This is a genomic window from Kineothrix alysoides (assembly GCF_000732725.1).
In the GTDB taxonomy this organism is placed as follows: domain Bacteria; phylum Bacillota; class Clostridia; order Lachnospirales; family Lachnospiraceae; genus Kineothrix; species Kineothrix alysoides.
Genome location: NZ_JPNB01000001.1, coordinates 1,095,761 through 1,211,103 on the forward strand (window position 1 = coordinate 1,095,761; position 115,343 = coordinate 1,211,103).

Genomic DNA, 115,343 nt, shown 5'->3' on the forward strand with positions numbered 1-115,343 from the left:
TCTCGTTGGTCTCGAACTCATCGTAAACGACTTTTATTCCGGTCTCTTCTTCGAACATATCCAGTACGTCGGGGTCCATATATTCGCCCCAGTTGTATACGATAACCTCACCGTTTGCACCGGAAGAACCGGTGCCGCAGCCTGCGAGAGATAAGAGCACTGCCGTAGACATACATAATATAGATAAATGTTTTTTCATTGCGGTAATATCCTCCTTAGATGTTAATTTATTGTTACTGCGAAGCCGTAGGCTGAAGAGTAACGATTTAAGCTTTTTCTTTCGGCGCTTTATTGACAAGGAATAGAAGCAGCAATACGGTTACAAAAATAATAGTAGATAACGCGTACATTTCCGGTTTAATTCCTTTTTTTACTTCGGTATAAATTTTGGTGGACAGCGTGTCGACGCCGGCACCCTTGGTGAAGTGCGTAATGATGAAATCGTCCAGGGACATGGTAAAAGCCATTAAAAATCCGGACAGCACCCCGGGCAGTATATCAGGAAAGACCACCTTGAAAAAAGCCCGTACGGGAGATGCGCCCAAATCCAGGGCAGCCTCATAGGTGCTGGGACTTATCTGCTTCATTCTCGGCATGACGCACAGAATCACGTAAGGAATATTGAAGGTGATGTGGGCCAGCAGAATTGTTCCAAGTCCGAATTTAAGTCCTAAGCTGATAAAGAGCAGCATAAGGGAAATACCCGTAACGATATCCGCGTTCAGCATGGGAATATTGGTAACGCCCATGATGATAGTACGGTTTCTCTTGCTCATGTCGTTTATGGCGATGCAGGCGATGGTTCCGATGATAACGGCAATGAAGGAGGATACGAAGGCAATCAGAAGAGTATTCCAAAGAGCCTGCATGATTTCTCTGTTTTCGAAAAGCGAAAAATACCATTTTGTCGTAAAACCTCCCCATTTCGCCCTCGTGCGGCTGGCATTAAAGGACAGCACCATAAGAGTGGCGATAGGAGCGTAGAGAAAAATAAAAATCAAAGCGATATATATTTTTTTGGCAGTTGTTCTAATCATAGTGCGGAGCCCTCCCCATCTTTATCGAAGATAGCGGAAGCGACCATGTTGACGATGATAAAGATCATGAGTACGATGGAAAGTCCGCTTCCCAGATGCCAGTTTCCTGCCTGAGTGAAGGATTCTTCGATTACGTTGCCGATAAGAAGAATCTTGCTTCCGCCTAAAAGGTTGCTGATAACGAAGGTAGTAAGCGCCGGGATGAACACCATGGTGATGCCGCTGATAACGCCGGGAACCGACAGGGGGAACGTAATCTTGAAAAAGGTCTGTAATTTGTTGGCACCTAAATCCTTGGCTGCATTGATAACGTTCGGATCGATTTTAACTAACGCATTATAAAGGGGCAGCACCATAAAGGGCAAAAAGTTATATACCATGCCAAGCACAATGGCATAGGGCGTATTTATAATATTTAAGGACGGCAGATGAAGAATTGCCAGCACGTTGTTAATGACGCCGGTTTTTTCTAAGAGAGTCTGCCATGCGAGAGTCCGAAGTAAAAAGTTCATCCACATAGGGAGAATAAAAATAAGAACAATGAAGTTGTGCTGGTTCACGTTCATATTTGCAAGAATCATCGCCAGAGGATAAGCGATGAAAAAGCATATAACAGTGCTTATAAGGGACAATCCCAGGGAGAGCCAAAGCGCCTTTGCATGCTCCGCGGACATAATCGCCGTCACATTTTTTAAAGTGAAGGTGCCGGTCTTATCGGTCAGTCCGTAGTAAAATACCATACACAAGGGAATGATGATAAAAATAACAGCCCATGCGATGTAAGGAGAGGACAAAAGCCTTTGGGATGATTTGCTATTCTTCAACGCCTACTGCCTCCTCGTCTTCCGATGCCGGTTTGTTCATGATCTGGATGTTGAACGGATCTACCTTAATGCCCACCGGTGTCCCCACAGGAAACATGCCGGTAGAATGAACAAGCCATTCGAAACCGTTCGCCGTGACTTCCATTTCGTAATGCACACCTTTAAATATCAAATGAGTGACAGTTCCCTGAATCGTTCCATCCTCCGGCTGTTTGGTAAGCTCCACATCCTCCGGACGGATAACCACATCCACCGGCTTGTTATGGCCAAAGCCCGTATCCACGCAGGCAAATTTTGCTCCGAGAATTGACACCAGCTTATCCTCTAACATCATCGATGCAATGATATTGCTGTCTCCGATAAAGTCGGCAACAAAAGCATTTTCCGGCTCATTATAAATCGTTTCAGGTGTTCCGATCTGCTGGATATAGCCCTGGTTCATAACGACGATGGTATCGGACATGGTAAGGGCTTCCTCCTGATCGTGGGTAACGTAAATAAAAGTAATCCCCAATTCATTTTTCAAACGGATCAGCTCATACTGCATATCCTGACGAAGCTTTAAGTCCAACGCGCCCAGAGGCTCGTCCAAAAGAAGCACCTTGGGCTCGTTTACGATAGCGCGGGCAATGGCGATACGCTGCTGCTGACCGCCGCTTAAGGAATCAGGCATGCGCTTTTCATAGCCATCCAGATTTACGAGTTTTAGAGCATATTTAATTTTATCGTCAATATAGTTTTTGCTTTTATTTTTAATTTTAAGCCCGAAAGCAATATTTTCTGCAATATTCATATGGGTAAAAAGAGCATATTTTTGAAATACGGTATTGAGCTGGCGCTTATTGGGAGGCATGTTCGTAATATCCTGTCCGCCGAAAACTACCCTGCCCTTGTCCGGGGTAACAAAGCCGCCGAGTATGCGCAGGGTAGTGGTCTTCCCGCATCCGCTTGGACCGAGCAGAGTAAGGAATTCATTTTCATGTATGTTTAGATGCAGCTCATCCAATACCATTTCCCCATCAAAGGATTTCGATATATCGATTAGATTAATTAATTCTTTGTTCATAGAAGAGATCCTCCGGTACGTAAATGTTAAAAACTGGGCGGAGAGCTGATCCATAGGATAACTGCTCCGGTTTTCTTATTTGCTGTAATATAATGTGTCGTATTCGGTGTGAAGTAAAAAGTTTCCCCTTTTTTAGCGCGAATTGTTTTCTTTCCCAAGGTGATGGCAATGCTTCCGGACAAAACGTAGCCGAACTCCTCTCCTTCGTGAGGATTATCCGGATAAGTGGAACCGCCCGGAGCCAAGGTCAGGCGAATCGGTTCCATAATATTCTTCTGGGCATTGGGAATGATCCATTCAATTTTATTACCAAGCTCTTCATCTATTTTTTCGAAATAATCCGTATCATGAAAAACAATTTGTTCCTCCTGCGGATGTTCCGAGAAAAACTCCTGTAAATCAGTTCCAAGACATTGCAAAATATCCATTAGGGTAGAGATAGAAGGAGAAGTTAGATCGCGCTCGAGCTGCGAAATAAACCCCTTCGACAACTCACACCGCGCCCCCAGTTCTTCCTGCGTCAGCCCTTTCTGTATTCGTAGTTCCTTTAATTTATTTCCTATTTCCATAATTTACCGCTTTTTTTCGTGGTGTGCCAGACCTTTTTGTGAAGAAAAGGTAAACACAAAGTTTACTGATACTAAACAAACACTGATAACAATTATACTAGGAGTTAAAGCATTGTCAATAGGAAAAATTAAGAATTTACATTTAGGATTTCAAAACAAATTTTGTGTGCGCAAGGTAGAAAATCGCTTATAATATAGTTAACAAAAAATAGGGGGTGTGGTATAATGTCCGAAAAGGGCAGAGTCGGATAATCGGTTGCGCTATTATCGTGCTCGCACGAATAACAGCGCAACCGATTATCCGACGAGCGAAGCGAACTCAAAAACGAAGTTTTTGAGTCTCTGCCTTCCTACCGGTATCCAAGCCCCAATCACCTTCCGAAGATTATACCCTCCGGAAGGCCAAGGCTCTCACAAGGCCAAGGCTCCCGCAAGGCGGTGCCCCTCAACAGCAAACACAAGGAGAACAATCCCATGGAAAACGAAAAATACGTAGCATACGTTTCCACCTACACTACAGAGATAGGAGACAAGCATGGAATAAAAATTTATGATGTAGATATGAAGCAGGGAAGGATGATGGAAAAGGATCAGGTAGAAATCACCAACTCTTCCTATATTACGATTTCCCACAATCAGAAATATCTTTATTCTATTACCGACTTCGGAGTAGAAGCCTATAAGATATTAGAAAATGGAGAACTTTCTCTGATCAACTTCGAATCCATCAATGGCATGAGAGGCTGTTATCTGTCAACCGACTACTGTGACGAATACCTTTTTGTGGCAGGTTATCATGACGGCAAGATTACGGTACTCAGGCTGAAGGAAAACGGAGGTATCGGAAGCATAACCGACGAAGTGTTCCACAAAGGCTTGGGAAGCATCGCTGAGAGAAATTTCCGCCCCCATGTCAACTGTGTGAAGATGACAAGAGATAATAAGTATTTGTGTGCGGCGGATCTTGGAATGGATCATGTCAAGGTATATACGCTGGACAGGGAAAAAGGAACTCTGAAACTGGCGGATGTCATAAGGAGCGATCAGGAATCGGCACCCAGGCATTTAAAGTTTTCCAAGGACGGAAGATATCTTTATATCGTACACGAACTGAAAAACTGTGTGGATGTCTACAGTTATGAAGTGAAAAACGGCAACCCGTATTTTGAAAGGATTCAGGAGATTTCCACTTTAAACGATTACCATGCAAGCAACGCTGCGGCCAGCACACTTAACTTCTCTGCGGACTTCAAATATCTGGTCAGCTCCAATGCAGGAGACAACAGTGTGATCATTTATAAAATAAACGAAGAAACCGGTCTGCTTACAAAGGTTTTCTGTCTTCCGGTAAGCGGAGATTATCCGAAAGACGCGGCTCTTTTCCCGGATAATAAGCATTTGGTCTCTCTCAATCACGAATCTGCCAGCATGACATTTTTTAAGGTGGATTTAAAAAAAGGATTGATCATCATGAATGGACCGGAGGTAAGGGTCGAACAGCCCAACTGTATCATATTCCATAAGCTGCGCAATTTTATGTAAATTTTATTTTCCTTCGCTGCAGAAAGAAACAAAAATCTCTATCAGGTCGGGAAACCTCTTCAAAATCAGGAAAATAGAGGGTTTATTTTGAAAAAACAGTGTACAAATAAAATAAATGTGTTATCATATATTGTAGAAATTTATGTTAATTTGTAGACTTGTATAAACGTTATGTAAATCCTCAAATTCGTGCGGTGGAGATGTGGGCATCTTATGGAGAATGAATTTAGAGAAAAAGTACGCCAAATTTTTCTTAAAGTGGTCAAAAAAAATAAATATTTAAAAGAGCCGATGCTATTTTGTATGACAATAGTGTTGATGGTTTATTATGCCTTACGGCATCTTGAAGATAACGGAAAGAGATATGCGGGAGTGGGATTTGTTATCATATTTTTCCTGCTCAACAGCAGCTTCGCCTTTCCGATTGCTATAGGTGCGAGCAGTTTCGTGTCTTCGGGGGCATCCGAGGTGAAGACGGAGATGGAGGAAGCGGCCGTTGCCGCAAAGGAAAGCGGTGCAGTTTTAGCCAAGGAGCCGGTGGCAGAGGCTGAAATGGTGATTTTGGATGACGAGGACGTGATGGATGATTATGAGGACGCGGAGCATCACGGCCTGGAGGACGAAGATCAGTATACTTTAGATGAGATTTTGGAAGAAAATAAGGATTATCGGGCAGAAACCAGCTTAGCAACAGACGGGCAGTCTGGAGAAGAAGTCACTTTTTCTGCAGATGACTGGCGTCTCGTGCTTATCAACAAGCAGCATCCCATACCGGAGGGCTATCATTTTGAACTGGTGACAATAAAGGGCTGCATGCAGTGTGACGGAAGGATCAAAGAGGATCTTCTTGCTATGCTCCAGGGAGCGAAGGACGATGGAGTCAATCTCGTTATTCGTTCTCCATATCGGGATATGAGCAGGCAGGAATATCTTTTCAACCGCAAAATCAAGGGCTATATGAAAAATGGTATGTCTTATATGGAAGCTTATAAGACCGTATCCCAGACGGTAACCGTGCCGGGAGCCAGCGAGCATCAGATCGGTTTGGCAATAGATATTACCAGCGACAACTATGCGGCGCTGGACGCAGGCTTTGGAGATACGCAGGCCGGAGAATGGCTGGCGAAGTACGGCTGTGAGTATGGCTTCATACTTCGTTATCCGTTGGGAAAAGAATATATTACCGGTATCGAATACGAACCTTGGCATTTCCGTTATGTAGGCAAAGAAGCGGCGGAAATCATTATGGAAAAAGGGATTACTCTTGAAGAATTCATGGAAAGCTATTTATGAATATTATGAAGAAAGCGAAAAATTGTTATGTATAAATTGATCAAGCAGGAGGGCAGAGCCAAAAGGGGCGAGCTGCACACTGTGCACGGTGTTATTCAGACTCCGGTATTTATGAATGTCGGAACCGCTGCCGCGATAAAAGGGGCGGTGGCTTCGGAGGACTTAGAAGGAATAAAAACGCAGGTAGAGCTGTCCAACACATACCATTTGCACGTCAGGCCCGGGGATGAAGTGATAAAGAAGATGGGCGGACTGCACAAGTTCATGGCATGGGATAAGCCCATTTTGACTGATTCCGGCGGCTTTCAGGTATTTTCGCTGGCTTCCTTAAGGAAAATCAAAGAGGAGGGCGTTTATTTTCAGTCCCACATCGATGGACGGAAGATTTTTATGGGCCCGGAGGAAAGCATGAGAATCCAGTCCAATCTGGCTTCCACCATAGCGATGGCCTTCGACGAATGTCCCTCCAGCAAGGCGGAACGCGAATATGTACAGGCTTCGGTGGAGCGGACGACCAGATGGCTGGAGCGCTGCCGGGCGGAGATGAATCGGCTGAATGAGGCAGAGGATACTATTAATAAGAAACAAATGCTGTTTGGAATCAATCAGGGAGCCATTTTTTCGGATATCCGCATAGAGCATGCCAAAATTCTTTCTCAGATGGAGCTGGATGGATATGCGGTGGGAGGTCTTGCCGTGGGCGAGAGTCATGAAGAAATGTATTATATATTGGAAGAAACGGTGCCGTACCTTCCGGCCGATAAGCCTACTTATTTAATGGGAGTAGGGACGCCCGCCAATATTCTTGAAGGCGTAGAGCGTGGCGTGGATTTTTTTGACTGTGTGTATCCAAGCAGAAATGGACGGCACGGACATTTATATACGAATCAGGGTAAGATTAACTTGTTCAATGCGAAATATGAGCTGGATGAGCGCCCCATCGAAGAGGGCTGCGGCTGCCCGGCCTGCCGCAGATATTCCAGAGGCTATATCAGACACTTGTTAAAGGCGAAGGAGATGCTGGGAATGCGCCTTTGCGTTCTCCATAACCTCTATTTCTATAATACGATGATGGAAGAAATCAGAGATGCGCTCGGCGAAGGTAATTTCGCAGCATATAAGAAAAAGAAACTGGAAGGAATGGCTACGTGAGAACGTGATTCAAGAGATGATTTCTGCTTCGCGAAGCGAATTGAAATGCAGAAATCATGTGTTACGGTGAACGAAGTGAACAGTAACACATGGTAGCCGGAGAGTTATAAAAAATGTATAAAACTACTTGTTTTATATATTGAATTTGTGTATGATACTTTGTAGTAAACGATGAAAGAAGAAATATTAGGAGGAATTACGAATGGGTATTTTGTTAACAGAGGCGGCAGGCGGTACGGGAGCCGGTATGATCATGGTTGTTTATATCGTCCTTATTGTTGGTTTCATTTATTTCTTCATGCTTCGTCCCCAGAAGAAAGAGCAGAAGAAAATGTCCGCAATGCTGTCTTCTCTTGAGATAGGCGACAGCGTACTGACTAACAGCGGTTTTTATGGTATAGTGATTGACATTACGGAAGACACGGTTATCGTAGAGTTCGGTAATAACAAAAACTGCCGTATACCGATGCAGAAATCCGCGATTTCTGCGGTGGAGAAACCGGAGGCATAAAAGCTGTTTGCTTTTAAATGAAGGATGGAGACGTTTTAATAAAGAACGAAGAGATAAAGTAATCTCTTCGTTTTTTTCTAAAATATCGCTACAGCTTGTTACGTTACTGTTCGCTCCGTTCTCAGCAGCGCATGATTTCTGCAATGCAAAATTTTTGCATGTAAATTCGCTCTGCGAAGAAGAAATCATCTTTCTCTATATTTTATAACAGGGTTGAATTTTGCTATATTTTAATATATTATGAGATGAGTAGGCTTTTGTACTGTACTACGGCAAAGAATGAAATTAAGGGAGTGAAATTGATATGGAATTGAAGATTACATGTATTCCCGGCGACGGCATTGGGCCGGAAATCGTAGGAGAAGCAAGAAAAGTACTCGATAAGGTGGCAAAGTGTTACGGACATCGAATACAATATACGAATATATTGATGGGAGGAGCTTCTATCGATGTGCATGGCATTCCTCTTACGGAGGAAGCGGTGGAGACGGCGAAGGCTGCCGACGCGGTGCTCATGGGCTCCATAGGCGGCGATACGACGACTTCGCCCTGGTATAAGCTGCCGCCGAACCAGCGGCCGGAAGCAGGACTTTTAGCCATTCGAAAGGCGCTGAACCTTTTTGCCAATTTAAGGCCGGCTATTTTATATGAGGAGCTTGCAAAAGCATGTCCCCTTCGGGAAGAAATCAGCGCACATGGCTTTGATATGCTGATCATGAGAGAACTTACCGGGGGTCTTTACTTCGGAGAAAGAAAGACAATAGAAGAAAACGGAATCCGAAAAGCGACGGATACTCTCGTCTATGATGAGAACGAGATACGGCGCATTGCCATTAAGGGCTTTGATATCGCGAAAAAAAGACGTAAAAAGGTAACCAGCGTGGATAAGGCTAACGTGCTGGATTCCTCCAGACTTTGGAGAAGTGTGGTGGAGGAGGTCGCGAAAGATTATCCGGAGGTGACCTTGGAACATATGCTGGTGGACAACTGTGCGATGCAGCTTGTAAAGGATCCTGCACAGTTCGACGTAATACTTACGGAGAATATGTTCGGTGATATTCTTTCAGACGAGGCAAGCATGGTAACAGGCTCTATCGGAATGCTGGCGTCGGCTTCCCTGAACGACACGAAGTTCGGACTTTATGAGCCCAGCCACGGTTCCGCACCGGATATTGCGGGAAAGAACATCGCAAATCCCATTGCTACCGTTTTATCAGCAGCGATGATGCTTCGATTTACCTTTGACTTGGATAAAGAAGCAGATGCCGTAGAGGCGGCGGTGAAGCAGGTGCTGAAGGAAGGATACCGGACATCGGATATTATGTCGGAGGGCTGTAAAAAGGTGTCCTGTACACAGATGGGCGACTTGCTGGCAGAGAGAATTAGTTAAAGACAGACAGATGATATACAAATACTAGAAATAATAAAAATAACAGCAGCTAGAGCAAAGAAAGCAGAAATTTAAGATAGGAGAGACGACTATGAGAAGTGATTCCGTTAAAGCAGGTACCCAGCAGGCACCGCACAGAAGTTTGTTCAATGCGCTCGGCTATACCGAGGAAGAAAGAAGACGACCGATGATCGGTATTGTAAGCTCTTATAATGAAATCGTTCCGGGACATATGAATCTGGATAAGATTGTTGATGCCGTTAAGTTGGGAGTTGCAATGGCAGGAGGAATGCCTGTGGTATTCCCGGCAATTGCAGTTTGCGACGGTATCGCTATGGGGCACATCGGCATGAAATATTCTCTCGTTACGAGAGACCTGATCGCGGACAGCACGGAGGCAGTAGCCATGGCTCACGGTTTTGACGGGCTGGTTATGGTACCCAACTGCGATAAGAATGTTCCCGGCCTTTTAATGGCGGCGGCAAGAATCAATATTCCTACTGTATTCGTTTCCGGCGGACCGATGCTGGCAGGACGGGTAAGGGGGGAAAAGAAGAGCCTTTCCGCCATGTTTGAAGCAGTAGGAAGCGTTGCGGCAGGGACGATGTCCATGGAAGAACTTAGCGAATTCGAAGAGAAAGTTTGCCCTACCTGCGGCTCCTGCTCCGGTATGTATACGGCGAATTCCATGAACTGTCTGACCGAAGTGCTGGGTATGGGACTGAAAGGCAACGGCACGATACCTGCCGTTTATTCCGAGAGAATCCGTTTGGCGAAGCATGCCGGCATGAAGATAATGGAGCTGCTGGAGAAGGATATCAAACCCCGCGACATCATGACGGAAAAAGCTTTTATAAACGCGCTTCGCATGGATATGGCACTTGGTTGTTCCACCAACTCTATGCTGCACCTTCCGGCAATCGCTCATGAAGCAGGCGTAGAACTGAATCTTGATATTGCGAATGAGCTTTCGGAGGAAACGCCGAACCTTTGCCACCTTGCTCCGGCAGGCCCGACTTACATGGAGGACTTGAACGAGGCAGGCGGAGTTTACGCGGTAATGAATGAATTGAATAAGAAGAATCTTTTATATACGGATTTAATTACAGCTACCGGCAAGACCGTAGGAGAAAATATCGCAGGCTGCATCAATACTGATCCTGAGGTTATCCGTCCTATCGATAAGCCATACAGCAAGACCGGCGGCATTGCCGTACTCAAAGGAAATCTGGCGCCGGATTCCTGCGTGGTAAAGCGCTCTGCCGTAGTGGAAGAAATGATGGTGCATGAAGGTCCCGCCAGAGTATTTGACTGCGAAGAGGACGCTATTGATGCGATCAAGGGCGGCGAAATCGTTGCAGGTGATGTGGTAGTTATCCGCTACGAAGGCCCCAAGGGAGGGCCGGGTATGCGCGAGATGTTAAATCCTACCTCCGCAATCGCAGGTATGGGCCTGGGCTCCAGCGTTGCGCTTATTACGGACGGACGTTTTTCGGGAGCATCCAGAGGTGCTTCCATCGGCCACGTATCTCCGGAGGCAGCAGTAGGAGGACCTATTGCGCTAGTGGAAGAGGGCGATATCATCAGCATCAATATACCGGCCAATACGATAGATATGAAAGTTTCTGACGAGGAGCTTGCGAGGAGAAAAGACCTTTGGCAGCCGAGAGAGCCTAAGATAACCACGGGCTATCTGGCGCGTTACAGAGAAATGGTGACCAGCGGCAACAGAGGTGCAATTTTGGAGATTCCCAGAAAATAGAATCCGGTCATATGGAGGAGAGACGAATGCAGCTTACAGGTGCGGAAATCGTAGTAGAATGTTTGAAAGAACAAGGGGTAGATACCGTTTTCGGTTATCCGGGCGGAACTATTTTGAATGTATATGATGCGTTATATAAGCATAGCAATGAAATCAGGCATATTTTAACCTCTCACGAGCAGGGAGCGGCACATGCGGCGGACGGCTATGCGAGAGCCACCGGAAAAACAGGGGTATGTCTGGCGACCAGCGGCCCGGGTGCTACCAATTTGGTAACAGGAATCGCGACGGCACAGATGGATTCCGTGCCTATGGTAGCCATTACATGTAACGTAACCCTTCCCTGTCTTGGAAAGGATTCCTTCCAGGAGGTGGATATCGCAGGCGTGACGATGCCGATCACGAAGCACGGCTATATTGTGAAGGATATAACGATATTGGCGGATACGCTGCGCAAGGCGTTCCGTATTGCGAAGAGCGGCAGGCCGGGACCGGTACTGGTAGACATTACGAAGGATGTGACAGCGACGCTTGGGGAATATGAGCCGGTAGTGCCGGAACCTGAACAACTTCCGAAAAGCTATACTCAGGAAGACATCGGGGAGGTACTGAAGTTCATAAAGGAAGCGAAAAAGCCATATATATATGTAGGCGGCGGAACTATTATTTCGGATGCTTTTCCTGAGGTAATGGAATTTGCCAAGAAGCTGGATGCGCCGGTTTGCGATACCCTTATGGGCAAGGGGGCTTTTAACGGACATGACCCTCTTTACACAGGGATGATAGGGATGCACGGAACGAAGACCTCTAATCTGGGCGTCAGCAAATGCGATTTGCTGGTAGCTTTGGGCGCGAGATTCTCCGACAGGGTGGTAGGCAATCCGAAGAAATTCGCAAGTAACGCGAAAATCGTGCAGATCGATATCGATGCGGCAGAGATCAATAAGAACATTAAGACGGATGCTTCTATCGTAGGTGATTTAAAAGAGGTGCTTTCTATTATTAACAAACAGATGCCTCAGATGGAACATGCGGAGTGGGTTGCGCATATAAAAGATTTAAAGGAAAAATATCCGCTGAATTATAATAAGGATGGTTTGTCCTGTCCTTTTATCATGGAGGAACTGGACCGTATTACAAAGGGAGATGCGATTATCAGTACGGATGTAGGACAGCATCAGATGTGGGCATCGCAGTATTATAAGTATTCCAAGCCGCGTACTTTCATAAGTTCCGGAGGCCTGGGGACGATGGGTTACGGTCTCGGTGCATGTATTGGTGCGAAGGTGGGAATGCCGGATAAGATTTGTGTGAACATTGCAGGAGACGGATGTTTTCGTATGAACATGAACGAGCTGGCTACGGCCAGCCGATATGACATTCCGATTATCCAGGTCGTGATCAATAATCATGTTCTGGGCATGGTTCGCCAGTGGCAGACTTTGTTTTACGAGGGACGCTATTCCCAAACTGTTCTGAATGATAAGGTGGACTTCTGTATGGTAGCGAAAGGACTGGGCTGCGAAGCGATTCGCGTAACCAGCAAGGAGGAAGTTGGGCCGGCAATCGAAAAGGCAATCGAACTTAAGAAGCCGGTGCTTATCGAATGTATCATCCAAGAGGATGATAAAGTATTCCCCATGGTTCCTGCAGGTTCTGCTATTGACGAAGTATTTGATGAAAAGGATTTGGCAAAATCGAAATGATGAAATCTGGTGCGAATAAGAAGGCGGCAAGGGGAATTGCGGCCGCTCTGTCAGCCGTCATCTTCCTAGTTCTGGCGGCTTATATGGGGCTGGCAGAATATTATGAGGGAGGCTTCAGTTATGGTACGTGGATCAACGGCATCTACTGTACCGGCAAAACGGTGGAAGAAGTAAACGGGGAGCTGTTAAAAAGCTGTTCCTATAAGGGCTTGCAGGTTTTTGACAAGGATGGGTATTCCTATGAGATTTCTGCGGAGGATATCGGCTTCGCCTTTGATTTCGAGGAGGCACTGCGGATTTATTTGAATAAGCAAAACCCGTATCTTTGGATCGATAACCTTCTGGTATCAAAGGAGCGCACGTTGATTCCCGTTATTTCTTATGAACCGGAGAAGCTGGAAATGGCGCTTCTTCGCATCAGCCTTTTCGCGGATACAACGGCGAAGGAGGACAGGGAGGTTTATATCATCAAGACCTTTCAGGGTTACGAGCTGGTAGATGAGCGAACCAGAGTACTGAATAAGCAAAAGGCTAAAGAAGCTATAGAAGCAGCTCTTAACAGCTTTGCGCAGGAAGTGTATCTGGAAGGGGACGGCTGTTATGAGGACTTACCTCTTACGCAGCAGATGAGTGAGACCCTTTCCCTATGGGAGAAGATAAAGGCGTTTCAGTCCTGCTCCATCATATATAAGTTTGGTGATGAGCAGGTGCCGATAAATGCGTCTGTAGTTTGCGACTGGATTGCGGCCGGAGAGGACGGAAGTTTTCTTCTGGACGAGGCGGGTAATCTGGAAACGGATGATACCAAGATAGAAGAATTTGTGGAAAGTCTTGCTGACCAATACGATACGGTAGGAGGAACCCGGCACTTCAAAGCGACCAGGGGTGAGACCGTAACGGTGGAAGGAGGCATCTACGGCAACAAATTAGACCGGAAGGCGGAGAAGGAATACCTGAAAAAAGCTTTCCGGGATGAAGTGAGCGAGATACATACGCCCCAATACGTGCAGAAGGCTTGGCAGCAGGGAATGGACGACATCGGCACGACCTATATTGAGATAGATATGACAAAGCAGATGATGTATTACTATAAGGACGGCAGACTCGAAATAGAGACGGCAGTGGTAACCGGCAATACGGGAAGACGGATGGGAACGCCCTCAGGAGTGAACTACGTATATGCGAAGCAGGAAAATCGTACCTTGCGGGGACCGGGATATGCGGCTCATGTGAACTACTGGATGCCCGTAAAAGGGAATATCGGAATACACGATGCGTCATGGAGAAGTGAATACGGTGGGGAAATCTATCAAACGAACGGTTCTCATGGCTGTATCAACACTCCTTACGATAAAATGAGCGAGCTGTATGAAACGGCGGAGGTAGGAACGCCGGTAGTCATGTTCTATTGATTTTGCAGGCGGTGCCTATATAAATTTGCATAAATATGTTATAGTTCAGCCTTCGGCTAAACTGCAACATGTGTGCACACAAAATACGATAAAACTGCATTTTGGCGCTTGCAGCCCTTACAAAATTGCATAGAAACGCAATTTTGGCTTCGCGGTGTTGATGGCTGGGTTATTACATAAATATGCAAGTATGCCCCAACTTATGGTTGACGAATATAGGCAATAAATGTAAAATGATTTGTAACTATTCAGCCTTGATTTATTTTGCTTCAGAATGTGGGTTTATACATATTTGTGCGCATTACGAAGCGGTGGCTGTGAAGGTGTTGAGTGGTTGTAATGATTTTTATGTATAAAATAGGAGGATGGAGAAGTGTCCAGAGTTTATAATTTTTCAGCAGGTCCGGCAGTGCTACCTGAAGAAGTGTTAAAAGAGGCTGCAGATGAAATGTTAGATTACAGAGGAACCGGCATGTCCGTAATGGAGATGAGCCACCGTTCCAAGGCGTATGATACGATTATCAAAGAGGCGGAGGCGGATCTGCGTGAGCTTATGAATATACCGGATAATTATAAGGTATTATTTTTGCAGGGCGGTGCCAGCCAGCAGTTTGCAATGATTCCCATGAACCTGATGAAAAATAGGAAGGCGGCATATATCCTCACGGGACAGTGGGCGAAGAAGGCTTATCAGGAAGGCAAGATATATGGGGAAGCGATAGAAGTGGCGTCTTCCGCAGACAAGATGTTTTCCTATATTCCTGATTGCTCCGATCTGGACATCCCGGAGGATGCAGATTATGTATACATATGCGAGAATAATACCATCTACGGGACGAAATTCAAGACGCTGCCCAATACCAAGGGACATACGCTCGTATCCGATGTATCCTCCTGCTTCTTGTCTGAGCCGGTGGATGTAACAAAATATGGCGTAATTTACGGCGGAGTGCAGAAGAATGTAGGGCCTGCAGGTGTTGTTATCGTAATCATCAGAGAGGATTTGATTACGGAGGATTGCTTGCCCGGTACTCCTACTATGTTAAAATATAAGATTCATGCGGATGAAGGCTCACTTTATAATACGCCTCCGGCATATGGCATCTATATTTGCGGAAAAGTTTTTAAGTGGCTGAAAAAGCAGGGCGGCTTAGATGCTATGAAGGAATATAACGAGAAAAAGGCGAAGGTTCTCTATGATTTTCTCGATGAAAGCAAGCTGTTCAAAGGAACGGTAAGGAAGGAAGACCGTTCGTTGATGAACGTTCCTTTTGTAACAGGAAACGAGGAGCTTGACACCAAATTTGTAAAAGAAGCAAAGGAAGCCGGATTCGAGAATTTGAAAGGACATAGAAGTGTGGGCGGTATGCGCGCCAGCATCTATAACGCTATGCCTATCGAAGGTGTGGAAAAGCTCGTTGAGTTCATGAAGGCTTTCGAAGAAAAAAATGCTTGATAATGCCGAAGGTGCGGCGACGTATCGATAGAATAAGGATGAGAGGAAGGATGTAGAGATGTTTAAATATCATTGCCTGAATCCGATTGCGGATATCGGATTGAACAAATTTACGGGGAATTATGAAAAAACGGAAAATGTAAATGAGGCTGACGGAGTCTTGGTACGCAGTGCCGCTATGCATGATATGGAGCTGCCCGAGAAGCTGTTGGCGGTGGCGAGAGCAGGTGCGGGAGTGAATAATATTCCGTTAGATAAATGTGCGGAAAAGGGTATTGTCGTATTCAATACGCCGGGAGCGAATGCCAATGGGGTAAAGGAGCTGGTAATAGCAGGTATGCTCTTGGCTTCCCGCGATATCGTAGGAGGTATTAACTGGGTAGCAGCCAATAAAGATGACAAGAACATTGCAAAAACGGCAGAAAAAGAGAAAAAGAACTTCGCCGGTACGGAGATTCAGGATAAGAAGCTGGGCTTGATCGGTCTGGGTGCTATCGGTATCAAGGTTGCTAATGTAGCCAGGCATTTGGGCATGGAGGTATACGGTTATGATCCTTATTTATCCGTAGACGCTGCATGGAACCTGAGCCGCGACGTAAAGCATGTTCTGAACGTAGATGAGATTTATGAAAACTGCGATTTTATTTCCATTCATGTACCGCTTGTAGAGACTACGAGAGGAATGCTCAACAAAGATGCGATTGCGAAGATGAAAGAGGGAGTTGTCCTTCTTAATTTTGCGAGAGATTTGCTTGCGAATGAAGAGGATGTCATCGAAGGAATAAAGTCCGGCAAGGTACGTAAGTATGTGACGGATTTCCCGAATACGATAACGGCAGGTCAGGAAGGCTGTATCGTTGTACCTCATCTGGGCGCTTCTACAGAGGAATCTGAAGATAATTGCGCTAAGATGGCGGTCAAGGAGATGATGGACTATTTGGAGAACGGTAATATCATCAATAGTGTGAATTATCCCGACTGCGATATGGGAGTATGCACTCAGGCCGGCCGCGTAGCGATTTTCCATAAGAATAAGGCGAATATGATTACGAGATTTACTGCTTGCTTTGGGGATGAAGGTATTAACATTACCGATATGATGAACAAGTCCAAGGGAGAAGTTGCGTATACTATGATCGATTTGGAAAATGCTGCAACGGAGGAAATGGTAAATAAGCTGAAGGTAATTGAAGGTGTATTCCGAGTACGCGTGGTAAAATAAGCAAAAATAATATTTAGTATACAGAAAAGGATATTTCCGGTCTGTAATCCCCTGAATAGAGGATAGAACGGGAATATCCTTTTTATTTTATCTTAGAGAGTTAGCGATATTGGAAAAGCCGTTCATACCGTCTTCTTCAAGCTCCGATTTAAGATTCGCCTCTGCCTGAACGCCTGCCTGGCTGGCAAGGTCCATATAGAGGATAAAAACATCCTCGAGGGTCATGTTTTTCTCCTTGGCAATTTGCTCCATTACCGGCTTCAAGGCCTCCAGCTGAGTAGAGATTTTTGTCTTCTGGGGATCGATGTCCCCCAAGACCTCCTCGGCATATTTGCTGATTCTTTCCCATATCTGAATATGTTCAACAGTCATTTATTTTCCTCCACTTATTCTTTACTGACCTTTATTTTATCACTTGATGCTTGTGCTGCATAGGTTAATTTGTTAGAATAATTGTATATAAAACGTTACTGTTCGCACAGTAGCTTAACACTTGCTGTTAAGCTACGTAAGAACGTGATGCAAGAGATGATCTTTGCTTCGCGGAGCGAATTTAAATGCAGAAATCATGCGTTACTGAGAACGGAGTGAACAGTAACTATAAAACAATACTTGTGAGGATAAAAAAATGGCAAAGATAAAACCCTTTAAAGCGATAAGGCCCCAAAAAGGACTGGAAGAGCATATAGCCGCTCTTCCCTATGATGTATACAATAGAGAAGAGGCAAGGCGGGAAGTGGATAGGGAACCACTTTCTTTTTTGAGAGTGGATCGTGCGGAGACTCAGTTTGGAAGTGAAGTGGATACCTATGCCGATTGTGTTTATGAGAAGGCACATGAGCTTCTGTGGAAGATGGTAGGGGACGGCGAGCTTGTAGAGGAGGAGAAAGACTGCTACTATGTATATGAACTGGTAATGGAAGGACGTTCGCAGGTAGGTATTGCGGCTTGCGCTTCGGTGGATGATTACCTTTCTCAGACGATAAAGAAACATGAGAATACGAGGGAGGATAAGGAAATAGACCGAATTCGTCATGTGGATGCGTGCAAGGCGCAGACGGGACCTATATTCCTGGCTTATCGTTCCCATCCCGTTATTCGGGAGGAGATAAAAAATGCAAGAGAAGGTGCCCCCCTTTACAACTTTACAGCGGTGGATGGTATTGCGCATAAAGTGTGGAAAATAGAGGGAGAGGAAGCGGTAGGCAGAATTAGAGGAGCGTTCGAAGAGGTAGAAAGCATTTATATCGCTGACGGACATCATCGCTGCGCCTCTGCCGTAAAGGTTTCTCTGAAAAGAAGAGCGGAAAATCCGGATCATACGGGTGAAGAGGAATTTAATTATTTTCTTTCGGTCTTATTTTCCGACGACCAACTTATGATTATGGACTATAACCGCGTAGTTATGGATTTGAATGGACTTAGTGCCGAGGAATACTTGGAAAGGGTGGGAGAGTATTTCCATATCGAGAAACGGGGAGAAACTCCTTATAAGCCGGAAGAAAAAGGAACTTTCGGTATGTATCTGGAAGAGGCATGGTATAAGCTTGAGGCAAGGGAGCCATATACCGGGCAAGATCCGGTAGAGGCTTTGGATGTAGCGGTCATTCAGAACAGACTGTTATGTCCGGTATTGGGAATCGGCGATGCGAAGACCGATAAAAGGATTGATTTCGTAGGAGGAATCCGTGGGCTCAAGGAGTTGGAGCGCAGAGTACATACCGATGCGAAAGTGGCGTTTTCCATGTGCCCTACTTCCATCGGAGAACTGTTTGCGGTATCCGATGCAGGAATGCTGATGCCTCCTAAATCCACATGGTTTGAACCCAAGCTCAGGAGCGGCTTGTTTATTCATAAAATTTGACGGAAGAAAGATTAATGTGAAAGCGAGGCATGGTATCTATGAACAATAAACTGTATAAGTTAATGAATTGGCCGAAAATAGAAGCTATAATTTATTCGGAGTCCGATAATCCCCATGAGATTTTGGGAGCGCATGCGGCAGGGAACCATACGCTGGTTCAGGCATTTTTTCCCGGAGCAAAGAGCGTTCTTATTCAGGACAAAAAGGATAAAAAGAGCTATGAAATGGAACTGGCCGATGGAGAAGGTTTTTTTGCAGCGCTGATACCGGGCAAGATACCCATGCAGTACGAATATATTGTAGAGGACGAAGAGGGAAAGTTAAAAAAAGTGAAGGATGCTTATAACTTCGCACCTCAGATAGAAAAAAAGGATATGGATAAGTTTGCAGCGGGTATTCATTATACCGTTTATGAAAAGCTGGGAGCGCATCCGAAGAGACTGGATGGAGTAAACGGTGTTTATTTTGCCGTATGGGCGCCGGGCGCGGTGCGGGTGAGCGCAGTGGGAGATTTCAACGATTGGGACGGTAGAGTCCATCAGATGCGCAGACTTGGAGATTCCGGCATTTTTGAGATTTTTGTTCCTGATGCGAAGGAAGGGCAGAATTACAAATATGAATTGAAGATAAAGGGTGGATTGACTTATTTAAAGGCAGATCCTTATGCCTTTGGGCAGCAGCTTCGCCCTGATACGGCATCCGTGATCCGGGGAGGAATGAGCTCTGAAAAGGGACGGTTCAAATGGGAGGATGCCCAGTGGCTTGCACAGAGGAAGGAAAGACAGGGACAGGATAAGCCCATTAGTATTTATGAGCTTTATCTCGGATCCTTTCGGGCAGGAGAGGACGGCAGCTACCTAAATTATAAGGAACTGGCACCTCTTATCATCGAGTATGTGACGCAGATGGGATATACCCATATCGAGCTTATGCCGGTAATGGAACATCCCTTTGACGGCTCGTGGGGATATCAGGTAATCGGCTATTATGCGCCTACCTCCAGATACGGAACAAATGAGGACTTTATGTATTTTATGAATGAAATGCATAAGGCGGGCATCGGCGTAATCCTGGACTGGGTTCCGGCGCATTTTCCAAGGGATGTTCAAGGGCTTTCCAATTTCGACGGCACTTGCCTCTACGAGCATCAGGACCCAAGAAGAGGCTATCATCCCCATTGGGGAACGCTCATCTATAATTATGGCAGGCCGCAGGTATCCAATTATTTGATTGCCAATGCACTGTTTTGGATAGAAAGATATCATGCAGACGGCATCCGCATGGATGCGGTGGCTTCCATGCTGTATCTGGATTACGGAAAAAGTGACGGACAGTGGCTCCCCAATATATACGGAGGCCATGAAAATCTGGAAGCGATAGAATTTTTAAAACATTTGAATTCCATCGTGAAGAAAAGGGACGATGGAGTTTTGATGATTGCGGAAGAATCCACCGCGTGGCCTAATGTTACGGGAGAAGTGGAGGATAATGGACTTGGTTTCGACATAAAATGGAATATGGGATGGATGAACGACTATCTTGGTTATATCACTTACGATCCGTATTTCAGAGTTCACCATCATAATGAGCTCACTTTCAGCATGGTCTATGCGTATAGTGAAAAATTTATGCTTGTATTTTCCCACGATGAGGTCGTACACGGAAAGGCGACGATGATAGGAAAAATGCCCGGAGAACTTAAGGAAAAGTTCGCAAATCTGAGGCTGACCTATGCCTATATGATGGTTCATCCGGGGAAAAAGCTGCTGTTCATGGGGCAGGATATTGCTGAATTCGACGAATGGAACGAGAAGCGTGAAGTGGAATGGGGGCTGCTGCAGTACGACAGCCATAAAGGAATTCAAAATTTGGTAAAAACCTTAAATGACCTGTATAAAAATTATCCTGCATTCTATAAGTGCGATGCTTCCTGGGACGGATTCGAATGGATCAATTGTATTTCTTCTAACGACTGTATGCTCGTTTTCATGCGTAAGTCGGATGTGCCGGAGGACACTTTGGTAGTGATGGCTAATTTCGCCAATGTGCAAAGGGAGTATACCATTGGTGTTTCCCTTGAAGGAAAGTATAAAGAAATACTGAATACGGATGATGCGGCTTTCGGCGGAGAGGGCGTGGTCAACGGGGAATTAATCTGCTCGGAACAGGAGGAATTCGACGGCAGGCCTTATTCTATTCAGGTAATAAGCGCGCCGTTGTCCGTAAGCGTATTCAGTTATACTCCTTACACCCTGGAGGAGGAGAAGGAAGCTGCGAGGAGAAAAGAGGAGAGAATCCGCAAAGAAAAAGAGGAAGCCCTTGAAAGAGAGCGTCAGGAGAAGATAGCTGCTCTGGAAAAAGAACGTCAGGAGAAGCAGGCGGAGGCTGAAAAAGCTTTAGAGGAAGCAAAAGAAGCCAAGGAGCGTGCTGAGCGGATGCTGAAAGCGGCGGAAGAAGTGCGTCTGGAAGAGGAAAGAGTACGCAGCGGAAACAAAGGGCGTATTGTTTTGACAGAGAAGAAACCGGGAAAGAAAAAGTAGGTAGGAAATGTATATGTATATGGATTATTTGAAGGTTTTGACATCTTTTACGACAGAGGAGCCTATCGATATAGGTGTAATTGAGAAGTTCCTTCATGAGCTGCCGGATAAGGCATTACATTTAGGCACGAGGGTGCTGCTTTCTATCGTAGTTCTTGTTGTGGGAATACAGCTTATTAGGCTGATCCGCAAGCTCATAAAGAAGTCTCTGGGGAGGGGGAGCGTGGATATCGGTGTAGTGCAGTTCATCGATTCCTTCTTAAAGGTGTCTTTGTACGCGGTGCTGATTATAACCATTGCATCGGGATTCGGGCTGGATGCGGCGAGTATACTGGCGCTGTTAGGTTCAGCCGGCGTGGCCATCGGTCTCGCCATTCAGGGAAGCCTGTCTAACTTTGTGGGAGGAGTGCTCATTTTATTGCTGAAACCCTTTAAGGTGGGAGACTACATTAAGGAAGACTCCAAAGGAAATGAAGGTGTCGTAAAGGAAATAGAATTGTTCTATACGAAGCTTACGACTGCAGACAATAAGGTAATCGTGCTTCCAAATGGTACGCTTGCTAATTCCAGTCTGACGAATGTAACCGCATGCGACAATCGTCGGATGGATATTGTGGTAAAGATATCCTACCATGCGGATATCAGGAAGGCGAAGGCGGTATTGCAGAAGATTTTGGACGAAGATACTGCGGTCTTAAAGGAAGAAGAGCATTTCGTCTATATCAGTGAGCTGGGAGATTTCAGTGTAAATGTGGGGATAAGGTGCTGGTTTTCCATGGAGGACTTCTGGCCTGGCAAGTGGAGGATAACGGAAAATATCAAATATGCGTTGGACGAAGCAGGAATAAGCATACCGTCTTCTCAGATGGATGTGTATGTGAAGGAGGAAATTGCCTCTAAGGATGAAATCAAAAAACAATAGAAATAAGTCGTAAAAACAAAAATAATTAAAAAAGGATAATTTTATCTTGCCAAAAATGTCATTAGCCTTTATAATAGCATTTGTCGGTATCGCGGATACCGGATTGCTTCCGTGGCTCAGCTGGTAGAGCGACGCATTCGTAATGCGTAGGTCAGGGGTTCGAATCCCCTCGGGAGCTTGGATTAAGAGATCCGGAAATAGGCATATTTCTCAGATGAGAGGTATGCTTTTTTCTATGGAGTTGGCAGGTGATAAGTAATGAAATTAAAATTTTTGAGTCAGAATATGGAACAAAGAAGGGATTTGATATTGAAGGGAAATGTAGTTTCCACGATTTTAATGTTGTCTCTTCCTTCGCTTATGATGGGTCTGGTGCAGTCGCTGATACCGGTTATCGATGGGCTGTTCCTAAATAATCTGGTAGGTACCACGGCAGCCAGCGCCGTAACCTATTGTACCCCGGTAGTAAATATGACAACAGCTCTTTCTCAGGGACTCAGTGTTGCCGGAATGGCGATTATAGGCCAGGCCAACGGCAGAGGGGATTTTAAAGAGAGCAGGAGCACTACAATACAGCTGATTATTTTTGCCTTTATACTCGGAATTGTTCTGGCTCCCCTGCTGGTGTTAGCGGCATTCGGATTGTCCGGTCATGTAAATCAGGAAATTGCACATAATGTTTTCGTCTATATATCATTAAATGCGCTTGTCATTCCTTTTTCTTTTTTGGAATCCATCTATAACGCCATTAAAAATGCAAACGGCAAGCCGGAGGATTCCTTCATACGTATGATTATCATGCTGGTTCTCAAGATTGTGTTTAACACGCTCTTTATCTACGTATTGCATTGGGGACTTGTGGGCGCGGTAATTGCATCCTTAGCTTCCAATGTTTTGATTACCTTCTGGATGTTTTATGAGCTGTTTCTTAAGAAAAACGGCGACAGATTGGAAATGAGGGGATTTCACTTCGACCATAGAATTATTAAAAAGCTGTTGTATATTGGTTTTCCTTCCATGCTTTCAAGCCTGATGCTGAATCTGGGCTTCTTTCTGATCAACAACGAAGTGGAGAAGTATGGTTCCATTGTGCTGAACGGACAAGGGATTGCAAATAGCATTACTTCTGTCTGCTTTATTCTCCCATCCTCCTTCGCCTCAGCAATCACTACCATGGTGAGTATGAACGTAGGAGCGATGCAGGTAAAAAGGGCGAAGTATTCCTGCCTGATCGGCTGTATTGTCAGTGCAATAACCGCGGCTGTACTTATCGCCATAGTGGTACCGCTGTCTTCGTACTTGACGATATTGTTTACCAGAGAAGCGCAGGTGCTCGAGGTGGCGAACAAAGCGCTTCATATTTATACCTATTCCGTAATAGGGTTTGGTGTCTGTATGGTGGAACAGGGAGCCTTCATAGGGTTAGGCAAGACAAAGATTACTCTTGTAATGAGTATCTTGCGGGTATGGCTGCTGCGTTATATTTTTATACTCGCCACAGAGTCGTATTTAAGTTATTATTCCGTATTTTGGGGAAGCCTTTTTTCTAATTATGCGGCAGCCCTTATCACGACCATACTGATACTTAGGGTGAGCTGGGAGTCCGATATTTAACGTGCTGAAGTTTTACGATTCTAGCCAATATGTCCATATAATCATGAACCGGGGTTACTCGCATAACATTTCAATCAAATTGTAGTATAACGAGTAACCACTAGATAAGTACAGCTTCATTGCAGGCAGATTTGCGCCATTGACTGAAAGCGTTGCTATTTTCAAATTGCTATTTTTTAATTCTTCAAGTGCGGTTGAAATCAATTCGCGGGCGATATTTTTTCTCCGAAATTCAGGGATTACAAAAATGTTTTCCGTCGCTGCTCGTTCCTCAGATATGTTCCATATCGATATTGCACCTATAATCTTACCGTCACATATTGCGGCGTAGCATGAAAAAGAAGGATCGCCTGTGTTAAACCAAATGTCTGCTTCGCATTCGTATTCCCACTCCCTGCTCGATAGAGAATCTGCATCAAGATAAGCTTTCATATTTGTTTCATCAAACGTTAGCTTTTGTATGGTTATGGCTTCCGGTATTTTGTAATGGGCGATTTCCTTTGTCAGGTCATACTTTAGTACAGGGATAGCAGAATGGATAGAAAATCCTTTATGTATAAAAAATTGCATATCATCAATTTCATCTGTTTCGCAGCATTCACGCAAGCGTACCGTTATATCAGGTTTTTCTTTCTTTATTTGATGGAAACGATTTATCAGACCGTCCATCAATAGGCCGTCTGCCTCAATATTATCTTGATGTTCGTTATCCGTATAAGTAGAGAAAGTAATTTGTAATTTTTGCGTTTCAAGTGTTTGATGTAAGAGTAAGAAACCAACGCCAATGACGGAACCATCACATTCTGCACAAACAATATTTTCTGGTAAAATACTTTGGTTATATTGCAGTTGGACAGCTGCAAAAGGATTGATCTGTGCAATGGAATCTAAATCTTCGCGAACATACTTTCTTAATAACATATTTTCCTCCATTTTTAATGTTTCCAATCGCTATTCTTTGTATAATAGGAACTTACTGTATTTACTGTAGCACAAGGAGCCATATGGTGCAAGAATTTGGTTATTATTCGGCCTTCAATACCGCGAATTATTGTGTATAAGTTATTTGTGTATCGTTAGTTGCCGCTGTGAAGCCATGGGTTAAATGGCAGCGGATAGTTTCATGCGTTGAGTCAGGTTCGGGCTGTTAGCGAGGTTGATCCCAGGTACTTACCATAAATGCAAAAAATAAGTATTTCATCTCCTGATTTGTGCATTTTACCGAACATGATATTGCCGGTAAAGTAAATTTATTATATGCTAAATGGGCAGATTCACGACAGTGCAGGAGGGAAGGATTTGAAATTAAGAATTGAGAAAGGAACAGAATATACGGAAACAGAGATTATCATTCATTGTCTTGAGGTGGATGAGCGTTTAAATTCTCTGATTGCCCAGATTCGGATGTATGATCTGACGATCCCCGTTAAAAAAGAAGGGCGAAACTATGTGCTTTCTACAGATAGCCTTTACTATTTTGAAAGTGTGGAAGAGAAGACCTTTGCATATCAGAAAGCGGAAGTATATGAATGTTCGTTACGGCTATATGAACTGGAAGAACGGCTTGCAGGTACAGCATTTACCAGGGTTGGAAAGGCGTGTGTACTGAATACGGCGGTAGTGGAAGGGGTACGTCCCATGCTTGGCGGACGGCTTGAAGCGTTATTGGAAAATGGTGAAAGGATTGTTGTAAGCCGTCATTATGTGCCGGCATTTAAAATGAAATTTGGACTGGGGGAAAGGGAAGATGTATAAGATACAAACTTTTTTAATTATGAATTTTACGATTTATGCGGTCCTGGTATTATTGCAGGCACTGTTGCATCTGGTTGGAATCACTGAAGATTTTAACAGTGTTATCGTATCCCAGTATTTTATCCTATCCAGTCTGCTTGCTGTTGTGGAACTGTGTATAAGAACTTTTCTACGGTTTAAATCATCACTTTGTCAGATGATAGCCAGTACGGCAAGCGTCTTGCCAATTGTCTTATTTATGGGTGGAGTTGTGCTGCATTGGTTTTCTTTGAAAGCCAAATGGATTGTACTGTGTACAGTTATAACGATTAGCATCGAGATAATATTATATTTTATAACTGGTATGTTTTCTGCAAAAAGAGCAGCAGAACAGATCAATCGAGTTATAAGGCAGAAAAAAGAGGAAAAAAGTTAAAAGGAGAGCTGGATGTTTGCGACCAATAAAAAGTTCAATGGAAACACGCTGAAATTGGCGGCAATTATTGCAATGACAATTGATCATGCCGCATGGCTGATACTGCCCCGGGAAACCATTGCTGCATTTATATGCCATATTATCGGGCGGCTGACATTTCCGGTTATGGCTTTTATGATCGTAGAAGGATACCATCACACCAGAGATGTCCGAAAGTATCTGTTCCGATTGGCGATATCGGCATTGATTGCACATTTTGCATATGCTTTTTGCTTTAACCATCCTCTCCTGTTTGATTTAAGAAATGGGCTCATTGATTCCACTTCCGTTTTATGGGGATTTACATTTGGCTTATCATCACTCATCGTTTACCATCATGAGCAAATGAAAAAATGGTTAAAGGTTGTATTGATTATACTCTGTATTATACTGGCAATCCCTTCTGATTGGTCATGGGTCTGTGTTGTATTCTTATTGGTACTCGATTTAAATTATGGCAATATGAAAAGACAGTTTATAGGGATGACGGTTTTCGGCTTTAGTTATGCATTGGTGTATTGTCTGGTAAGTTCATGGTGGAGTAGCTTTCAATTTGCTGTTATCCTTGCATTTCCCTTGCTCTTTCTCTACAACGGTGAAAGAGGACGTTGGCGGGGAATGAAATGGTTGTTTTACATATATTATCCGTTACATCTGATTCTATTGGGAGTGATCAGGGTAGCATTTCATATTATTTACCCAAGATAAACTATTATAATATTCCCTTGGTCAAATTTTCATCAGGGAAAACTGTTTACAAAAGCACTTGACAAGGCAAGATATTAAATCTATAATTTAAAAATGCAAAAGATTTGCATTTTGAGGTGAAGAGCCATGCAAAAAAATTATAATACGAAATGTAAAACAGCTATTATGGAGTATTTACAGGGTAACAAGGAACATAGTTTTTGCGCTGCGGATATATATTCTTATATGAAGAAGAATGATATACTGGTAAATTTGGCGACTATATACAGAAATCTGGATAAGCTGACCGATAGCGGAACCGTTCTGAAATATAAGACGGCGGAGAACGAAAGCAGCCTGTATCAATATGCCGGACATCGTGCTAACTGTCTTGGGCATATTCATATGCAGTGCAGAGACTGCGGTAAAATTCTCCACTTGGAATGCGATTTTATGAGTGAGATTACGGAGCATATGCTGGAGCACCATGGATTTGAACTGGAATGTGCAGGCTCGGTATTAATAGGATTATGTAACGAATGCAGGCTTAATGATTGATTTAGGAACGGAGGCAGGATGATGAAGACAAGAGATAGGGTATTTTCCATAGTTTGTACTCTGGCTTTATTAGTTTGCCTGCTTTTTTCTTACGAGTATGTTGTTTCAAATACACAGCATGACTGCCCCGGCAAGGACTGTACTGTATGCGTACAGCTAGAGGCGGCTGTGCACTTCATTTCAAGTATAAAGATTCTTCCTATGCTATCGTTCATTGCGATAGTTCTTTGCGTATTCACGCGAATTTACGCGGCTTCAGAGAGGTCTGCCTGCGTAAGAAATACCCTTGTTTTATTGAAGGTAGAATTACTGAATTGATTCTATAAGGAAAAGCGACTGCGCCAAGGCAGCTTGGTGTTATTTGTGTATCGATTTTTAATATGGAGTTTGGTGTAAGATGTAATTTTCACGCTGAGATTTATGCTGCCTGTATATATTATGCCAGCAGTATGGCGATGGCAGATACCTGAAAGGATATGGCGATTAGTGTGAAAAATAAATTTTTCACAGCATAATTTATTATGCTTGCAAATATTGTGCTTGCGCCCAAATTCGCAGGCATCCAAAACATGGAGGATTGTTATGAAAAACAATAAAATATTGATAGTTAGTTTGGCTTTTATACTGTGTATAGGGCTTATTTCAGGCTGTGGAAACAAAGCAGCCGAATACGAAGCAGCAACCTCAAATAAGCTTAGCGTGGTATGTACTATTTTTCCGCCCTATGACTGGGTAAAAGAGGTAATGGGAGAAAGGGCGGAGGATTTTGATCTGACGCTTTTACTGGATAACGGGGTGGACCTGCACAACTATCAGCCTACGGCAGAGGACATTGCTAAGATTGCCAAGTGCGATTTGTTCATTTATGTAGGCGGAGAATCTGATGGGTGGGTAGAAGATGCTTTAAAAGAGGCAACGAATAAAGACATGCGGGTAATCAACCTGATGGACGCGCTCGGAAGCGCGGTAAAAGAAGAAGAGCTTGTGGAAGGAATGGAAGAGGAGGAGCACGAACACGAGGGTGGAGATGCACACGAACATGAAGAGGGGGATGTGCATGAAGATGGAGATATACAGGAAGGCGAAGAGGTTAATGAGAAAGGAGACGTGCATGATGACGGAGAAGAAATAGAATATGATGAGCATGTATGGCTTTCTCTTAAGAATGCACAAGCCCTGGTTCAGGTAATTGAGGAGACGCTTTCTGATATTGATAGCGATAATGCAGAAATTTATAAAAACAATAGCAGCGATTATATAACAGAACTGAAAGCGTTGGATGATGAATACGAAGCGGTTGTTCTAGCCGGAAAAACGAATACGGTGCTGTTCGGTGACCGTTTCCCTTTTCGGTACATGGTGGATGATTATGGATTGGATTATTACGCGGCATTTGTCGGATGCAGTGCAGAGACGGAGGCCAGTTTCGAAACGATAGCTTTTCTGGCAGGTAAGGCAGACGACTTGAAATTGCCGGTAATTCTCGTGATCGAGAATTCCGATGAAAAAATATCAGAAGCGATTAAGGGCAATACGGCAGATAAGGATCAGAAGATATTGATCATGAATTCTTTGCAATCGGTTACAAATTCAGATATAGAGGCTGGATTTTCATATATTTCGGCTATGAAGGATAACTTGGAAATATTGAAGCAAGCTTTGAACTAGGAGGATGAGGATTACTATGGCTTATATTGCCTGTGAGAATTTGACGCTTGGCTATAATGGAAATGTAATAGCCAAACATATTCAATTTGAAGTAAATAAAGGAAATTATTTATGTATTGTAGGGGAAAATGGAGCCGGAAAAAGTACGCTGATAAAAACGCTGCTTCATTTAATGGAGCCGTTAGGCGGAAAGATTACGATAGGAGACGGTTTAAAGCCTTATGAAATCGGCTATCTTCCGCAACAGACGGTGGTGCAGAAGGATTTTCCAGCATCCGTATGGGAAATTGTTTTATCCGGTACGTTGCCTAAATGCGGGGTAAGACCGTTTTTTGGAAAAGCGCAGAAGCAGCTTGCGGAAGAACATATGAAAAGCATGGCGGTGTGGGAACTGCGGAAGCAGTGCTATCGCAATTTGTCCGGTGGCCAGCAGCAGCGCGTGTTGCTGGCACGAGCACTATGTGCTACGACGAAGGTGCTGCTGTTGGATGAGCCGGTTACCGGGCTGGATCCAAAGATGGCGGCAGAATTTTACCGCATCATACAGCAATTGAACGCAGATGGCATCGCTGTTATTATGATATCTCATGATATTCAGGCGGCTGTCCGTTATGCCAGCCATATTCTGCATGTGGAAAGAGAGGCGTCGTTCTATGGAAGCAAAGAGAAATATTTAAGGAGCAGTGAATGGAAAGGATTCCAGTATGCGGGAGGGGAGGTTGAAAGAAAAGAGCTTTCAACTATTGATTCCACTTCCGCTAAAGCGGACAGGGGGGATAAGAATGAATAACATCATTTTGAAGCTGCAGTTTTATATGGATTATCCGTTTGTGCGTTATGCGTTGATCGTAGGGACGCTGATCGCTTTATGCTCCTCTTTGCTCGGGGTAACTCTCGTCTTAAAAAGATTTTCGTTTATAGGGGACGGACTATCCCATGTGGCGTTCGGGGCAATGGCGGTTGCAACGATTTTCAAGCTGGCAAACGATACGATATTTGTTATGCCGGTTACGATTGCCACAGCCGTCTTACTTTTAAGAACGGGACAGAATACGAAAATCAAGGGAGATGCGGCGATAGCGATGCTGTCTGTCGGCTCGCTTGCCATCGGTTATTTAATTATGAATCTGTTTTCTACATCCGCAAATATATCAGGGGATGTGTGCAGTACCTTGTTCGGGTCCACCTCCATATTGACGTTGACCAAGGGAGAGGTCTGGATTTGCGTGATAATGTCTATACTGGTTGTTGCTTTATTTTGTTTTTTCTATAATAAAATATTTACGGTCACCTTTGATGAAGGCTTTGCAAAAGCGACGGGAACGAATGCCGACGGCTATAATCTTCTCATTGCAGTGGTGACTGCGGTTATCATTGTTTTGGCGATGAATCTGGTAGGCTCGCTGCTCATATCGGCGTTGGTCATATTTCCGGCATTATCGGCAATGAGGATCATTCAGAATTTTAAAGGCGTGGTTATCTGTTCGGCGGTCATTTCCGTTGGTTGTGCCGCAGTTGGGATGCTCATATCCATACTATTTTCGACTCCGGTTGGTTCTACGATAGTAGCTGCGGACATAGTTGTGTTTTTTGGAAGCTGTGCAATAGGAAAAATAGTAAGGAGATAATAAGATAGAAGGGAGCATGGTCATAAAAATGCGGTTTAAAAAATATGTAATTTTAGTCATGGGTGTACTGATTTGTCTGAGTGGATGTTCGGGGAATGAAGATAGATTATCGGATGGAAAAAATAATGTTGATAAAGTCCTTGATGCACAGGTAAATGTTGCAGATGGCGAGCCGGCTGCTCAGCAGAGTAAACAAACAAAAGAGACAACGGATGCAGCAAAAGATGTAACAACGGACGCAACGGACGTGGCAAAAGATGTAACAACGGATGTAACGAAGAGTTCGGAGCGGCAGGGGAACAATTCGGAGAACGATGCGGCAGGACTGACGCAGGAGTCGGTAAAGGATCAGGAGAATATTGACTATGATCTGACCGCTATGGGAAGCGATATGATATACGCCACCGTCTATCAGTTGATGATAAATCCTGAAGAGTATGTCGGCAAAACAATAAGGATGGAGGGAACATATTATGCTACATACTATGAGCCTACCGCTAAGTACTACCACTATGTGATCATACAGGATGCGACCGCTTGCTGCGCGCAGGGATTGGAATTTATTTGGGAGGACGGAAGCCATGTTTATCCTGAGGAATATCCGGAGGATGAGGCCGATGTGACGGTAACCGGAACTTTTGAAACCTATAATGAGGAAGGAGACGAGAATCTTTATTGCCGCTTGAAAGATGCTTCTTTGGAAATTGGTAAATAATGACCCATAAATATAGTTATTGCCGCGAATAATAATGTTATAAAAGTCAATATCCACCTAAAAATAAGTCATAAAAGAAGATAGTACATCGAATGTGGCTATGGTACTATGAGATAGAAAAATGAAGTCGATATATTTGTGCGAAGCGCAGAAGCTCTATCGCTTCGCCAAAGGCTATTTTATAGGAAGAGGAAAGAGGTAGAAAATGAACGGCAAGATATTTGACTTGAATGAATATGCGGCGAAAGCCAGAGAAGCAGCGGCGGAAGGAATCGTAATGCTTAAAAATGACGGCCCTCTGCTCCCGCTTTCAAAGGACACAAAGGTAGCGATCTTCGGAAGGTCACAGTTTCACTATTATAAAAGCGGAACGGGTTCAGGAGGAATGGTGAATACCAGATATGTCACCGGAATCCTGGAGGCGCTTGAGGCAGAAAAGTGCTTTGTGGTAAATCCGGCGGTAAAAGCAGTTTATGAGAGCTGGATGGAGGAGCATCCCTTTGAGGTGGGCGATGGCTGGGCGAAGGAGCCATGGTTCCAGGAAGAGATGCCCTTGGAGCCGGAATTCGTGGAAGCAGCCAGTAAGGATTCGGACGCAGCGATTATCGTAATCGGGCGTACGGCAGGAGAAGACCAGGATAACAAAGCGGAGGAGGGAAGCTACCTTCTTACAAAGACAGAATTAAATATGATAAGTGAGGTGTGCAAGGTATTCAAGCATACCATAGTCCTATTAAACGTAGGAAATACCATCGATATGAAATGGGTGGAGGCGAGCAATCCTTCCTCGGTATTGTACGTATGGCAGGGAGGACAAGAGGGAGGAAGCGGCATCGTAGATGTTCTCAGCGGCAAAGTAACGCCTTCCGGCAGGCTGACGGACACGATTGCAAGAAATATAGAAGATTATCCGTCTACCGCTAACTATGGAGATGATAAACGTAATTTTTATGCGGAGGATATTTATGTAGGATACCGGTACTTCGAGACCTTTGCAAAGGAGAAAGTGCTTTATCCTTTCGGCTTTGGCATGTCCTATACTTCCTTTGAAAGAAAACTTGACAAATTGGTGGAGACAAGAGATAAGGTCGATGTTCTGGTGGAGGTTACGAACACCGGAGAGTATGAAGGGAAAGAAGTCGTTCAGATATATTGTGAGGCACCTCAGGGCAGACTTGGAAAGCCTGCCAGAGTACTGTGCGGATTTGCCAAGACTAAGATACTTAGCCCGAAGGAAAGCGTTATAGTGAAAATTTCCTGTCCGAAATATCTGTTTTCATCCTATGATGACAGCGGAGTAACAGGCCATAGATACAGCTATGTACTGGAGGAAGGAAGCTATGGCATTTATATAGGAAGAGATGTAAGACAGGCGGAATACGCAGGAAGCATCGATATAGCGGAGCTTACCATGGTGGAAGCCCTGAAGGAGGCGATGGCACCTTTTGTTTCCTACCAGAGAATGAAGCCCGCGGCAGGAGAGGGCGGACAGCTTCATGTGGCGTATGAAGAGGTGCCTATGGGTACTGTGGACCCTATGAAAAGAAGGGGAGAGAATATTCCGAAGGAAATCGCCTATACGGGTGATAAAGGATTAAAATTAGAGGATGTTTCCGAAGGAAGGACATCGATGGAAGACTTTATTGCACAGCTTTCGGATGAGGACTTGTGCTGCATCGTAAGGGGAGAGGGAATGTGTTCTTCCAAGGTAACTCCGGGTACCGCAGGCGCCTTCGGCGGCGTCACCGGGCGGCTGTCGGCTTTCGGTATCCCGTTAGGATGTTGCGCGGACGGTCCAAGCGGAATACGTATGGATAGCGGAACATATGCCTTTGCTATGCCAAACGGCACTTGTCTGGCATGTTCCTTTAACGAAGAACTGCTAAAGGAATTATATGAGTTCGAGGGAATGGAGCTTCGTAAGAATAATATTGATACATTACTCGGCCCGGGAATGAATCTTCATAGAAACCCTTTGAACGGGCGAAACTTCGAATATTTTTCTGAGGACCCTCTGGTAACGGGAAAAATGGCAGCCGCTCAGCTAAAGGGTATGGACAAATATGGAGTAACGGGAACGATAAAGCATTTCGTATGCAATAATCAGGAGCATAGCCGGAATGAAGTAGAGGCGGTCATTTCGGAAAGGGCCTTAAGAGAATTATATTTAAAAGGGTTTGAAATAGCGGTAAAAGAAGGCGGTGCCTACAGCATCATGAGTACTTATGGGCCGGTAAACGGCTTCTGGACAGCCAGCAATTATGACCTGCTGACGACTATTCTGCGTGGAGAATGGGGCTTTGAGGGAATCGTTATGACCGACTGGTGGGCGAGAGGAAATGAGCCCGGCGGCCCGGCGGACGTGAAAAACACTTCGGCAATGGTGCGCTGTCAGAATGATTTGTTCATGGTGACGACAGATTCTGAGAAAAATACGTGGCAGGATGATTCCATGGAAGGCATCTCGGGAGGAAAAACAGCGAGAGCGGAGTTCCAGAGAAGCGCCATGAACTTATGCGGAACACTTATGCGTATGCCGGCGTTTTTACGAAGCAGGGGAATAGAAACGGAATTGGATAAACAGTTGAAGGAATGCATCGAGGAGGATGAAAAGGAACTGCTCGAGATGAGAATCGTTAAGGTGGAGACGGAAACGGAAATTCCGGCGGAGTGGATTGACACCCAAAAGGGAAAGAGCACCTTGCTGCAAGTAGTTCTTGTAGAAGAGGATGCGTCCAGACTCTCTTTTTCATGCAGGATTCCTTCGGCGGGAGAACTCTCTCAGATACCGCTTTCCATTTTCCGGGATAAACAGTTATTAAAGATGATAACACTGACCGGAAAGGATAGCGAGTGGAGAACGGAAATACTCGATTTGGAACCTGCTTTTTGCAGCACCTACTTTTTAAAATTCTATTTCGGACAGAGCGGGATGGAAATTAAGGACTGCAAGATCGAGATAGTATAATTAAGGCGACACGTAATTACGGCAGATGAGAAAGAGAGAGGGGCTGTCGCAAAATGAATCTAAGATAGCAGTTTATACAAAAAGCATATGAATAACGTGAAAATACGTCTTGATACGGGCTTTTATAACCCGAACCAAGACGTATTTTTGTGCATTATTTTTCGTTGAGGCTATTTTCTCCCCCTTATTTCATTTAATATTAAGAACAAGCAGCAAAGAAGTGCGCCGGAGTTTTTCAGCTGCTATAGTGCATGCGGGTTATAAGCCTTATCCACTTGTATAACCGCCATATATGTTTCGTCAATGAGGCGGATCTGCTCGCTGATATAATTGGTTATTTCCTCATCGTTCTTTTTATAATGGAAAGGAACTACGATGTCGAAAATGATGTTTGTGTGGGTGGGGCCTTTTACAACGCGGAAATCATGGAAGCATACTTCCGGATAAGCTGTGATAATTACTTCTGAAATCCGGCTTTTCAGGGCGTTTATCTGTTCGTCCTGTGTGACCACCGGATCCATATGTATAACGGCTTCGCAGTGCAGTTCGTTGTGCAGCCTATGCTCGATGTTATCGATCATATCGTGGAGTGTGAGGATATCGCCGTCTGCGGGGACTTCAGCATGCAGGGAGAGCATGACGCGGCCGGGGCCGTAATCGTGCACAATCATATCGTGAATGCCAAGAACATGCTCATAGCTCATAACGATTGTTTCCACATTTTTCACGAAATCGGGATGTGGGGGCTGGCCAAGCAGAGGACTGACGGTCTCCTTCGCTGCGCAGTAGCCTGCATAGAAGATGAAGAGGGCTACCATAATCCCGCAGTAGCCGTCAATTTTAAGACCGGTAAGTTTACCTACCAAAGCGGCAATAAGGACTACCGTGGTAGCCATGGTATCGCTTAGACTGTCCATGGCGGTAGCGCTCATGGCAGCGCTGTCTATTTTCTTCCCGATACTTTTGTTGTAAAAAGTCATATAGAGCTTCACTCCGATGGAAATGGCCAGAATGATCACGGTAATCAGGCTGAATTCCACCGCCTGCGGATGAATGATTTTATCAACAGAGGAGCGTACCAGTTCAAAGGCCATGATTAAAATGGCGATGGAAACGAGAAGTCCGGATAAATATTCGATGCGTCCATGTCCGAATGGGTGGCCCGGGTCCGGCTTTTGTCCCGCCATCTTAAAGCCGATGAGTGTAATCAAAGAGGAACCCGCATCGGATAGGTTATTAAAGGCATCTGCCGTTACCGCAATGGAATTACTGATAATTCCTGCCAGGAATTTGCCGATAAAAAGCAGTATATTCAGGAAGATTCCCACCGTGCCGCACAGCACACCGTACGCCTGCCGAACCTGGGGAGATGAAGTATTGTCCCTATCCTTTATAAATATTTTTGTAAGCAATGATACCATGAAATTTCTCCTATAAAGATGATGAAGTAATAGTATCTATTTTATATCTTTTTCCTATAAATGACAAATGCTTTATGGCCATGACCCTTCATAAACCCACAAACACTTGTTACTATTCGCCTATTTCGTATTTACAACCGCGGAAAAAACATGTATAATTGCAGACGGATTGAACATAAATAGATGCATTCATAATGTATATGCTATGTACAAAAAATTATGATAGATTTCAGGACAATTCTATTAGTTTTACGCTTACAATCTATAAGAGCAATGAGCTATAAATGCTATGATATGCAAGAGGAACAAATTACAAAGATAATGAATTGCGAAAATAACGGATTATATAGAGGTGAATTATTATAATAATGATTTATGATAATATGAAAATACTTTCGTGATTTGAGAAAAGGAGAATGAAAAATGAGCAAAAAACCAACAGTTTTGATGATTTTAGACGGCTACGGATTGAATGAGAGAACGGATGGAAACGCTGTGGCGGAAGCGAATACACCGGTTATGGATAAGCTGATGAAGGAATATCCTTTTGTAAGGGGTTATGCCAGCGGCATGGCAGTAGGACTTCCCGACGGACAGATGGGAAACTCTGAGGTGGGTCATCTCAATATGGGAGCAGGACGTATCGTATATCAGGAGCTTACCAGAATCACGAAAGAAATTCAGGACGGAACCTTCTACGAGAATCCCGCCCTTTTAAAGGCGATACAGAATTGTAAGGATAACGATTCCGCTCTGCACATGTTCGGTCTCGTTTCCGACGGCGGCGTGCATAGCCACAATACACATATTTACGGCATCTTAGAGCTTGCCAAGAGAAAAGGGCTGTCCAAGGTATACGTACATTGCTTCCTGGACGGAAGAGATACGCCTCCCGAAAGCGGCAAGAATTTCGTAGAGCAGTTAGAAGGGAAAATGAAGGAAATCGGCGTAGGTGAGGTAGCTTCCGTATCGGGACGTTACTACGCTATGGATAGAGATAATAACTATGACAGAGTGAAGCTGGCATACGATGTGCTTACAAAAGGAGAAGGCTTAACGTCAGCGGGAGGTCCTGAGGCTATTCAGGAATCCTATGACAGAAGAGAGACGGACGAGTTCGTAAAGCCTACTGTTGTTGTAAAGAACGATGCTCCTGTAGCCGTTATCAAAGATAAGGATTCCGTGATATTCTTTAACTTCAGACCGGACCGTGCCAGAGAGATTACGAGATGCTTCTGTAATGACGAGTTTATGGCATTCGACAGAGGCGCAAGACCGGATACCACATTTGTATGCTTTTCCGATTATGACCCGACGATACCAAATAAGGAAGTAGCATTCCATAAAATAGCGGTAACCAATACTTTTGGAGAGTGGCTCGCGGCAAACCATATGACACAGGCGAGAATTGCGGAGACGGAGAAATATGCTCATGTTACCTTCTTCTTTAACGGCGGGGTGGAAGCTCCCAACGAAGGAGAGGATAGAATACTTGTAAATTCTCCCAAGGACGTGGCTACCTACGATTTGAAGCCTCAGATGAGCGCATACGAGGTATGCGACAAGCTGGTAGGTGCAATCAAGTCAGAAAAATACGATGTGATCATTATCAACTTTGCGAACCCCGACATGGTAGGACATACGGGCGTGGAGTCAGCAGCTATAAAAGCGATAGAAGCAGTGGACGAATGTGTAGGCAAAGCAGTAGACGCGATAAAGGAAGTGGGCGGAGCTATGTTCATCTGTGCGGATCACGGCAATGCGGAGCAGCTTGTAGATTATGTGACAGGAGAACCGTTTACGGCACATACCACCAATCCGGTTCCCTTCATTCTCGTAAACTACGACGAAGCTTATACCTTGAGAGAGGGAGGATGTCTTGCGGATATCATTCCTACTATGATAGAGATGATGGGAATGAAGCAGCCGCAGGAAATGACCGGAAAGTCCTTGCTGTTAAAAAAATAGAATTATTGACAAAGTATGTAATAAAAAAGGATAATACAACCGGAAAAGAGCGGCAAGATGTTAGGAACAATAGTAAATGCTGCGGCAATCATAGCCGGCGCGGTAATCGGTATAGCTTTAAAAAAGGGACTTCCTGATAGAATGGCGGATACCTTAATGAAGGGAGTTGGGCTGTGTACCATGTTTCTCGGTATCAGCGATTCCCTGAAGGGAGAGAATTCCTTAATTCTCATTCTGTCTGTGGTGATTGGTACTTTAATCGGTGAAGGAATTGATTTAGAAGATAAGGTCGGCAGGCTCGGATTATGGGTGGAAGGAAGAGTGAAGAAGGGTGAGGACGGAACGGTATCGATTGCGGAAGGCTTTGTGACGGCCAGTCTGCTCTTTTGCGTAGGAGCGATGGCGATTGTTGGATCTTTGCAAAGCGGGCTTATGGGAAACCATGAGATGCTTTTTGGAAAATCCATTCTCGACTTCATCATGGCGGTAGTTTTTTCCTCTACATTGGGAATAGGAGTTGCTTTTTCAGCAGGATTGGTCTTCCTTTATCAGGGATCGATTACTTTACTCGCCCAGTGGATTGCCCCTTATCTGACGGATATAGTAGTGGCCGAGATGACTTGTGTGGGTTCCGTAGTTATGATCGGGCTTGGTATGAACATTATCGGAATTACGAAACTGAGAGTGATGAACTATGTGCCTGCGATTTTTATTCCGATTATCCTTTGCAGATTTATATAAAGTATCGATATAAAAAGTATTAGTATTAAAATAATGAGATATTTGAAAGTCCTGGGAAGCTTGTAAAAAGTGAGATTCCCGGGGCTTTTTTAATGTAATTGGGAAAGCGCTCCTATACATTAAAAATGGATGCTCAGTTACGCGCGCCAAGCAAAAGCTGTGCTGCCGAAGTGCTTGGTTGTGAGAGTGCGAAGCACATTTTTGTTTTGTAATATGAAAATGCTCCTATTACATTAAAGATAGATGCGCAGCTATGCGCGCGGAACAAAAGCTGTGCTGTCAAAGTATTTGGCTGCGAGGGTGTACGAAGCACACTTTTGTTCTCAATTCATGTTTGCAAATTAATTGATGTTCACTTGACAATATGAAAATAATTGTATATTATGTGTATTAGTAGTGATAGTACAGTTGAAACACTGGAAACAAGGAAATAACAGATGCAGCAGAAGGAAGGTGAATATATGATAATCCTGGATTACAAGGATGCCAGACCTATATACGAACAGATAGTGGAGAAGTTCAAGCTGTTGATTTTAAAAGGAATCCTGCAGAAGGATGAGCAGATGCCTTCTGTCAGAAGCCTTGCGGTGGAACTCGCAATCAATCCGAATACGATACAGAAAGCCTATATGGAACTGGAGCGACAGGGATATATTTACACGGTGAAGGGCAGAGGTAACTTTGTAGCGGAGAATGAGAATCTTCTCGACGAGAGAAGGGAAGAACTAAAAATGAGGATGTTCATTTTATACAAGGAGGGCAAGGAACTCGGCATGACGAAGGCCGATTTTATAGACTGCCTTCGCGGATTTGAAGAGTGAGAGCCTGATGGGCGGATAGGAGGAGACGATGATTGAAATAAATAATGTCAGCAAAGCCTTTGAAGATATTCTGGCAGTGGATGATGTCAGTGTGACGATGAAGGAAGATACAGTATTTGGTCTGATCGGAACCAATGGGGCGGGAAAAAGTACAGTACTTCGAATGGTCGCAGGAGTTATGAAAGCGGATAAGGGAACGATTTCGGTAGACGGCATTTCGGTATACGATAACATAGGAGCTAAGGAAAGAGTATTTTTTATCGCGGATGAACCGTATTTCTTTGCTAATTCCACTGCGGTAGAGATGGAAAAATATTTTTCTACTATATATAAAGAATTCAATAGAAATGACTTTTATACATACATGGAGAATTTCGGGCTCGACAAGAAAAGGAAAATAAACACTTTTTCCAAGGGAATGAAAAAGCAGCTCGCTTTGCTGTGCGGAATCTGTTCCCGGTCGAAATACCTTTTATGTGACGAGACCTTCGACGGTCTGGACCCTGTAATGCGTCAGGGAATAAAGAGCATCTTCGCAAAGGAGATGGAGAGCAGAGGTCTTACCCCCGTCATCGCGTCCCACAATTTAAGGGAACTCGAAGACATTTGCGACCATGTGGGACTTTTGCATAAGGGCGGCGTACTTCTATCCAAGGATTTGGAGGATATGAAATGCAATATCCAGAAGGTTCAATGTGTATTTAAGGACGAGGAATCTGAGAAAAAGGGGCTGGAAGGACTTCAGATTATGAAGGAAGAAAAGAGAGGCTCTTTGTATACCCTTACGGTAAGAGGAAACAGAGAACAAACCATTTCTCATTTTTCTACCGTAGATACGATATTTTTTGAGGCGCTGCCTCTTTCCTTAGAGGAAATATTTATCAGTGAGACGGAGGTGGTTGGTTATGATATCAAAAAACTCATTCTTAGCTAGTATGATGGAAAACAATAAAAGACGTGCATGGGTGTGGGTTACCTCTATGTTGTTTTGGTTCTTCTACTACCCGGTTGCCATGCAGATGATCATGAGCCGTAAAAAAGGGCAAAACCTTATAGATAAAGTGACAGGAACAGCCGCCAGAAACAGACTGGCAGAAGCGGCAGGCGATTGGCTGAAAGCGGACGGTGTGGTAATTGTATTCGTAAGCATACTTGCGGTGATATGCGCCATTCAAGGATTTTCTTATTTATACAGCAGAAAAAAGGTGGATTTATATCATAGTGTGCCGGTATCCAAGAATCGCAGATTTGTAGTCATATATATCAACGGAGTACTGATATTTTTTATTCCTTATCTTTTGAATCTTCTGCTTGCGGTGTCAGTAGCGGGAGCGAATGGAGGGATGAGCTTTGCGAATGCGAGGACGGCGGTAATTTCCCTGTTTATGAATCTCATATTATTTTTAGGAACATACGGACTTACCACAATAGCAGTTATGATGACGGGCAGTATTATTATGACCTTATTCGGTACAGCAATTTTTCTTCTTTATGAAATAGCGGTAAGATTATTGCTGACAGAATACCAAAGCCAATTTTTTGAATACTTTTCTTATAATTCCTATGGTTACCTGGGCACCATCAAAGCATTTACTTCTCCGCTTTGGTATCATCACAAAGCAGTAAGCGCAATATCTTCATATATCGGCGGAGCAGAATTGTCTTTGGCGTCAACAGTGCTTCCGATAGCGCAATGTATACTGCTGGCTGTGCTTTTTGGAATTATTGCTTACTTTTGCTATAGAAAACGTCCTTCTGAGGCGGCTGGAAAGACCATGGCATTTCCGAAGACAAAAGGGATTGTGAAGATACTCCTTACGGTTCCCGTCACGCTGTTTGCGGGGTTGATCGTACTGGGAATGGTAGGTATAGGAGATGAAGGGGAAAATTGTACAATACTTCTGTTGTTTGTTATGGCGGCAGCAGCGATTATAAGCAGCTGTGCGATTGAAGTCATTTATGAATTTGATCTCCGCGCGGCTTTGCACAAAAAGTATCAAATACTGATTACCGGTGTGTGTGCGGCGGCAATTTTCTGTATCTTTCAGTTTGACCTTATTGGCTTCGATGAATGGATCCCGGATCCTAACAAGCTGGAAGAGGCGGATATTATGATTTCTCCCATAGCATACAGGCAATCTTATTTGGACGGTGCGTTTAAAGTTGTTTCCAGCGGGGAACATTATTCGAAGGAACCGGGCATGACGGATATCGCCACTATCTGTGAACTGTCAAAGAAAAAGCTGCATAGAGAAGAGATAAAAGATGGAGGCGCCTATATATGGCTTGAGGTGGCTTACCAGATGAAGAGCGGAAAGACTGTATGGAGAGATTTTGCGGTAAGTGCCAAGGAAGAAGATATTTTAAACAGAGTGATTGGTAATTCGCAGTTCAAAAAGGCAGCTTATCAAATTTATGACGACTCTGTCTATAATAAAATGAAAGAGAAGGACTCCTTCCAGATTACTTATACTACGGGAATAAACGTGGAGAACCTCTCCCCTGAGGATGCAGATACGATCAGGCAGCTCTATATAAAGGATTTGGATAATTCTAATTATTCCACCTTGAAAAATGAGTTTGTGTGTGGTCAGTTGGCGTTTATTGTCAAAATAAACAATTACGGAACTACTAATTTTCAATACGATATCTATCCCTCCTATACGAATATTATCGGTTACCTGAAGGAGAAGGGATTGTACGAGAAAATGATCTTAAAGCCCGAGGATATCGCCAGTCTTACGGTGACTAACTTCCATAACGAAATGTATGATAAAAGTTCGAATGCAGGAATGGAGGATTGGTCCGTTACCAAGACGTATTCCGAGCAGGAGCAGATTGACGAGCTGGCAGGAGCGTTATATCCGTCAAGCTTCGATTACAGCTTTAACAATAAAATATCCAATGACTATTATGTAATCGTGCAGCTCAAGAGCGGAGCGACGAGCTCAGGCTATTACCGTGGGGACAACGGCTTTTATTTCAACGCAGATAAAGTTCCCGAATGGTTGAAAAAGGATACCAACTATGAATGAAGAGCAGACGGTACATTCGTGTATTTTAACGGATGCAGCGTGATAGAACATAAAATATATAATGAGTAAAAAACGCTCATAGGAATGATTTTCTGACATTGGGAAATAAATATAAAGACATGGTTATCAAAATTGCTTATAAAAAGGAGAATGCTGCTATCATGAATTTATATTTAAGAATTACCGATGTACATGGAAGAGAAATCCTGGATTCCAGGGGAAATCCCACAGTGGAGGCGGAGGTGACCGTAGAAGGAAGCATTACAGGCCGCGCCGCCGTTCCATCGGGAGCCAGCACCGGACGCTTTGAGGCGGTGGAGCTAAGAGACGGAGAGACCAGATACTTTGGTCTGGGCGTATGCAAGGCGGTAAAGAACATCAACACGAAGCTAAAGGAGGCTCTGATAGGACAAAACGTCATGGATCAGGGCCTTATTGACCGTATATTAATAGAAACAGACGGAACGGACAATAAGGGGAATCTGGGTGCCAATGCAACGTTGGGCGTATCCATGGCCTGTGCCCGGGCTGCGGCAGAGGCTTTGGAAATGCCTTTATACCGTTATCTCGGAGGCGGACATACGAGACTTCTTCCGGTGCCTATGATGAATATTTTAAACGGCGGAAAGCATGCGGCGAATACGGTGGACTTTCAGGAGTTTATGATTATGCCTGTCCAGGCGGAGAATTTTGCGGATGGACTTTGTATCTGTGCGGAAATCTACCATAACTTAAAAAAGATATTGGAACACAAAGGGCTTTCCACCGGAGTAGGTGATGAAGGAGGTTTTGCGCCTGATCTGCCGGATGCAAAGGCAGTTCTTGAGCTGATTGTGGAAGCCATTCAAGCGAGCAAATACGTTCCGGGGCAGGACATCAAAATAGCGCTGGATGTGGCCAGCAGTGAGCTATATAACGAAAAGACCGGAATGTATCATTTTCCGGGAGAAAGCAAGCTGCTTGGCAGCGAGGTGGTAAGAGATACTTCCGAGATGATTTCTTATTACGAGGAATTGATAGAAAAGTTTCCGATTATCTCTATCGAAGACGGACTTGCGGAGGATGACTGGGATGGCTGGAAGGAGCTGACAAAGCGTCTGGGAGACAAGATCCAATTGGTAGGAGACGACTTATTCGTAACAAATACGAAGCGGTTGGATGCCGGAATTAAACTGAAAGTGGCCAATGCCATCTTGGTGAAGGTAAATCAGATCGGAACGGTATCGGAAGCCATGGAAGCTATCGAGATGGCACATAAGAATGCTTATCGTGCTGTCATATCGCATCGCTCCGGCGAGACTGAGGATACCTTTATCGCAGATCTTGCAGTAGCGGTGAACGCAGGACAGATCAAGACAGGAGCGCCCTGCCGTTCGGATAGAGTAGCGAAGTATAACCAGCTTCTTCGTATCGAAGAGGAGTTGGGAAATGTGGCTGCGTATAAAGAACCCTTTAATAAAATTTAATGTTTTTATCTCCCTCATATAGTTTGCGCTTAAGATTCCACAGCTTGCAGCAAATTTTGGATGGCGGACTTAGTATTATTCGCTCCACGAAGTAGAAATCATCTCTTGAATCATGTTCTTACGTAGCTTAATAGCAAGTGTTAAGCTACTGTGTGAACAATAACCTATTTTATAATGCTTTCACCTAATGCTTAATAGATTACGGTTTAATTTTATTGAATATATTTATCGGATATTATGGAATTTACCGGAAATAAATGTTATAATGCAAAGCGGATATAAGTCCAATATTAAATGGGGATATAGGAGCGGACGAGGGAAATGAAAAAAATATTAGTGGTAATCGATATGCAGAACGATTTTATAGATGGAACGCTGGGAACAATGGAAGCACAGGCGATTATAGAAAATGTAATCGCTAAGATTCATGCTTATCCTGCAGACTGCATCTATGCGACGAGGGATACTCATGAGGACAATTACCTGGAGACCTCCGAGGGCCGGTATCTTCCGGTAAAGCATTGCATTGCAGGTACGAAGGGCTGGGAAATACGTAAGGAAGTGGCGGAAGCGATGCCTGGGGCGATCATAATAGATAAGCCGTCCTTCGGTTCGTCAGAGCTTTCCGAAAGGCTGTTTAAAGAGTCTGAGAAGGAAGAAATAGAGATAGAATTAGTAGGGCTATGTACGGATATCTGCATAGTGACAAACGCTCTTCTTTTAAAAACCAGACTTCCGGAGACGAAAATCAGTGTGGATGCTTCCTGCTGTGCCGGTGTGACCGCGGAGAGCCATGAGGCGTCGTTAACTACGATGAAAATGTGTCAGGTAGAGGTTGTAGCTTAACAGCAAGTGTTAAGTTACTGTGTGAACAGTAACGAAAGATTTACGGATAGAAAAAAATATGTAAAAGTGCTTGAAAATATTACCTGCGTATGATAAACTAAGTTCTGCGTGTACTAGGAGGTGTAAAAATGGAAATTTTGAGAACGATATTGTTAATAATTTTTATTATAATATGCTTTGCTTTGGTTATATTAGTATTGATGCAGGAAGGTAAATCGGCGGGTTTAGGAGCTATCAGCGGTGCGGCAGAGTCATACTGGGGTAAGAATAAGGGACGTTCAATGGAAGGAACTCTCGTTAAAGTTACTAAGTATCTGGCAGCCGGTTTTATCCTATTGGCAGCAATCTTGAATCTTAATGTATTTTAAGAATGATTACGAAAGCGCTCTTGCATAGAACAAGGGCGCTTTTTTTGCAAATAGGAAAGTGCGTGGTCGGAGAGAGACATCATGGAAAAGGAATTAAATAATAAAAGAAAAAAATTAATATGCGAGTTGATTCAGGATGAAATGTATGTTCCCATGAAAGAAAAGGAAATGGCAGCATTCATGCAAGTGTCGAAAGAGGACAGAACGGAATTTCAAAGAGTTATTGACGAACTTCTGGCAGAGGGAAAGATAGGCATTACCTCTAAAGGAAAATATACAAAACCCGATGAAAATATAGTAACGGGAATCTTCGTTAGTAATGCCAAGGGCTTCGGCTTTGTAGAGGTGGAGGGGAGACCGGAGGATTTGTTTATTCCCGAACCGAGAACCGGCGGCGCTTTTCACAAAGATACCGTTCAAGCAAGGCTTCTTCCCGGACAGAGAGGAAAACGGCAGGAGGCTGAGATTATCAAGGTTCTTAATCATGGAACGACGCAGATTGTCGGTACCTTTCAGAAATCGAAGAACTTCGGCTTCGTGATACCGGACAATGTAAAGCTGGCATCGGATATCTTCATTCCATTAGAGCGCTCCAAAGGAGCGGTGGACGGCCATAAAGTGGTGGTAGAAATCACCGATTACGGCAATGAGCAGAAGAACAAGAAGCCGGAAGGAAAAGTCGTAGAAATACTGGGACATATCAACGACCCCGGCGTGGATATTTTATCTATTGTAAAGAACTTTGAATTGCCCATAGGCTTTGAAGAAAAAGTATTAAACCAGGCTCAGAGAGTATCCTCAGAGGTGTTGGATGCCGACAGGGAGGGCAGAGAAGATTTAAGAAACGTACAGATGGTAACGATAGACGGAGAGGATGCGAAAGACCTGGACGATGCGGTCAGCGTGTCCAAAGAGGGAGAAAATTATTTACTGGGCGTTCATATTGCGGATGTGACTAATTATGTGCAGGAGAATTCTGCTCTTGACAGAGAAGCGCTGAATCGCGGCACAAGCGTCTATCTGGTAGACCGTGTTATTCCCATGCTCCCTCATGTTCTGTCCAACGGTATATGTTCGTTGAATCAGGGCGTAGACAGACTGGCTCTGAGCTGCATTATGACGGTAAACCCCAAGGGCGAAGTAATTGATTACCGCATTGTGGAGTCTGTAATATGTGTAGACAGACGAATGACTTATACAAGCGTAAAGAAGATACTTGAGGATAAGGACGAAGCGGAGCGCAGAGAGTACGAAGCCTTCGTTCCCATGTTTGAACTGATGGAGGAGTTGGCAGGAATCCTGCGGGCTAAGAGAAAGAAACGGGGCTCCATAGATTTCGATTTTCCGGAGACGAAGATCATACTGGATAAAGAAGGGCATCCCTTGGAGATAAAGCCATACGAGCGAAATACGGCGACGAAAATCATCGAGGATTTTATGCTTTTGGCGAACGAAACGGTGGCGCAGTATTTTTATTGGCTGGAGCTTCCATTCGTATATAGAATACACGATAATCCGGACCCGGAAAAAATCATGCAGCTAAGCGTGTTCATCAGTAACTTCGGCTACGGGATCAAGTCTTCTAAGGAGGATGTGCACCCCAAAGAAATTCAGAAACTTCTTGGAAAGATAGAAGGGACGCCGGAAGAGGTGCTAATCAGCAGACTTACGCTGCGAAGCATGAAGCGGGCGAAATATTCCGTAGAATGCACCGGACATTTTGGTCTGGCCTGTCAGTATTATTGTCACTTTACTTCTCCTATCCGAAGATATCCTGATTTACAGATACACAGAATTATTAAGGAGCAGCTTAGGGGACGCTTGAAGGAGAACCGCATTCTTCATTATAATGAGATTCTTCCGGAAGTGGCAGACCGTTCCTCCAGGATGGAAAGGCGTGCGGACGAGGCGGAAAGAGAGACCGACAAACTGAAGAAGACGGAATATATGGAAAAGCATATCGGGGAACGCTTCGAAGGAGTGATTTCCGGTATTACGAGCTGGGGCATCTATGTGGAGCTTCCCAATACCGTAGAGGGGCTTATACACGTTTCATCATTGATGGGAGATTATTTCTATTACGATGAGGCGAATTATGAGATGGTAGGAAGGGACTTTGGCAAGAAGTATAAATTGGGAGAGAGGATCGCGGTAATCGTGCAGGGCACCGATCGTTTTGCGAGAACTGTGGACTTTGTGGAGGATGATGATTATGGCGAAGGAAGCGATGAAGCTGGTTGCGAACAATAAAAAAGCATACCACGATTATTTTATAGAAGAAAAGTACGAGGCGGGGATTGTTCTTCACGGCACGGAGGTAAAGTCTATGCGCATGGGAAAGTGCAGCATTAAGGAGGCTTTTATCCGTATTGACAACGGCGAGATGTTCGCCTATGGAATGCATGTCAGCCCCTATGAAAAAGGAAATATTTTCAATAAGGACCCGCTTCGGGTGAAGAAGCTATTGCTCCACAAGCAGGAAATCAATAAGCTTACCGGCCAAATTGCCGAAAAAGGCTATACCCTCGTTCCTCTTCAGGTATACTTCAAGGACGGCATGGCGAAGGTGGAAATCGGCCTCGCAAAAGGTAAAAAGCTCTACGACAAGAGGCAGGATATCGCCAAAAAGGATCAAAAAAGAGAAGTGGAAAAAGAAATGAAAATGAAGCTTCGGGGATAATTTGAATAAAAACAGATTGAAAGTGAAAACAGATTCAAAGTAAAAAGTTCAAATATAAAAAGTTTTAATAATAGATTGAAACGGAATGGTTGAAAGGAAATAGAATAAAATAAAAATAAAAAGAATAAAATAAATTGGTTTGGATTGAATGTTCCTTAAAATTGCTTTATAATGATTTTAAGGAACCGAAACATTTTTCAATGTTACACCGACAGCTAATTGAATAAGGGATAGTAAAGGTTTCGACAGGGACCTTGCAGCTGGAGAAGCTATCCGCAGGCGATGCGTCAAATCGCAAAAATAAATATAAACGCTGAAGACAATTTAGCATACGCTGCCTAATGGCAGCTGTCCGACTTAGTGCACCTATACATTAAGAACCGGGCATCGACTATGTAGGAAACGACACGGGCAAAGCTTTGAGCCCGCGGGCGTATTATGAAGCTACTGAAGACATCGGGGTGTCAATTTCCTGATGTAGGAGGGAATGTGGGGTAACCCGAAATAATTGACTATGATAGTAGAAGGACAGGGAATGGGTTTTTGGACGCGGGTTCGACTCCCGCCTATTCCATCAAATCTAAACCTCGTTATTGATACAATGACGAGAAGCCGAAAAGCCCAGCATTGCTGGGCTTTTTTGCATTTCAGAGAAAAAACTGTGCCATTTTGAGAGGCGTTTTTTTCGCTTTTTTGCACCTTTCCGTGTCATGATGCACCAGAGGTTTTTCTGCCCCCCTGCCTTTCGTGTCATAGTTCAAGAATCGTGTCATAATGCACCAGACATGAAATTGCCCCTCTGCCAGCGGTTTGCTCCGGCTTGATAGAGCAATCGCACAAAAACACATAGGTGACAAAGCCTTGCCCAGATTTCTGTTTGTGTAAAATGGGATCGGTTACTTATATACATACAAAATAGCCGCACTTACAAATTCCGCAAGTTCCGGCGTCTTTTTGTCCAACTCTTTTTTATTATCTAAATATGCCTGACCGATACGGCGAAACGCGGCATCATCACAGGGAATCAATATATTTACAAATTCCCTATAAGCAGTAACCGCTTCTTTTGCCGCTAAACTGTCCGAGCCATCCTTCATGGCGTTACGAAATTTCTCGAAGACCTCCCCGCCAAGAACAATGAGCTTACTAAAATCTGTATTCATTATTCTCGAGGCATTATTAACAGTAAATACTTTGTCCAAAAATATGCCGCTTTTTGCTGCCGGAAGAAAAAAATCGCTTTCCATTAATGCTCGGATTTCACTTGCATATTTTTTCTTCATTGTTTCGACTCTATTTTTATCAAAATCCCTAAGCATTGAAATATCAAATTCGTCATTCAATATACGGTCAACGGACAGCAACATTTTTTGTATTTGGGATTGTTTTTCCAAAAGAACTTGTTTATGTTGCCGCATTAACTCTTTTTCCATTTCCTTTGGATTTTCAAGCAACAACCGAATGTCATCAAGGGGGATGCCAAGCTCTTTATAAAATAGAATGCTCCATAAGCGGCGCAAACTCTCGTCATCATATTGGCGGTAGCCCGATTCTTTCACCGCGCTGGGTGGTAACAGCCCTATTTCATCATAATATTGTAAGGTACGACGGCTTACGCCGGAGAGCTTGCTCACTTCATTTACGCTTTTCATTTTGTCGACTTCCTTCCGAAAAAATATTTTTTAAGTTTTTTTAAAAACCTATTGACTCGAACGTTACGTAATATATTATGCTTTATTATAAACAAAGAACGGCGTTTTGTAAAGTGAAAAATGACGGACAAAACGCCGTACGCAATAAGGAGGAGTTATTTATGACAAGTAAGAATGAAAAATCTCCGGCACTTGAGCCGATTCCAAAGAGCATCATGAACATTGCTTGGATTTTAGTGCTTGGAGCAGTTATGCCACTGCTTGATTCAACAATGGTCAACATTGCCATCAAGCACTTGAGTAATGATTTCAGTATTGGACTTGAATTAATTCAATGGGTCATTACAGGTTATGTGTTATCTATGGCAATTTCAGTGCCACTTGCAGGTTGGATGGTTCAACGTTTCAACGGAAAACGGTTAATGATTGGCGCCAATATAGTATTTTTAGCTGCTTCGATTGCTTCGGGATTTAGTTGGAGTATCCATTCATTGATTATTTTCAGGATTGTTCAAGGTTTCAGTGCCGGCTTTATTATGACATTGGTGACTACCTTGTGTGTTGAAATCGCCGGAAGGGAGCGAATGGGACGTTTAATGTCGACCATTGGTATCCCAACGGTCTTGGGCCCAATCCTTGGCCCGGTTATTGGCGCTGTAATTGTCCAATTCTTATCATGGCGTTACATTTTCTTTGTCAACATTCCAATTGGTATTCTTGCCATCGCTTTGATGATTTTGAAGCTGCCTGATTTCACACCGACTAATAAAAAAGTCAAATTCGACTTCATTGGTATCATTTTATTGGGTGCCAGTTCAGCCGCCTTAATTTATGGGATTACGAAAGCGGCGAAAAACGCTACATTTAACAACAGCACGACGATTGGTTTTGTGATTGCCGGGGCCGTGATTTTAGCCGCCTACGTGATTTATGCCGTTTTCAAAAAGGAACATGCAATTCTCCCATTACCTTTATTTAAGATGAAAAATTTCAGCGCTGTCATGGTCGGCTTATTCCTTGCAGGGATTGCCACCAACGGTCCAATGTTGTTATTACCTTTGTTTTTCCAAAACATTAAGGGCTTCTCAGTTTTAAGCGCCGGATTGATCTTGATTCCTCAAGGTATCGGCATGTTAGTTGCCCGCCCATTGATTGGTAAGTTGACTGATAAACTGGGGGCGCGTAATGTTGTTTTGATAAGCTTAACATTAGCCATCGTTGGCACGATTCCATTTGTCTTCTTCAATGAGGCGTCTTCACTCATTGTTATGAGTATTGTCTTGTTTGTTCGCGGTATAGGTATCGGTGGTATCGCCATTCCAATGATGACTGATGCGTACACCGGTATGGTCAAACAAGAAATTGCGCAAGCCAGTGTCGGAACCCGACTCGTGCAAAATATTGGTGGTGCGTTTGGTTCAGCCGTGCTTGCAACGGTTGTTAGCCTTTCAATCCAAGATAAAGTACCAACGACTCCGCTCATGACCACCGCTTACCACAATGGTTTCACGTTAGCCTTAGTCCTTAGCGTGGTATTGCTCATTCCGGCTATGTTCTTAACGAATAAGACATCTAAGCAAAACCGCAAAGGAGCGTTGTTAAATGAAGAAACCGAGTAGCGGCGGCAGCGCCGTGATACAACTGGATGGCCTCATAAAAACATTTGATGGGTATCAAGCTGTCAACGATGTTTCATTAGAGGTGAGATATACGGATTTGTTGGGTTGAACGGAGCCGGTAAGTCTACCACAATCCATATGATGCTGTCGCTGTTAAAGCCCGCCTCCGGCAGCGTTTATATGCTGGGGAGCAAGGTTGATTTCGGAAGCTACGAGTTGTGGGGAAAGGTAGGCTTTATGGAAGAAGCGAGTTACTATCCCGAACTTACCGTGGAAGAAAATCTGGACATTGCCCGCCGTATGCAGATGCTTCCTGACCGGCAATGTATTCCTCGCATAATAAAAAAGCTTGGCTTGGAAGCTCACAAGAATAAAAAAGCTAAGAACCTTTCTCTTGGCAACAGGCAGCGTTTAGGATTGTCGAAGGCAATGATTCACAATCCCGAGATTTTGATTTTAGACGAACCGATCAATGGTCTTGACCCTGCCGGAGTCGTGGAAATCAGAGAAACGCTTTTAGATTTATCCAAAAATCACGGTGTGACCGTTTTTCTTTCCAGTCATCTTCTTGAGGAGCTTGCAAAGCTGGCTGACAGAATCGGGATCATTCATGAAGGAAAGCTGGTGCAGGAAATTGAAATGACGCATCTGGAGCAATCGCTTAGGAAGCACTTGGTTCTCTGCGGCCGCGATAAAACCACTATGAGGCGCATACTTGCGGAGAACGGGTATCGTTTTGAGGAAAACGCGGATGGGCACTTTATCCTTTCGGAAGGTCGTGCCACAGAAAAGCCTGAAAAGCTTAGTGAATTGTTAGTGCGTTCTGGTCAGCCGCCGACACAGCTAAACATTGTTTCCGAAGATTTGGAAGGTTATTTTTTTAGAACAATTCAAGATAGAGGAGGGGTACGTTAATGAACATTTTATCTTTAGTAATCTGCGAAATGCGTAAGATGTATAAGTCAAGCGTCTTTTGGGTTTTGATAATTGCGTTTACTGTTTTGCCGGGCATATCCCTTATCAAGTATTTTAACGCCGCGAACGTAAGCTGGGATTTATATTTGGCGGACATTCTAAAATTCTTTACCGCTATTTTGATTATCGGGTTTGCTTTCACAACCTGTTGGATTTTCGGGCGTGAATACACGGATAAAACGATAAACGATTTACTGGTAAAGCCGGTATCCAAACTCAAAATAGCGGTATCGAAATTTATTGTGATTGCCCTTTGGAATAGCTTGCTGTCAATTCTGCTGTTCGCTGTTGTTGCGCTTATCGGTGCGTATGTCGGTCTGGCCGACGGAACAGCCGCGCTCATTCTCCATTACTTTCTCATGTTTATGGCGACCTCACTGCTAACTACGCTTGTAAGTACAGTTAGTTCTTTTATGGCCAACGTTACCAAAGGTTATTTAGCGCCTATCGGCCTAATTTTCATCATTGTACTGATCGTCAATATCGTTGAAAACGTTGGGCTTTCCGCTTATATCCCTTGGACAATACCGGGGTTACTGATAACCGATGGGTTTCTTAGTCCTATCAGTATTTTCATAGTTATGGATTCAGACCAAACAGATATGCACAGCAAGCAATCATAACGGCATTGGATATGATGAATGACGGAAATGATTGGATAGTTGACGTTGACTTAGAAAAGTTCTTTGACACAGTAAACCATGATAAGCTGATGACACTAATAGGAAGAACGTATACGGTAAATCATGAGTACTGGCTTAAATGATGACCGCCAATCGGCGGTCTGGTTTACGCTTTTGTTTTTATTTTGCAGATTTCCGGAATCTGATTTGACCAAGGAAGTAGATCCTTTAGGAAATCCTGACTGGTATCTTCTTGATGTTCCATTAACTCTGTCAATAGAAACTCAAGGTAACGGAACGGGTTCAGATTGTTTGCCTTTGCTGTTTCAGTAAGGCTGTATACGACGGCACTGGCTTTGGCTCCATCAATCGTATCGATCAGACGCCATGTATGTTTGTGAACACAAAATGTGCGAAGTGCTGCTTCTGTTGCATTGTTATCCAGTGGCAAGGCGCCATCATTTAAAAACTCTTTCAGGTTTTTCTCATGATTGATGCAATAGTTTATGCCTTCGAGAGTTTTACCCTTTGATAGACTGTTTTTTTGCTGGATGTCTTTCGCCCACACAAAGAAGGCCTCTACCAGCGGCTTTACGGTGAGTTGTCTTTCCTGTTCTCTCTGGTCAGGCGTTAACTCTGATAATTTATTATCCAGATGATATATGGCTGCGATCTGCTTTAATGCTTGATATGCGATCGTATCTTTTGTACTTTCCCGTTTATCCCCGGGAATTGCTTTGACCGCTTCGGTAAACCGACGCCTGCCATGTGCCCAGCATCCAGCAAATGTGATATCCGGATTTTTTTGGTCCAGTGAATCATACACTGCGTATGCATCCGTCACCAGGGTTCCATGAAAGTTCTTTAGGAATTCTCTTGGATGTTCCGTCTTTCGAGTCTTTTGATACTCGTAAAGAATGATTGGTGTTTCTTTATACCATTTGCCGGTACGGTACACCCACATGAAGCTCTTGCTGTTTGCAGGACGCCCATCCTTTGTCACAAGCACTGGAGTCTCATCGGCCTGAAGGATACGAAATGTAAGTAGTTCTTTGTGCAGATAATCAAACATGATTCCCAGGTACCGCTCTGCACACTGGATGACCCAGTTTGCAAGCACCTGTTTGGATATATGAATATCGTTCCGTAAATACTCTTTATTAATACGGTCTAACGGCATACCGTTGACATATTTTGCGTTATAAATGCTTGCAACAAGTGATGGAGTTGCAATGCTGTTGCGTAGAAGACTCTTTGGACGGTCCGCTTTTACAATTGTCTGATTGTCCTTGCCTGCATAAACTGCCACATGATGTTCCTCGACCGTATAAACAGCTGGCTCAACCTTAACTCTTTTGTATACTTCGTCAGGTAACCGTTTCCAGCCATTGACACCAAAGATTTCTATTAGTTTTTCTTCCGATAGCATATGTGGGATTTCCACAACAGGAAGACCTTCTAAATCTTTTTCCCGTTTGCCGACCTGTTTTTTCTTCTTTGACGGAAGTACATCTTCCCCCGCCGGCTCCACAACATAAAGTGTTTCGGTAAGGGCCTCTGCTTCATTGAAGATAAAATCCAGATTCAACTGTCCGTCAATTACCTCTAGTTTTTCACAGGAGCGGCCAAAACGCTGGTTGTTTGCAGCTGCCATGGAACGCTACGAAGCCGCGCAAAATGGCATTGCTAAAATCAACGATAAAATGTTGGAGCGCACCGCCAAGCGGGAAAAGATAACACGCTTTCTTGCTAATATGAAATGCCACGATAAGCTGTTTACTGAGTTTGATGAAAAACTCTGGCTTGCCACCGTCGATTCGGTGACTGTCCACTCTGAAAGCGAAATGGCGGTCACTTTTAAGGACGGCAGCGAGGTCACGGTGGAGATATAGGAAACCAATGAAACAATGATGCCCGCAGAAACAGTGAATTTTGCTGCTTTCACGGGTATTTTTGTATACCATAAAACAGTTTGCTTCTCTTTCCTCTAAGATTTTCCATGCGTTCTGCAATGGAAATGCCACGGCCATTCCGATGTCCTATGGCCACATTCATGTGAAAAAACAGTTATCCCGAAGTTTAACCCCTTCCCCTATATACCAATGGGTTGAGGTTAAAACTTCAGGATAACCATGTTCATAGTTTCATTACATGAAAAGAAAATGTTCGGTAGGAACACCCGCGTTATTCTACCGAATTTCCGCCAGTTCATCCCTTACTATCTCAGATCAACACATTAGATTACCGGCTTGACGTCAGCTTAACGTAACGTCTTCATAAATTGTATTAACCCATACAGAAGTTCTTTTAGCTGAATCTGACACGAAAATTTTTATTTCATGCAAAGACCACGTCAGGTCGGTCGGGTTTTGCTGACGAAGAAAAACCATAGCTAAGTCTTCCGAGGAATATTTGATATTTGAAATCACCATTGAATAGGTGCCATTAGTTAAAGTATAGTTATTAAGGGTATTACCTACTATCGTTGAAGTGCCACTCTGATTTAAACTTTTTACATCGACCAGTAGAGGGCCACCAGTGTTCGAAGTAATGTGAAAATTTACTGTTGACATACCACTATTCGATAGGTTGCATCTAACATTTTTAATAGAAAAGATACGATTGGTACCGCTGCCTGAAATGTCATCGTTATAAAAAGCAGGAAGAGACGCCGGACCGGTCGGGCCAGTGTCGCCTTGCGGACCGGTGGGGCCGGTGTCTCCCTGTGCTCCAGTGGGTCCGATGTCGCCCTGCGGACCGGTGGGACCGATGTCGCCCTGCGGACCGGTGGGACCGATGTCGCCCTGCGGGCCGGTGGGACCGATGTCGCCCTGCGGACCGGTGGGGCCGGTGTCTCCCTGCGGACCGGTGGGGCCGGTGTCTCCCCGCGGACCGGTGGGGCCGGTGTCTCCCTGCGGACCGGTGGGGCCGGTGTCTCCCTGTGGGCCGGTGGGACCGATGTCGCCCTGCGGACCGGTGGGACCGATGTCGCCCTGCGGACCGGTGGGGCCGGTGTCTCCCTGTGGGCCGGTGGGACCGATGTCGCCCTGCGGACCGGTGGGACCGATGTCGCCCTGCGCTCCGGTGGGGCCGGTGTCTCCCTGTGCTCCAGTGGGTCCGATGTCGCCCTGCGGGCCAGTGGGACCGATGTCGCCCTGCAGACCGGTGGGACCGATGTCTCCCTGCAGACCGGTGGGACCGATGTCGCCCTGCGCTCCGGTGGGGCCGATGTCGCCTTGCGGACCGGTGGGACCGATGTCGCCCTGAGGGCCGGTGGGTCCGATGTCTCCCTGTGGGCCTGTGGGACCGATGTCGCCCTGCGGACCGGTGGGACCGATGTCGCCCTGCGCTCCGGTGGGTCCGATGTCTCCCTGTGCTCCAGTGGGTCCGATGTCGCCCTGCGGGCCGGTGGGTCCGATGTCGCCCTGCGGGCCGGTGGGTCCGATGTCGCCCTGCGCTCCGGTGGGTCCGGTGTCTCCCTGCGCTCCGGTGGGACCGATGTCGCCTTGCGGACCGGTGGGACCGATGTCGCCCTGAGGGCCGGTGGGACCGATGTCTCCCTGTGGGCCGGTGGGACCGATGTCGCCCTGCGGACCGGTGGGACCGATGTCGCCCTGCGCTCCGATGGGTCCGGTGTCTCCCTGTGCTCCAGTGGGACCGATGTCGCCCTGCGGGCCGGTCGGGCCGGTGGGACCAGTCACACTGGGATTTTCAATGTTGACATGTGCTGATCCGGGGGTGACGTCAATGTTCAAAGTAGTGGAAGTAAACTCCAAAGTGGAACCTAATGTCATGGGAATGGGGATACCACCCGAGGTTTCCACCGTAAATAATACCGTATCTCCGTCGATTCCCGTAGGACCGGTCGGACCAGTCGGACCAGTCGGACCGACGTCGCCTTGCGGACCGGTTGGGCCGATATCCCCTTGCGAACCGGTCGGACCTGTAGGCCCTATATCACCTTGTATTCCCTGCGGCCCTTCCGGACCCTGGCAGCCTCTTGCACCCTGTGGCCCTTCCGGACCTTGCACTCCGGCGGAGCCTTCCGGCCCGATTGGACCAGCCGGTCCGGGTATACCCTGCGGGCCCTGAGGACCCTCAGGTCCCGGAACACCCTGAGGACCCGCGGGTCCCGTATTCCCTCTTGCACCAATAGGCCCGGGAATACCCTGTGAACCAGCCGGTCCGGGATTGCCACGAGGCCCCATGGGCCCTTGGCAACCGGGATCTCCCTGCGGACCAATATCTCCACGAACTCCTTGAGGACCTGGAGGGCCTATCTGTCCCTGCGGGCCACGTGAACCCACAGGACCCGGACACCCCGGATCTCCTTTATCGCCCTTTTCCCCTTGCGGGCCCCTTTGTCCTCTAAGGCCCTCCGGTCCCATCGGACCAGGTGCACCCTGAGGGCCAGGGTAGCCTACATCACCTTTTGGGCCAGGACATCCCGGATCGCCCTTGGGACCGCGCGAACCTTGTGGACCCTGTGGACCTGGAGGGCATATATTAGGGCAACCTGATTGACAATCAAGGATATTATTATTTTCGTTGTTACTCATAATTTTGCTTCCTTTCTTAGTATACTGTGGTGGATTACTCCCCCCTACTTATAATATTCAGCAGAGATAAAAAGGGCTACTCATTCTGATCAGGCAGCCATGATCCCCTGTAGCCTGTTATCGACACATAAAAGGTGGCAATCAGACTGTTACTAGTTTAGACTCAAATGCGGTTAAAAGAGTAGCAAAACGTGCAGGAACACAATGCTTTTAACCTGAACCATCAATAGCGTGCTCACAAAACAAACTGCTTTTTCATATTCTATAATGAGATATGGCGTTTCAAAGTCTTAGTAGGCTCTACTATGACAGTAAGCGAGAAAGGGGCCTTATAATTTGAATAGATACAATCAAAATTGCATAATTGATAATGATAAAAGGTGCAACGACCCTTCCTGTCCCGCATGCAGGCCAAAAGGTAACCCATGTTGCCCTTGTTGTAATATCGGACCAACCGGTCCAATGGGACCACCAGGAGCACCGGGTTGTCCGGGACCGCAAGGCGTTCCCGGCAATACCGGTCCGCAGGGAGACCCTGGGCCGTCAGGGCCTATGGGGCCTGCGGGACCACAAGGTGTTCCAGGCAATACCGGTCCGCAGGGAGATCCCGGACCGTCAGGGCCTATGGGTCCTGCGGGACCGCAAGGTGTTCCCGGCAATACTGGCCCGCAGGGAGATCCCGGACCGTCAGGGCCTATGGGTCCTGCGGGACCGCAAGGTGTTTCTGGTGATATTGGCCCGCAGGGAGATCCTGGACCGTCAGGGTCTATGGGGCCTCCGGGACCGCAAGGTGTTCGCGGTGATATTGGCCCCCAGGGAGATCCCGGCTGCCAGGGACCGATAGGACCAAAAGGAAACTTTGGGCCTCCAGGTCCTATGGGACCTCCGGGTCTACGCGGACCGAGAGGCGATGTTGGGCCTCCCGGATGCCGGGGTCCAGAAGGTCCCGAAGGACCTCAGGGGGAACGTGGAATTGAAGGCCCGCCAGGGCCCATGGGGATTGAGGGTCCGGCCGGTCCCATAGGGCCGCAAGGATCGCAAGGCCCGAAAGGATGCCAGGGGCCGGAGGGACCGCAAGGCGAAAGAGGATATCCCGGACCCACCGGACCCGCTGGTTCGGCAGTTTCCTTTGCCGGTGTACAATATTCGAACATATATCCTGCAGCACAAACGAAACGTTTATATCGATCGGGCGAAACAATCAAGTTTAACGCTGAAATGACAAATGGCGCACCATATATAAACTATCATCCCTCATCGGGTACATTTGTAATAAGCAAACCCGGTAAATATGTCGTCAATTTTATGCTATACGTGTCGGATGTCATTGATGGGAACAAAACACAGATTCAACTTGAAGTTAATGGAACGGTTGTGTCTTTCCGTGATGTTATTCTATCCTCAATCAACGGTCCGCCCTTTACATTTATGGATATAATCCAGGTAAACAGCGAGAATTCTATGCTGTGTGTGTTAAACACAGGAAAAGATCTTATGTTGAGCGAACTGGTAGAATCTGTCGCCTTCATATCCATTTGGGGTCTTGTATGATTGAAACGGCGGATTAATTTCTTTGACAGAATTTCGACTTATTTAGCTTATACTATAAATGGCAACCAAACGAAGGGCAAGCTGAACTATAAGAGTATTAAAAAGAAGGTGCTTTCAGGAATCTATACGTATGAAGTTGCTGATGCCGACAAGATTATAGAAAAACCCATAAGATAAGGAATTCCAACCCCCTCTCTCATTTGAGCGCAAGTTGGTTGGCAATAATAACACAGCCGTCGACATATTAAACAGTATCGAGCAACTTGGCTACTTGATTGAAACCAAAATAGCAGAATACCAAAGCCTGATAACAATTAAAGCGTGTCATAATATGCACCCGATAAACCCCAAATGCACCCACTTGATTGTTTCATTGGAATCGTGTTATTGTATCAAAAGCGAGGTCAATAGACAGAAAAGCCGCTTAATCAGCGGTTTTTTCGTTTCTGTGTTGCAATTTGTGATGCATATTTTCAAAATACGCGTTAGTCATGCACACAAATTTCTCTTCATAGTCGGCAACCGTACCTCGGTATATGTCTTTTAATACGCGGTCATTGCTCCACCCCCCGCGCTTCATTATATACTGGTCAGGGACACCCATAGCGTGCATAATAGACGCGGAGTAATGCCTTAAGTCATGGAAACGATAAGGCGGCATTTTAAGCTCAATTAATGCCCTTTGGAATCTTCTAGTAAGTGCATCGGGTGTAAGGTTTATAATGAGCCCAGTTTTGGTGAGCATTTCAATAACAAATTCCGGTAACTCTATATACCTATCTGATTCGGAGGTTTTAGTAGTGTCTTTAATTACTTTATTTCCGTTTCTGGTCCTATGTCAAGATTTAGTACAAGTTAAAATGATAAAATAATCCTCCTCTAACCTACCAGCTGTAAACCATCCTCGAGTGCCTTTTCATAAAGCTTTTCGAATTCATTGGGCGATATATAATCGCAATGACTATGGATTCGCTTTGTGTTGTAGAATGCTTCAATGTATTCAAATACTAACCGGTACGCTTGCTCATAATTACCGATTTTGAAGCGATTCAGCCATTCTCTTTTGATTAAGGAATGGAAGGATTCAATACAGGCGTTGTCCCAGGGAAATGCCTTTTTCGAATAGCTCCGCTGCATATTTGCAGTTGCTTTCCGATATTCGTTTGACACATACTGGCTTCCGCGATCGCTGTGCAGAATAAGCGGTTGTTCCGTGTTACGTCTGGCTTTTGCTTTGTTAATGGTATCAATAACGCATGCTACACCCATTGAATCAGATAAAGTCCATGCGACTATTTTTCTTGAAAATAAGTCCATAATGCTTGTCAGATATGTGAAGCCTTCTGTCGTCCAGATATATGTAATGTCACTGCACCACACTGCATTTGGACGCTCTGGGTTGAATTGCTCATTTAATATATTTTGAAGTTCATTGCTGAAATAGGAATCTTTGGTGGTAATTGTCCATGGTTTTACCCATTGAGCCCTGATTCCTAGCTGGGACATGTATTTGCCTACCGTGCGTTCAGAAATAATTTCGCCTTCTTGTTGCAACTTTTTTGCAATTTTCGGAGCGCCGTAGTTCTGTTTGGAATCATCGTAAATGTCCATGATCTTTACTTTAACAGCCTCTCTACGTTGCTGTGTATTAGAAGGCATACGGTTTTGCCATGCACGATATCCAGACCGTGAAACGCCAAGGATTTTCAGCATCCCGGAGACAGAAACCTGGCGATTAGCTTTCATGGCAGCGTCTGTCTTTTCGGAGACTTCAAGGTAAATGGCTTCTGTCATTTTCCCAGAATGCTGATGGCTTTTTTTAGTACGTCAAGAGCATCCTGAGTATCACGTAGTTCACGCTTGAGATGAGCGATTTCCTTCGCTTCATCAGAAGAATAATTTCCGGATCCACGGCTTTTAATGTCACCGGTTTCACGTAGTTCTTTTTGCCATCTGGAAAGAGTCTGCTGACTGATTCCCATATTTGTAGCACAACCGACAAGACCTAGTTCCTTGTGATCCTGATAATACTGAACTGCATCCAGCTTAAACTGCTTGTCAAAATGTTTCGGCATAATGAAATCCTCCTTAAGTACGATACCTCTATTGTATCATATTTTTCTATATAGGATTTTCTCATTTTGACTTGTACTATTTAGATTCTAGCACCATTCTGTCCTTCACCATAGTATTTCTAACATGTATTACATTTCCTGATATGTCCTCACCAGCAATTCCACATACCTCTGAACGACTCAGAGTGCTAAATGCAGCTAGGCAAGCGGCATACATCATATTTGTATCGTTCTCTCTAAAATACGCAATGATACGGGTAATATCCTCATCGGTAGGAACAATAAAGCTCTTTTTCTTCCCTTTTGGAAGCGTTACTTTAAATGTTTTATCCGGCATAAACTCTTTGAAAACACAAGATATATAACCATACGCATTTTTCACTGTCTTTGGCGCGTGATTCTCTGAAAAATCATTAACCCAATTTTGTATAGTGATATTTGTAATTTTCTTTAACTTCATATCATCTATATCCTGATAACAAGATTTCAAGTAGTGATAGTCCTTCAGGACGGAACCGAAATTGAACTGGAAACCGGCGCAAGTCTTAGCGCGCTTGGTGTACTGTCTGAGAACAAGGCAGCTATGGTTGTAGTATGGGAAAAGCTGACACCGGACAATCTGTCATCTGTACAGATAAAAAATGGTGATGGTCTTACAGTCGGTACCTATACGGGCCTTGTATTAGTGTCTGAGACATCCGCCGTCAACGCGGATGGTAGCGTCGTTACATACTATAACTTAAAGGAGAAAACAGACATGGAAAAGAATCTTGACAACGTTTCGGCGCAGACCGAGCGGAATAAAGCCGACATTGATTATCTCACAATGATAACGGAGGGGGAAAACTAATGGGAAAAGCAAAGATAGTAGAACATTCACCGAACTTCGAAAAAGTAAAGGATTATTATGACCGTGGGCTATGGACCATAGACCGTGTACATACCGCAGTCGGCAAGTGGATAACCGAGGCGGAATACAAAGAAATCACCAGATTTGATTATCCGAATAAAGGGTAAATCTGATAAAGCAGAAAGAGCGAGGGAAAGAAAATGGAAAAACTAAATGCACTTAAAGGATTTTTAATACTGACGATTGGGGGAATTGGGAGCATGGTGACGAACTTATTTGGTGGATGGAGCGAAGACCTTACGACACTTCTTATCTTTATGGGTGTGGATTTTGTTATGGGCTTACTGATTGCGGCGGTATGGCATAAGAGTGGAAAATCAGAGACCGGCACACTATCCAACTCACAAATATGCTGCTATGATATTGTTAAATTCTAGTGGAAGAATCAGACGATGATAACCTCTGTCTAAGCACAAATTTTTCACTATTATTACAAAAACATATCTTCCACAAGAGAAAGAGAAGTCTTTTTTATTGGGAAAATGCGGTATAATAAATTCAAAATCATTACATCACATAGATAAAAAGAAACCTATCAGGCAGCCTTAAACGGCAGAGTATTAATATTTGGCGAGGGAGAATGACATGATATTGCCTAAAATACGTGACAAAAGATTCATCACAGTTCGCCGTGGCGGTACATTATTAGAGGAAGACCATCATCTGTTAGCAATTTGGGCGGCGCAATGCGCTCAGCATGTATTGCATTATTTTGAAGAAATGCGTCCGGAGGATGACCGTCCGCGTCGCGCTATTGAATTAACCCAAGCCTGGGTGAACGGTGAAATTACAATGAAACAAGCGCGCTTTGCCGCCGGCGCGTCGCAAGACGCGGCAAGAGAAGTAAAAGAAGTGTCAGAAGCGGCGAAATTGGCGGCTCTATCAGCCGGTCAGGCAGCGGTAGTAGCTCATGTTGCTGCGCATGAATTGGGAGCGGCAGCCTATGCAATCCGAGCGGTTATGGCAGCTTCACCGGAAGACAAAAGGGAAATGTTCAGGCACCAAGAGTGTCAATGGCAACGGGATAGACTTCCGGAAAGAATTCGCAGTCTCGTAATTGATGATGAGCATTTGAGAAATAATATTTGTTGGTCTGTGTTCAGTGAGAATTTTTGAACGATAATACAAGGTTCAAATTCCAATTGGCTGTTTAATTTAAAGAAAAATGCCTTACTGTTTTCCAACCTTTTTATTTATAGAAAAGAGTGGTATTATAGATTGCGTGGATATTATGCCACATAAATAAACAGGAATTTACCTGTAAGTTAGAAAGTAATTTATGGAGGAGTTTATGATAACAACAAAAAGATTAGTGATAAAACCTTATTCTGATGAAGATCAAGGGGATATGATACTATTGTTGGTGAATGAAAAGGTTAAGGAAACCTACATAATTCCAGACTTTAATACTAGAGACGAAGCTCTCTCTATGTTTAAAAAAATTCAGAAGCTTTCTTATTCAGACGATCATTATGAATTTGGTATTTATAAGGACAATCAATTGATTGGCTGGGTAAATGATGTATATAAAGATGCGGTTAAAATAGAATTGGGTTACGTTATTGATCCGGATTATCATAATAATGGTTATGCAACAGAAGTACTAAAAGCAGTCATTGAAGATATATTCTTAAAGGGATTCAATGAGATTGTTACAGGAACTTTCGTAACCAACAAAGCAAGTATCAAAGTGATAGAAAAGTGCGGAATGAAACGGATAGACCGAGAAGAAGATATAGTTTATCAGGATAAATTACAGCATTGCATTTATTATGCAATAAAAAGAGAACGATGACTTCTAATTTGCCAACTAAGCCATGTTGAGATACGGGAACCAAGAAACAGAAGATAATATCTGGCGGGGGAAAAAATGACAGTAGTTTATTTTATAAGACATGCGGAACCAAACTATAAGAATCATAACGACGAGTTACGAGAGCTCACCGAAAAAGGCCTGGCAGACAGGAAGCTTGTTACGGAATTTCTGAGAGACAAAGATATTGATATAGTTTTATCGAGCCCTTATAAACGCTCTATTGATACCGTAAAACATTTTGCAGATAAATACGGACGTCAAGTAATAACTATCCCTGATTTCAGGGAGAGAAAAGTCGACAGTGTTTGGATTGATGATTTTACTTCATTCAGCGAACAGCAATGGAAAGATTTTGATTATAAACTTACCGATGGAGAAACATTGAGAGAGGTACAAAGCAGAAATATTGCTGCGCTGGAATGGGTTCTGAAAGAGTATAAAAATAAAAATATCGTTGTTGGCAGTCATGGCACCGCGTTAAGTACGATTATTAATCATTATGATACCTCTTTCGGGTATCTCTCTTTCAAAAAAATTAAAGCGATTATGCCTTGGATTGTAAAATTTACATTTGACGGGAATTTGTTGCAAAGCATTGAGATGATTAATGTTTAGCCTTTACCTACTAATTGCGGCACAAAAAGTCGGGATAAAATAAATATTAATCCTATAATTGTAATCAGAGAGGAGAAGGATAAATGGACTGGATAAAACAGCTTAATGAGGTCATGGACTATATCGATGACAATTTACAAAGCAAAATATCGTATGACAACATCGCTGAGATTGCATGCTGCTCGATATACAACTTTCAAAGAATGTTTTCCTATATTGCACAAACTCCACTGTCTGAATATATCAGAAATCGCAGGATGACACTGGCGGCTTTCGACGTCATAAAAGGTGACGAAAGAATCATTGATATTGCTTTAAAGTATGGTTATGATTCGCAGGATGCTTTTTCACGTGCTTTTAAAAATTTTCATGGAGTATTGCCGTCAACGGCAAGAAATGAATCAGTAATGCTTAAATCCTGCCCTAAGCTCTCCTTTCAAATTATGATTAAAGGAGCAGAGAAAATGAGGTATCAGATTGAGCAATGGCCTGCATTTAAAGTAGCAGGAATATCCAACAGGATTAAAACAGATAAAGCTTTTGAACTTGTGCCGCAAATATGGGATAAGGCGTGGAAGGACGGTACAATGCAAAAATTCATGAAGTTTTTCCCTGATTACCGCCCTGCCGGCTTTTTGGGAATTGCTGCCGGAGGCGGATGGGGCAGTTCGGAAGAAATGGATTATATTTTAGCCGTTACAAACTATGTGGATACACCGGATTGTACCTATATCTCCGCCCCGGCAGGAATGACAGAGTTTTCTTATCCTGCGGCAACATGGGTAATTATCAATGCGGACGGCAAGATTCCGGACGCAGTACAGGATGTTTATCAGAAGTTTTATTCTGAATGGCTGCCAAGTTCAGGCTATAAACTTTCAGATCTGCCTGTATTTGAATGCTATATGCAAGAAAATCACCAAGAAGTATGGATAGCGATTGAGGAAGCATGACGCATATTTGGAAATTAATTTCGTTAAATGAATATAATACGAAGTTGATAAAGTTTAGTTTGACGGCTGAGTTATAGCTAATAGCTTGTTATTTCGGAAAATCTTTTTCCATCACCTTTACAAAAGGCCATAGCTTTCCTCCGAGGGTACATCAGGGAGCTATGGCTTTTCTTATGCAGTAAAGCATGGTATTATGGATTTTAGGTCTAGGTGTTTCACTTATAGAAATAAAAATTTGTATTAGGAGAAAATAGATGGAAAATATAAAGATTGCTTTTTTTGATATAGATGGAACATTAATTGATATAAATAAAAAAAAGATGACAAAGAGAATAGAAGAAACATTAATCCGATTAAAGCAAAATAAAATTATTATTTGTATTGCTACCGGAAGACCGCTTAAAAGTGTACCTCACTTTCCGAATATCGAATTTGACGCATTTCTGACATTTAATGCATCGTATTGCTGCACGAAGAATGAAATTATCTATAAAAATCCTATACCGCCATCTGATGTGCAAACAATCATAGAGAATGCGAAAAAAATTCATCGCCCGGTTTCAATCGCTAGTGCGATCAGGATGGGAGCAAATGGTAAAGATCAGGATTTAATAGATTATTTTGCAATATCGGATCAACTGGTAGAAGTTGTGGAGGATTTTGATGATTTAAAAAAAGACGACATCTATCAAATTATGATGGGATGTTATAAAGAAGAATATGGCCAAGTTTTAAATGATGTAGAAGGGGCCAAAATTACAGCATGGTGGCCTAGAGCAGTAGACATCATACCGGCAAACGGGGGAAAAGGATTAGGCGTAGAAAAGATCCTTAACTATTATAATCTAAAAAAAGAAGAAGCAATTGCTTTCGGCGATGGAACAAATGATATTGAAATGTTACAAGCTGTCGGTACCGGTGTGGCAATGGGCAATGCAACAAATGATGTAAAAGATATAGCTGATGATACATGTGAAAGCGTTGCGGAAGATGGAATTTATTTCTATTGCAAGAAATATCATTTGATTTAAAAAGCAAAGGGAGTAATGGACTGAAAAAGCTATTAAAAAGCAGTTTAAAAAAGCTAAGGAGTTTATGAAAATACAGGCACAAAGTATTGTCCTTACCGTGTTTGAATAGTTTTTACCAGCAAAAGATAAGTCTTTCTTTATGAGAAAGAATACAGTATAATCAATGCAAAGAAAGCTACTATAAAGTGTATAGATGACAGATGGGCAAGCGTTTAAGCAGCAGATGATTTGGGGGGAGAACATTGTTAAAAAAGGTTAATCTAAGAGACGCAGTAAATCAAGTGGAGAAATTATATGTGTATGATAAAATTGGAAAACTAAACGGGCATACACTGAGCGTAGTAAACGTCGAGAATAGAACTTTGGACTTTCATGTTCACGAGGATTCAGACGAATTATTTTATGTAATTGAAGGTTGCTTTCATCTTGAGACACAAGAAGGACTTATAAAACTTGAGGAAGGTGAGTTAATTATTGTGCCTAAAGGAACTGTGCATAGACCAGTTGTAAAAACGCTGACTAAATTTTTGATGATAGAATTAGAAGGCACCTTAAACAAGGAAAACAGCGGGGATTCCTACGAAGAATAGGCGAAGGCTTTTTCTTTTGGGGATAAAGAGCACTGAAATAGTAATTGCAATTTCAATTAGCAAAGAGAGATGATATTATGCACGACAATGAAATTTTGCTTTCAAATTTAGAAAAAATCCATACCACTGAAATGGGTATTAATAGAATAAAAAGAAATTTGGGATTGGATACAGAAGATGTGATTGAGTGGTGCAGAGCTAAAATTCAGCGTCCAGATTGTTCTATAATAAAACAAGGGAAAAATTATTATGCGACTATTGATGATTGCATAATAACAGTAAACTCTTATAGCTATACAATTATTACAGCACATAAAGTTAAGAGGAAATAACAAGTTTCACTTTATTATCGTATGTGGAACAGGTGGAGGTAATTTATGAAACGTATATTACTGCTGAATGCCAGTGCAAAAAATAATGGGGCAACGGAAGAAATCCTTTCAATTATTAAAAAAGAGATTTGTGATTCTTACATTGTTGATTCCTTTTGCTTAGGCGACTTAAATATATCATACTGCAAAGGCTGTAAATCATGCTATAAAACATGCAAATGTACGCAAAACGACGATGTTGACGTCTTAATATCTGCGATGGATTCGGCTGATATATTTGTTATATGTGCTCCATCTTATTGGGGGGATGTTCCGGGGCAATTCAAAGTATTTATTGATAGGTGCACCGTTTATTCCAACACGAATCCTAACCCAAATCGTCCAGTATTACAGAGTGGTAAAAAATGTTATGGAATTGCGTTGAGAACCGGACTGAGAGCAATGGAATGTGAACATATTATTGAGTGTATACATCATTGGTGTGGTCATATGGAGGTCGAGATGGCGGACAGTCTGTACTTTTGCGGAATAAATAGTAAAGAAGATATTACAGTAGAAAAAGGCCATATTGTAGAAAAATGTGACGAATGGTTTACATAAGGCATCTAAATTCATCACTAATACAAGAACCGCTCCGGTAGTTAGCGACAAAGAACCACTTTGAAGAGGCTTTTTTGTTTTTATGCATCGAAGCTGCTCTAAAAAAGAAGTTTTTTTTATGTGGAAAATATAAATTTAAGGGCAATATCTGATTTTTATAAAATGGTTGAATGAAAATTAAATTCTACATGTAAAAGTAAATTTCATGCAGAAGAATAAATTCTACATTTTTAAATATTAAAATAATTATCTTTTTTTTCTTGACTTTTATTTACTGCTATGATATGGTGTAGATGTATTTTTGATAAAGTTTTGATTTCACATATTTTTTGTAAGTCATTATTGTATTGATGATTCACAAAAAATATGTGATTTTTTTAATTTTATAAAGTATATAAAAAATAAGGAGGTATCTTTTATGAATAAAGGTACAGTAAAATGGTTCAACGGACAAAAAGGTTTTGGTTTCATCACTGATGATCAGGGAGGAGATGTATTCGTACATTACTCAGGACTTACAATGGATGGATATAAGACATTGGATGAAGGACAATCCGTAGTATATGAAGTAACAAAGGGTGCACGTGGATTACAAGCAGTTAATGTTCGTCCCGCATAAAGAATCGTTTTAGAAAGATTGTTAATTAGGCAGACTTCCATAAGGCGGCGTAACAACAATGCATTTATGGGTGTGGCCCAATATGATGTCTAAGAAAGCAAGCGTATCGTTCAATTCGGATGATACGCTTGCTTTTATTATGCATACATGTGTTTTGCATTGGTTGATGAAGGAAGCAAGGGCGTAATATAAAGCCAAGAAAACAAGGAAATGATCTGAGGCAACGAGATAGACATTCGACAGACGGATATGCTAAAGTTGTACAGAAGTCGAAATTATATGTTTTTGCTTATTATATGGTCTTATGAAGTTATGTGAGGAATATACCTATCCAAAAGGAGTGCTATAATAATGATTGCCATAATAAAGTAATTTTTGTAGAATAACATTAACGGTATTGGATTCTTTTTATGTATTCAATGGAAATGAATTAATAAACATTTACGGTAATAAATGCTGGCGGAAGAATTACACGAACAAATAACAAATATATGAAAGCGAAAGGGGAATTGGGTATGAATTGGAAGAAAGCAGCAATAAAAGCGGCATTACTATGTGTCTTTCTGGTTGCTTCAGCCGGCTGTAGTGCAAAAACAAAAGAGGCGGCAAATGTGCCGGAAAGCTCTGAACGTGTCCTTGTTTCTGAGGACGGAGAAAGTACAAGTATTTCCAAGGAATCGGTGGATGAAATTATGCTTCGGCTTACCACCGCGCAAAAAGCGGCACAGATGGTTCAGGGGGCTGTTTACAGCATTACTGAGGATGACATGAAGAAATATGATTACGGTAGTGTTCTTTCTACTTTTGGGGTGCCGATGGAGGCACGTGAGTGGCGCGAAATTATTCTCGGTCTACAAAAAAATGCATTGAAATCGGAAGCAGGGATTCCTTATATTTTCGGGAATGACGCCGTGCATGGAGTAAATACTTGTGCGGGAACAGTTATCTTTCCTCATAATATCGGCATAGGAGCTGCTAACGATGAAGAACTGACCTATCAGATGGGGCGGGCAGTAGCGGATGAAACAAGGCTTGTGGGAGTGCTCTGGACATTTTCCCCCTGCGTTGCGGCCGCCGAAGATCCAAGGTGGGGCAGAACTTATGAAAGCTATTCTACCGAAACGGAGCTTATCAAAAAAATGGGCAGTTCTTTTGCCAAAGGTTTGATTGATGGAGGGGCTCTTCCCTGCGCAAAGCATTTCTTAGGAGACGGCAATACGATTTATGGCAGCGGTGAGAATTCGGACGGTACTTACCGCCTGATTGATCGGGGAAATGCACAGTTATCGGAGGCTAAGATACAGGAACAGTTGGATATTTATCAGGCGATGATCGACAGTGGTGTGAAGACGATAATGATCAGCCACAGCAGTTTAAATGGCGTTAAAATGCATGAAAACGAAAAATACATTACGATGCTGAAGGAAGAGATGGGCTTTGACGGCTTTATCGTAAGTGATTGGAATTCTATACATAATATTTCAGGGGGAAATCTGAAAGAACAGACAATCGCAGCAGTCAATGCAGGAATTGATATGCTGATGGAGGATACTTCCTATGAGGAGTGCCGTAAGTATATTGTGGAAGGTGTTGAAAACGGAAATATTCCTAAGGAAAGATTTGAAGATGCAGTTAGAAGAATTATATCCGTGAAAATGGAACTTGGTATTTTTGATGACCCTATGATGGAAAATCAAAATACCTATAAGGATCAAGTGGGCTCGGAGGAATACCGAGAGTTGGCCAGAACATTGGTAGAGGAAAGCCTTGTTCTGTTAAAGAATGAGAAGGAAATACTTCCTTTAAAAAAGGGAACCCGGATTTTTGTTACCGGCCCGGCAGCAGATGATGTAGGAGCTCAGTGTGGTGGATGGACGATTAGCTGGCAGGGAAAAACAGATGAAGATAATGGCGGACATAAGTGGGTTCCTGAAGGAAAATCAATTTTAGATGGACTTAAGGCTCTTGTAGAGGAATATGAATTGACCTTGATAACAGATGAAAGTCAGGCATCTCAGGCAGATGTAACACTCCTATGTCTGGGAGAAAAGCCCTATTCGGAATGGGAAGGCGATAGTGAAGATATCAGCATTACAGGTACAATGGCGCTTGCGGGGAATAAGAAAGCGATTGAACTCGCCGACAGCCTTGGACTTCCGACAATTACTTTGCTTGTTGCAGGAAGAAATATAATGATTCAGGAATATTTGGATCTTTGGGATGCGGCAGTTATATGTTATCTGCCGGGAAGTGAAGGAGACGGGATTGCAAATGTTCTCAGCGGAAAGAAAAGCTTTCAGGGAACCTTGCCTATGCCGTACTACTCAGAAATCAGTGCAATCGGAACTGAGGAGGTTCTTTTTCCAGTCGGTTATGGCTTGCAATATTGACCATGATTAAGGAAAAGTGGATAATTCTTCATCTTGCTTTTTAGGTAATTTCAGTATGCTATAATTTCTGGTTATCAGCTAATAGTAAGACTGGAAGAAGTATTCAGTGCGGGATATATTGTTAAGGAAGAAGGTTAAAATACTTGGTGAGCGGAAGCAGACAATTGTAAATCATTGTTAGTTGAAGAAGGAGATTTTAGATGAAAAGAGTGGTTACGGAAGCGATGAGGAATCAGTTTGATTCCACCCTTCATATGGCGAACGTACTGATGAAAGTTTGTTCTGATGAGATATGGTCAGCATCGTATCATGAGGTACCTTTTTGGCAGCAGGTCTTTCACTATGTTTACTTTGTAGATTTTTGGATGAGGGAACAATATGATGAAAGCGAGTGGCGTACGAAGATTTTCGATGATGCTTATACTACGGACCTTTATGAGGGCTGCTTTGAAGGACTGTATATTTCGCGGGAAGAAATGCTGGAATATCTGGAAGCGATTCAAGCAAAAACATCGCGTATTTTTGACAGCCTGGACGATGAAAAATTAGGCTGTCCAGTTTACGGTGAAAATCCGCAATATACCTATGCAGATGTCATTACCGGTCAAATACGGCATATTATGTATAATATCGGTTATCTCAACGGTATATTACGGCAGTTTGGAATGCCCGAATCGGATTGGTATTCTTATAACGAGCCGGAAGGCTCTTGAATGACCTGTTATAACGCATATTGAAAATAAACGAATGCTTTTACGCGATAATTTTTTATCAATATTCAAAGTAAAAGATGATTCTGGATATAAAACGATAGATATGTTATACTCAATGCAAGAAAAGAAAGAAGGCGTGATAAATATGAGTCGAATGCCAACATTGTTTGTAGGACATGGTTCTCCCATGAATGCGATTGAGGAAAATCAATTCGTGGAGGAATGGAAGCGTATTGGAAGCCGGATTCCTGAGCCAAAAGCAATTTTAGCGGTTTCGGCACATTGGTATACCGATTATACCCGGATTATGACAGCAGAAACGGCCAAGACGATTTATGATATGTATGGATTTCCGAAGGCGCTTTATGAAATTGTCTACAATGCCAAGGGGGCTCCGCATTTCGCCCGGTTGGCGAAGTCTATGCTCAGCGCGGATGTTGTAGAAGACAATTCATGGGGGTATGACCATGGAACATGGTCTGTTCTTCACAGAATGTATCCGAAAGCGGATATCCCGGTATTTCAGCTTAGCGTGGATAAAAATGCATCTGTAGAGCAGCATTATAAGATCGGACAGGAGCTGTGCGGACTCAGAGAACAGGGAGTATTGATATTCGGAAGCGGGAATGTAGTCCATAATCTGTCGAGAGTCAATTGGGATATGGAAGACGGCTATTCATGGGCAGAAGAGTTCGACGATTATATTATGGAGAATATTATGGCCCGAAGGGACGAGGCTGTGCTTGATTATAAGAAGGCGGGAAGCAGTGCACAGTTGGCATTCCCTATGCTGGATCACTTCGCACCGCTTCTGTATGTGCTCGGAGCAGCCAAGGAAGAGGATGAAATAACTGTATTCAATAAGGCCTGCGTTTTGGGAGGCTTATCTATGACGGGATATTTGTTTGAATCATAAGAAGCACTCCTGTGTCATGGTGGAAAAAGGAGGATGCCCCTTAAGTCATTTCATGACTTTGGGGACATCCTCCTGCTTTTATTTAGTCTCTATTAATGAAAATTATAGAAGTTTACATTTCGGGAGACATAGTAGCATTGATTAATCCGTTGTTGTCCAGCTTGGACAGTTCCTTAACTTTTTCGATGTCCAGTCCCATTGCCTTTGTGATTCGTTCTCCATATTCGGTATCCGCCAGATAGCAATGTACCGCATGACGGTATTTAATATTATTGGTAACTGAAGCGATGTCGCCGGCAGTATTTTCGATGAGTAGCTGTTTTTTATCTTCTGCCAGGATTCGCCATAGATTACCTCCGGCGCGGAAGTTGTCGTCAGTAGGGTCATCCTTAGGATCGTAACGCCACATAGCGCCTTCGATTTCCAAGGGCGGCTCTGATACTTCGGGCTGAGCTGTCCAGGAGCCGTAGCTGTTGGGAGAGTAAGCGGGAGCGCCGCCGTAATTGCCGTCGGTGCGCATTGCTCCGTCTCTGTGATACTCATTGACTTCCACACGGGCACGGTTAACCGGAATATGGTTATGGTTCACACCCAAGCGGTAACGCTGTGCATCGCCGTAAGCGAACAGACGTCCCTGAAGAAAACGGTCGGGAGAGAATCCGATACCCGGCACTACATGAGCAGGAGTAAATGCAGCCTGCTCCACCTCTGCAAAATAGTTCTCAGGATTCTTGTTAAGCTCCAGTACACCAACCTCGATCAAAGGGAATTCCTTATGGGGCCAAATTTTTGTGATGTCGAAGGGATTTTCATAATGGTTCTTGGCCTGCTCCTCCGTCATAATCTGTACATACATTGTCCAGCGCGGATAATCACCTTTTTCAATGGATTCGAAGAGATCTTTTCCATGGTATTCCCGATCCATGCCGTTGACTTTTGCAGCTTCCTCATTGGTAAAACACTTAATGCCTTGCTGCGTATGCAGGTGGAATTTACACCATACCCTTTTATTTTCCGAGTTATAGAAGCTGAAGGTATGCTCGCCGAAAACGTGCATATGGCGGAAGGAGGCAGGAATTCCGCGATCGGACATGACGATAGTGCGCTGATGGAAGGTTTCCGGAAGAAGTGTCCAGAAATCCCAGTTGTTCTGTGCGCTGCGTCGGCCGGTACGAGGATCTCTTTTCACGGCGCGGTTTAAGTCAGAAAAGTTATGTACATCACGTATGAAGAAGGTAGGAGTATTATTTCCGACCAAGTCCCAGTTTCCTTCTTCGGTGTAGAATTTGCAGGCAAAGCCTCTGATGTCTCTTTCGCAGTCGGCAGCGCCTCGTTCTCCGGCAACGGTAGAGAAGCGGACGAAAACATCGGTTTTATGTCCGGGCTGCAATACCTTGGCTTTGGTAAATTCGGAGATATCGCCCGTAACCGTAAAATCACCGTAGGCTCCCCAGCCCTTGGCATGCATGCGGCGTTCGGGAATGACCTCGCGATTAAAGTGAGCCATTTTTTCCAACAGCCATACATCCTGCATTACCACGGGGCCGCGGGGGCCGGCAGTGATGGCGTTTTCGTTATCGGCAATCGGTGCACCGACCTCGTTTGTTAATTTCTTATACTGTTCCATAGTTTCTCTCCTTTCGATTTTAATTTTTTGTATGATCAGCCGCATAGGTTCATGCGTTTGATTTTATAGGGAAGCACATGGCTCAGAGATTCAGGCACATGACTAAAATCCATAGATAGCAGCAGGTCTTCGGCAGCATCAGCATGCCGAGCTTCGGGTTCTCATTGGCCCACAGTACCACCGGAAGATAAAAGCCGAAGCTTAAGGCGATGGCGATCCACATACCGCTAACCGCAGAAACAGTGCCCATGTGCATAGCAAAGAGCAGGGCGACGACTAAACCCTGAAGGAAAAAAGGCACATTCCGATAAATGCCAAAGCGTACCGGAGGATAGCGGTCCGTCCAACGATTCTGCGGAAGCAGACAAAGCAGTATACGAAGGAGGGCTAGTATGTAAACAGGGAGCGACAGAAGAAATGACGCATCAGGCTGAAACAGCATAAGGCCGATTTGCAATAAAAAAAGGTAAAATATAGTCATGGTAATTGAAGTGATGAGTTTTCCGATTCCCAGTGCCTTTGTAAAGCGTTCCTCTTTACCGGTAATGATGACACCTATGCGGGGCAGGAGATGAAATGCGTCTCCAAATACAAGCAAAAAAGCCATACTTCCTGCAAGAATGCGGACCGGCAAATCACCGGTATACAGAAGGTAAATGCCGATAATAAAAGCGGATAATAGATAAAGAATATCGAAAGCAGCCTCTATTCGCCCAAACACTCGTTTTTTCATTTGCATTATTTTCTATCTCCTTTTGGCTTTGCAATCCAGAGAATATGTATCGTTACACAGATTCCGACGACGATGAGAAGGAGGGTGAGCCATAGCCGTCCGATGAGGAACATGGATATAAGCAGCATTCCCCAGAGGAAAACCAAGCTCTTGATCACCGTTCTGCGGGGCAGTCCGTTTCTTTTTTCATAGTTTTCGAGATATTCGCGGAAAAAAGTAATTCGCAGAATCCGCTCCCTTAGCTTAGGGGTACCGGTTAGGCAGGCTGCTCCTAAGAGAACAAAAGGTGTGGTTGGCAATATTGGTAAAAAAACCCCGATTAGTCCCAAAGCCAGGAAAAGCAAACCTAATGCGGTTAACAGAATAGTACGGATACGCATGGGCGGTTACTCCTTTTGATCTTGTTCTTTTTTCAGATGTTTAGGGTTTGCGGGAAACCATCCTTTACTTACTCTCTCGGCTTGTTCTTTCAGCTCAATAATCGACCAAAGCATAGCACATCCCAATACCGCAAGAGCTCCGGATAAAATGATATGCGAAAGGAATAAAGAGGATATGCAGCATATCAATCCGAGAATGAGAAATAAGGGCCATATGCGCCATGTGAAGTAATACTCACATTTGATGACGATGGGATGAAAAGAGCCGATAATTAAAAAAGCTATAATGCCGATAATGATGCCAGACCAATACATAGATACCCTCCCTGTTATTAATATTAAGATTCATTACTGTTAATATAAATTTACCTAAATGAAATTGATTTGTCAATAAATAAAAATATTTTTGATAAAATATGCGAAATTTTATGAGTTTATTCTTTGAATTGTATTTATGAATCGGGAAAAGCGTGTGATGCGGATTTTTTTTGATTTCAAGAAAGGAAAGGCACTTCACAACTGAATTCAGGCGTGAAGAACCGCTCCTATTACATAAAATCTATCGTTAAAAGCTGCCCCGTCGTGTAACTGGAAGCATCGGAAGCGAAATAAACGATAGCTCCGTCCAGTTCTCCGGCGCGTCCGGCTCTTCCCATAGGGCAGTAGGCCCCGATCACCTGTTTGAACTCCTCGCTTTCTACAAAGCCCTCCGTAAGCTCGGAAGGGAAATAAGCAGGCCCGATAGCGTTGACCGTAATATTATACGGTGCCCATTCATTCGCTAATTCTTTTGTAAGCATGGCTACTGCACCTTTGGAAGCACAATAGGAACTGATCTTAAGACCCGGCATAGCTACCGTACTGTGAATAGACCCGAGATTGATGATTTTACCATATTTACGCGCAACCATTCCTTTTCCGAATTCCCTGCTTACGTAATAAACGCTGTTGAGGTTCAGGTCGATAACTCGTTTCCATTCGTCGTCCGTCTGCTCTTCGGCGGCTACGGAGCCTCCGGTACCGGCATTATTTACAAGAATATCCACCTTGCCGAAGAACTCTTCAATCTGCGCTACCGCTCGTTTAAGTTCGTCCATATTCGTGACATCGCAGGGAACGGAGAGGCAGCGAACGACTAACTGCTCGATCTGTAGGGTTAATAGTAGCCGGGCAAGCTGAAAAAGCTTTCCCTATAACATAACTATGGCCTTGCAGATAAGATAAGTCAAGAGTGAAACATCGATAAAATATAACGGTGAAAGTATTTTGCGATATGTTATACTATTGGTGTATGGAAAAATTATGCCATGTGAAATAGTTGAAAAGAAGGGCTTATTATTTAGGAAAAAGCAGGATAAGGGAAAAATATGAAGAATATACTGATTATTGAAGATGACCGTACGCTGAGCAATGGTATTTTGCTGACACTGAAAAGTGAGGATTATCATATTCAGCAAAGTTTTGATTTAAGCTCTGCGAGACAGGCACTTCTAAAGGAGCGTTTCGAACTGCTGATTTTAGATATTAACTTGCCGGACGGCAGCGGGCTGAATTTCTTAAAGGATTTCAGACAGATGTATGAAACGAAGGTGATTTTGCTGACAGCGAACGATATGGAGACCGATATCGTCCTGGGGTTGGAAATGGGTGCAGACGATTATATCACTAAGCCATTTTCATTGGCAGTACTTCGTGCCCGGGTGAAAAGCCAGCTCAGACGCTCATCCCATCGCATGGGCGAGGTGGTAACTGTGGATTCCTTTCGTTTTGATTTCGAGAAGATGGAATATTATAAGGGCAGCACGCCTATTGAATTGAGTAAGACGGAACAGAAGCTTTTACACATTCTTGTGCGAAACAGTGGCAAGACCCTTTCCCGGTCGGATCTGGTGGACCGCATCTGGACGGATGGAGCGGAATACGTGGATGAAAATGCGCTTTCCGTCACGGTTAAGCGCTTGAGGGATAAGCTGGAGGACGATTCCTCGAAGCCTCAATATATCAAAACGGTGTATGGAATCGGATACGTATGGGAAGGGAATAAAGGATAAAAGAAATGTACCTTCCCCCTCCTTGATCGGTACGCCTGCCAGAGCGGGCAGATGGGAGCAAAAATGAATATATGGACGCTTTTTTTATTTGTTCTTTCCGTCTTATTTTTCGTGATTTCCGTTGTATTTGCTGTTTACACAGCTTATAAAAATACGAAGATAATGAATCGGTTAAAAACCATGCTGGAGATGGCGGAAAATGGAACGTTTTCGGAATCTGTCTTTGACGAAAGCCTTCTTTCAGCAGTGGAAGAGAAAATGGCGAATTATTTATCATCATCGGAAGTATCTGCCAAGAATATGGAGCAGGAAAGGGACAAGGTCAAAATGCTTATTGCGGATATCTCGCACCAAACCAAAACACCCATTTCTAACATTCTGCTTTATGTTCAGCTTTTGAAGGAGCAGGAGTTATCGGAGGAAAGCATGCCTTGCGTGGAAGCGTTGAGCGCACAGGCACAAAAGCTGGCTTTTTTAATTGATTCTCTTATAAAAACCTCCCGTCTGGAATCGGGAGTCTTCGTTCTCAGCCCTAAAATGCAGGGGGCGGAACTTCTTATTTATAAGGTGCTGGAGCAGGCTTCTTCGCAGGCGGCCAAGAAGGGTGTTTCGCTCCTTATGGAAGAAACGAAGGGTGCAGCTTGTTTCGACTTGAAATGGACGGCGGAGGCGCTCTATAATATTGTGGATAATGCGATTAAATATACGCCCAGAGGAGGGCGGGTACAGCTTAGTGCGGCGCAGTACGAGTTATTTTTTCGAATTGATATAAGCGATGACGGGATAGGGATTTCAGAAGAGGAGCAGCCGTTAATATTCGGTCGCTTTTATCGTTCTGCCACCGTCCATGATACCGAGGGAGTGGGAATCGGACTTTATTTGGCAAGACAGATTATTTCAGAGCAGGGAGGCTATCTAAAAGTAAAGTCTTCACCAAAAGAGGGAAGTACCTTTTCTGTATTTTTGCCAACGGGACAGTAAAATCTTTCAAAACTGTTAGATTCTTACGCCGGTTGGAAAGATTGTGGAAAGATTGTTGTGGTATAGTCTGTATTGTAGAAATACGATACGGACTTTTTAGTATATGGAAAGGGGCAAATATAAAGGATGACAATATTAGAAACGCAGAACTTAAGAAAAATTTATGGAAGCGGGGAAATGGAAGTCCATGCGTTGGACGGTGTGGATTTCAGTGTGGAAAAGGGTGAATTCGTAGCAGTTGTGGGAACCTCCGGCAGCGGCAAATCCACGCTGCTCCATATGCTGGGAGGATTGGACAGACCTACCTCCGGCAGTGTGACAGTAGACGGCAAGAATATTTTTACGTTAAAGGATGAGGAACTTACAATCTTCAGGAGGCGAAAAATAGGGTTCGTGTTTCAGAATTATAATCTGGTGCCGGTATTGAACGTTTATGAAAACATTCTCCTGCCCATTCAACTGGACGGCAATGTGCCGGATAAGGCTTATGTGGATCGTATTATCGATACTCTGGGGCTTAGCACCAAGCTTCAGAACCTGCCCAACAACCTATCAGGAGGGCAGCAGCAGCGTGTTGCCATTGCCAGAGCACTGGCTGCAAAGCCTGCGATTATCCTGGCTGATGAACCTACCGGCAATCTGGACAGCCGTACCAGTCAGGATGTGATGGGATTACTGAAGGTAACGAGTCAAAAATTCAGTCAGACCATTGTGATCATAACTCATAATGAAGAGATTGCACAGATGTGTGACCGGATCGTTCGAATTGAGGATGGAAAAATCATAGGCGGTGATAGGGCATGATGAAGGTAAAAAATAAGAAAACAATCTATAGCCTGTCTTTAAAAACTTTAAGAGGAAATGCTGCGAGAAATCTTATTGCGGTGGCGGCGATAGCGCTGACAACGATATTGTTTACTTCTCTGTTTACCATTTCTATGTCCATTAATCGTTCCTTCCAGCAGGAGAATTTTCGCCAGGCGGGAGGATATGCTCATGGCAGTTTTAAATATCTGACCGAGACACAGGCGCAGGAACTGAGTGGGGATAAGCTTATAAAGGCATATGGTTTTCGTCGTTTTGTAGGAATGCCCTCAGGAGATCCCTTTCGCAAAGCACATGTGGAGGTGAGTTGGTGTGATGAAAATGAGGCGAAATGGATGTTTTTAAAGCCGAAGGAAGGGCGGCTGCCTATGGAAGGAACCAACGAGGCCGCTACCGATACCCGCGTCTTGTCTCTCCTTGGAATTTCTCCAAAGCTGGGAGAGGACTTTACCATGACCTTCGATGTAGACGGTCAGGAAACGACACAGACCTTTACTCTTTGCGGATGGTGGGAATATGACGAGGCCATTGTAGCCAGCCATGTACTTCTTCCGCAAAGTAGGGCAGAGCAGATTTTTTCCCAGATGAACACGCAGGGAAATGACGGCATGACCAGTATGTGGAATATGGACGTCATGTTCAAGAATTCTATGCATATTGCAGAGGATGTGAATGAGGTTCTGCTTCATCGCGGGTGGCAAAGTGAGAGTCAGAATGAAGCTAATTATATTGCTACGGGAGTCAACTGGGGATATACAGGTGCACAGCTTTCGGACAGTATTGATTTGGGTACCGTGCTGGCTATTTCGGCGCTGCTGCTTCTTATTGTTTTTACCGGTTACCTCATTATTTATAATGTGTTTCAGATTTCTGTGGCGGGGGATATAAGGTTTTATGGTTTATTAAAAGCTATCGGTACCACCGGGAGGCAGTTGAAGAAGGTAATAAGACTTCAAGCGCTTATATTATCAGGTGCAGGGATTCCTTTAGGGCTTATCATTGGCTATGGTGTGGGAGTAAAGCTGACACCGCTCGTTTTAAATAATCTGAATATCCTGGTAAAGGATATTGTTTCGATAAATCCTTTCGTTTTTATCGGTTCCGCTGTTTTTTCGCTTATCACGGTGCTTATTTCCTGCCGCAAGCCTGAACGCATGGCGGCAAGGGTGTCCCCGGTAGAGGCGGTGCGCCATACGGAAAGGATACAATATAAAAGGGGGCGTCGAAACGGATCCGCAGGAGCTTCACAGCTTAAAATGGCATGGGCGAATCTGGGCCGCAACCGCAGTAAGAGTGCGGTAACGATTGTTTCACTGGCGTTGTCGTTGGTGTTGCTCAATTTGACATTCACCTTTACCAATGGATTCGATATGGACAAATATCTGGCGCAGGTGGTATCAGATTTCATTGTGGGTAACGCGGGCTATTTTCAGGTGAGCGGAGATTGGTGGAACAAGGATATGGCAGTGTCCGAGGATGTGATTGAACAGATAACCGATCAGGGAGGAATTACGGCCGGCGGCCGTATATATGGCAAGGTTTCCGATATTCAAGAGTCTGTTACAGAGGATTATTTCAGAACTCACTGGGGGCGTTATAACAGTAAGGAAGTGGTGGATATGCTGGTTAATTCCACAGTTCGTCTGGACGACGGCAGACTTGCAGACAGGGCACAGCTATATGGTATGGAGCGCTATCCGCTGGATAAGCTTTCAATGCTGGAGGGAGATATTTCGAAACTATATCAGTCCGGTTCGCATTATGTGGCAGCAGTTTATATAGAGGACGATTATGGAAATGCCCGGATGGATTCTAATTGGGCAAAGCTTGGGGATATTATTACGCTGCGATATGTAGAAAAATATGAATATTATGATTTTGAGACCGGCGAACTTATAGACCCGAATGCACTTCCTGAAGATGGAAATTATGAACAGCGCGCAGCGGAATATAGGGATGTGGAATATGAGGTAGCGGCTCTGGTCACGGTGCCTTCTTCTCTCAGCTACCGTTATTACGGCACGGATGAATTTGTTTTAAACGATCAGACCTTTATTCAGGATACGGGAACTTCGTATATTATGCAGTACTGCTTTGACACCGAAGATGGTTCTAATGCCTCTATGGAAGCCTTTTTAAAAGACTTTACAAACAATAGGCAGGCGGAATATGACTATGAGAGCAAGCAGACATATGAGAAAGAGTTCGAAAGCTTTAAAAGCATGTTCTTAATATTGGGAAGCATTCTAAGTTTTATCATCGGATTGGTTGGAATCCTGAATTTTTTAAATGTGGTGCTGACGGGGATATTATCCCGCAGGCATGAATTTGCTGTCCTCCAATCTATTGGCATGACCGGAGGACAGTTAAAGGCAATACTCGTATGGGAAGGACTGTATTTTACCTTAGGGGCGGTAAGCGTTGCTCTTATATTCAGCGCGGCTTCCGGTCCGGGTATGGCTTCTGCGTTAGAAGGGATATTCTGGTTTTTCACATATGGGTTTACCTTGCGACCGGTTTTGTATGCAGCACCTGTATTTTGCTTATTAGGAATTGTGGTACCGCTAGTCGTTTACCGCGTGTTGGCGCGTCAGACGGTGGTGGAGAGGCTGAGGGAAATAGAATGATACTTTTCAAAACACATTGAGATTTAGAGGGGTGTATGATATATTACAATAAGAGATAAAGAAAAGAAATACGGAAAAGAATGAGGGAAAAACAGGGTAGAAATGAATAAAAGGGTCTGAAAAGGAGTGGAGTTATGAAAAGCAAAATAGGCAGCATTGTATTGATTTCTCTGGGGATTTTGCTGGCAGGTTGCGGTAAGAAGGGGACGGAGGAAATCAGCGGAGAGACGGTAACGACGGTGGAGGAAAGTGTTGCAGCCAATTTGACAGAAAATGATACGGAGAATCCGGCAGAGAGTCAGACCATGGAGGTGCCGGAAACTGTTCCAGCGATAATCGATATAGAAAATCCTTCGTGGGATTATTACATCGGAAATGAAGCGGTATCCAAGGCTTCTCCTTTAAAGCTTGTGCAGCTTACGGAGGCGGCGAATGCGATTACGGATACGGAAAAGTGGTTTGAGAAGAACGATTTGAGTTTAAATGCAGAAGGCGATGAGAGATACGGCTGTGAGATTTATTCTCCTTATAATAGTGAGGAGTGCGATATCCAGGTAACGGACAGAGAAAATGGTGAAAGTTTTACACTTCATTTCGAGGGGTTTCGGTATGCGGGCGATTTTACAGAAGAGAACGAACCCTTTGTAGAGCAGAACATACAATATGCGCAGGTAGAGGATGGTATCTTATATTTTTCAATCGGACATCTGACTTATGCGAAGTTTTCACCGCATAATGCCTATGTGGCAGCAGTTGATTTGGCGGAAAAAAAGCTTTTGTGGAAGAGTGAACCGCTTGTAAGTAATGCGTACAATTTTGTGATTACAGGGAATGTACTGCTTTGCGGTTATGGGTTTACGGAGGAACCGGATTATTTATATCAGTTGGATTTGGCATCCGGAAAGGTGATCGGGGAGATTCCTTTGAAGACCAAGGCGGATTACCTGATTCTGAAAGATAATATTTTGTATGTAAGAACCTATAACACGGATTATACGTTTCAGGTGGAGTAGATAGGAGTAGAAACAGTGCGGAAGGTTGCGGGGAGTTGCGCGTTTCGCTTCTGAATAAAAGATAATTGAGGAATGATAGAATGAGGAAGGTGAAAAACTGTTACCGATTGGTAAGCAGTTTTTTTGCCTTTCGGGCAAATATATGCGCAGCTACGCGCGGAACAAAAGCTATGCTGCCAAAGCATTTGGCTATGATAGCTCGTAAAGCATACTTTTGTAAAATCAAAAAAAGGAGGGAAAGATTGTGGGGAAGAAGTATGAATTTGATGCGGTGATAATGAAGGTGCCGGATATGGACGGCGCTTATGTGGAGGTGCCTTTTGATATAAAGGAGGAGTTTGGGAAGGGGCGTGTTGCGGTGCATGCCACCTTTGATGGAGTCGAGTATGACGGGCAGGCTGTCAGGATGGGGACACCTTGTCATATTATTGGGATTCGGAAGGATATTCGCAGGACAATCGGAAAGCAGCCCGGAGATATGGTGCATGTGACCTTTGAAGAGCGGGAGGCTGAAAAGGTAAAGAAGGGGCAACGAAGGGAAAACTCCGGAAGATGCTAGGGATTGGCTTGCCGGGAAAATCAAGCTGCCTGCGGCTAAAAACTGATTTTGGATGCGCATAGTGCGGCCAGAGAAGCGGAGGATAAACCCGGGGCACAGGCAGCGGCAAGGGCAGCAGGACAGGCAGTATCGTCGATTCATATGCCGGCACATTCCTTGGGAATCGCTTTTTATGGATCGGCAGCTATTGATTACGACCGCGTCGGGACAGAGGCTGCAGCGGAGGTTTACGAGCAGATAGCGAAGGAGGTATGTATGGAAATGGGGAAGGACTTACGCGCTGTGGCTGTTGAAGGTGAAGAAAATCCGGCTAAAATAAAATGGAATTGTTAATAGCAGATGTGTTCTTTTTTGAAAGAGAACAGAAAGTTGTATCTTTATACATATTAAAATGATATAATATTATACAAATAAGATTTTTAAGATACATAAGATGCTTCGAATATTTCGAGGTATAAGGAGGAAGGGGTGTGGATTGCAATGAATTCACAAAAAACAAATGAAGGCTCCATCATGCGGAATGGAAATCCAAAGGTAAGGGTGCTCAGCTCAATTCGGACAAAGATAGTACTATTGCTGATAGGGGCAATTATACTGACGACAGGTATCTATTTATGGACGATTATCCCGCTCATAAAAGGCGATTATGCGGCGGTAACTCGTAACTACATGAATGATGTGGTGAATTCTTATGGGGAAATGCTGGATATGGCGATGAGCGGAGGGGAAGATATTTTAAACGCGGACAATATGAAGGCGCTCATAGGAGATATTTCTATTAACGATATAAGCTCCAGTTATGCATATGCGGTGAATGCAGAAGGAATCATGCTTTATCATCCTACAGCGGACAAAATCGGAAAGCCGGTGGAAAACGCAGTGGTGACCAATCTGGTCGCACAGTTGGCAAATGGAGAGACTCCGGAACCGGATGTGGTAGCTTATGAATTCAAGGGAGTTATGAAATATGCTGCCTATTATATAGGTACGGATGCTAAATATATTCTGGTTATTACCACGGATGAAGACGAGATTTTTGCTCCGATTAACGATATTGTAAAAAGCTGTATTTTTACGGGAATTGCCATATTGGTCGTATTTTCTATTCTTGGCTTTTTTATAACTGAGTTTACGGTAAGACCCATCAATCGAATCACTTCTGTCATTACGAAGTTGTCAGATATGGATTTTACGGAGAACGATTACCAGATAACGTTGAATAAACGAAAAGATGAAACCGGAAGTATGAGCCGGGCGATTTCCAGCCTGCGGGAACAGCTGCGGGAAATGGTATCGGAGATAAAGCAGCTCAGCGAAGAGATTTTCCATTCTGCGGAAACTTTAAGTGCGGGAGCGAAGAATACAGCGGAGACTATGGAGGAAGTGGAAAAGACCGTTGCAGAAATTGCTCAGGGTGCTACCTCCCATGCGCAGGAAACACAAAGGGCGACGGAAAATGTCATCCTCATGGGCAGTATGGTAGAGGAAACGAATACGCAAGTAGACAGCTTGAAGGATAATGCGGCATCAATAATAAGCTCCAGTGACGAGGCGGTGAATATTTTAGGCCATTTGGAGCAAATCAATAAGAAAACACAGGATTCTATCAATACGATTTATGAACAGACAAATACAACGAATGAATCTGCAGTTAAAATACGTGAGGCGACAGCTATCATTACATCGATTGCGGAGGAAACCAATCTGTTATCTTTAAATGCATCCATTGAAGCGGCAAGAGCGGGCGAACAAGGCCGGGGCTTTGCAGTGGTAGCGGCTCAGATACAGAAGTTGGCGGAGCAGTCGGATGAGTCTGCAAGGCAGATAGAGACCATCGTAAATTCCCTTATCGGTGATTCGCAGGGAGCGGTAGAGACGATGAATTCTGTAAAAGATGTTATCGGTCAGCAGAGCGAAAATGTTAATAAAACGAATAATGTTTTCAAGCAGGTCAAGGCGGGTATAGGCAGTTCTGCAGATGGAGTGACGGCCATCGCCGACAGAACGAAGAAGTTGGATGAAGCTCGCGTAAGTGTTGTGGATATTGTACAGAACTTAACGGCTATTGCGGAGGAAAATGCGGCCAGTACGGAGGAGACCTCTGCGTCGGTAACGGAGGTAAGTGCTATAATTGCCGATATTTCTGAAAATGCAGAACGCTTAAAAACGATTTCGGATAAGTTGGAAGCGCATATGGGAATATTTAAGCTATAAAATACATATTTTGACAAAAAGGGAGGTGAAGGCTTCCCTTTTTAATATAATTAGGAAAGTGCTCCTAGCATATTAAAAATAGGTACGCAGCTACGCGCGCGGAACAAAAGCTATGCTGCCAAAGTATTCGGTCATGAGAGTATGCGAAGCACACTTTTGTTCTGTTATAATGATATATAGTATAAAAAACGCTTCACAGTTTTTACATATTTATTGGTTATACTAAAAATATGTATACCGGTGTTCTATATCACCGACAATTAGTCAATGGTATAGAACACAAGTATAATATCAGCAGACGAATGGTTAGGAAGGAATGGCGATATTATGGACAAGCTTAAAGTTTTGGTTGTAGACGATGAAAGCAGAATGAGGAAGCTGGTTAAGGATTTTCTTGTTAAAAATAATTATGATGTGGTGGAGGCAGAGGATGGAAGTGTGGCTCTCGATATTTTTTTCGAGCAGAAAGATATTGCGCTCATCATTCTGGATGTTATGATGCCCAAGATGGACGGATGGGAAGTATGCCGGGAAGTAAGGGAATATTCTAAAGTCCCTATTATTATGCTTACGGCGAAAACGGACGAACGGGATGAATTGCAGGGTTTCCAACTGGGAGTGGACGAATATATTTCAAAGCCCTTCAGTCCCAAGATATTGGTGGCGAGGGTGGAAGCTATTTTACGCCGGACGAATCAGGCGAATGCGGATGAAATCATGGAGGCCGGCGGCATTCAGATGAACAAGGCCGCTCATATCGTTATGATCGATAATAAAGCGGTAGATTTAAGCTATAAGGAATTTGAGCTGCTTACTTATTTCATGGAAAATAGAGGAATAGCTCTTTCCAGGGAAAAGATTTTAAATAATGTATGGAATTACGATTACTTCGGTGATGCGCGGACAATCGATACCCATGTGAAAAAGCTGAGAAGCAAGATGGGGGAGAAGGGCGATTTGATCAAGACGATATGGGGGATGGGCTATAAATTTGAGGCGGAGTAACAAGTGTGAAAAGAAATTCTAAGCTGATAAAATACATCATCTAAGTATTTCTATAGTTTCGCACATAAGAAGCCTCTCTGAGTCTTCTTCGTGGATTGTTTGTGCCGCGGCATGTTTACAAGGTTGAAGGAAAAGATTTTTCAACTATTGATTTTGAGTTTGCAAAAACGGACATGGGGTATAAAATGAAATATTCTATTAAAAGACAGTTCGCAACAATATTTATCGGATTGATGACGGCCACGATATTGCTGTGCTGGTTTATTAACAGTACATTTTTAGGAGAATATTATCTGAATAATAAGATGAATGCGCTCAAAAACGCATACGCCGTAATTAACAGGGCGGCTAACGCAGGAAATATTTTGAGCGAAGAGTTCGGAATACAGATACAGAAAATTGCTGAAAAATACAATATTAACCTAATTGTACTAGATGCGGATTCCCAGATGCGGATAACCTTCAGCAGCGATCCCGAGACCATGAGCAGGCGTTTATGGGATAATTTCTTTAATTCAGCCAGCAGCAGCAGCGTTATTTTGGAGGAGAACAGTCTTTATTCAGTGCAAAGGATGGTTGACTCCAGAACGATGACGGAATATGTAGAGATGTGGGGCGTCTTGGATAACGGTAATATTTTTCTCCTTCGGAGTGCTTTGGAGGGAATACAAGACAGCGTATCCATTGCCAATCGTTTTCTTGCCTATGTAGGTATAGGAGCGGCAGTAATTAGCGGAATCGTTATATTAATGGTATCCAGGAAGGTAACGGAGCCGATACTGGAGCTGGCAGATATATCGGAGCGGATGATACATCTTGACTTCGATGCCAAATATTATGGAAATAGCAGGACGGAAATCGCCTTGCTGGGAAATAATATCAATGAGCTGTCGAATACCCTTGAAGGGACGATTTCGGAATTGAAGACGGCTAACAACGAATTACAGAAGGATATAGAGAAGAAAAATGAAATAGATGAAATGCGCAAGGAATTTTTGTCTAATGTTTCCCATGAACTGAAAACGCCCATAGCTTTAATACAAGGATATGCGGAGGGCTTGAAAGAGGGGATTAACGACGATGCGGAAAGCAGGGAATTTTACTGTGATGTAATTATCGATGAATCCAACAAGATGAATACGATGGTCAAAAAGCTCCTTACGTTGAATCAGTTGGAATTCGGTAATGATGTGGTATCCATGGAGCGGTTCGATATAGCAGCGTTAATCAGAAACTACATCCAGTCCGCGGAGATACTTACTAAGCAAAAGGAAATATCGGTGTATTTCCATGAGCAGGAATCCATTTTTGTATGGGGAGACGAATTCAAGACGGAGGAAGTATTTGCAAATTACTTCAGCAATGCCATAAACCATGTGGCGGGGGAAAAGATTATCGATATAAAGCTGAAGAAAATGGAAGACAAGGTTCGAATTTCAGTTTTTAATACGGGAGAGCAGATTCCGCAGGAAAGTCTTTCACATTTATGGGAGAAATTCTATAAGGTGGATAAGGCGAGGACGCGGGCGTATGGGGGAAGCGGAGTAGGCTTATCCATTGTAAAAGCTATTATGGAATCCATGAATCAGGAATGTGGTGTGATGAATTACGATAATGGCGTAGAATTTTGGTTCGAATTAGCAGCGAGATAAACAAGAGGGCTTTTCAGAATCCGCAAAATGATGTATAATAGGAGCAATATGTAGGCTTGTATGTACATAAGCAGATGGGAGTTAACATGAGAAGAGGGAAAACGATAGGAATTGTTTTAATGGCTGCGATGTCTTTGATGCTGACGGCTTGCGGAGAATCCGTTCCCGAAATGACGGAAGAAGAAAATGCGCAGGTGGTGGAATATGCGGCGGGATTATTGTTGAAATATGACCAGAATTATGAGACGAGACTGGTAGAAGAGGACCCGAAAGCAGAAGAAAAAGCTTCGGAAAAAAAGAAGACGGAAAGTGCTGAGGTAAAAGAAGAACCTCAGGCACCTCAGAAAAAAAACCAGGCGACGAATACGTCCGCTGTAGAAACAAATAATAGCGCTCAGGGCTTTTACGGAATAAAAGGTGTGGAAGTAAAATATATGGGCTATGAATTAAAAGATGTTTACCCGGATGGAAATATGGAGGAATCATCTTATGCCATGAGTGCGGAAAGCGGATATAAGCTTTTGGTACTCAACTTTGAAATGAAGAATACAACTGAACAGGATGTAGATGTAAACATGGCGTCTACAGGGGTCAAGTTTAAAATATCTGTCAACGGCGGACAACCGGAATATGCACTGACTACAATACTGCCGAATGACTTATCTACGTTTATGGGAACGATAAGTGTAGGAGATACGAAAAATCTCATTTTGATAGGAGAAGTCCCTGAGAAGGAAGCAGGTTCCATTTGGTCTGTCGCTTTAGCGCTAGGGGATGGTTCTTCAACTGATTCTGTTGCTCCAGATGCTTCGGCAGAGGTTACAGATTCAACCGATGCTACGGTAACTAACTAGTATATCATTCACAAGTTAACTGGACCGGTTACTTGTCTAAATTTCCAGCTGCAATATGTGAAAGTTTATCCTGTGTACTCAGTCCGGTCATTTGATGGACGCTATACCAGGTAATAGCGAAATAAATAATCATAATTAATAAGCGTACGTATACATAGTGGAACGATTATTTTGCAATTATTAGTGACAGACTGCTTCGATGATATAACAAAGTAGTCTGTCATTGTTTTTAGGGATGCTTTTAGGGATGTTTTCATAATTTATATTTCGTGAAAATCTCGTAAAATGGGCTTTTTTGTATAATGTTCAAAAAATTTGTAAAATTTATTAGATTTATGATTGACATTTGCATTTGAGAATGATATACTCATTTTCGTTGCCGATGAAGAAATGACAGAGCGGCAGCGAGCAGAACCTTGACAAGTAAACAGTAATACAACCCTGAAAATTCTGAAATACCTGCACGGCTCGAAAGAGCAAGAAGCAGGAAATGAATGAAAATTCAGAGAACGGCATCCGAAAGGATGCAACCTAAAAAAACAGTAAAGAAGTCGTAACGAGTAGAGAACACTCGCATCAAAGCACCGCAAGGAGCAGAGATGATGACTACGGGAAAAGATTAGCCAATGTTAATCTTGGATCGGAGAGAACTTTTCAACATGAGAGTTTGATCCTGGCTCAGGATGAACGCTGGCGGCGTGCCTAACACATGCAAGTCGAACGGAGTAATTAAGCGGAAGTCTTCGGATGGAAGCTTAGCTACTTAGTGGCGGACGGGTGAGTAACGCGTGGGCAACCTGCCCTGTACCGGGGGATAACACTTAGAAATAGGTGCTAATACCGCATAAGCGCACGGTCTCGCATGAGACAGTGTGAAAAACTCCGGTGGTACAGGATGGACCCGCGTCTGATTAGCTAGTTGGTGGGGTAGAGGCCTACCAAGGCGACGATCAGTAGCCGGCCTGAGAGGGTGACCGGCCACATTGGGACTGAGACACGGCCCAAACTCCTACGGGAGGCAGCAGTGGGGAATATTGCACAATGGGGGAAACCCTGATGCAGCGACGCCGCGTGAGTGAAGAAGTATTTCGGTATGTAAAGCTCTATCAGCAGGGAAGAAAATGACGGTACCTGACTAAGAAGCCCCGGCTAACTACGTGCCAGCAGCCGCGGTAATACGTAGGGGGCAAGCGTTATCCGGATTTACTGGGTGTAAAGGGAGCGTAGACGGCAGGGCAAGTCTGAAGTGAAAGCCCGGGGCTCAACCCCGGGACTGCTTTGGAAACTGTCCAGCTGGAGTGCAGGAGAGGTAAGTGGAATTCCTAGTGTAGCGGTGAAATGCGTAGATATTAGGAGGAACACCAGTGGCGAAGGCGGCTTACTGGACTGTAACTGACGTTGAGGCTCGAAAGCGTGGGGAGCAAACAGGATTAGATACCCTGGTAGTCCACGCCGTAAACGATGATTACTAGGTGTCGGGGGCTATTAGACCTTCGGTGCCGCAGCAAACGCAATAAGTAATCCACCTGGGGAGTACGTTCGCAAGAATGAAACTCAAAGGAATTGACGGGGACCCGCACAAGCGGTGGAGCATGTGGTTTAATTCGAAGCAACGCGAAGAACCTTACCAAGTCTTGACATCCCAATGACAGCATATGTAATGTATGTTCCCTTCGGGGCATTGGAGACAGGTGGTGCATGGTTGTCGTCAGCTCGTGTCGTGAGATGTTGGGTTAAGTCCCGCAACGAGCGCAACCCTTATCTTTAGTAGCCAGCAGTAAGATGGGAACTCTAGAGAGACTGCCGGGGATAACCCGGAGGAAGGTGGGGATGACGTCAAATCATCATGCCCCTTATGATTTGGGCTACACACGTGCTACAATGGCGTGAACAGAGGGAAGCGAAGGGGTGACCTGGAGCAAATCCCAAAAAACACGTCTCAGTTCGGATTGTAGTCTGCAACTCGACTACATGAAGCTGGAATCGCTAGTAATCGCGAATCAGAATGTCGCGGTGAATACGTTCCCGGGTCTTGTACACACCGCCCGTCACACCATGGGAGTCGGAAATGCCCGAAGTCTGTGACCTAACCCGCAAGGGGAGGAGCAGCCGAAGGCAGGTCTGATAACTGGGGTGAAGTCGTAACAAGGTAGCCGTATCGGAAGGTGCGGCTGGATCACCTCCTTTCTAAGGAAGAAGAAGTAAGGGTTGTATTACTGTTTAGCTGTTAAGGAAGTGGAATGAGTAATGAGTAAAGAACACTCATAACGAGTAGAGAACACTCGGAATGAGTAGAGAACACTCGTAATGAGTAAAAAATACTCATAGGACACTCAGGACACTTAAGAAAGATGATATCCTGGAGGGCGAGAGCCTAAGGGAAGAAGTCAAGGAAGCTAAGAAAAGATTCTGGTGGCGATGCGCTTAGGGGAGACACCCGTTCTCATCCCGAACACGAAGGTTAAGACTTAAGCGGCCGATGGTACTATGCTGGAGACGGCATGGGAGAGCAGGTGGCTGCCAGAATAAAACAAGTAAAAAAGACTTGTAAAAAGAATAAAGAGCAAAGTGAAGGCTGTAAAGACTTGACTTTGGGCTTATAGCTCAGCCGGTTAGAGCGCACGCCTGATAAGCGTGAGGTCGGTGGTTCGAGTCCACTTAAGCCCACTGGCGGATGCACGAGACTGTGGCTGCCAGAAACGGGGGCATAGCTCAGTTGGGAGAGCACCTGCCTTGCAAGCAGGGGGTCGAGAGTTCGAATCTCTCTGTCTCCATCGTCGAAGGACTGTAACAAGTAAGAACTACTCCTCGTGAGTACGGAATACTTGGAACTATACAAGAAAGCGACGGAAAAAGGGAAGGAAGCAAGCATTGTTCCTTGCCGGAAAAGAACCGTACCTTGAAAACCGAATACCGAAAAACAATCAAGTATCAAAGACATCCGAGGTTCATCCGAAAGGATGACCAACAAGTAGAGACCACTTGAAAAAGTGAAGGACACTTGTATTTATAAATGTTAGAGACAACAAGTCTGACGAAAGTCAGATGCTGAACGAGTAAAGAACACTCGTAAGAGTGGAACTGCTCGCAGAAGCAGACCAGCCTGCGTTCCTCACGCTAGAGGGACGAGAAGAGGTTAAGCAAGAAAGAGCACAGGGTGGATGCCTTGGCACTGAGAGCCGAAGAAAGACGTGATAAGCTGCGAAAAGCTGCGGGGAGGAGCAAATATCCTTAGATCCGCAGATATCTGAATGGGGAGACCCACATAAGAAGACCTTATGTATCCCTGCATGAATCCATAGTGCAGGGAAGGGAACCCGGTGAACTGAAACATCTAAGTAGCCGGAGGAGAAGAAAACAACAGTGATTTCCGAAGTAGCGGCGAGCGAACCGGAAGGAGCCCAAACCGGAGTGCGTGCACTCCGGGGTTCGGACCGCATCAACTGATTCAGGAAGGGTAACGGAATGGTCCTGGAAAGACCAGCCAGAGAGGGTGAGAGCCCCGTACGTGAAACCAGACCTGACAGAGCGGTATCCAGAGTACCACGAGACACGAGAAACCTTGTGGGAATATGCGGGGACCACCCCGTAAGGCTAAATACTACTCAGTGACCGATAGCGCATAGTACTGTGAAGGAAAGGTGAAAAGGACCCCGGGAGGGGAGTGAAAGAGAACCTGAAACCCTGTGTTTACAAGCTGTGGGACCACGTTAAGGTGGGACCGCGTACTTTTTGTAGAACGGTCCGGCGAGTTGTGCATACTGGCAAGGTTAAGCACTTAAGGTGTGGAGCCGAAGGGAAACCGAGCCTTAATAGGGCGCAAGTTAACTAAGTTAACTTTTAGTCAGTATGTGCAGACCCGAAACCGGGTGATCTATCCATGTCCAGGTTGAAGTTGCCGTAAAAGGCAATGGAGGACCGAACGCACATCCGTTGAAAAGGGTGGCGATGAGGTGTGGATAGGGGAGAAATTCCAATCGAACCCGGAGATAGCTGGTTCTCCTCGAAATAGCTTTAGGGCTAGCCTCATAAAGAGTCTTGCGGAGGTAGAGCACTGAATACCCTAGGGGGCGTCAAAGCTTACCGAAGGTTATCAAACTCCGAATGCCGTGAAGATGTTATATGGGAGTCAGACTGCACGAGATAAGTTGGGCAGTCAAAAGGGAAAGAGCCCAGACCTACAGCTAAGGTCCCAAAGTGCGTGTTAAGTGGAAAAGGATGTGGGATTTCAAAGACAACTAGGATGTTGGCTCAGAAGCAGCCACACATTCAAAGAGTGCGTAATAGCTCACTAGTCGAGAGGTCCTGCGCCGAAAATGTCCGGGGCTGAAACACGACACCGAAGCTTAGGAATCATACGTTAAGTATGATTGGTAGAGGAGCATTGCTGATGCAGGGAAGCGGTACCGTAAGGAGCCGTGGAGCGTCAGGAAGAGAGAATGCCGGAATGAGTAGCGAGAAAGAGGTGAGAATCCTCTTGGCCGAATATCCAAGGATTCCAGAGTAAAGCTGATCTGCTCTGGGTAAGTCGGGGCCTAAGGCGAGGCAGAAATGCGTAGCCGATGGACAACAGGTGGAGATTCCTGTACTGCATAATGACAGAACTGTAGGGACGCATGTGGAGCGCATGAGCCGGGAAAGGAAAAACCGGTGCAAGCGAGGTAGGAGAGAAAGAGGCAAATCCCTTTCTCAATCCAAAGGCGTGATGCGGAGCGAAATAAAGTAGCGAAGCATGCAAGCCATGTGCCAAGAAAAGCTGCTATTGTTCATTATGTACCCGTACCGTAAACCGACACAGGTGGATGAGGAGAGAATCCTAAGGCCGGCGGGAGAAGCATTGTCAAGGAACTCGGCAAAATGACCCCGTAACTTCGGGAGAAGGGGTGCCCCAGAAATGGGGCCGCAGAGAATAGGCTCAAGCAACTGTTTAGCAAAAACACAGGTCTATGCAAAACCGAAAGGTGAAGTATATGGGCTGACGCCTGCCCGGTGCTGGAAGGTTAAGAGGAGAGGTTAACACGAACTTGTTCGTGTGAAGCCTTGAATTTAAGCCCCAGTAAACGGCGGCCGTAACTATAACGGTCCTAAGGTAGCGAAATTCCTTGTCGGGTAAGTTCCGACCCGCACGAAAGGCGTAATGATTTGAGCGCTGTCTCGACAATGCACCCGGTGAAATTGAAGTACCAGTGAAGATGCTGGTTACCTGCGCCAGGACGGAAAGACCCCATGGAGCTTTACTCCAGCTTGATACTGGGATTCGATGCTGTATGTACAGGATAGGTGGGAGGCAATGAAGTGGAGACGCCAGTTTCCATGGAGCCAATGTTGGGATACCACCCTTGCAGTATTGGATTTCTAACCGAGGGCCATGAATCTGGCCCCGGGACAATGTCTGGCGGGGAGTTTGACTGGGGCGGTCGCCTCCGAAAGGGTATCGGAGGCGCTCAAAGGTTCCCTCAGAATGGTCGGAAACCATTCGCAGAGTGCAAAGGCATAAGGGAGCTTGACTGCGACACCGACGGGTGGAGCAGGTAGGAAACTAGGACTTAGTGATCCGGTGGTATAAAGTGGGATTGCCATCGCTCAACGGATAAAAGCTACCCTGGGGATAACAGGCTTATCACTCCCAAGAGTTCACATCGACGGAGTGGTTTGGCACCTCGATGTCGGCTCATCGCATCCTGGGGCTGTAGTAGGTCCCAAGGGTTGGGCTGTTCGCCCATTAAAGCGGTACGCGAGCTGGGTTCAGAACGTCGTGAGACAGTTCGGTCCCTATCCGGCGCAGGCGTAGGATATCTGAGAGGAGCTGTCCTTAGTACGAGAGGACCGGGATGGACGGACCGCTGGTGTATCTGTTAGGTACCAGACCTATGGCAGAGTAGCCAAGTCCGGCAGGGATAAACGCTGAAGGCATCTAAGCGTGAAGCCCCCCTCAAGATGAGATATCCCCACGAGCAATCGTGTTAAGACCCCTTGGAGAGTACGAGGTAGATAGGCTTAAGGTGGAAGCGCAGCAATGCGTGCAGCTGATAAGTACTAATCGGTCGAGGGCTTATCCTTGTAAGGCTGGTGAATGAGTAATGAGTAAAAGACACTCATAATGAGTAGAAAACACTCATAGAATACTCCTAGTGAGTAGAGAGCACTCATAAGAGACAAGAAAGAAACGGATGAAAGAGATATGAGAAAGTAAGGGTGGATTCCTGAAAGGGAAGAAGCTCATTGGTATTCGGTTTTGAGGGTATGGCCCCTTAAAATTAAATAATAATATTCAGTTAAAATAGAGACTATCACATTTGTGGTAGTTTTTTTATTTTATCTGAGGTCTGATTTTTAAAGAATAATCTTATCCCTGAAGAAGAATAGTATTAGGAAATTGACTTGCTCGAGTTTGGTCACAACGGTGAAGGAGATTGTAGTCATTGATAAGAATATGCTGACATGATAGAAATGCAGAGATTTAAAAATCACCTACCTGTTTGGAGCAGGAAGTAATTGACGAATTTGTGTAAGCAGTTTATATTGAAATTAGTGGAGATGTATTAGTTACATGGAGCTTCGCTGTTTCTTTTAAAACTTTTGTTCCTGTCTTGACAGTCGAATATGTCTATGGAATACACTTCAGGCAGATTTTTTAACTTTACGGTAAAATAAATACGGAAAGAGAGATTTTAAGATGCCCACAATTGAGGAGATATTGGTAAAAGCGAAAGAGGCCAAGGCTTCTGATGTCCATATTACGGTAGGAATACCTCCCAAGATGCGTGTAAATGGTAAATTGCTGACAATGAATTATGAACGTATGCTTCCTAACGATACAAAAGTAATTGCTGATAGCATTATGAGTCCTGACCAGCGACTTAAGTTCGGGGAAAAGGGAGAACACGATATGTCTTTTTCTATTCCGAATCTCGGACGCTACCGTGTAAATGTTTTTAAGCAAAGAGGCTCGGTGGCTTTGGCATTCCGTCTCGTTGAAACAGAGATACCATCTCCGGAGGCTTTAGGAGTGCCGACATCAGTCGTTGACCTTTACCAGAGGAAGAGAGGATTGGTACTCGTTACAGGTCCTACAGGAAGCGGAAAATCCACTACTTTAGCGGCAATCATTGATAAGATTAACCATTGTAGAGATGCTCATGTTATTACCTTGGAGGATCCGATTGAATACTTGCACCAACATGATTTATCCATGGTGAATCAAAGAGAAATAGGAATTGATTCGGGTAACTATGCGAACGCATTGCGAGCAGCGCTGAGAGAGGATCCGGATGTTATTCTTGTAGGAGAGATGAGAGACTTTGAGACAATCAGTATAGCCATAACGGCTGCAGAGACTGGTCATTTGGTGTTCTCCACCCTCCATACAATAGGGGCAGCCAGTACGGTAGACCGTATTATTGACGTATTTCCTCCGCACCAGCAGCAGCAGATCAGAGTCCAGCTTGCCAATGTTTTGGAAGCAGTGGTTTCTCAACAGCTCATTCCTGTGGATGACGGAAGTGGTCGTGTAGCAGCATTTGAAGTAATGCATTCCAATCATGCAGTTCGTAACCTGATCAGGGAAGGAAAGTCCCATCAGCTTACGTCTGTTATGCAGACTAACCGAAAAATGGGGATGATTACGATGGATGAGGCAATCATTCAGCTCTTTTATGCCGGGAGAATAAGCCGTGAAATGGCAGTTCAGTTCGCACAGGATACTGAGGGCATGGAAAATAAAATTTAAACATTTTTTAACCGTTCCATATATTCGACCTTAACGTCGGATGTACGGAACGGTTATATCTTTTTGAGGGGGATTCTCCCCATTATTTCAATATAAAAAGTTAAAAGCAAATTGAATAAAGAAGTGATAGGTGGGTATGGATATATAATGACTAGTACAATCATATTCCACAAATTATCAAAAAGATAAGTATTGCGATTCCTCAACTTTCCTGAGAAATTCTAATTATAATTGTAATAATAATGACAACAATTCCGATGAATGTAAAGATTAGTTATACAACCAAATGGTTAGACTTTGTGTGCTCTAAATTGGATAACTTTACATGGGAATTCTTTTTTGCCTTTCTGAGTTTCATTCTAAGAATTTCGATAATTTCCTCCTGATCATCTTTTGATAGCAATCTAAAACCCGTGAAAAGTTCATCTTCAAGGCTGTTTTGGGCAGGGTATTTTATGATTGCGGATTAATGATTTTTTATATCAGTTTTTCCCAAAAGATAATCAACAGAAACATTAAAATATTCCGCAATTTTTAACTTAATTTCATCACTAGGGGTACTATTGCCGGTTTCATACATTGAAATTGTGGTTTTGCCCACACCGATTATTTTTCCTAATTCAGTTTGATTTAAGCCGACGGATATTCTTGACTTTTTAAGCCTATCTGATAATGAGTCCATATTTAAAAATCTCCTTAATTAACAGTTCAATATAATTGTATATTTTTTTTTAGTAAATAAAAGGATAGTTCAGTATGCTTGGATTACTTCCAGAATACATACTGAAAACCCAATAATATTGGATTTTATGAGGTGTCAGATGAATCAACTATTATTTGGATTGCATTGTTAAAGAAATGAGGCTGGAATATATTAAAAATATACGGATGAAATGTTAGATAAGTTAACATTCCATTATAGTATCGAAATATATTGTAGAGTGGTTTGTTCTTAAAAATAAGAGATAATTAGATAAAGAAAATTAATTATTCATTGATTTTGTTATCTCAATCAATGCAGATAATTGTTTATTTGTTAGATTAGTTATATTTTGTACTAATTCATTTTGTAATTCATTTTTTGAATGCGTAAAATTAGGTTCCTCTTGGAAAAAATCACTTAAGGAAATATTTAGTGCATCACAAATAAGACTTAACGATTCAACGGTAGGATTTTTCTCTCCAAGTTCAATTTGTCGAACAAAGCCTTGTGAAAGTCCGGCAAGATTAGCCAACTTATTAACTGTTAATTTTTTATCTGTTCGTAATTGTTTTATTCTTTCTGCTACATTCATACTTTCCCTCAAATTTTCATGTGATTAGCATAGCATTTTTTTATAATAAAAATAACTTCTTTAGAATTGACTAATTAATACTTTAGTATTATTATGTATTACAAGAGCATTATTAAAGATTATTAAAGATATAAAATATGAGTTTGGGAAATAAAATTAAAGAATTAAGAAAAAATGGCTTATCGCAAAAAGGTTTTGCCGATATTGCAGGCGTATCACGAGCATATAAAAGTAAAAAGAAGAAAAACGGTAGCCAACCTTTAGGATTATTATTCTTATAGCTAACGCGTTAATTATTTCAATGGATGAATTATTATAATTTAAAGGAAAATAAATAATATTAAAAGGATATTATAAATGGACGGGGAGAACATAGAGAAATATGTGCACGGAGAAAATAATGTCGATTAATGTAGAAATTAGTAAAAAATGATAGAAAAAGACAATAATATGCGAGAAATATGAGCAAAATACATATAAAAATAATTTATTAGGTTGAATTAGTTGGCAATGTGTGGTATTAATAGATGGTATTTTAATGCAAAATCAACAATATAATTTGAGGTACAATAAATGGATTTTAGAAAAAAGAAGCTGCGTTTAGGAGATATTCTTGTAAATAGCGGGGCACTGAGCGTAGAAGAAATAGATAAAGGGTTGGAGCTTAAGGCTCAAAGCAACAAACGCTTGGGAGAAGTCCTTGTGGAAAATGGCTTTGTAACGGAGGAACAGATAGCAGATGCCCTTTGTAACCAGCTTCGAATGGAGAAGGTGGAGCTTTCTTTAATACATATACCGGAAAATATACTGGGGCTGGTAAATAACTCACTTTTAAAGAAAATAACGGCAATGCCTTTTGAATTTTCGTCCAGAGATCCGAATGTACTCCGTGTGGCCATGGCAGACCCGATGGATATTAATGCAATTGATGATATATCTATAGTTACAAATCTAATTATAGAGCCTGTTGTTTCAACAACAAGAGATATCTTGCTCGCTATTGATAAATATTATGGCAGCGGAGATGTAATAGATGCAGCGAATAAATACGCGATGGAGAAGGAGAAACGTCAGGAGGAAGAAGATGTATATGCCGAAGACGTCAACAGTTCTCCAATCGTACAGCTCGTAAAGACGATGATTGAGCAGGCAGTCAGGCTAAGAGCTTCTGATATACATATTGAACCGATGGAAAGACAGGTGCGGGTCAGATATCGTATTGACGGTGCGCTTTATGAAAAAGCGAACTATAATATACGGCTCTTACCTTCCATTGTAGCAAGAATTAAGATTATAGGCGGTTTGGATATTTCAGAAAAGAGAAAACCTCAGGATGGCCGTATCACCCAGATTGTGGACCGGCAGGAGTATGATATCCGCGTTTCCGTTATTCCCATTGTATATGGGGAGAAGGTAGTTCTTCGCCTTACCTCCAAGAGTGGATTAAGAAAGGAAAAGAGCCAACTGGGATTGCAGCCGGATGCATTAAAGAAGTTTGACCATATATTCAGCAACCCTCACGGTATTATACTCGTGACAGGGCCCACCGGAAGCGGAAAGTCTACGACCTTATATACCGCACTAAGCGAATTAAATAATGATGATGTGAATATTATTACGGTAGAAGATCCGGTGGAGGCCAATATAGATGGGATTAATCAGGTTCAGGTCAATACGAAGGCCGAGCTGAATTTTGCTTCTGTCCTTCGTTCTATCTTGAGACAAGACCCCGATATTATTATGATTGGTGAGATTCGTGATACGGAGACCGCTACTATAGCGGTACAAGCCTCTATTACCGGTCACCTTGTGGTAAGCACCCTCCATACGAACAGTGCAGCGAGTACGGTAACTCGTTTGACGGATATGGGAATCGAGCCATATCTTATCGCGGACTCGGTAGTGGGTATCATTGCCCAGCGTCTCGTAAGGAGAATGTGTCCTGCATGCAAAAAAGCAGTATCAGCCTCAGAGGAAGACAGAGAACTGCTGGGGGCCGGGAAGGACGAGCCGCTGACTGTTTATGAAGCTTGTGGCTGTACGAAATGTGATAATACCGGATATAAAGGCAGAATTGGTGTATATGAGATTATGGAAGTAACACCGGAGCTTAAAAAGATAATTTCAAAGAGAAGTAATGCGGATCAGATTAAGGATCAGGCGCTAAAGGATGGAATGAAGACATTACGTATGGAAGCCGGTTTCTATGTGAGGCAGGGAATCACTTCCATGCAGGAAATGAAGAAGGTTTCGTTTGAACTTTAGTTTTGGTAAATAAGGGGAAGAGAGATATGGCTAATTTCGGGTATGTTGTGGTAGATGGAAGCGGAAAAGAAATGAAGGGGAGTGTGGAAGCGGACGGACGTGAAGTCGCCATTTCGCAGCTTCGTGAAAGCGGGTTGATACCGATAAGCGTAAAAGAGCAAGGTGTTTTGACGAAGGATATCAATTTCAATATCGGCGGAAAGGCAACATCCAGGGATTTAAGCGTATTTTGCAGACAGTTTGTCAGTATGACAAGAGCCGGTGTGACCATATTGGAGGCGCTGAAGCTGCTGGCGGAGCAAACAGATAATAAGATGATGAAGAAAGCGGTAAGCGAGACCCGTGCCAGCGTAGAAAAAGGTGAGACTCTCGCGGATGCAATGTCAGCATTTCCGAAGGTTTTTCCCAACCTCTTCATTACTACGGTAGCGGCGGGGGAGGCATCAGGAAGCCTGGATGTAGCCCTTGAAAGAATGGCGGTACATTTCGAGAAGAGTGCCAAGACACAGGCTCTCGTCAAAAAAGCTATGATATATCCATGCGTAGTAGCGCTGGTTGCGGTGGCTGTTGTTATCGTAATGCTTGTAGTAGTTATCCCTAACTACATGGTGATGTTCGAAGACATGGATATGGAGTTGCCGAAGCTGACGCAGATGGTTGTAGTCATGAGTAACTTTATACAAGAAAAATGGATTATTCTACTCATCTGTATTGGCGCAGCAGTTGCTCTGTTCCGCTGGTATGCCAAAACGGATGCCGGACAGCTTACTTTTGCACATATAGCCCTAAAGATGCCTATAGTAAAGAGTCTTGTTACGAAATCTGCCTCGGCAATGCTGGCAAGAACTCTTGGTACATTAATTGCGGCAGGCGTACCCCTAATAGAAGCGGTGGAAATAACTTCAAGAACTATGACTAACGTGCTTTTTAAAATGGCCCTGTCGGATACACGGGATGCCATTATAAGAGGCATGCCTCTTTCTGCGCCCTTAGAAGAATGCGGACTTTTCCCGCCGATGGTATATCATATGCTTCGCATCGGTGAAGAATCCGGTAACATCGAGGAGATGCTGCAGAAGCTTGCAGATTATTACGAGGAAGAGGTGGAGATAGCGACCCAATCGATGATGGCAGCTATGGAACCAATGATTATTATATTTATGGCACTGATCGTCGGTGTTCTCATCGGTTCTGTTATGGCTCCTATGTTGTCGATGTACGAGGGACTGGACAATCTTTAATACGGTTTAAATGCTCTTGCTTGTAGGGACAGGGGAATTTAACATAAAAATTATGAAAAAGGAGATAGGTAATGAAAAGAAACAACAAAATCACGAATAACAAGGGCTTCTCCCTTGTGGAACTTATTATTGTTATTGCTATTATGGCGATACTGATTGGAATTCTTGCACCTCAGTTTACGAGATATGTGGAACGCTCCAGAAGATCCACAGATATTCAGAACGTAGCCGCTATGATTTCTGTATTACAGATTTATGCATCTGATCCAATGATTACAACGAATCGACTGGATGCTGCTGCAGTCGCATCAAATAATACAATAACATTATCAACGACAGGAACTCCAGTTACTACAAATGCTGCTCTTACAGCAGCGCTGGGAACTGATCCAGCAGTAGGCGCTATGCAGTTGAAATCCAGTAACTGGACAGCAGCACCAGGGAATGTAGTATTGACAGTTACCGTAAACGCGAATGGAACAGTTGGTGTAACAAGCAATACAAGAGTGACTGATCCTACTACTGGTGAAGTTACCACGGATATTATAGAAGGTATCTATACGGATTAATAAATTGTTAATAAGTATTAGAACTAAAAACAAACAAGGAAAGGCATCCTCATGTCCTCAAACATATTCTTCTACATAATAATATTTCTTCTTGGAATCACGATAGGCAGCTTTACTAATGTCTGTATCTACCGTATACCTGCAAAAGAAGATATTGTAATAAAGCCATCCCGCTGTATGGGCTGTGGCAAACGCCTTAAGTGGTATGAACTCATACCCGTTATGAGCTGGATATGTTTGGGGGGCAGGTGCCGGTCCTGTAAAATGCCAATATCCGTCCAGTATCCTCTGATCGAGGCGGTAAACGGGATTTTATACATAGGCATTTATATGATAAATGGGCGAAAAGCAGAATCCCTACTATACTGTCTTTTAGCATCGGCCCTATTGACACTGAGTGTAATTGATCTTAGAACTTATGAGATTCCGTTTGGAATTAACTTATTTATACTGGCATTGGGGCTGATACGTTTAGCTTTGGATTATAGAAATTGGGAGTTATATGTTATCGGCTTCTTTACTGTCAGTGTTTTTTTAGGACTTCTCATATTGCTTAGTAAGGGAAAGGCCATAGGAGGCGGCGATATGAAGCTTATGGCAGCGGCTGGGCTGCTGCTTGGATGGAAATTGATTATACTTGCATTTTTAATCGCTTGTATATTAGGTGCTGTCATACACAGTATACGTATGAGAGTGATGAAAGAGGGGAATGTACTGGCAATGGGACCATATCTTGCGGCTGGAATCATGCTTGCGGCATTGTTTGGAAACACATGGATCAGCTGGTATATAGGATTATTGGTTAGTTGAGGAGGATTCGTAAATGGCGAAAATATTGGGGATTGAAGTGGGGGATTCATTAATAAGAATCTGTGAAACAGAGCTTAAATCCAAAAATCCTAAGATATATAAAAGCTTCAGTGTAGAAACGCCGGAAAATATTATTAATGACGGTATATTAACCGTAACTGGTGAATTGATTGATTTGTTGAAAAATTCATTGAAAGAAAATCATATTATGACAAAGCAGGTGATTTTTTCTGTCTCATCTACGAAGATAGCGAGCAGGGAAATCTTAATTCCTGAAATAAAAGAGAACAGGATACGCGATATGCTGGAAACGAATGCATCGGATTATTTCCCGGTGGATATAAGTAAATATTCGCTGTCTTACAGCATCCTCGATTCGGTGACGGCGGAAAGCGTAGCGAAGAAGTTAAAGCTCCTTGTTTTGGCTACACCAAAGCAAATAATGGAAAGCTACCGTGAACTGGCTTCCGGCTGCGGACTTAAGCTGGAGGCGGTGGATTATAGTGGAAACAGCATTTTTCAGGCAATCAGGCAGCAGTGTACTTCTGGGGTGGAGATGGTTGTAAAAGTGGATGAAAAGGCCACTTTTCTCATGATATTGAAAGAAGGCAAGCTTCTTATGCAGAGAACCGTTGCCTACGGAATCGATGAGACGATTGCCCTTGTATCTGAGATGAACGGTAATCTGTCTTATAAGGAGACGATTGAACTTCTGCGTACAGAAGATCAGATAGTCACAGAGCCCAGTGAAGTTCTTTCCGGAGAAGATGGAATCAGGAAGAGAAGGGTGACGGAATCGCTGGAATATTTAATAAAGGGTATTAATCGCGTTCTTGATTATCATAATTCAAGAAACCCGGCAGAGGCGGTACAGCAGATTGGTGTGACGGGAATCGGAGGAGAATTAAAGAACTTTGATATTTTGCTGGCAAATGAGCTTGGCATACATACAAAAGTGTTAAAGGGAATGGAAGGAAGCAATGTGGCGAAAGCTTTTGCTGATTCCAATAGTTATTTCGGAGAATTTATTGCCTGTGTGGGCGCTGCAATAGACCCGATTTGGCCGGTTGCGGAAGAGAAGAAGAACACCGGTAAGGACAAAACAAAAAATACGGATATGGATAAGCTATCAGGGCTTGTCCTACTAATTGGAGCGCTTGCTGCAATTGCAATTATTGTTTATTCTTTGGTATCTCAGGCTGTGGTTGTGCAAAAAGGCGATGACCTTACGGCAGAGATTGAAAGATTGAAGCCTGCGGAGGCGGTTTACATAAAATATAATTATATGAAGACGCTGGAGGGTGATGCCCTGACGATACAAGGACTTACAAAAAACAGCAATAACTATTTGAAAGAATTTATCGAAGAGATGGAAGAGAAAATGCCTTCGGATATCAGCATTACATCTTTGACAGGGGACAACACTTCCATTACGATGAACATCACAGTGGAAACCAAGGAATCGGCGGCCGCCATACTGGAAGAGTTGCGTTTATTCGACTCGGTAAGCACACTAGAGACCACAGGCTTGACAGAGGTAGTAAATGAAGGTGGTATTTCAGAGGTTTCCTTTACTGTAAGCTGCATATATAAAACACAGGAAGAGAGGGAGAGTCAATGAAGCTGGCAAAAAAGGACAAACAAATCATAGTAATGTTTTTGGGTGTATTGCTTATTTTTCTTTCCGTATATTTTATATTTCTTCCGATGAGAGAAAAAGTGGATAAACAAAAAGCGGAGAATCAACAAATGGAATTACGAGTCAATGAACTGGAACAGATGGAGGCTCAATCCAAGTATTATGAGACGGAAATAGAAGAGGCCAAAAGAAGAATAGAAGCAGTTTATGCGGATTATCAGGTTGATTTTCGTCCGGAGGATGCTTTCATGCTCGGTAAAGCATTAGAAGAATATTCGGATAATATGCGAGTGATGCAAATAATTGTGGATTTGCCGGGGGTTGTATATGATCCGATGGGTACTCCTGCCGAGGAGACAGTGGATCAGGCAGGGACTTCAGATCAGGAGCCGGCAGTTGCCGTACAAGATGATGCCTCCAGACCTGTATTATATGACAAGAAACTTACGCTCGGTCATGAGTGTACGGCACAGGGGGTAAAGGATTTAATCGACTATATCAATCTTAATACGAACAAATTAACAATAGATAATATAAGTGTGGCTTATAATGAGACAACGGGAACATTGATAGGCAAGACAATTGTTGATGTGTATCTTTTGCATAATACGGGAAGAGCATATGAACCGTGGCCCATACCTCAGGTAAATAAGGGGACCGACAACGTATTTGGTACGATTGAGCTGCCGTAAAACAATGAATAAGTTATTGATGTTTGGTTCGCTTACGCGGATATTTTGAGTCCGCCAAAGCGGACATGAGGTATAAAAATGAAGGAAAAAAGGAACAAGGTGAGAATTCAACTAAATAACCAGGGACTTTCTTTGGTGGAGCTCTTAGTTGCCATTATCATTCTGGCTATTATCGTAGTTCCGTTTCTTAATTCATTTGTTGTTTCATCGAGAGCCAATAGCAAGGCGGCATTGACCCACCGGGCAACAATAATAGCGCAGAACATTATGGAAGGTTTTAAGACAGATGATTTAGGGAAAGTCATCCGTCAATTCAGTTATCCGGAGAAAGGGTTTTCTATCATATCAAAGGATTTTCTGACGGACAGTACGGCAGGGAGCATATATGAAGCTACGGTGACCATAGGAGCAGATGGAGAAAATGAGTATATAAAGAGTGTTTTGGCTCAGGAAATTATGGATGCCAACCCTCACGATGAACCGGATGAGATTAAGGAAAAGTTCCTGAATATGAATGGAGTGGGTGGAACGGTAAGAAGAAGCAGTATTTTTTCCGAAAATGATGGTGACAACTATGAGTTTATCTCACAGGAGGATGGAAAATATTGCTTTGTTATAAAAGGAATACAATTGCAGGGCAGAGGATTCGATGCCATGATTCAGGTCGACAGCAGCAGGTATAGGGATGGCGGCCTTTTAAATGACGACTTAAAATACAATAATAAGAAGACAGTAAGATTAAATGGAACGGATACAAATAAAGATGCTATTTTCGTACAGAAGACAGATATGGATGAAGCTGCTTTGCATAACTTAAAGCTTACGAATCCCACATATACGGTGACGGAAGATAATGTGAAAAGAGAGATCATAATAACTGTCCGTAATGGTGGCAGTGCGGATAAGCCTATTCATCAGGTGAAAGTGAAGTATGTCTATACATTCCTTGAAAATAATACTGTTTATGGAGATGATAAAGAATACCTTATTTTCGATAATACGGAAACAGGAGAGAAGCTTCGTTCCATATATCTTTATTATCTTCCATGGTACAGCGCGCATATGGGAACATCTTCTACGGATACGATTACGGTAAATAATGAAGGACTACCAATAGATATTTTTGTCATAAAGCAGGAAAAAGGAGAGACCTCTGATTTAAAAGATAATGAAATGAATTATGCTATGACTCTGGACATAAAAAACAGCGCAGGTGGAGTTGCACATAAGTCTCTGAAGACAAATCTGGAAAACAATCTAGCCTCCCCTTATTTACCGGAAGGAATTTATTTACCCCCGCCTCATATTATATATCGGTTAAATGGAGCGATAGAAACAGATAAGTCTGTGCTGAAGCTGGCGGATGAAATTGTGGATAAACAAGCAGAAGATAGAATTTATGATATTCTGATCAGTGTTTATGAGGAAGGAGCGGCGGATGCTCAATTTAAAGAGGAGGCCAGGCTGGCGCAGCTTGCCGGCGGACGTAATGATTAGAAAAAAGAGTATAGCAAAGAACAATAAAGGTTCAGCAGTGGTTATGGTAATTATCGCAGTTGCTCTTGTAACTATTTTAGTGGCTATACTAATGATTATGTCCGCACTCAATCTGCAGATGAAGTATACGGAGCGAAAGGCGAAGAGAAACTTTTATACGGCAGAAATCGCGATGGAGCAAATCCGTGCCGGTCTGGAAGGAGAGGTTTCTGCAGCATTGGAAACGGCGTATATGAGCATTCAGCCAACCTATGCCTCTTACACTCCGGTAGAAAGAGAGACTAATTTTAAAAGCCGTTATGTTGCTTTGCTTAGAAAAGGCTTGAAGGATACTGTAGATGAGCGATATGCGCTGAATAGATTGGGTGCTTATTTGGATCCGGGCTACTTCGACTTGGGGGCCGGGGGCAACACAAAGCTGTCCTCTACAAGTGGATGTAAGCTGGAGGGACTAAACAGCGGTCTTGTTTTAAAGGGAGTAAAGATAGAATATACGGATGCAGAGGGATATCTTTCCATAGTAGAAACTGATTTCTGTCTGCTGATTCCCGATTTGAAGTTCTCGGAATATTCCTTGCTTCCCGACCTGTTCAGTTACTCTTTAATCGGAAGTAGAGGAATAACGGATAGTGCGGACTTAACGAAAGGGAAGATATCTATTGAAAACAATGTATATGCCGGACCGGATGGAATCGTCTTGCAGAAAAACGCTGACTGGAGCTTCAATAAGCTTGAGCGGGTAGTTTGTAAAGGAACAACAAAACTGGAGGAGCTTTCAACGCTGAAAGTAGAATCCACCGGCACTAAGAGCACAAATTACTGGACAGATAATATTTTTCTGAACAGCGCTTCCGCCAGTTTTGACGGAAGAATCTATGTTGCGGACGATTTGACGCTGAAAGGTGAGAGCAGCAGGGCCTTTCTAAGCGGGGAATATTATGGATATGGCAATGGAACGGAATTGAATGCGGACGGAACGTTGAAGGATAATGGAGATAAATCCAGCGCTATTTTACTGAACGGGCTGAACAGTACTTTAGATATGAGCCAGCTTAGCGGGTTGTTTTTATCCGGCCGAGCCAGCCTTGGAACCGGAGGCACGGAGATAGATAAGCCGGAGACCGGGAATCCTCTTTTATCCGGAATTACAGTGGACGACAATGAAAATATACCTATGGGAGAGTCTATTGAAATTAAGAGCAATCAGATCGCATATCTTGCTCCGGCAGAATGCATAGGAGTTTTTGAGGGAACCGCTTTGATCGGTAAAAACCCCATGTCTGCACAGGATTACAGACAGCTTTTGACATATAAGCAGGATACAGCCAATTATCCGGGATTTGAGGAGGTGTCCTATCAGGTTCCAGTGGAAAGTCTCGGAAGGACATTGAATGATTATAATGCTGACAGCAGCTTAAAGTTCCGCAAAATATTCCAGAAGGCGGGAAACGAAGTGATTGTCTACTATTACCTTGTACTGGATGAACAAAATGCTGGTATTTGGTTTAAGGACTATTATGCGGCACAGCAGAATAAGCTGGACACCTATATGAAGCGCTATATGAATGAAGTAAAGCTTAACGACAAATTGTCACGGCTTATTTTAGGAGGAAATATCGTAACTTATGACGGAGATGAAATAAGCTTATATAATGACGATAAAATTCTGACTGCGGAAGAATTAAACAAATTAAATGAAGAACAGCTTTCATACATGAAGACCTTTGCCGGACTTGGCTGTAAGCTGGTAGAAGATTATGATAACCTGAGCGCTGAAGAGAAAACAAGAGATATTTTTACAAATCTTGTAATGGAATCGGAGCTTCCGGTAATCGGTCAAGTGTATACGATGGATATAGCGGAAGGAAGCTCCTTCATATGCGGAGCGGTTACTTCGGGAGACTATGTATATGGAAAGACACAGCATGATGCAGGTATGTGTTTGATTGTAGCAGGAGGAGATGTGACGGTTTCGTATAATTTCACAGGGTTGATTCTTGCGAAAGGCACTATAAGAATAGATAATTCAGCGGGTGCTGTAACGATAAAAGGGAACAGAGAAAACTTAATAAAGATGCTCCAGCACCCGATTAATCCGGAAGGGGACACGATTATAAAGACTTATTTCAAATCGGGAGAGGAATATATCCTGGAAGGAACCAGTTTGCAGGCAAAAGATACAAACAGTTCCGATAAGTATATTAATATAACGGATTATGTACAGTTTGCTAATTGGAAAAAGGAATAGCAGGGGGGAAGAGCATTGCATGAAAACAAAGGGTTCTCACTGATAGAGATACTGGTAGTGATGGCAATTATCTCGATTCTTACAGTGACAGCTGCGGTCGGAATCCAATCGCTGGGAAATCGTCAGGTAACCAGGTGTATTGATAGTATAGAAACATATTTAGGGAAGACCAAGGTGGCGGCACTGGCCAAAAACAACAAATCATACATAGAAATATATCAGACGGCGGATGGCTGCATTATCGATTCTTATGTGAGCGATCATCTGGATAAATCGGAGAAAATATGTAATTCGGACATTGAAATAAGCTACTATAAAAGTGGGGGTATAAGGACAGTGCTGACGGAAACGGAAAGATTGAAAATATCTTTTAAAAGAGATTCGGGTGCGCTGATGTCCTTGGAGGGAGAGCCCGATACTGTTTTCTGTCAAAAGATAGAAGTGGAAAAGGGGACTATAACAAAAACCATCGTTCTTGTTGAAGCAACAGGAAAATTCTATGTAGAGTAGGGAAAGGATGTAAGGAAGTAATGGGAAAGAAAAATAATACCGGCGTAACGCTTGTGGAATTATTAATATCTATTGCAATTTTGAGTATTGTAGGAATTGCAGTATTCGGCTTTATCGTTACTTCATCCAAGGTATACGGCAAAGAGGTGACTGAGACCGATTTGCAGTACGAAGCCCAGCTCGTAATAAACCAATTACAGGATATGCTTATCGACGCGACCGACAGTGTTGTTTATAAGGTGACTTTTGATGACGGCACGGTGTTGGAAGTCACAGACGAAGAAGGTATAGATGAAGACAAGATACATGAGAAGAATATGTACATATATAATGAGAAGGAATATTACCAAATCACATGGGACAAGAGTGAGGAAAGAATTTACTATACCAAATATATAAAAGGTACTGATTGGGAAGTAGATTCAAATGCTAATCATGTCCGTATGGCAGATTATGTGAGTAATTTCCGGGCAGATATCTCCAGGCTGAAAGAAGATAGCAGTGTTGGATTTGACTTTCTTTTTTCTATAAATGATGTCGATTATTTTACTGCGCACAATATTACGCTGCGCAACCGGTCGGCAAGCGGAGCGGACAGCGATGGAAGCATTATCGTAAAAGAAGCGGCACAGGATAAAATTACAATTACCCCGGCGGCATTTGTATTATGGCCGGGAGATGGCGTGCACTTTACCCATAGTATTACCTCCGATAACGGGGGGTATCCGAGTCAGGATGCGGATTGGGACTTGATAGCTGACTCTGCCCCGGCTGAAAAGACAGTGCTGAAAGGAGACGGAACATTGGAAGTGGATGCAGAAGAGACCAATTCCAGATTAACCGTTCGTGTTACGGCAAGATATGGTAAGGAAAATGAGGACGGCAGTATAAACAAACCTTCTAAATCCGCGGAAGTTGGTGTTAAGCAGGTGACGGGTGTCGGCGTTGCCCTTACGGAGGGAGGAAGCTATACAGGATTGGGAATACAGCGCCTGATTGCAGGCAGTACTATGAAATTTACTGTAAACTCTATTGCAGGAAATATTTTTGTTGTGCCCGCTGATCTGGGAGCGGGAACAATCAAATGGTATATGGAAAAGGGCGGAGAATACGCTTCGGTAGATGAGAAGGGTATGGTAAGCATAAGCGATTCCGCTCCGGTAGATACGGTTATTCAGGTTAAGGCAGGATTTAACCGGATAGGAAGAGAATGGGCTTACGGCTACAGCAATGAGTATACAGTAGTAAGACTGAAAGAAAGAGGCGTTATTTATGTAGATGACGATTACAAGGATTATATTGCCCCCGATGAAGAGGTATGGTGGCCGGAGCAGCAGAAGGTAAATATTGACTGGTCCAAAATACCGGCAGAGCTTAAGACTTTCGACGGCGCAGCTCTAAGACCGCCATATAGCACGATATGGCTCATTTCGGTGGATGGCAGTAAAGAAGAAGACAACGATACAAAGGGCATGCAGGTGTTACCTTATAATGTTAATACACAAAATGAATATATGATACTGGACACGATCAGATCAATGGGCTGGAATAATAATGTTAAAATCGTAAAAATTACACTTGTTATATACAATACCCAGATAGGATGGTGGACGCAGGGGGAGGTATTTAGAAGTAATACGCTGACCTGGAATATACCAAAAGCACATTATCTATATTCTTATACGAAGGAAGGCCCGTATATAGATGAATTATCTGCGTTTATTACGAATGAAACTCCGGAAGCACATATATATTATCGTATTTATGGATATGCAAGCAATGAAATAAGAGACTGGGAGTACTTTGATAATCCGTCTGGCGGCTGGTATCAGGTAACAAACCAGGATTACTATACCAAATATTCTGAAGAAAAGCATAAAGAAAAGATATTAAAAACAGTTCCCGAGGATAAGATGATATATTTTCAACCGAAAAACACGGTATTCTCTGGATACTCGGTAATCAATCACAGAATATGGTCTGATTATGAAAATACAAAAATAACCGTTAATTTCAATAAGGCTAATATATACGCATCGGGAACGGATAAAACAGGATATTACGTACCTCTTCCGGGAACAGAAGCTTATAGGAACAGCGGCTATCTATACGGTGATTGCAGCTTTGTAATTACTGCGAAAAAAACAGTTAAAGGAAGTATTTATTATAAGCTGGAAGTAACAGATAAGAGTGGAAAAGAAGAAAAGAAAGCGATTGGATATTACAAGAGCGGTAATGACAAATGGAGTTCGGAAGAGCCTTATAAAGATTAAATGTAAGAGGGGGAAGATAGGAAATGAAAAGGAGAAGAAAGATTAGGATTTTAATTACCGGTATTCTCATAATAAGCCTTGGTCTTCCCTCCGCGGCATCCTTATATGCGAGGGAGACCTTAAACGGAATAAGCGAGAAGCGGGAATTGATTGCCTCAAGGGAGGATAGCACATACAAAATATTGGAGATTGTACCGGATAAAAGTGTTTCACGGGCCGGCTTCTATTTCGCAGGGCAGGAGCCATTTAGCATTTATGGTGAAGATGGAGAAATACTATTTGATTCATGGGAAGATGACGGGCAAAGTATCAGACCTTGGCAAAGCGTATTGGAGCTTTTTCCCAGTGAAGAGGAAAGACACGACTATTTAAATCTTTTGTATGATAGAATAAAGGCTGATGACAGAATTAAAGGCTTAGTGGAAAAAGAAGAGCAGAATAATCCGGAGCAATCACCCATCACTTATATGGAATATAAGGAAGTTTCAGAAGAAGAGTATGAAAAAGAACCGGATAAATATCAAAAATATGAAGTGGCAGCGGGCGAGAAACTCGGATATTTTAACCGTGTGGACTCAGAAGATTATACTGGCAAGCGTTATGATGTACAGTTTGTATATGACGGAGAAATGCAGGCCGATAGTGCCGGGAGCTTTTACCGGGTAACAGAAGAAGCACAAAAAATAGACGTATGGGATACTTCATGGGATTTTTGGGAGAATGGAGATGTATATGTATCTAATTCTGACGGAAGTTATAGCTACGCAGGCAAGTTAAAAGATATTAGGGAGGCATCCGAACAGGATACCGGTGCTGGATTGGGAACCGGGGAAACAGAAGAGGAAGGAACGGAAGCTTTGGAACCGGAGAATTCGGAGCTAGAGCCCTCGGAATCAGGAAATCCAGAATCGAAGCCCCCGGAATCAGGAAGTTCAGAATCGAAGGCTCCGGAATCAGGAAGTTCAGAATCGAAGGCTCCGGAATCAGGAAATCCAGAATCGAAGCCCCTGGAATCCGGAAGTACGGAATCGAAGGCCCCGGAATCGGGAAACCAGGAACCGAAGAGTCCGGAATCAGGAAACCCTGAACCGGAGAATACCGGATCGGGAAATGTGCAAGGGGAAACGGTTAATACAGAATGGAAGTTATATTCTGCGCCGGTTACAGAGCATCAGGATATACAAGATACTCCCGTTGCACTTGAGGAACCGGAGGAAGATAATATTCTTAATGAACCGGCAGCAGGGGAAGAAACGGAATATTGGTACTTAAAGTTCGAGAAAATAGAATATGAAGAACTGGAAGCAGATAAACAATATTATAGAGCAGGACATTATGAGGAATCTGAGGAAGGAGCATGGTTATTTAAGCTTATGACGGTTGATAGTCCTTATTTGGACACTGTTTTATTTGGAGACACTGTTATTTATTATGAAGGCGGTTTTATAAATAACGAGTGGTTTAAGCGTTATGCCTATGATATGGAGGAGGATATTTTAGATTCCTTCCAGACAAAAGTCACTGTGATGACTATTGACAAATTAAATAACTGGATGTCAGAAGGGCATTCCTATGAAGAATTTGATTTTATATTGATTCAAGATGGTTCTTTTGTGAGTGAGGATGGAGAGTTAAAAGGCGGATTTATTGATGGGGCCGATTTTGATAAAGAGAATGCAGAGCGGTTATTTTCGGATATTATATCTCACAAGATTCCTGCTGTAGTAGATTCGTCCATTGTATTTGCGAAAGATACGTCAGCAGAAGAAGTAAATATGGTGTTGAATCAGCCTATGAACAGGGACAAGCCATACCTGTGGAAGCTGGCAGCTTTATTGATGCAGGAGTCGCCGGACAAATTCATGCCACAGGACGCATCTGTTGCATTCAATTTTAATATGATTGATTCGGCAACCTGGCAATCGATAGAGGGACTGGAAGGCTTTGTAGCGGATAAGGATAAGAGCTATGTTAATAGAAATATTTACGTATGCTATGAAAAGTCATTTATAAATGAAGGGTTCGACCGTGTGATATGGAATGATTCTTCTCTCGGCCAGGAAAAAGTAAACGCAAATATGGAAGGTTTTGACGATGTTTTGCTTGAAATAGAGAACGAGAATATGTATCGGGAGGCTGAGGCTTCCTGGGTTGGAGAACCGCTTTCTACGGATATTTGTGAATCTGCCGTGTTGCGGTATATCATAAATTATGAATATCAGCGTGCCGTTTATTTAAAATCGAGTTTAAATATATTGGATATAGAGCCAACCATACCGGATAAGAATTCCTATCCGCTGACTGCCGGCGATGTTATGAAATGGATTGCGAAGGATAGTCCTATAACTATAGATAATATTAAGATTACAACGATGACCGTATCTGAATTCATAGGAAAGACGGAAGACTTAAATGCGAATTATGATATGATTTATATAGGGACCGATACGGACAAATTGAATATGCAGAATGAAAGGACAATATTTAATGACAGTTCTATGACTGGTCTGGTCTATTTCCATGCCGGAGACTATCGTTATTCGGATGCAAGGCTTGGCGGCTTGCTGCAAAGGGATTATTACAGTCCTACAAAGCTATACGAGTGGGTAAAGGTTCGCTATAGCGGCCTGGATTTAACGAAGGAAAAGCTTCAGGCTCTAAACTCCTATGCCGATGCCTCCTACCCGATTGTATTATCTGAAAATTTTTATACACAGGATTCCGAGGGTGAGACGATTATTAATGAGTCATATATAGATAACTCTTCATACATGTATGAATTCTCCAATGAAATGCTGAAAAAAAATAAAAAAAATGTATTTTCTAAAAAGATATTGGATGGGGCATCAGAAGGTGGAAAGGCGGGAATTAAGCTGTTTTCATTTTATATCAACAGACCTAAACTGAAATTAATTGATACGAGAGTTAAGTGTGATTATATAAGTCCAAATAATGTATATCAGATAGCGGTATCCGGTGGGGAATATATGCTGGAATATGGTTTTACGATTCAGAATATAGGAGCCGTTTCAGGCAATACGAAATACCATTGTGAGCTATATATTGATATCAATGCCGACGGAAAGTTTTCTCCTCTTGAGAGAATCGATGATATTTCCATTACACAGGGTAGTTCTTCAATACCGTCGAACGGGTTGACGGCAGGAGTTCCATATACTTTGCGCCGCAAAGTGCCTGACGGTTATAAAGGGGTGCTCAACTGGAAGATTGAGCTTGTGCAGGTAGATAATGATAATATTCGGACATCTATGTCCGGCTATAGCCAGATGATAGGACTTGAACCGGAAACAATTCGTATTTTACAAATATGCAGAGGACCGCTGTATTGGGACGGAGGAGCGGGCGCGCCCTGGCTTAGCGGTGGGGGCTGGTGGGGGGATTCTACCAACAGGCGCTTGAATCTGGAGGATGAGCTTAAAAATAATTCAAGTAATTATTATAAGCTTGTTCATGGAGGAATGATAAACGGAGTCAGTTACGAAGGAATTGAGGAAGATTTCAATATTGAGGTAAATTGTGTAACGATAGAGGAATTCCATGATATGTATGAGAGTGCTTCCGATAAGAAATCAGTTCTTCGCGATTACAATATGCTGATATTGGGCTTTTCTGACAGCTATCAGGATATAAAAGCAGAGTGCATTAATGGAGTCGGCGGCATTACTGAGTTCATCGAAAGTGGAAAAAGTGTGCTTTTTGCACATGACACCACTTCCTTCTTTAACTATGACTACAAAGCTTACGGATACCCGGATAATAAATTCGATGTGAATTCTTACGGAGTTGTAGATGATAGCGGAAATCGAAGGAACAACTATTCTTACCAGAGGTAT

General features: G+C 43.5%; 98 protein-coding genes, 3 tRNA genes, 3 rRNA genes, 1 other RNA gene and 2 pseudogenes (2 of these 107 running past the window's edge). 86 read left to right on the forward strand and 21 right to left on the reverse strand.

Annotated features, from left to right (window positions below; all coding sequences use genetic code 11):
* The 4 genes and pseudogenes from CC90_RS25105 to CC90_RS0105180 form a co-directional block, all read right to left on the reverse strand.
* Positions 1-1,037: pseudogene (locus CC90_RS25105) on the reverse strand (extracellular solute-binding protein) (it extends 863 nt beyond the left edge of the window).
* Entirely contained in the window at positions 1,034-1,861 is an 828-nt protein-coding gene (locus tag CC90_RS0105170; protein WP_031389751.1) for an ABC transporter permease, read from the reverse strand. Before CC90_RS0105170 ends, CC90_RS25105 begins: the two are co-directional and overlap by 4 nt.
* A complete protein-coding gene (locus CC90_RS0105175; protein ID WP_031389752.1) occupies positions 1,851-2,927 on the reverse strand; it encodes an ABC transporter ATP-binding protein in 1,077 nt (358 codons plus the stop codon). The genes CC90_RS0105170 and CC90_RS0105175 overlap by 11 nt, the downstream gene beginning before the upstream one ends.
* 26 nt (positions 2,928-2,953) lie before the next feature.
* Positions 2,954-3,496 carry a helix-turn-helix domain-containing protein gene (locus tag CC90_RS0105180; protein WP_031389753.1) on the reverse strand — a complete coding sequence of 181 codons (543 nt, stop codon included), beginning with the start codon at positions 3,494-3,496 and terminating at the stop codon, positions 2,954-2,956.
* Positions 3,497-3,970: 474 nt separating this feature from the next.
* Between CC90_RS0105180 and CC90_RS0105185 the strand changes: the two genes are divergently transcribed.
* From CC90_RS0105185 to CC90_RS0105230, 10 genes are all read left to right on the forward strand, one after another.
* Complete coding sequence (locus CC90_RS0105185) at positions 3,971-5,038, forward strand: lactonase family protein (protein WP_031389754.1); 1,068 nt, start codon at positions 3,971-3,973, stop codon at positions 5,036-5,038.
* A 213-nt stretch (positions 5,039-5,251) separates the two neighbouring features.
* On the forward strand, positions 5,252-6,331 hold the full coding sequence (locus CC90_RS22930) for a M15 family metallopeptidase (protein WP_051869291.1): 1,080 nt from the start codon (positions 5,252-5,254) through the stop codon (positions 6,329-6,331).
* A 27-nt stretch (positions 6,332-6,358) separates the two neighbouring features.
* Positions 6,359-7,483 carry a tRNA guanosine(34) transglycosylase Tgt gene (tgt, locus tag CC90_RS0105195; RefSeq protein WP_031389756.1) on the forward strand — a complete coding sequence of 375 codons (1,125 nt, stop codon included), beginning with the start codon at positions 6,359-6,361 and terminating at the stop codon, positions 7,481-7,483.
* 202 nt (positions 7,484-7,685) lie between these two features.
* Positions 7,686-7,994: a preprotein translocase subunit YajC gene (gene yajC, locus CC90_RS0105200; RefSeq protein WP_031389757.1), complete on the forward strand. Its 309-nt coding sequence runs from the start codon at positions 7,686-7,688 to the stop codon at positions 7,992-7,994.
* A 304-nt stretch (positions 7,995-8,298) separates the two neighbouring features.
* The gene (leuB, locus tag CC90_RS0105205; RefSeq protein ID WP_031389758.1) at positions 8,299-9,384 is read left to right on the forward strand and encodes a 3-isopropylmalate dehydrogenase; all 1,086 of its coding nucleotides are present in this window, start codon (positions 8,299-8,301) and stop codon (positions 9,382-9,384) included.
* A gap of 91 nt (positions 9,385-9,475) precedes the next feature.
* Positions 9,476-11,146, forward strand: coding sequence for a dihydroxy-acid dehydratase (gene ilvD / locus CC90_RS0105210; protein ID WP_031389759.1), 1,671 nt, complete (start codon positions 9,476-9,478; stop codon positions 11,144-11,146).
* A gap of 26 nt (positions 11,147-11,172) precedes the next feature.
* On the forward strand, positions 11,173-12,852 hold the full coding sequence (ilvB, locus tag CC90_RS0105215; RefSeq protein WP_031389760.1) for a biosynthetic-type acetolactate synthase large subunit: 1,680 nt from the start codon (positions 11,173-11,175) through the stop codon (positions 12,850-12,852).
* Positions 12,849-14,264 carry a L,D-transpeptidase family protein gene (locus CC90_RS0105220; RefSeq protein WP_031389761.1) on the forward strand — a complete coding sequence of 472 codons (1,416 nt, stop codon included), beginning with the start codon at positions 12,849-12,851 and terminating at the stop codon, positions 14,262-14,264. Before ilvB ends, CC90_RS0105220 begins: the two co-directional genes overlap by 4 nt.
* A gap of 373 nt (positions 14,265-14,637) precedes the next feature.
* Positions 14,638-15,720, forward strand: a complete 1,083-nt coding sequence (gene serC / locus CC90_RS0105225) for a 3-phosphoserine/phosphohydroxythreonine transaminase (protein WP_031389762.1) — start codon at positions 14,638-14,640, stop codon at positions 15,718-15,720.
* 58 nt (positions 15,721-15,778) lie between these two features.
* Positions 15,779-16,942: a phosphoglycerate dehydrogenase gene (locus CC90_RS0105230; RefSeq protein WP_031389763.1), complete on the forward strand. Its 1,164-nt coding sequence runs from the start codon at positions 15,779-15,781 to the stop codon at positions 16,940-16,942.
* Between the two features lie 87 nt (positions 16,943-17,029).
* On the opposite strand, the gene CC90_RS0105235 is transcribed toward CC90_RS0105230, so the two are convergent.
* Positions 17,030-17,314 carry a hypothetical protein gene (locus CC90_RS0105235; RefSeq protein WP_031389764.1) on the reverse strand — a complete coding sequence of 95 codons (285 nt, stop codon included), beginning with the start codon at positions 17,312-17,314 and terminating at the stop codon, positions 17,030-17,032.
* Between the two features lie 256 nt (positions 17,315-17,570).
* On the opposite strand from CC90_RS0105235, the gene CC90_RS0105240 reads away from it, so the two are divergent.
* The 5 genes from CC90_RS0105240 to CC90_RS0105260 all read left to right on the forward strand — a co-directional run bounded on the left by CC90_RS0105240 (position 17,571) and on the right by CC90_RS0105260 (position 23,882).
* On the forward strand, positions 17,571-18,806 hold the full coding sequence (locus CC90_RS0105240; protein ID WP_031389765.1) for a DUF1015 domain-containing protein: 1,236 nt from the start codon (positions 17,571-17,573) through the stop codon (positions 18,804-18,806).
* Positions 18,807-18,844: 38 nt separating this feature from the next.
* On the forward strand, positions 18,845-21,346 hold the full coding sequence (gene glgB, locus CC90_RS0105245) for a 1,4-alpha-glucan branching protein GlgB (RefSeq protein ID WP_051869292.1): 2,502 nt from the start codon (positions 18,845-18,847) through the stop codon (positions 21,344-21,346).
* A 19-nt stretch (positions 21,347-21,365) separates the two neighbouring features.
* The gene (locus tag CC90_RS0105250; protein ID WP_031389767.1) at positions 21,366-22,268 is read left to right on the forward strand and encodes a mechanosensitive ion channel family protein; all 903 of its coding nucleotides are present in this window, start codon (positions 21,366-21,368) and stop codon (positions 22,266-22,268) included.
* A 105-nt stretch (positions 22,269-22,373) separates the two neighbouring features.
* Positions 22,374-22,446: transfer RNA gene (locus CC90_RS0105255), tRNA-Thr, on the forward strand.
* An 80-nt stretch (positions 22,447-22,526) separates the two neighbouring features.
* Positions 22,527-23,882 carry an MATE family efflux transporter gene (locus CC90_RS0105260; protein ID WP_031389768.1) on the forward strand — a complete coding sequence of 452 codons (1,356 nt, stop codon included), beginning with the start codon at positions 22,527-22,529 and terminating at the stop codon, positions 23,880-23,882.
* Between the two features lie 54 nt (positions 23,883-23,936).
* Here the strand turns inward: CC90_RS0105260 and CC90_RS22935 are convergent, their stop codons facing one another.
* Positions 23,937-24,803, reverse strand: a complete 867-nt coding sequence (locus CC90_RS22935) for a GNAT family N-acetyltransferase (protein WP_051869293.1) — start codon at positions 24,801-24,803, stop codon at positions 23,937-23,939.
* 378 nt (positions 24,804-25,181) lie between these two features.
* Here CC90_RS22935 and CC90_RS0105270 point away from each other — a divergent pair, with 378 nt between their 5' ends.
* The 9 genes from CC90_RS0105270 (at position 25,182) to CC90_RS0105320 (ending at position 34,315) form a co-directional block, all read left to right on the forward strand.
* Positions 25,182-25,637, forward strand: coding sequence for a LytTR family DNA-binding domain-containing protein (locus tag CC90_RS0105270; RefSeq protein WP_031389770.1), 456 nt, complete (start codon positions 25,182-25,184; stop codon positions 25,635-25,637).
* Entirely contained in the window at positions 25,630-26,052 is a 423-nt protein-coding gene (locus CC90_RS0105275) for a hypothetical protein (RefSeq protein ID WP_031389771.1), read from the forward strand. Before CC90_RS0105270 ends, CC90_RS0105275 begins: the two co-directional genes overlap by 8 nt.
* Before the next feature lie 12 nt (positions 26,053-26,064).
* A complete protein-coding gene (locus CC90_RS0105280) occupies positions 26,065-26,799 on the forward strand; it encodes a TraX family protein (RefSeq protein ID WP_031389772.1) in 735 nt (244 codons plus the stop codon).
* 126 nt (positions 26,800-26,925) lie between these two features.
* Entirely contained in the window at positions 26,926-27,336 is a 411-nt protein-coding gene (locus CC90_RS0105285; protein ID WP_031389773.1) for a Fur family transcriptional regulator, read from the forward strand.
* 582 nt (positions 27,337-27,918) lie between these two features.
* Positions 27,919-29,004: a metal ABC transporter substrate-binding protein gene (locus CC90_RS0105295; RefSeq protein WP_031389775.1), complete on the forward strand. Its 1,086-nt coding sequence runs from the start codon at positions 27,919-27,921 to the stop codon at positions 29,002-29,004.
* Positions 29,005-29,020: 16 nt separating this feature from the next.
* On the forward strand, positions 29,021-29,794 hold the full coding sequence (locus CC90_RS0105300) for a metal ABC transporter ATP-binding protein (protein WP_081905880.1): 774 nt from the start codon (positions 29,021-29,023) through the stop codon (positions 29,792-29,794).
* A complete protein-coding gene (locus CC90_RS0105305; protein ID WP_031389777.1) occupies positions 29,787-30,632 on the forward strand; it encodes a metal ABC transporter permease in 846 nt (281 codons plus the stop codon). The genes CC90_RS0105300 and CC90_RS0105305 overlap by 8 nt, the downstream gene beginning before the upstream one ends.
* A gap of 28 nt (positions 30,633-30,660) precedes the next feature.
* Positions 30,661-31,347, forward strand: a complete 687-nt coding sequence (locus CC90_RS0105310; RefSeq protein WP_031389778.1) for a hypothetical protein — start codon at positions 30,661-30,663, stop codon at positions 31,345-31,347.
* A 205-nt stretch (positions 31,348-31,552) separates the two neighbouring features.
* A complete protein-coding gene (locus CC90_RS0105320) occupies positions 31,553-34,315 on the forward strand; it encodes a glycoside hydrolase family 3 protein (RefSeq protein WP_031389779.1) in 2,763 nt (920 codons plus the stop codon).
* 242 nt (positions 34,316-34,557) lie between these two features.
* On the opposite strand, the gene CC90_RS0105325 is transcribed toward CC90_RS0105320, so the two are convergent.
* Positions 34,558-35,736 (reverse strand): cation diffusion facilitator family transporter, encoded by a 1,179-nt coding sequence (locus tag CC90_RS0105325; protein WP_031389780.1) that lies wholly within the window; start codon positions 35,734-35,736, stop codon positions 34,558-34,560.
* 423 nt (positions 35,737-36,159) lie between these two features.
* Between CC90_RS0105325 and gpmI the strand changes: the two genes are divergently transcribed.
* The 11 genes from gpmI (at position 36,160) to ssrA (ending at position 48,238) form a co-directional block, all read left to right on the forward strand.
* Positions 36,160-37,704, forward strand: coding sequence for a 2,3-bisphosphoglycerate-independent phosphoglycerate mutase (gpmI, locus tag CC90_RS0105330; RefSeq protein WP_031389781.1), 1,545 nt, complete (start codon positions 36,160-36,162; stop codon positions 37,702-37,704).
* 57 nt (positions 37,705-37,761) lie between these two features.
* A complete protein-coding gene (locus CC90_RS0105335) occupies positions 37,762-38,445 on the forward strand; it encodes a DUF554 domain-containing protein (RefSeq protein ID WP_031389782.1) in 684 nt (227 codons plus the stop codon).
* Between the two features lie 461 nt (positions 38,446-38,906).
* A complete protein-coding gene (locus CC90_RS0105340; RefSeq protein ID WP_031389783.1) occupies positions 38,907-39,266 on the forward strand; it encodes a GntR family transcriptional regulator in 360 nt (119 codons plus the stop codon).
* Positions 39,267-39,294: 28 nt separating this feature from the next.
* A complete protein-coding gene (locus CC90_RS0105345; RefSeq protein WP_031389784.1) occupies positions 39,295-40,200 on the forward strand; it encodes an ABC transporter ATP-binding protein in 906 nt (301 codons plus the stop codon).
* Complete coding sequence (locus CC90_RS0105350; RefSeq protein WP_031389785.1) at positions 40,172-42,301, forward strand: hypothetical protein; 2,130 nt, start codon at positions 40,172-40,174, stop codon at positions 42,299-42,301. Before CC90_RS0105345 ends, CC90_RS0105350 begins: the two co-directional genes overlap by 29 nt.
* Positions 42,302-42,462: 161 nt before the next feature.
* A complete protein-coding gene (gene eno, locus CC90_RS0105355) occupies positions 42,463-43,767 on the forward strand; it encodes a phosphopyruvate hydratase (RefSeq protein WP_031389786.1) in 1,305 nt (434 codons plus the stop codon).
* A gap of 321 nt (positions 43,768-44,088) precedes the next feature.
* A complete protein-coding gene (locus CC90_RS0105360; RefSeq protein WP_031389787.1) occupies positions 44,089-44,613 on the forward strand; it encodes a cysteine hydrolase family protein in 525 nt (174 codons plus the stop codon).
* A 128-nt stretch (positions 44,614-44,741) separates the two neighbouring features.
* The gene (secG, locus tag CC90_RS0105365) at positions 44,742-44,981 is read left to right on the forward strand and encodes a preprotein translocase subunit SecG (RefSeq protein ID WP_031389788.1); all 240 of its coding nucleotides are present in this window, start codon (positions 44,742-44,744) and stop codon (positions 44,979-44,981) included.
* An 81-nt stretch (positions 44,982-45,062) separates the two neighbouring features.
* Entirely contained in the window at positions 45,063-47,231 is a 2,169-nt protein-coding gene (gene rnr / locus CC90_RS0105370; RefSeq protein ID WP_031389789.1) for a ribonuclease R, read from the forward strand.
* Entirely contained in the window at positions 47,194-47,661 is a 468-nt protein-coding gene (gene smpB / locus CC90_RS0105375; protein ID WP_031389790.1) for an SsrA-binding protein SmpB, read from the forward strand. Before rnr ends, smpB begins: the two co-directional genes overlap by 38 nt.
* A 227-nt stretch (positions 47,662-47,888) precedes the next feature.
* Positions 47,889-48,238, forward strand: a transfer-messenger RNA (tmRNA) gene (ssrA, locus tag CC90_RS23610).
* A 319-nt stretch (positions 48,239-48,557) separates the two neighbouring features.
* Here ssrA and CC90_RS0105380 read toward each other — a convergent pair.
* On the reverse strand, positions 48,558-49,313 hold the full coding sequence (locus CC90_RS0105380) for a MerR family transcriptional regulator (RefSeq protein WP_031389791.1): 756 nt from the start codon (positions 49,311-49,313) through the stop codon (positions 48,558-48,560).
* A gap of 161 nt (positions 49,314-49,474) precedes the next feature.
* Here CC90_RS0105380 and CC90_RS0105385 point away from each other — a divergent pair, with 161 nt between their 5' ends.
* The 5 genes and pseudogenes from CC90_RS0105385 to CC90_RS25110 form a co-directional block, all read left to right on the forward strand.
* Positions 49,475-50,932: an MDR family MFS transporter gene (locus tag CC90_RS0105385; protein WP_031389792.1), complete on the forward strand. Its 1,458-nt coding sequence runs from the start codon at positions 49,475-49,477 to the stop codon at positions 50,930-50,932.
* Positions 50,916-51,041: a hypothetical protein gene (locus tag CC90_RS24820; RefSeq protein ID WP_278245457.1), complete on the forward strand. Its 126-nt coding sequence runs from the start codon at positions 50,916-50,918 to the stop codon at positions 51,039-51,041. The genes CC90_RS0105385 and CC90_RS24820 overlap by 17 nt, the downstream gene beginning before the upstream one ends.
* Entirely contained in the window at positions 51,038-51,847 is an 810-nt protein-coding gene (locus CC90_RS22110) for an ABC transporter ATP-binding protein (protein WP_242843245.1), read from the forward strand. The genes CC90_RS24820 and CC90_RS22110 overlap by 4 nt, the downstream gene beginning before the upstream one ends.
* Entirely contained in the window at positions 51,847-52,530 is a 684-nt protein-coding gene (locus CC90_RS0105395; RefSeq protein WP_035315182.1) for an ABC transporter permease, read from the forward strand. The genes CC90_RS22110 and CC90_RS0105395 overlap by 1 nt, the downstream gene beginning before the upstream one ends.
* Positions 52,482-52,640 (forward strand): annotated as a pseudogene (locus CC90_RS25110) (reverse transcriptase domain-containing protein); the annotation flags it as partial. The gene CC90_RS0105395 and the pseudogene CC90_RS25110, both read left to right, overlap by 49 nt.
* Before the next feature lie 56 nt (positions 52,641-52,696).
* On the opposite strand, the gene tnpC reads toward CC90_RS25110, so the two are convergent.
* Entirely contained in the window at positions 52,697-54,184 is a 1,488-nt protein-coding gene (gene tnpC, locus CC90_RS0105400) for an IS66 family transposase (RefSeq protein WP_108702610.1), read from the reverse strand.
* On the opposite strand from tnpC, the gene CC90_RS23620 reads away from it, so the two are divergent.
* Positions 54,183-54,422: a hypothetical protein gene (locus CC90_RS23620; RefSeq protein ID WP_031389795.1), complete on the forward strand. Its 240-nt coding sequence runs from the start codon at positions 54,183-54,185 to the stop codon at positions 54,420-54,422. The two genes, tnpC and CC90_RS23620, sit on opposite strands and share 2 nt — an antisense overlap.
* Positions 54,423-54,785: 363 nt before the next feature.
* Here the strand turns inward: CC90_RS23620 and CC90_RS25270 are convergent, their stop codons facing one another.
* Positions 54,786-57,089 (reverse strand): collagen-like domain-containing protein, encoded by a 2,304-nt coding sequence (locus CC90_RS25270; protein WP_132038493.1) that lies wholly within the window; start codon positions 57,087-57,089, stop codon positions 54,786-54,788.
* Between the two features lie 462 nt (positions 57,090-57,551).
* Between CC90_RS25270 and CC90_RS22115 the strand changes: the two genes are divergently transcribed.
* The gene (locus CC90_RS22115; protein ID WP_081905882.1) at positions 57,552-58,640 is read left to right on the forward strand and encodes a collagen-like domain-containing protein; all 1,089 of its coding nucleotides are present in this window, start codon (positions 57,552-57,554) and stop codon (positions 58,638-58,640) included.
* 424 nt (positions 58,641-59,064) lie between these two features.
* Here CC90_RS22115 and CC90_RS25275 read toward each other — a convergent pair whose 3' ends face one another.
* From CC90_RS25275 to CC90_RS0105445, 4 genes are all read right to left on the reverse strand, one after another.
* Positions 59,065-59,385: a tyrosine-type recombinase/integrase gene (locus CC90_RS25275; RefSeq protein ID WP_031389798.1), complete on the reverse strand. Its 321-nt coding sequence runs from the start codon at positions 59,383-59,385 to the stop codon at positions 59,065-59,067.
* 134 nt (positions 59,386-59,519) lie between these two features.
* Positions 59,520-60,434, reverse strand: coding sequence for an IS3 family transposase (locus tag CC90_RS0105435; protein WP_031389188.1), 915 nt, complete (start codon positions 60,432-60,434; stop codon positions 59,520-59,522).
* Positions 60,431-60,715 (reverse strand): transposase, encoded by a 285-nt coding sequence (locus CC90_RS0105440; RefSeq protein WP_031389189.1) that lies wholly within the window; start codon positions 60,713-60,715, stop codon positions 60,431-60,433. Before CC90_RS0105440 ends, CC90_RS0105435 begins: the two co-directional genes overlap by 4 nt.
* Positions 60,716-60,791: 76 nt before the next feature.
* Entirely contained in the window at positions 60,792-61,175 is a 384-nt protein-coding gene (locus CC90_RS0105445; RefSeq protein ID WP_031389799.1) for a site-specific integrase, read from the reverse strand.
* 33 nt (positions 61,176-61,208) lie between these two features.
* Between CC90_RS0105445 and CC90_RS0105450 the strand changes: the two genes are divergently transcribed.
* From CC90_RS0105450 to ygiD, 15 genes are all read left to right on the forward strand, one after another.
* Complete coding sequence (locus CC90_RS0105450) at positions 61,209-61,565, forward strand: hypothetical protein (RefSeq protein ID WP_051869296.1); 357 nt, start codon at positions 61,209-61,211, stop codon at positions 61,563-61,565.
* A complete protein-coding gene (locus CC90_RS23645; RefSeq protein ID WP_081905883.1) occupies positions 61,565-61,732 on the forward strand; it encodes an XkdX family protein in 168 nt (55 codons plus the stop codon). The genes CC90_RS0105450 and CC90_RS23645 overlap by 1 nt, the downstream gene beginning before the upstream one ends.
* Before the next feature lie 33 nt (positions 61,733-61,765).
* On the forward strand, positions 61,766-62,002 hold the full coding sequence (locus CC90_RS0105460) for a phage holin family protein (RefSeq protein WP_051869297.1): 237 nt from the start codon (positions 61,766-61,768) through the stop codon (positions 62,000-62,002).
* Positions 62,003-62,210: 208 nt separating this feature from the next.
* Entirely contained in the window at positions 62,211-62,741 is a 531-nt protein-coding gene (locus CC90_RS0105465; protein ID WP_031389802.1) for a putative immunity protein, read from the forward strand.
* Positions 62,742-62,916: 175 nt separating this feature from the next.
* Positions 62,917-63,420, forward strand: a complete 504-nt coding sequence (locus CC90_RS0105470) for a GNAT family N-acetyltransferase (RefSeq protein WP_031389803.1) — start codon at positions 62,917-62,919, stop codon at positions 63,418-63,420.
* Positions 63,421-63,495: 75 nt separating this feature from the next.
* A complete protein-coding gene (locus CC90_RS0105475) occupies positions 63,496-64,056 on the forward strand; it encodes a histidine phosphatase family protein (protein ID WP_031389804.1) in 561 nt (186 codons plus the stop codon).
* Between the two features lie 83 nt (positions 64,057-64,139).
* Complete coding sequence (locus CC90_RS0105480) at positions 64,140-65,009, forward strand: AraC family transcriptional regulator (protein WP_031389805.1); 870 nt, start codon at positions 64,140-64,142, stop codon at positions 65,007-65,009.
* A 254-nt stretch (positions 65,010-65,263) separates the two neighbouring features.
* Positions 65,264-66,040: a Cof-type HAD-IIB family hydrolase gene (locus tag CC90_RS0105485; RefSeq protein ID WP_031389806.1), complete on the forward strand. Its 777-nt coding sequence runs from the start codon at positions 65,264-65,266 to the stop codon at positions 66,038-66,040.
* Positions 66,041-66,282: 242 nt separating this feature from the next.
* Positions 66,283-66,630, forward strand: a complete 348-nt coding sequence (locus CC90_RS0105490) for a cupin domain-containing protein (RefSeq protein ID WP_031389807.1) — start codon at positions 66,283-66,285, stop codon at positions 66,628-66,630.
* Between the two features lie 77 nt (positions 66,631-66,707).
* The gene (locus CC90_RS0105495; protein ID WP_031389808.1) at positions 66,708-66,962 is read left to right on the forward strand and encodes a DUF3781 domain-containing protein; all 255 of its coding nucleotides are present in this window, start codon (positions 66,708-66,710) and stop codon (positions 66,960-66,962) included.
* A 45-nt stretch (positions 66,963-67,007) separates the two neighbouring features.
* Positions 67,008-67,562: a flavodoxin family protein gene (locus CC90_RS0105500; RefSeq protein WP_031389809.1), complete on the forward strand. Its 555-nt coding sequence runs from the start codon at positions 67,008-67,010 to the stop codon at positions 67,560-67,562.
* 418 nt (positions 67,563-67,980) lie between these two features.
* Positions 67,981-68,181, forward strand: coding sequence for a cold-shock protein (locus CC90_RS0105505; RefSeq protein WP_031389810.1), 201 nt, complete (start codon positions 67,981-67,983; stop codon positions 68,179-68,181).
* A gap of 515 nt (positions 68,182-68,696) precedes the next feature.
* Positions 68,697-70,571 (forward strand): glycoside hydrolase family 3 protein, encoded by a 1,875-nt coding sequence (locus tag CC90_RS0105515; RefSeq protein WP_051869298.1) that lies wholly within the window; start codon positions 68,697-68,699, stop codon positions 70,569-70,571.
* Positions 70,572-70,771: 200 nt separating this feature from the next.
* Positions 70,772-71,284, forward strand: coding sequence for a DinB family protein (locus CC90_RS22940; protein ID WP_031389812.1), 513 nt, complete (start codon positions 70,772-70,774; stop codon positions 71,282-71,284).
* Positions 71,285-71,429: 145 nt separating this feature from the next.
* Positions 71,430-72,200: a 4,5-DOPA-extradiol-dioxygenase gene (gene ygiD / locus CC90_RS0105525; RefSeq protein ID WP_031389813.1), complete on the forward strand. Its 771-nt coding sequence runs from the start codon at positions 71,430-71,432 to the stop codon at positions 72,198-72,200.
* Positions 72,201-72,312: 112 nt separating this feature from the next.
* On the opposite strand, the gene CC90_RS0105530 is transcribed toward ygiD, so the two are convergent.
* From CC90_RS0105530 to CC90_RS0105550, 5 genes are all read right to left on the reverse strand, one after another.
* On the reverse strand, positions 72,313-73,827 hold the full coding sequence (locus CC90_RS0105530) for a catalase (protein WP_031389814.1): 1,515 nt from the start codon (positions 73,825-73,827) through the stop codon (positions 72,313-72,315).
* A gap of 82 nt (positions 73,828-73,909) precedes the next feature.
* Complete coding sequence (locus CC90_RS0105535; RefSeq protein WP_242843246.1) at positions 73,910-74,566, reverse strand: hypothetical protein; 657 nt, start codon at positions 74,564-74,566, stop codon at positions 73,910-73,912.
* On the reverse strand, positions 74,566-74,940 hold the full coding sequence (locus CC90_RS0105540) for a YbaN family protein (RefSeq protein WP_051869299.1): 375 nt from the start codon (positions 74,938-74,940) through the stop codon (positions 74,566-74,568). The genes CC90_RS0105535 and CC90_RS0105540 overlap by 1 nt, the downstream gene beginning before the upstream one ends.
* 6 nt (positions 74,941-74,946) lie before the next feature.
* A complete protein-coding gene (locus CC90_RS0105545) occupies positions 74,947-75,255 on the reverse strand; it encodes a DUF4491 family protein (RefSeq protein ID WP_031389817.1) in 309 nt (102 codons plus the stop codon).
* A gap of 233 nt (positions 75,256-75,488) precedes the next feature.
* Positions 75,489-76,088: an SDR family oxidoreductase gene (locus CC90_RS0105550; RefSeq protein ID WP_081905884.1), complete on the reverse strand. Its 600-nt coding sequence runs from the start codon at positions 76,086-76,088 to the stop codon at positions 75,489-75,491.
* 219 nt (positions 76,089-76,307) lie between these two features.
* On the opposite strand from CC90_RS0105550, the gene CC90_RS0105555 reads away from it, so the two are divergent.
* The 17 genes from CC90_RS0105555 to CC90_RS0105635 all read left to right on the forward strand — a co-directional run bounded on the left by CC90_RS0105555 (position 76,308) and on the right by CC90_RS0105635 (position 96,450).
* Positions 76,308-76,991 carry a response regulator transcription factor gene (locus tag CC90_RS0105555; protein ID WP_031389819.1) on the forward strand — a complete coding sequence of 228 codons (684 nt, stop codon included), beginning with the start codon at positions 76,308-76,310 and terminating at the stop codon, positions 76,989-76,991.
* Positions 76,992-77,054: 63 nt separating this feature from the next.
* Entirely contained in the window at positions 77,055-77,972 is a 918-nt protein-coding gene (locus CC90_RS0105560; protein WP_031389820.1) for a sensor histidine kinase, read from the forward strand.
* 126 nt (positions 77,973-78,098) lie between these two features.
* Positions 78,099-78,776 carry an ABC transporter ATP-binding protein gene (locus tag CC90_RS0105565; protein ID WP_031389821.1) on the forward strand — a complete coding sequence of 226 codons (678 nt, stop codon included), beginning with the start codon at positions 78,099-78,101 and terminating at the stop codon, positions 78,774-78,776.
* Complete coding sequence (locus CC90_RS0105570) at positions 78,773-81,424, forward strand: ABC transporter permease (RefSeq protein WP_330373194.1); 2,652 nt, start codon at positions 78,773-78,775, stop codon at positions 81,422-81,424. Before CC90_RS0105565 ends, CC90_RS0105570 begins: the two co-directional genes overlap by 4 nt.
* A 134-nt stretch (positions 81,425-81,558) precedes the next feature.
* Positions 81,559-82,437: an LptM family lipoprotein gene (locus tag CC90_RS0105575; RefSeq protein WP_035315187.1), complete on the forward strand. Its 879-nt coding sequence runs from the start codon at positions 81,559-81,561 to the stop codon at positions 82,435-82,437.
* 244 nt (positions 82,438-82,681) lie between these two features.
* Entirely contained in the window at positions 82,682-82,996 is a 315-nt protein-coding gene (locus CC90_RS0105580; protein ID WP_031389824.1) for a DUF1905 domain-containing protein, read from the forward strand.
* A 48-nt stretch (positions 82,997-83,044) separates the two neighbouring features.
* Complete coding sequence (locus CC90_RS22125; protein WP_051869301.1) at positions 83,045-83,329, forward strand: putative immunity protein; 285 nt, start codon at positions 83,045-83,047, stop codon at positions 83,327-83,329.
* A 135-nt stretch (positions 83,330-83,464) separates the two neighbouring features.
* A complete protein-coding gene (locus tag CC90_RS0105590) occupies positions 83,465-85,210 on the forward strand; it encodes a methyl-accepting chemotaxis protein (protein ID WP_242843247.1) in 1,746 nt (581 codons plus the stop codon).
* Between the two features lie 327 nt (positions 85,211-85,537).
* Positions 85,538-86,215, forward strand: coding sequence for a response regulator transcription factor (locus tag CC90_RS0105595; protein WP_031389826.1), 678 nt, complete (start codon positions 85,538-85,540; stop codon positions 86,213-86,215).
* A 185-nt stretch (positions 86,216-86,400) separates the two neighbouring features.
* On the forward strand, positions 86,401-87,867 hold the full coding sequence (locus tag CC90_RS0105600) for a sensor histidine kinase (RefSeq protein ID WP_031389827.1): 1,467 nt from the start codon (positions 86,401-86,403) through the stop codon (positions 87,865-87,867).
* A gap of 86 nt (positions 87,868-87,953) precedes the next feature.
* Positions 87,954-88,721, forward strand: a complete 768-nt coding sequence (locus CC90_RS0105605) for a hypothetical protein (protein ID WP_132038577.1) — start codon at positions 87,954-87,956, stop codon at positions 88,719-88,721.
* Positions 88,722-89,376: 655 nt separating this feature from the next.
* Positions 89,377-90,908 (forward strand): 16S ribosomal RNA (locus CC90_RS0105610).
* A 221-nt stretch (positions 90,909-91,129) separates the two neighbouring features.
* Positions 91,130-91,247, forward strand: a 5S ribosomal RNA gene (gene rrf, locus CC90_RS0105615).
* 67 nt (positions 91,248-91,314) lie between these two features.
* Positions 91,315-91,388: transfer RNA gene (locus CC90_RS0105620), tRNA-Ile, on the forward strand.
* Positions 91,389-91,422: 34 nt separating this feature from the next.
* A tRNA-Ala gene (locus tag CC90_RS0105625) sits at positions 91,423-91,495 on the forward strand.
* 360 nt (positions 91,496-91,855) lie between these two features.
* Positions 91,856-94,781 (forward strand): 23S ribosomal RNA (locus CC90_RS0105630).
* Together the 16S, 23S and 5S rRNA genes with 2 tRNA genes alongside form the textbook arrangement of a ribosomal RNA operon.
* A gap of 616 nt (positions 94,782-95,397) precedes the next feature.
* Positions 95,398-96,450 carry a type IV pilus twitching motility protein PilT gene (locus tag CC90_RS0105635; protein ID WP_031389829.1) on the forward strand — a complete coding sequence of 351 codons (1,053 nt, stop codon included), beginning with the start codon at positions 95,398-95,400 and terminating at the stop codon, positions 96,448-96,450.
* A 466-nt stretch (positions 96,451-96,916) separates the two neighbouring features.
* On the opposite strand, the gene CC90_RS0105640 is transcribed toward CC90_RS0105635, so the two are convergent.
* Both CC90_RS0105640 and CC90_RS22130 read right to left on the reverse strand, forming a co-directional pair.
* A complete protein-coding gene (locus CC90_RS0105640) occupies positions 96,917-97,132 on the reverse strand; it encodes a helix-turn-helix domain-containing protein (protein ID WP_035315465.1) in 216 nt (71 codons plus the stop codon).
* A gap of 301 nt (positions 97,133-97,433) precedes the next feature.
* Complete coding sequence (locus CC90_RS22130) at positions 97,434-97,745, reverse strand: helix-turn-helix domain-containing protein (protein WP_035315188.1); 312 nt, start codon at positions 97,743-97,745, stop codon at positions 97,434-97,436.
* Between the two features lie 137 nt (positions 97,746-97,882).
* Here CC90_RS22130 and CC90_RS24170 point away from each other — a divergent pair, with 137 nt between their 5' ends.
* From CC90_RS24170 to CC90_RS0105700, 12 genes are all read left to right on the forward strand, one after another.
* Positions 97,883-98,026: a helix-turn-helix transcriptional regulator gene (locus CC90_RS24170; protein WP_157837532.1), complete on the forward strand. Its 144-nt coding sequence runs from the start codon at positions 97,883-97,885 to the stop codon at positions 98,024-98,026.
* Between the two features lie 292 nt (positions 98,027-98,318).
* Entirely contained in the window at positions 98,319-100,010 is a 1,692-nt protein-coding gene (locus tag CC90_RS0105650) for a GspE/PulE family protein (protein WP_031389832.1), read from the forward strand.
* A 26-nt stretch (positions 100,011-100,036) separates the two neighbouring features.
* Complete coding sequence (locus CC90_RS0105655) at positions 100,037-101,251, forward strand: type II secretion system F family protein (protein ID WP_031389833.1); 1,215 nt, start codon at positions 100,037-100,039, stop codon at positions 101,249-101,251.
* A 71-nt stretch (positions 101,252-101,322) separates the two neighbouring features.
* Complete coding sequence (locus CC90_RS22945) at positions 101,323-101,820, forward strand: type II secretion system protein (RefSeq protein WP_051869302.1); 498 nt, start codon at positions 101,323-101,325, stop codon at positions 101,818-101,820.
* Between the two features lie 51 nt (positions 101,821-101,871).
* Positions 101,872-102,630: a prepilin peptidase gene (locus CC90_RS0105665; protein WP_031389835.1), complete on the forward strand. Its 759-nt coding sequence runs from the start codon at positions 101,872-101,874 to the stop codon at positions 102,628-102,630.
* Between the two features lie 13 nt (positions 102,631-102,643).
* A complete protein-coding gene (pilM, locus tag CC90_RS0105670; protein WP_031389836.1) occupies positions 102,644-104,251 on the forward strand; it encodes a pilus assembly protein PilM in 1,608 nt (535 codons plus the stop codon).
* Positions 104,248-104,961 (forward strand): hypothetical protein, encoded by a 714-nt coding sequence (locus CC90_RS0105675; protein WP_031389837.1) that lies wholly within the window; start codon positions 104,248-104,250, stop codon positions 104,959-104,961. The genes pilM and CC90_RS0105675 overlap by 4 nt, the downstream gene beginning before the upstream one ends.
* A 78-nt stretch (positions 104,962-105,039) precedes the next feature.
* On the forward strand, positions 105,040-106,458 hold the full coding sequence (locus CC90_RS22950) for a prepilin-type N-terminal cleavage/methylation domain-containing protein (protein ID WP_031389838.1): 1,419 nt from the start codon (positions 105,040-105,042) through the stop codon (positions 106,456-106,458).
* The gene (locus CC90_RS0105685) at positions 106,451-108,706 is read left to right on the forward strand and encodes a hypothetical protein (RefSeq protein WP_031389839.1); all 2,256 of its coding nucleotides are present in this window, start codon (positions 106,451-106,453) and stop codon (positions 108,704-108,706) included. The genes CC90_RS22950 and CC90_RS0105685 overlap by 8 nt, the downstream gene beginning before the upstream one ends.
* A 15-nt stretch (positions 108,707-108,721) precedes the next feature.
* Entirely contained in the window at positions 108,722-109,216 is a 495-nt protein-coding gene (locus CC90_RS22145; protein WP_035315190.1) for a prepilin-type N-terminal cleavage/methylation domain-containing protein, read from the forward strand.
* Between the two features lie 20 nt (positions 109,217-109,236).
* Entirely contained in the window at positions 109,237-111,489 is a 2,253-nt protein-coding gene (locus CC90_RS0105695; RefSeq protein WP_031389840.1) for a PilW family protein, read from the forward strand.
* 23 nt (positions 111,490-111,512) lie between these two features.
* Positions 111,513-115,343 carry the 5' portion of a DUF5057 domain-containing protein gene (locus tag CC90_RS0105700; protein ID WP_031389841.1) on the forward strand. It continues 1,290 nt past the right edge of the window, so 3,831 of the gene's 5,121 nt are visible here — the first part of the coding sequence; the start codon lies at positions 111,513-111,515; its stop codon lies beyond the right edge, outside the window.

What these genes read in the sequence shown, in the direction of transcription:
- CC90_RS0105175 (WP_031389752.1), bottom strand. Translation starts at nt 2,927, where the DNA reads ATGAACAAAGAATTAATTAATCTAATCGATATATCGAAATCCTTTGAT.
- CC90_RS0105180 (WP_031389753.1), bottom strand. Translation starts at nt 3,496, where the DNA reads ATGGAAATAGGAAATAAATTAAAGGAACTACGAATACAGAAAGGGCTG.
- CC90_RS0105185 (WP_031389754.1), top strand. Translation starts at nt 3,971, where the DNA reads ATGGAAAACGAAAAATACGTAGCATACGTTTCCACCTACACTACAGAG.
- CC90_RS22930 (WP_051869291.1), top strand. Translation starts at nt 5,252, where the DNA reads ATGGAGAATGAATTTAGAGAAAAAGTACGCCAAATTTTTCTTAAAGTG.
- tgt (WP_031389756.1), top strand. Translation starts at nt 6,359, where the DNA reads ATGTATAAATTGATCAAGCAGGAGGGCAGAGCCAAAAGGGGCGAGCTG.
- yajC (WP_031389757.1), top strand. Translation starts at nt 7,686, where the DNA reads ATGGGTATTTTGTTAACAGAGGCGGCAGGCGGTACGGGAGCCGGTATG.
- leuB (WP_031389758.1), top strand. Translation starts at nt 8,299, where the DNA reads ATGGAATTGAAGATTACATGTATTCCCGGCGACGGCATTGGGCCGGAA.
- ilvD (WP_031389759.1), top strand. Translation starts at nt 9,476, where the DNA reads ATGAGAAGTGATTCCGTTAAAGCAGGTACCCAGCAGGCACCGCACAGA.
- ilvB (WP_031389760.1), top strand. Translation starts at nt 11,173, where the DNA reads ATGCAGCTTACAGGTGCGGAAATCGTAGTAGAATGTTTGAAAGAACAA.
- CC90_RS0105220 (WP_031389761.1), top strand. Translation starts at nt 12,849, where the DNA reads ATGATGAAATCTGGTGCGAATAAGAAGGCGGCAAGGGGAATTGCGGCC.
- CC90_RS0105230 (WP_031389763.1), top strand. Translation starts at nt 15,779, where the DNA reads ATGTTTAAATATCATTGCCTGAATCCGATTGCGGATATCGGATTGAAC.
- CC90_RS0105235 (WP_031389764.1), bottom strand. Translation starts at nt 17,314, where the DNA reads ATGACTGTTGAACATATTCAGATATGGGAAAGAATCAGCAAATATGCC.
- CC90_RS0105240 (WP_031389765.1), top strand. Translation starts at nt 17,571, where the DNA reads ATGGCAAAGATAAAACCCTTTAAAGCGATAAGGCCCCAAAAAGGACTG.
- glgB (WP_051869292.1), top strand. Translation starts at nt 18,845, where the DNA reads ATGAACAATAAACTGTATAAGTTAATGAATTGGCCGAAAATAGAAGCT.
- CC90_RS0105250 (WP_031389767.1), top strand. Translation starts at nt 21,366, where the DNA reads ATGGATTATTTGAAGGTTTTGACATCTTTTACGACAGAGGAGCCTATC.
- CC90_RS0105260 (WP_031389768.1), top strand. Translation starts at nt 22,527, where the DNA reads ATGAAATTAAAATTTTTGAGTCAGAATATGGAACAAAGAAGGGATTTG.
- CC90_RS22935 (WP_051869293.1), bottom strand. Translation starts at nt 24,803, where the DNA reads ATGTTATTAAGAAAGTATGTTCGCGAAGATTTAGATTCCATTGCACAG.
- CC90_RS0105275 (WP_031389771.1), top strand. Translation starts at nt 25,630, where the DNA reads ATGTATAAGATACAAACTTTTTTAATTATGAATTTTACGATTTATGCG.
- CC90_RS0105280 (WP_031389772.1), top strand. Translation starts at nt 26,065, where the DNA reads ATGTTTGCGACCAATAAAAAGTTCAATGGAAACACGCTGAAATTGGCG.
- CC90_RS0105285 (WP_031389773.1), top strand. Translation starts at nt 26,926, where the DNA reads ATGCAAAAAAATTATAATACGAAATGTAAAACAGCTATTATGGAGTAT.
- CC90_RS0105295 (WP_031389775.1), top strand. Translation starts at nt 27,919, where the DNA reads ATGAAAAACAATAAAATATTGATAGTTAGTTTGGCTTTTATACTGTGT.
- CC90_RS0105300 (WP_081905880.1), top strand. Translation starts at nt 29,021, where the DNA reads ATGGCTTATATTGCCTGTGAGAATTTGACGCTTGGCTATAATGGAAAT.
- CC90_RS0105305 (WP_031389777.1), top strand. Translation starts at nt 29,787, where the DNA reads ATGAATAACATCATTTTGAAGCTGCAGTTTTATATGGATTATCCGTTT.
- CC90_RS0105310 (WP_031389778.1), top strand. Translation starts at nt 30,661, where the DNA reads ATGCGGTTTAAAAAATATGTAATTTTAGTCATGGGTGTACTGATTTGT.
- CC90_RS0105320 (WP_031389779.1), top strand. Translation starts at nt 31,553, where the DNA reads ATGAACGGCAAGATATTTGACTTGAATGAATATGCGGCGAAAGCCAGA.
- CC90_RS0105325 (WP_031389780.1), bottom strand. Translation starts at nt 35,736, where the DNA reads ATGGTATCATTGCTTACAAAAATATTTATAAAGGATAGGGACAATACT.
- gpmI (WP_031389781.1), top strand. Translation starts at nt 36,160, where the DNA reads ATGAGCAAAAAACCAACAGTTTTGATGATTTTAGACGGCTACGGATTG.
- CC90_RS0105335 (WP_031389782.1), top strand. Translation starts at nt 37,762, where the DNA reads ATGTTAGGAACAATAGTAAATGCTGCGGCAATCATAGCCGGCGCGGTA.
- CC90_RS0105340 (WP_031389783.1), top strand. Translation starts at nt 38,907, where the DNA reads ATGATAATCCTGGATTACAAGGATGCCAGACCTATATACGAACAGATA.
- CC90_RS0105345 (WP_031389784.1), top strand. Translation starts at nt 39,295, where the DNA reads ATGATTGAAATAAATAATGTCAGCAAAGCCTTTGAAGATATTCTGGCA.
- CC90_RS0105350 (WP_031389785.1), top strand. Translation starts at nt 40,172, where the DNA reads ATGATATCAAAAAACTCATTCTTAGCTAGTATGATGGAAAACAATAAA.
- eno (WP_031389786.1), top strand. Translation starts at nt 42,463, where the DNA reads ATGAATTTATATTTAAGAATTACCGATGTACATGGAAGAGAAATCCTG.
- CC90_RS0105360 (WP_031389787.1), top strand. Translation starts at nt 44,089, where the DNA reads ATGAAAAAAATATTAGTGGTAATCGATATGCAGAACGATTTTATAGAT.
- secG (WP_031389788.1), top strand. Translation starts at nt 44,742, where the DNA reads ATGGAAATTTTGAGAACGATATTGTTAATAATTTTTATTATAATATGC.
- rnr (WP_031389789.1), top strand. Translation starts at nt 45,063, where the DNA reads ATGGAAAAGGAATTAAATAATAAAAGAAAAAAATTAATATGCGAGTTG.
- smpB (WP_031389790.1), top strand. Translation starts at nt 47,194, where the DNA reads ATGGCGAAGGAAGCGATGAAGCTGGTTGCGAACAATAAAAAAGCATAC.
- CC90_RS0105380 (WP_031389791.1), bottom strand. Translation starts at nt 49,313, where the DNA reads ATGAAAAGCGTAAATGAAGTGAGCAAGCTCTCCGGCGTAAGCCGTCGT.
- CC90_RS0105385 (WP_031389792.1), top strand. Translation starts at nt 49,475, where the DNA reads ATGACAAGTAAGAATGAAAAATCTCCGGCACTTGAGCCGATTCCAAAG.
- CC90_RS24820 (WP_278245457.1), top strand. Translation starts at nt 50,916, where the DNA reads ATGAAGAAACCGAGTAGCGGCGGCAGCGCCGTGATACAACTGGATGGC.
- CC90_RS0105395 (WP_035315182.1), top strand. Translation starts at nt 51,847, where the DNA reads ATGAACATTTTATCTTTAGTAATCTGCGAAATGCGTAAGATGTATAAG.
- CC90_RS23620 (WP_031389795.1), top strand. Translation starts at nt 54,183, where the DNA reads ATGGAACGCTACGAAGCCGCGCAAAATGGCATTGCTAAAATCAACGAT.
- tnpC (WP_108702610.1), bottom strand. Translation starts at nt 54,184, where the DNA reads ATGGCAGCTGCAAACAACCAGCGTTTTGGCCGCTCCTGTGAAAAACTA.
- CC90_RS25270 (WP_132038493.1), bottom strand. Translation starts at nt 57,089, where the DNA reads ATGAGTAACAACGAAAATAATAATATCCTTGATTGTCAATCAGGTTGC.
- CC90_RS22115 (WP_081905882.1), top strand. Translation starts at nt 57,552, where the DNA reads ATGGGACCACCAGGAGCACCGGGTTGTCCGGGACCGCAAGGCGTTCCC.
- CC90_RS25275 (WP_031389798.1), bottom strand. Translation starts at nt 59,385, where the DNA reads ATGCTCACCAAAACTGGGCTCATTATAAACCTTACACCCGATGCACTT.
- CC90_RS0105435 (WP_031389188.1), bottom strand. Translation starts at nt 60,434, where the DNA reads ATGACAGAAGCCATTTACCTTGAAGTCTCCGAAAAGACAGACGCTGCC.
- CC90_RS0105440 (WP_031389189.1), bottom strand. Translation starts at nt 60,715, where the DNA reads ATGCCGAAACATTTTGACAAGCAGTTTAAGCTGGATGCAGTTCAGTAT.
- CC90_RS0105445 (WP_031389799.1), bottom strand. Translation starts at nt 61,175, where the DNA reads ATGAAGTTAAAGAAAATTACAAATATCACTATACAAAATTGGGTTAAT.
- CC90_RS23645 (WP_081905883.1), top strand. Translation starts at nt 61,565, where the DNA reads ATGGGAAAAGCAAAGATAGTAGAACATTCACCGAACTTCGAAAAAGTA.
- CC90_RS0105460 (WP_051869297.1), top strand. Translation starts at nt 61,766, where the DNA reads ATGGAAAAACTAAATGCACTTAAAGGATTTTTAATACTGACGATTGGG.
- CC90_RS0105465 (WP_031389802.1), top strand. Translation starts at nt 62,211, where the DNA reads ATGATATTGCCTAAAATACGTGACAAAAGATTCATCACAGTTCGCCGT.
- CC90_RS0105470 (WP_031389803.1), top strand. Translation starts at nt 62,917, where the DNA reads ATGATAACAACAAAAAGATTAGTGATAAAACCTTATTCTGATGAAGAT.
- CC90_RS0105475 (WP_031389804.1), top strand. Translation starts at nt 63,496, where the DNA reads ATGACAGTAGTTTATTTTATAAGACATGCGGAACCAAACTATAAGAAT.
- CC90_RS0105480 (WP_031389805.1), top strand. Translation starts at nt 64,140, where the DNA reads ATGGACTGGATAAAACAGCTTAATGAGGTCATGGACTATATCGATGAC.
- CC90_RS0105485 (WP_031389806.1), top strand. Translation starts at nt 65,264, where the DNA reads ATGGAAAATATAAAGATTGCTTTTTTTGATATAGATGGAACATTAATT.
- CC90_RS0105495 (WP_031389808.1), top strand. Translation starts at nt 66,708, where the DNA reads ATGCACGACAATGAAATTTTGCTTTCAAATTTAGAAAAAATCCATACC.
- CC90_RS0105500 (WP_031389809.1), top strand. Translation starts at nt 67,008, where the DNA reads ATGAAACGTATATTACTGCTGAATGCCAGTGCAAAAAATAATGGGGCA.
- CC90_RS0105505 (WP_031389810.1), top strand. Translation starts at nt 67,981, where the DNA reads ATGAATAAAGGTACAGTAAAATGGTTCAACGGACAAAAAGGTTTTGGT.
- CC90_RS0105515 (WP_051869298.1), top strand. Translation starts at nt 68,697, where the DNA reads ATGAATTGGAAGAAAGCAGCAATAAAAGCGGCATTACTATGTGTCTTT.
- CC90_RS22940 (WP_031389812.1), top strand. Translation starts at nt 70,772, where the DNA reads ATGAAAAGAGTGGTTACGGAAGCGATGAGGAATCAGTTTGATTCCACC.
- ygiD (WP_031389813.1), top strand. Translation starts at nt 71,430, where the DNA reads ATGAGTCGAATGCCAACATTGTTTGTAGGACATGGTTCTCCCATGAAT.
- CC90_RS0105530 (WP_031389814.1), bottom strand. Translation starts at nt 73,827, where the DNA reads ATGGAACAGTATAAGAAATTAACAAACGAGGTCGGTGCACCGATTGCC.
- CC90_RS0105535 (WP_242843246.1), bottom strand. Translation starts at nt 74,566, where the DNA reads ATGCAAATGAAAAAACGAGTGTTTGGGCGAATAGAGGCTGCTTTCGAT.
- CC90_RS0105540 (WP_051869299.1), bottom strand. Translation starts at nt 74,940, where the DNA reads ATGCGTATCCGTACTATTCTGTTAACCGCATTAGGTTTGCTTTTCCTG.
- CC90_RS0105545 (WP_031389817.1), bottom strand. Translation starts at nt 75,255, where the DNA reads ATGTATTGGTCTGGCATCATTATCGGCATTATAGCTTTTTTAATTATC.
- CC90_RS0105555 (WP_031389819.1), top strand. Translation starts at nt 76,308, where the DNA reads ATGAAGAATATACTGATTATTGAAGATGACCGTACGCTGAGCAATGGT.
- CC90_RS0105560 (WP_031389820.1), top strand. Translation starts at nt 77,055, where the DNA reads ATGAATATATGGACGCTTTTTTTATTTGTTCTTTCCGTCTTATTTTTC.
- CC90_RS0105565 (WP_031389821.1), top strand. Translation starts at nt 78,099, where the DNA reads ATGACAATATTAGAAACGCAGAACTTAAGAAAAATTTATGGAAGCGGG.
- CC90_RS0105570 (WP_330373194.1), top strand. Translation starts at nt 78,773, where the DNA reads ATGATGAAGGTAAAAAATAAGAAAACAATCTATAGCCTGTCTTTAAAA.
- CC90_RS0105575 (WP_035315187.1), top strand. Translation starts at nt 81,559, where the DNA reads ATGAAAAGCAAAATAGGCAGCATTGTATTGATTTCTCTGGGGATTTTG.
- CC90_RS0105595 (WP_031389826.1), top strand. Translation starts at nt 85,538, where the DNA reads ATGGACAAGCTTAAAGTTTTGGTTGTAGACGATGAAAGCAGAATGAGG.
- CC90_RS0105600 (WP_031389827.1), top strand. Translation starts at nt 86,401, where the DNA reads ATGAAATATTCTATTAAAAGACAGTTCGCAACAATATTTATCGGATTG.
- CC90_RS0105605 (WP_132038577.1), top strand. Translation starts at nt 87,954, where the DNA reads ATGAGAAGAGGGAAAACGATAGGAATTGTTTTAATGGCTGCGATGTCT.
- CC90_RS0105635 (WP_031389829.1), top strand. Translation starts at nt 95,398, where the DNA reads ATGCCCACAATTGAGGAGATATTGGTAAAAGCGAAAGAGGCCAAGGCT.
- CC90_RS0105640 (WP_035315465.1), bottom strand. Translation starts at nt 97,132, where the DNA reads ATGGACTCATTATCAGATAGGCTTAAAAAGTCAAGAATATCCGTCGGC.
- CC90_RS22130 (WP_035315188.1), bottom strand. Translation starts at nt 97,745, where the DNA reads ATGAATGTAGCAGAAAGAATAAAACAATTACGAACAGATAAAAAATTA.
- CC90_RS24170 (WP_157837532.1), top strand. Translation starts at nt 97,883, where the DNA reads ATGAGTTTGGGAAATAAAATTAAAGAATTAAGAAAAAATGGCTTATCG.
- CC90_RS0105650 (WP_031389832.1), top strand. Translation starts at nt 98,319, where the DNA reads ATGGATTTTAGAAAAAAGAAGCTGCGTTTAGGAGATATTCTTGTAAAT.
- CC90_RS0105655 (WP_031389833.1), top strand. Translation starts at nt 100,037, where the DNA reads ATGGCTAATTTCGGGTATGTTGTGGTAGATGGAAGCGGAAAAGAAATG.
- CC90_RS22945 (WP_051869302.1), top strand. Translation starts at nt 101,323, where the DNA reads ATGAAAAGAAACAACAAAATCACGAATAACAAGGGCTTCTCCCTTGTG.
- CC90_RS0105665 (WP_031389835.1), top strand. Translation starts at nt 101,872, where the DNA reads ATGTCCTCAAACATATTCTTCTACATAATAATATTTCTTCTTGGAATC.
- pilM (WP_031389836.1), top strand. Translation starts at nt 102,644, where the DNA reads ATGGCGAAAATATTGGGGATTGAAGTGGGGGATTCATTAATAAGAATC.
- CC90_RS0105675 (WP_031389837.1), top strand. Translation starts at nt 104,248, where the DNA reads ATGAAGCTGGCAAAAAAGGACAAACAAATCATAGTAATGTTTTTGGGT.
- CC90_RS22950 (WP_031389838.1), top strand. Translation starts at nt 105,040, where the DNA reads ATGAAGGAAAAAAGGAACAAGGTGAGAATTCAACTAAATAACCAGGGA.
- CC90_RS0105685 (WP_031389839.1), top strand. Translation starts at nt 106,451, where the DNA reads ATGATTAGAAAAAAGAGTATAGCAAAGAACAATAAAGGTTCAGCAGTG.
- CC90_RS0105695 (WP_031389840.1), top strand. Translation starts at nt 109,237, where the DNA reads ATGGGAAAGAAAAATAATACCGGCGTAACGCTTGTGGAATTATTAATA.